This is a genomic window from Streptococcus sp. FDAARGOS_522 (genome assembly GCF_003812445.1).
In the GTDB taxonomy this organism is placed as follows: Bacteria; Bacillota; Bacilli; order Lactobacillales; family Streptococcaceae; genus Streptococcus; species Streptococcus agalactiae.
Genome location: NZ_CP033808.1, coordinates 461,371 through 576,713 on the forward strand (window position 1 = coordinate 461,371; position 115,343 = coordinate 576,713).

112 protein-coding genes and 3 pseudogenes (2 of these 115 only partly in view) are annotated in these 115,343 nt (G+C 33.9%); 78 read left to right on the top strand and 37 right to left on the bottom strand.

Going from position 1 to position 115,343, the window contains the following annotated elements; all coding sequences use genetic code 11:
* The 16 genes from EGX70_RS02325 to EGX70_RS02400 all read left to right on the top strand — a co-directional run.
* Nucleotides 1-601, top strand: the 3' portion of a protein-coding gene (locus EGX70_RS02325) for a WxcM-like domain-containing protein (RefSeq protein ID WP_001867955.1). Its footprint begins 182 nt before the window's first position; 601 of the gene's 783 nt are visible here — the last part of the coding sequence; its start codon lies beyond the left edge, outside the window; it ends in the stop codon at nucleotides 599-601.
* A 116-nt stretch (nucleotides 602-717) separates the two neighbouring features.
* Complete coding sequence (locus EGX70_RS02330; RefSeq protein ID WP_000057247.1) at nucleotides 718-1,008, top strand: WXG100 family type VII secretion target; 291 nt, start codon at nucleotides 718-720, stop codon at nucleotides 1,006-1,008.
* 167 nt (nucleotides 1,009-1,175) lie between these two features.
* Entirely contained in the window at nucleotides 1,176-1,466 is a 291-nt protein-coding gene (locus tag EGX70_RS02335) for a WXG100 family type VII secretion target (RefSeq protein ID WP_000057250.1), read from the top strand.
* A gap of 81 nt (nucleotides 1,467-1,547) precedes the next feature.
* The gene (gene esaA, locus EGX70_RS02340; protein WP_000828100.1) at nucleotides 1,548-4,565 is read left to right on the top strand and encodes a type VII secretion protein EsaA; all 3,018 of its coding nucleotides are present in this window, start codon (nucleotides 1,548-1,550) and stop codon (nucleotides 4,563-4,565) included.
* Between the two features lie 8 nt (nucleotides 4,566-4,573).
* Nucleotides 4,574-5,047: a type VII secretion protein EssA gene (gene essA / locus EGX70_RS02345; protein WP_000769476.1), complete on the top strand. Its 474-nt coding sequence runs from the start codon at nucleotides 4,574-4,576 to the stop codon at nucleotides 5,045-5,047.
* Entirely contained in the window at nucleotides 5,031-5,273 is a 243-nt protein-coding gene (locus tag EGX70_RS02350) for an EsaB/YukD family protein (protein WP_001091721.1), read from the top strand. The genes essA and EGX70_RS02350 overlap by 17 nt, the downstream gene beginning before the upstream one ends.
* Nucleotides 5,273-6,550, top strand: a complete 1,278-nt coding sequence (gene essB, locus EGX70_RS02355; protein WP_000447063.1) for a type VII secretion protein EssB — start codon at nucleotides 5,273-5,275, stop codon at nucleotides 6,548-6,550. The genes EGX70_RS02350 and essB overlap by 1 nt, the downstream gene beginning before the upstream one ends.
* 6 nt (nucleotides 6,551-6,556) lie before the next feature.
* Entirely contained in the window at nucleotides 6,557-10,966 is a 4,410-nt protein-coding gene (gene essC / locus EGX70_RS02360; RefSeq protein WP_172581982.1) for a type VII secretion protein EssC, read from the top strand.
* Nucleotides 10,967-10,978: 12 nt separating this feature from the next.
* Entirely contained in the window at nucleotides 10,979-11,314 is a 336-nt protein-coding gene (locus EGX70_RS02365; RefSeq protein WP_001063011.1) for a TIGR04197 family type VII secretion effector, read from the top strand.
* 8 nt (nucleotides 11,315-11,322) lie between these two features.
* Entirely contained in the window at nucleotides 11,323-11,679 is a 357-nt protein-coding gene (locus EGX70_RS02370) for a hypothetical protein (protein ID WP_000998391.1), read from the top strand.
* Complete coding sequence (locus EGX70_RS02375; protein WP_123948143.1) at nucleotides 11,679-12,965, top strand: DUF2508 family protein; 1,287 nt, start codon at nucleotides 11,679-11,681, stop codon at nucleotides 12,963-12,965. Before EGX70_RS02370 ends, EGX70_RS02375 begins: the two co-directional genes overlap by 1 nt.
* A gap of 5 nt (nucleotides 12,966-12,970) precedes the next feature.
* Nucleotides 12,971-13,516 carry a hypothetical protein gene (locus tag EGX70_RS02380; RefSeq protein WP_001060311.1) on the top strand — a complete coding sequence of 182 codons (546 nt, stop codon included), beginning with the start codon at nucleotides 12,971-12,973 and terminating at the stop codon, nucleotides 13,514-13,516.
* Nucleotides 13,517-13,544: 28 nt separating this feature from the next.
* Nucleotides 13,545-13,859, top strand: a complete 315-nt coding sequence (locus tag EGX70_RS02385; protein WP_123947877.1) for a DUF4176 domain-containing protein — start codon at nucleotides 13,545-13,547, stop codon at nucleotides 13,857-13,859.
* A 263-nt stretch (nucleotides 13,860-14,122) separates the two neighbouring features.
* Nucleotides 14,123-14,959 carry a hypothetical protein gene (locus EGX70_RS02390; protein ID WP_000395449.1) on the top strand — a complete coding sequence of 279 codons (837 nt, stop codon included), beginning with the start codon at nucleotides 14,123-14,125 and terminating at the stop codon, nucleotides 14,957-14,959.
* 5 nt (nucleotides 14,960-14,964) lie between these two features.
* Entirely contained in the window at nucleotides 14,965-15,615 is a 651-nt protein-coding gene (locus EGX70_RS02395; protein ID WP_000414937.1) for a hypothetical protein, read from the top strand.
* 10 nt (nucleotides 15,616-15,625) lie between these two features.
* Nucleotides 15,626-15,919: a DUF4176 domain-containing protein gene (locus tag EGX70_RS02400; RefSeq protein ID WP_000926390.1), complete on the top strand. Its 294-nt coding sequence runs from the start codon at nucleotides 15,626-15,628 to the stop codon at nucleotides 15,917-15,919.
* Nucleotides 15,920-16,099: 180 nt separating this feature from the next.
* Here the strand turns inward: EGX70_RS02400 and EGX70_RS11255 are convergent, their stop codons facing one another.
* Nucleotides 16,100-16,225 (bottom strand): hypothetical protein, encoded by a 126-nt coding sequence (locus EGX70_RS11255; protein ID WP_017646361.1) that lies wholly within the window; start codon nucleotides 16,223-16,225, stop codon nucleotides 16,100-16,102.
* 124 nt (nucleotides 16,226-16,349) lie between these two features.
* Here EGX70_RS11255 and EGX70_RS02405 point away from each other — a divergent pair, with 124 nt between their 5' ends.
* The 48 genes and pseudogenes from EGX70_RS02405 (at nucleotide 16,350) to EGX70_RS02645 (ending at nucleotide 63,817) form a co-directional block, all read left to right on the top strand.
* Complete coding sequence (locus EGX70_RS02405; protein ID WP_123947879.1) at nucleotides 16,350-16,595, top strand: hypothetical protein; 246 nt, start codon at nucleotides 16,350-16,352, stop codon at nucleotides 16,593-16,595.
* A gap of 43 nt (nucleotides 16,596-16,638) precedes the next feature.
* Complete coding sequence (locus tag EGX70_RS02410; RefSeq protein WP_000443236.1) at nucleotides 16,639-17,382, top strand: hypothetical protein; 744 nt, start codon at nucleotides 16,639-16,641, stop codon at nucleotides 17,380-17,382.
* Between the two features lie 5 nt (nucleotides 17,383-17,387).
* The gene (locus EGX70_RS02415; RefSeq protein WP_001173092.1) at nucleotides 17,388-18,272 is read left to right on the top strand and encodes a hypothetical protein; all 885 of its coding nucleotides are present in this window, start codon (nucleotides 17,388-17,390) and stop codon (nucleotides 18,270-18,272) included.
* Nucleotides 18,265-18,555 carry a DUF4176 domain-containing protein gene (locus EGX70_RS02420; RefSeq protein ID WP_000591550.1) on the top strand — a complete coding sequence of 97 codons (291 nt, stop codon included), beginning with the start codon at nucleotides 18,265-18,267 and terminating at the stop codon, nucleotides 18,553-18,555. The genes EGX70_RS02415 and EGX70_RS02420 overlap by 8 nt, the downstream gene beginning before the upstream one ends.
* Nucleotides 18,556-18,751: 196 nt before the next feature.
* Nucleotides 18,752-19,168 carry a hypothetical protein gene (locus tag EGX70_RS02425; protein ID WP_000475835.1) on the top strand — a complete coding sequence of 139 codons (417 nt, stop codon included), beginning with the start codon at nucleotides 18,752-18,754 and terminating at the stop codon, nucleotides 19,166-19,168.
* A 516-nt stretch (nucleotides 19,169-19,684) separates the two neighbouring features.
* Nucleotides 19,685-20,572: a CHAP domain-containing protein gene (locus EGX70_RS02430; protein WP_000676306.1), complete on the top strand. Its 888-nt coding sequence runs from the start codon at nucleotides 19,685-19,687 to the stop codon at nucleotides 20,570-20,572.
* Between the two features lie 395 nt (nucleotides 20,573-20,967).
* Nucleotides 20,968-21,417 carry a hypothetical protein gene (locus EGX70_RS02435; RefSeq protein ID WP_024439920.1) on the top strand — a complete coding sequence of 150 codons (450 nt, stop codon included), beginning with the start codon at nucleotides 20,968-20,970 and terminating at the stop codon, nucleotides 21,415-21,417.
* Between the two features lie 4 nt (nucleotides 21,418-21,421).
* Nucleotides 21,422-22,138 (top strand): hypothetical protein, encoded by a 717-nt coding sequence (locus EGX70_RS02440; protein ID WP_000744746.1) that lies wholly within the window; start codon nucleotides 21,422-21,424, stop codon nucleotides 22,136-22,138.
* Nucleotides 22,135-22,665 (top strand): hypothetical protein, encoded by a 531-nt coding sequence (locus EGX70_RS02445; protein ID WP_000075065.1) that lies wholly within the window; start codon nucleotides 22,135-22,137, stop codon nucleotides 22,663-22,665. Before EGX70_RS02440 ends, EGX70_RS02445 begins: the two co-directional genes overlap by 4 nt.
* 434 nt (nucleotides 22,666-23,099) lie before the next feature.
* The gene (locus tag EGX70_RS02455; protein ID WP_000523740.1) at nucleotides 23,100-23,306 is read left to right on the top strand and encodes a hypothetical protein; all 207 of its coding nucleotides are present in this window, start codon (nucleotides 23,100-23,102) and stop codon (nucleotides 23,304-23,306) included.
* 750 nt (nucleotides 23,307-24,056) lie between these two features.
* The gene (locus tag EGX70_RS02460) at nucleotides 24,057-25,796 is read left to right on the top strand and encodes a sensor histidine kinase (protein ID WP_000171914.1); all 1,740 of its coding nucleotides are present in this window, start codon (nucleotides 24,057-24,059) and stop codon (nucleotides 25,794-25,796) included.
* Nucleotides 25,797-25,807: 11 nt separating this feature from the next.
* On the top strand, nucleotides 25,808-26,542 hold the full coding sequence (ltdR, locus tag EGX70_RS02465) for a response regulator transcription factor LtdR (RefSeq protein WP_000866959.1): 735 nt from the start codon (nucleotides 25,808-25,810) through the stop codon (nucleotides 26,540-26,542).
* 155 nt (nucleotides 26,543-26,697) lie between these two features.
* Complete coding sequence (locus EGX70_RS02470; RefSeq protein WP_000256021.1) at nucleotides 26,698-28,182, top strand: carbon starvation protein A; 1,485 nt, start codon at nucleotides 26,698-26,700, stop codon at nucleotides 28,180-28,182.
* A 200-nt stretch (nucleotides 28,183-28,382) separates the two neighbouring features.
* A complete protein-coding gene (locus EGX70_RS02475) occupies nucleotides 28,383-28,955 on the top strand; it encodes a L,D-transpeptidase (RefSeq protein WP_001231800.1) in 573 nt (190 codons plus the stop codon).
* A 275-nt stretch (nucleotides 28,956-29,230) separates the two neighbouring features.
* The gene (ylqF, locus tag EGX70_RS02480) at nucleotides 29,231-30,082 is read left to right on the top strand and encodes a ribosome biogenesis GTPase YlqF (RefSeq protein ID WP_000201281.1); all 852 of its coding nucleotides are present in this window, start codon (nucleotides 29,231-29,233) and stop codon (nucleotides 30,080-30,082) included.
* Nucleotides 30,069-30,830: a ribonuclease HII gene (locus EGX70_RS02485; protein ID WP_000201088.1), complete on the top strand. Its 762-nt coding sequence runs from the start codon at nucleotides 30,069-30,071 to the stop codon at nucleotides 30,828-30,830. The genes ylqF and EGX70_RS02485 overlap by 14 nt, the downstream gene beginning before the upstream one ends.
* Nucleotides 30,831-30,850: 20 nt before the next feature.
* Nucleotides 30,851-31,399, top strand: a complete 549-nt coding sequence (locus EGX70_RS02490; RefSeq protein WP_000136506.1) for a sugar O-acetyltransferase — start codon at nucleotides 30,851-30,853, stop codon at nucleotides 31,397-31,399.
* A gap of 237 nt (nucleotides 31,400-31,636) precedes the next feature.
* The gene (locus EGX70_RS02495) at nucleotides 31,637-32,599 is read left to right on the top strand and encodes an ABC transporter permease (protein WP_000735588.1); all 963 of its coding nucleotides are present in this window, start codon (nucleotides 31,637-31,639) and stop codon (nucleotides 32,597-32,599) included.
* Nucleotides 32,596-33,570 carry an iron chelate uptake ABC transporter family permease subunit gene (locus tag EGX70_RS02500; protein ID WP_000588576.1) on the top strand — a complete coding sequence of 325 codons (975 nt, stop codon included), beginning with the start codon at nucleotides 32,596-32,598 and terminating at the stop codon, nucleotides 33,568-33,570. Before EGX70_RS02495 ends, EGX70_RS02500 begins: the two co-directional genes overlap by 4 nt.
* Nucleotides 33,567-34,328: an ABC transporter ATP-binding protein gene (locus tag EGX70_RS02505; RefSeq protein ID WP_000614752.1), complete on the top strand. Its 762-nt coding sequence runs from the start codon at nucleotides 33,567-33,569 to the stop codon at nucleotides 34,326-34,328. Before EGX70_RS02500 ends, EGX70_RS02505 begins: the two co-directional genes overlap by 4 nt.
* 61 nt (nucleotides 34,329-34,389) lie before the next feature.
* A complete protein-coding gene (locus tag EGX70_RS02510; RefSeq protein ID WP_123947881.1) occupies nucleotides 34,390-35,418 on the top strand; it encodes a siderophore ABC transporter substrate-binding protein in 1,029 nt (342 codons plus the stop codon).
* 137 nt (nucleotides 35,419-35,555) lie between these two features.
* On the top strand, nucleotides 35,556-36,398 hold the full coding sequence (dprA, locus tag EGX70_RS02515) for a DNA-processing protein DprA (protein WP_001015250.1): 843 nt from the start codon (nucleotides 35,556-35,558) through the stop codon (nucleotides 36,396-36,398).
* A 94-nt stretch (nucleotides 36,399-36,492) separates the two neighbouring features.
* On the top strand, nucleotides 36,493-38,613 hold the full coding sequence (gene topA / locus EGX70_RS02520) for a type I DNA topoisomerase (protein WP_000246611.1): 2,121 nt from the start codon (nucleotides 36,493-36,495) through the stop codon (nucleotides 38,611-38,613).
* 136 nt (nucleotides 38,614-38,749) lie between these two features.
* A complete protein-coding gene (locus tag EGX70_RS02525; RefSeq protein ID WP_000120355.1) occupies nucleotides 38,750-39,451 on the top strand; it encodes an ABC transporter ATP-binding protein in 702 nt (233 codons plus the stop codon).
* Between the two features lie 11 nt (nucleotides 39,452-39,462).
* Nucleotides 39,463-42,093, top strand: coding sequence for an ABC transporter permease (locus tag EGX70_RS02530; protein WP_000520616.1), 2,631 nt, complete (start codon nucleotides 39,463-39,465; stop codon nucleotides 42,091-42,093).
* 105 nt (nucleotides 42,094-42,198) lie between these two features.
* Nucleotides 42,199-43,077, top strand: a complete 879-nt coding sequence (locus EGX70_RS02535; protein WP_001209260.1) for a CPBP family intramembrane glutamic endopeptidase — start codon at nucleotides 42,199-42,201, stop codon at nucleotides 43,075-43,077.
* Nucleotides 43,078-43,183: 106 nt separating this feature from the next.
* Nucleotides 43,184-43,774 carry a restriction endonuclease subunit S gene (locus tag EGX70_RS02540; RefSeq protein WP_001135934.1) on the top strand — a complete coding sequence of 197 codons (591 nt, stop codon included), beginning with the start codon at nucleotides 43,184-43,186 and terminating at the stop codon, nucleotides 43,772-43,774.
* 33 nt (nucleotides 43,775-43,807) lie between these two features.
* The gene (locus tag EGX70_RS02545) at nucleotides 43,808-45,079 is read left to right on the top strand and encodes a DUF2130 domain-containing protein (protein WP_123947883.1); all 1,272 of its coding nucleotides are present in this window, start codon (nucleotides 43,808-43,810) and stop codon (nucleotides 45,077-45,079) included.
* 12 nt (nucleotides 45,080-45,091) lie between these two features.
* Nucleotides 45,092-45,523 carry a GNAT family N-acetyltransferase gene (locus EGX70_RS02550; RefSeq protein WP_123947885.1) on the top strand — a complete coding sequence of 144 codons (432 nt, stop codon included), beginning with the start codon at nucleotides 45,092-45,094 and terminating at the stop codon, nucleotides 45,521-45,523.
* Nucleotides 45,524-45,614: 91 nt separating this feature from the next.
* On the top strand, nucleotides 45,615-46,499 hold the full coding sequence (gene truB, locus EGX70_RS02555) for a tRNA pseudouridine(55) synthase TruB (protein ID WP_001873502.1): 885 nt from the start codon (nucleotides 45,615-45,617) through the stop codon (nucleotides 46,497-46,499).
* Between the two features lie 12 nt (nucleotides 46,500-46,511).
* The gene (locus EGX70_RS02560) at nucleotides 46,512-47,444 is read left to right on the top strand and encodes a bifunctional riboflavin kinase/FAD synthetase (protein WP_000690921.1); all 933 of its coding nucleotides are present in this window, start codon (nucleotides 46,512-46,514) and stop codon (nucleotides 47,442-47,444) included.
* A gap of 42 nt (nucleotides 47,445-47,486) precedes the next feature.
* Nucleotides 47,487-47,900, top strand: a complete 414-nt coding sequence (locus tag EGX70_RS02565; RefSeq protein WP_000631264.1) for a Spx/MgsR family RNA polymerase-binding regulatory protein — start codon at nucleotides 47,487-47,489, stop codon at nucleotides 47,898-47,900.
* Nucleotides 47,893-48,174: a UPF0223 family protein gene (locus tag EGX70_RS02570; RefSeq protein ID WP_000625903.1), complete on the top strand. Its 282-nt coding sequence runs from the start codon at nucleotides 47,893-47,895 to the stop codon at nucleotides 48,172-48,174. Before EGX70_RS02565 ends, EGX70_RS02570 begins: the two co-directional genes overlap by 8 nt.
* Nucleotides 48,164-48,928, top strand: a pseudogene (locus EGX70_RS02575) (inositol monophosphatase family protein). The gene EGX70_RS02570 and the pseudogene EGX70_RS02575 overlap by 11 nt, the downstream one beginning before the upstream one ends.
* 67 nt (nucleotides 48,929-48,995) lie before the next feature.
* A complete protein-coding gene (locus EGX70_RS02580) occupies nucleotides 48,996-50,306 on the top strand; it encodes an RsmF rRNA methyltransferase first C-terminal domain-containing protein (protein ID WP_000775401.1) in 1,311 nt (436 codons plus the stop codon).
* Between the two features lie 178 nt (nucleotides 50,307-50,484).
* Nucleotides 50,485-51,351 carry a phosphate ABC transporter substrate-binding protein PstS family protein gene (locus EGX70_RS02585; RefSeq protein ID WP_001873504.1) on the top strand — a complete coding sequence of 289 codons (867 nt, stop codon included), beginning with the start codon at nucleotides 50,485-50,487 and terminating at the stop codon, nucleotides 51,349-51,351.
* A gap of 45 nt (nucleotides 51,352-51,396) precedes the next feature.
* Complete coding sequence (pstC, locus tag EGX70_RS02590) at nucleotides 51,397-52,314, top strand: phosphate ABC transporter permease subunit PstC (protein ID WP_000795716.1); 918 nt, start codon at nucleotides 51,397-51,399, stop codon at nucleotides 52,312-52,314.
* A complete protein-coding gene (gene pstA / locus EGX70_RS02595; RefSeq protein ID WP_000992189.1) occupies nucleotides 52,304-53,191 on the top strand; it encodes a phosphate ABC transporter permease PstA in 888 nt (295 codons plus the stop codon). Before pstC ends, pstA begins: the two co-directional genes overlap by 11 nt.
* Nucleotides 53,192-53,202: 11 nt before the next feature.
* Complete coding sequence (pstB, locus tag EGX70_RS02600) at nucleotides 53,203-54,006, top strand: phosphate ABC transporter ATP-binding protein PstB (RefSeq protein ID WP_000852851.1); 804 nt, start codon at nucleotides 53,203-53,205, stop codon at nucleotides 54,004-54,006.
* A gap of 11 nt (nucleotides 54,007-54,017) precedes the next feature.
* Nucleotides 54,018-54,776, top strand: a complete 759-nt coding sequence (gene pstB / locus EGX70_RS02605) for a phosphate ABC transporter ATP-binding protein PstB (protein ID WP_000193363.1) — start codon at nucleotides 54,018-54,020, stop codon at nucleotides 54,774-54,776.
* Between the two features lie 33 nt (nucleotides 54,777-54,809).
* Nucleotides 54,810-55,463 (top strand): phosphate signaling complex protein PhoU, encoded by a 654-nt coding sequence (gene phoU / locus EGX70_RS02610; protein ID WP_000946330.1) that lies wholly within the window; start codon nucleotides 54,810-54,812, stop codon nucleotides 55,461-55,463.
* Nucleotides 55,464-55,608: 145 nt separating this feature from the next.
* Complete coding sequence (locus EGX70_RS02615) at nucleotides 55,609-58,158, top strand: M1 family metallopeptidase (RefSeq protein WP_000859382.1); 2,550 nt, start codon at nucleotides 55,609-55,611, stop codon at nucleotides 58,156-58,158.
* Nucleotides 58,159-58,319: 161 nt separating this feature from the next.
* Nucleotides 58,320-59,000 (top strand): response regulator transcription factor, encoded by a 681-nt coding sequence (locus EGX70_RS02620; RefSeq protein ID WP_000590620.1) that lies wholly within the window; start codon nucleotides 58,320-58,322, stop codon nucleotides 58,998-59,000.
* Nucleotides 58,984-60,297, top strand: coding sequence for a cell wall metabolism sensor histidine kinase WalK (locus EGX70_RS02625; protein ID WP_000042577.1), 1,314 nt, complete (start codon nucleotides 58,984-58,986; stop codon nucleotides 60,295-60,297). Before EGX70_RS02620 ends, EGX70_RS02625 begins: the two co-directional genes overlap by 17 nt.
* Before the next feature lie 88 nt (nucleotides 60,298-60,385).
* A complete protein-coding gene (locus tag EGX70_RS02630) occupies nucleotides 60,386-60,718 on the top strand; it encodes a putative DNA-binding protein (RefSeq protein ID WP_000402075.1) in 333 nt (110 codons plus the stop codon).
* A 17-nt stretch (nucleotides 60,719-60,735) separates the two neighbouring features.
* On the top strand, nucleotides 60,736-62,301 hold the full coding sequence (gene ffh / locus EGX70_RS02635; protein WP_000863589.1) for a signal recognition particle protein: 1,566 nt from the start codon (nucleotides 60,736-60,738) through the stop codon (nucleotides 62,299-62,301).
* 66 nt (nucleotides 62,302-62,367) lie between these two features.
* Nucleotides 62,368-63,054: a SatD family protein gene (locus EGX70_RS02640; protein ID WP_000280308.1), complete on the top strand. Its 687-nt coding sequence runs from the start codon at nucleotides 62,368-62,370 to the stop codon at nucleotides 63,052-63,054.
* Nucleotides 63,044-63,817, top strand: a complete 774-nt coding sequence (locus EGX70_RS02645; RefSeq protein WP_000622398.1) for a DUF3307 domain-containing protein — start codon at nucleotides 63,044-63,046, stop codon at nucleotides 63,815-63,817. The genes EGX70_RS02640 and EGX70_RS02645 overlap by 11 nt, the downstream gene beginning before the upstream one ends.
* Nucleotides 63,818-63,849: 32 nt before the next feature.
* Here EGX70_RS02645 and EGX70_RS02650 read toward each other — a convergent pair whose 3' ends face one another.
* Nucleotides 63,850-65,511, bottom strand: a complete 1,662-nt coding sequence (locus tag EGX70_RS02650; RefSeq protein WP_000093960.1) for a peptide ABC transporter substrate-binding protein — start codon at nucleotides 65,509-65,511, stop codon at nucleotides 63,850-63,852.
* Nucleotides 65,512-65,963: 452 nt separating this feature from the next.
* On the opposite strand from EGX70_RS02650, the gene xerS reads away from it, so the two are divergent.
* Nucleotides 65,964-67,034, top strand: a complete 1,071-nt coding sequence (xerS, locus tag EGX70_RS02655; RefSeq protein ID WP_000817933.1) for a tyrosine recombinase XerS — start codon at nucleotides 65,964-65,966, stop codon at nucleotides 67,032-67,034.
* A gap of 42 nt (nucleotides 67,035-67,076) precedes the next feature.
* Here the strand turns inward: xerS and EGX70_RS02660 are convergent, their stop codons facing one another.
* The 5 genes and pseudogenes from EGX70_RS02660 to EGX70_RS02680 form a co-directional block, all read right to left on the bottom strand.
* Nucleotides 67,077-68,015: a HAMP domain-containing sensor histidine kinase gene (locus EGX70_RS02660; protein ID WP_000620981.1), complete on the bottom strand. Its 939-nt coding sequence runs from the start codon at nucleotides 68,013-68,015 to the stop codon at nucleotides 67,077-67,079.
* Entirely contained in the window at nucleotides 68,012-68,680 is a 669-nt protein-coding gene (locus EGX70_RS02665; protein ID WP_000076874.1) for a response regulator transcription factor, read from the bottom strand. The genes EGX70_RS02660 and EGX70_RS02665 overlap by 4 nt, the downstream gene beginning before the upstream one ends.
* A 109-nt stretch (nucleotides 68,681-68,789) precedes the next feature.
* Nucleotides 68,790-70,745 carry an FtsX-like permease family protein gene (locus tag EGX70_RS02670; protein WP_000499553.1) on the bottom strand — a complete coding sequence of 652 codons (1,956 nt, stop codon included), beginning with the start codon at nucleotides 70,743-70,745 and terminating at the stop codon, nucleotides 68,790-68,792.
* A gap of 1 nt (nucleotide 70,746) precedes the next feature.
* Nucleotides 70,747-71,499 (bottom strand): ABC transporter ATP-binding protein, encoded by a 753-nt coding sequence (locus EGX70_RS02675; protein ID WP_000923535.1) that lies wholly within the window; start codon nucleotides 71,497-71,499, stop codon nucleotides 70,747-70,749.
* Between the two features lie 25 nt (nucleotides 71,500-71,524).
* Nucleotides 71,525-72,486 (bottom strand): annotated as a pseudogene (locus tag EGX70_RS02680) (S41 family peptidase).
* 165 nt (nucleotides 72,487-72,651) lie between these two features.
* On the opposite strand from EGX70_RS02680, the gene EGX70_RS02685 reads away from it, so the two are divergent.
* Nucleotides 72,652-73,140, top strand: a complete 489-nt coding sequence (locus tag EGX70_RS02685) for a PASTA domain-containing protein (protein ID WP_001140791.1) — start codon at nucleotides 72,652-72,654, stop codon at nucleotides 73,138-73,140.
* A gap of 31 nt (nucleotides 73,141-73,171) precedes the next feature.
* Here the strand turns inward: EGX70_RS02685 and EGX70_RS02690 are convergent, their stop codons facing one another.
* The 4 genes from EGX70_RS02690 to EGX70_RS02705 form a co-directional block, all read right to left on the bottom strand.
* Nucleotides 73,172-74,020, bottom strand: a complete 849-nt coding sequence (locus EGX70_RS02690; protein WP_000694283.1) for a MetQ/NlpA family ABC transporter substrate-binding protein — start codon at nucleotides 74,018-74,020, stop codon at nucleotides 73,172-73,174.
* Between the two features lie 132 nt (nucleotides 74,021-74,152).
* Nucleotides 74,153-74,896, bottom strand: coding sequence for a GNAT family N-acetyltransferase (locus tag EGX70_RS02695; protein ID WP_123947887.1), 744 nt, complete (start codon nucleotides 74,894-74,896; stop codon nucleotides 74,153-74,155).
* A gap of 77 nt (nucleotides 74,897-74,973) precedes the next feature.
* On the bottom strand, nucleotides 74,974-76,308 hold the full coding sequence (trmFO, locus tag EGX70_RS02700) for a methylenetetrahydrofolate--tRNA-(uracil(54)-C(5))-methyltransferase (FADH(2)-oxidizing) TrmFO (RefSeq protein WP_000083750.1): 1,335 nt from the start codon (nucleotides 76,306-76,308) through the stop codon (nucleotides 74,974-74,976).
* A gap of 113 nt (nucleotides 76,309-76,421) precedes the next feature.
* Nucleotides 76,422-77,120: a GntR family transcriptional regulator gene (locus tag EGX70_RS02705; protein ID WP_000936162.1), complete on the bottom strand. Its 699-nt coding sequence runs from the start codon at nucleotides 77,118-77,120 to the stop codon at nucleotides 76,422-76,424.
* A 212-nt stretch (nucleotides 77,121-77,332) separates the two neighbouring features.
* Between EGX70_RS02705 and guaA the strand changes: the two genes are divergently transcribed.
* The gene (gene guaA, locus EGX70_RS02710) at nucleotides 77,333-78,895 is read left to right on the top strand and encodes a glutamine-hydrolyzing GMP synthase (RefSeq protein ID WP_000129872.1); all 1,563 of its coding nucleotides are present in this window, start codon (nucleotides 77,333-77,335) and stop codon (nucleotides 78,893-78,895) included.
* A 175-nt stretch (nucleotides 78,896-79,070) separates the two neighbouring features.
* Here guaA and EGX70_RS02715 read toward each other — a convergent pair whose 3' ends face one another.
* The 5 genes from EGX70_RS02715 to EGX70_RS02730 form a co-directional block, all read right to left on the bottom strand.
* Nucleotides 79,071-80,675, bottom strand: a complete 1,605-nt coding sequence (locus EGX70_RS02715; RefSeq protein ID WP_000905721.1) for a hypothetical protein — start codon at nucleotides 80,673-80,675, stop codon at nucleotides 79,071-79,073.
* Nucleotides 80,665-81,687, bottom strand: a complete 1,023-nt coding sequence (locus EGX70_RS02720) for a hypothetical protein (RefSeq protein WP_000275197.1) — start codon at nucleotides 81,685-81,687, stop codon at nucleotides 80,665-80,667. The genes EGX70_RS02715 and EGX70_RS02720 overlap by 11 nt, the downstream gene beginning before the upstream one ends.
* A 136-nt stretch (nucleotides 81,688-81,823) precedes the next feature.
* Nucleotides 81,824-82,216 carry a hypothetical protein gene (locus EGX70_RS02725; RefSeq protein ID WP_001051463.1) on the bottom strand — a complete coding sequence of 131 codons (393 nt, stop codon included), beginning with the start codon at nucleotides 82,214-82,216 and terminating at the stop codon, nucleotides 81,824-81,826.
* Between the two features lie 19 nt (nucleotides 82,217-82,235).
* Nucleotides 82,236-82,484, bottom strand: a complete 249-nt coding sequence (locus EGX70_RS11130; RefSeq protein WP_003060962.1) for a hypothetical protein — start codon at nucleotides 82,482-82,484, stop codon at nucleotides 82,236-82,238.
* Nucleotides 82,485-82,646: 162 nt separating this feature from the next.
* The gene (locus EGX70_RS02730; RefSeq protein ID WP_253257587.1) at nucleotides 82,647-83,612 is read right to left on the bottom strand and encodes a hypothetical protein; all 966 of its coding nucleotides are present in this window, start codon (nucleotides 83,610-83,612) and stop codon (nucleotides 82,647-82,649) included.
* A gap of 113 nt (nucleotides 83,613-83,725) precedes the next feature.
* Here EGX70_RS02730 and EGX70_RS02735 point away from each other — a divergent pair, with 113 nt between their 5' ends.
* The 7 genes from EGX70_RS02735 to EGX70_RS02765 all read left to right on the top strand — a co-directional run bounded on the left by EGX70_RS02735 (nucleotide 83,726) and on the right by EGX70_RS02765 (nucleotide 88,977).
* Entirely contained in the window at nucleotides 83,726-83,938 is a 213-nt protein-coding gene (locus tag EGX70_RS02735) for a helix-turn-helix transcriptional regulator (RefSeq protein ID WP_000626833.1), read from the top strand.
* Nucleotides 83,939-83,945: 7 nt separating this feature from the next.
* Nucleotides 83,946-84,608 carry a hypothetical protein gene (locus EGX70_RS02740; RefSeq protein ID WP_001122998.1) on the top strand — a complete coding sequence of 221 codons (663 nt, stop codon included), beginning with the start codon at nucleotides 83,946-83,948 and terminating at the stop codon, nucleotides 84,606-84,608.
* A 176-nt stretch (nucleotides 84,609-84,784) separates the two neighbouring features.
* Entirely contained in the window at nucleotides 84,785-85,222 is a 438-nt protein-coding gene (locus EGX70_RS02745) for a hypothetical protein (protein WP_000026310.1), read from the top strand.
* A complete protein-coding gene (locus tag EGX70_RS02750) occupies nucleotides 85,219-86,628 on the top strand; it encodes an FtsK/SpoIIIE domain-containing protein (RefSeq protein ID WP_000602606.1) in 1,410 nt (469 codons plus the stop codon). The genes EGX70_RS02745 and EGX70_RS02750 overlap by 4 nt, the downstream gene beginning before the upstream one ends.
* 101 nt (nucleotides 86,629-86,729) lie before the next feature.
* Nucleotides 86,730-87,548 carry a hypothetical protein gene (locus EGX70_RS02755; protein WP_000196485.1) on the top strand — a complete coding sequence of 273 codons (819 nt, stop codon included), beginning with the start codon at nucleotides 86,730-86,732 and terminating at the stop codon, nucleotides 87,546-87,548.
* A gap of 4 nt (nucleotides 87,549-87,552) precedes the next feature.
* Nucleotides 87,553-87,747, top strand: coding sequence for a DUF3173 family protein (locus tag EGX70_RS02760; RefSeq protein WP_000803257.1), 195 nt, complete (start codon nucleotides 87,553-87,555; stop codon nucleotides 87,745-87,747).
* A 3-nt stretch (nucleotides 87,748-87,750) separates the two neighbouring features.
* Complete coding sequence (locus tag EGX70_RS02765; protein WP_001140786.1) at nucleotides 87,751-88,977, top strand: site-specific integrase; 1,227 nt, start codon at nucleotides 87,751-87,753, stop codon at nucleotides 88,975-88,977.
* Between the two features lie 170 nt (nucleotides 88,978-89,147).
* Here the strand turns inward: EGX70_RS02765 and EGX70_RS02770 are convergent.
* Nucleotides 89,148-89,445: pseudogene (locus EGX70_RS02770) on the bottom strand (transposase family protein); the annotation flags it as partial.
* Between the two features lie 290 nt (nucleotides 89,446-89,735).
* Here EGX70_RS02770 and EGX70_RS02775 point away from each other — a divergent pair.
* The gene (locus EGX70_RS02775) at nucleotides 89,736-90,863 is read left to right on the top strand and encodes a cation:proton antiporter (protein ID WP_000547446.1); all 1,128 of its coding nucleotides are present in this window, start codon (nucleotides 89,736-89,738) and stop codon (nucleotides 90,861-90,863) included.
* Nucleotides 90,864-90,925: 62 nt separating this feature from the next.
* Here EGX70_RS02775 and EGX70_RS02780 read toward each other — a convergent pair whose 3' ends face one another.
* The 4 genes from EGX70_RS02780 to gyrA form a co-directional block, all read right to left on the bottom strand.
* Nucleotides 90,926-91,888, bottom strand: coding sequence for a DUF1002 domain-containing protein (locus EGX70_RS02780; RefSeq protein ID WP_000023418.1), 963 nt, complete (start codon nucleotides 91,886-91,888; stop codon nucleotides 90,926-90,928).
* A 152-nt stretch (nucleotides 91,889-92,040) separates the two neighbouring features.
* Nucleotides 92,041-92,454 carry a VOC family protein gene (locus EGX70_RS02785; RefSeq protein ID WP_000770045.1) on the bottom strand — a complete coding sequence of 138 codons (414 nt, stop codon included), beginning with the start codon at nucleotides 92,452-92,454 and terminating at the stop codon, nucleotides 92,041-92,043.
* 15 nt (nucleotides 92,455-92,469) lie between these two features.
* Nucleotides 92,470-93,213, bottom strand: coding sequence for a class A sortase (locus EGX70_RS02790; protein WP_001244681.1), 744 nt, complete (start codon nucleotides 93,211-93,213; stop codon nucleotides 92,470-92,472).
* 6 nt (nucleotides 93,214-93,219) lie between these two features.
* Entirely contained in the window at nucleotides 93,220-95,679 is a 2,460-nt protein-coding gene (gene gyrA / locus EGX70_RS02795; protein WP_001152975.1) for a DNA gyrase subunit A, read from the bottom strand.
* Between the two features lie 238 nt (nucleotides 95,680-95,917).
* On the opposite strand from gyrA, the gene EGX70_RS02800 reads away from it, so the two are divergent.
* Nucleotides 95,918-96,907, top strand: a complete 990-nt coding sequence (locus tag EGX70_RS02800; RefSeq protein WP_000127487.1) for an L-lactate dehydrogenase — start codon at nucleotides 95,918-95,920, stop codon at nucleotides 96,905-96,907.
* Nucleotides 96,908-97,027: 120 nt separating this feature from the next.
* On the opposite strand, the gene nox is transcribed toward EGX70_RS02800, so the two are convergent.
* The 7 genes from nox to EGX70_RS02835 all read right to left on the bottom strand — a co-directional run bounded on the left by nox (nucleotide 97,028) and on the right by EGX70_RS02835 (nucleotide 104,714).
* On the bottom strand, nucleotides 97,028-98,398 hold the full coding sequence (gene nox, locus EGX70_RS02805) for a H2O-forming NADH oxidase (RefSeq protein ID WP_000036813.1): 1,371 nt from the start codon (nucleotides 98,396-98,398) through the stop codon (nucleotides 97,028-97,030).
* A 204-nt stretch (nucleotides 98,399-98,602) separates the two neighbouring features.
* The gene (locus EGX70_RS02810) at nucleotides 98,603-99,559 is read right to left on the bottom strand and encodes an ABC transporter permease (protein ID WP_000060306.1); all 957 of its coding nucleotides are present in this window, start codon (nucleotides 99,557-99,559) and stop codon (nucleotides 98,603-98,605) included.
* Nucleotide 99,560: 1 nt separating this feature from the next.
* Complete coding sequence (locus EGX70_RS02815) at nucleotides 99,561-100,622, bottom strand: ABC transporter permease (protein WP_000036988.1); 1,062 nt, start codon at nucleotides 100,620-100,622, stop codon at nucleotides 99,561-99,563.
* The gene (locus tag EGX70_RS02820; RefSeq protein WP_000193235.1) at nucleotides 100,615-102,150 is read right to left on the bottom strand and encodes an ABC transporter ATP-binding protein; all 1,536 of its coding nucleotides are present in this window, start codon (nucleotides 102,148-102,150) and stop codon (nucleotides 100,615-100,617) included. The genes EGX70_RS02815 and EGX70_RS02820 overlap by 8 nt, the downstream gene beginning before the upstream one ends.
* Nucleotides 102,151-102,294: 144 nt before the next feature.
* Nucleotides 102,295-103,344, bottom strand: a complete 1,050-nt coding sequence (locus EGX70_RS02825; RefSeq protein ID WP_123947889.1) for a BMP family protein — start codon at nucleotides 103,342-103,344, stop codon at nucleotides 102,295-102,297.
* 64 nt (nucleotides 103,345-103,408) lie between these two features.
* Nucleotides 103,409-103,798: a cytidine deaminase gene (locus EGX70_RS02830; protein ID WP_000526762.1), complete on the bottom strand. Its 390-nt coding sequence runs from the start codon at nucleotides 103,796-103,798 to the stop codon at nucleotides 103,409-103,411.
* A 325-nt stretch (nucleotides 103,799-104,123) separates the two neighbouring features.
* Nucleotides 104,124-104,714 carry a class I SAM-dependent methyltransferase gene (locus EGX70_RS02835; RefSeq protein ID WP_000002661.1) on the bottom strand — a complete coding sequence of 197 codons (591 nt, stop codon included), beginning with the start codon at nucleotides 104,712-104,714 and terminating at the stop codon, nucleotides 104,124-104,126.
* A 105-nt stretch (nucleotides 104,715-104,819) separates the two neighbouring features.
* Between EGX70_RS02835 and coaA the strand changes: the two genes are divergently transcribed.
* Together coaA and rpsT are read left to right on the top strand one after the other, a co-directional pair.
* Nucleotides 104,820-105,740, top strand: coding sequence for a type I pantothenate kinase (gene coaA / locus EGX70_RS02840; protein ID WP_001058331.1), 921 nt, complete (start codon nucleotides 104,820-104,822; stop codon nucleotides 105,738-105,740).
* 53 nt (nucleotides 105,741-105,793) lie between these two features.
* Complete coding sequence (gene rpsT / locus EGX70_RS02845) at nucleotides 105,794-106,042, top strand: 30S ribosomal protein S20 (protein ID WP_001872296.1); 249 nt, start codon at nucleotides 105,794-105,796, stop codon at nucleotides 106,040-106,042.
* An 83-nt stretch (nucleotides 106,043-106,125) separates the two neighbouring features.
* On the opposite strand, the gene EGX70_RS02850 is transcribed toward rpsT, so the two are convergent.
* From EGX70_RS02850 to EGX70_RS02895, 9 genes are all read right to left on the bottom strand, one after another.
* Complete coding sequence (locus EGX70_RS02850) at nucleotides 106,126-106,959, bottom strand: amino acid ABC transporter substrate-binding protein (protein ID WP_000955376.1); 834 nt, start codon at nucleotides 106,957-106,959, stop codon at nucleotides 106,126-106,128.
* Nucleotides 106,960-106,972: 13 nt separating this feature from the next.
* Nucleotides 106,973-107,602, bottom strand: coding sequence for an amino acid ABC transporter ATP-binding protein (locus tag EGX70_RS02855; protein ID WP_000891276.1), 630 nt, complete (start codon nucleotides 107,600-107,602; stop codon nucleotides 106,973-106,975).
* A 9-nt stretch (nucleotides 107,603-107,611) separates the two neighbouring features.
* Entirely contained in the window at nucleotides 107,612-108,253 is a 642-nt protein-coding gene (locus EGX70_RS02860) for an amino acid ABC transporter permease (protein WP_000120401.1), read from the bottom strand.
* A gap of 134 nt (nucleotides 108,254-108,387) precedes the next feature.
* Complete coding sequence (locus EGX70_RS02865) at nucleotides 108,388-108,717, bottom strand: zinc ribbon domain-containing protein YjdM (protein WP_000056777.1); 330 nt, start codon at nucleotides 108,715-108,717, stop codon at nucleotides 108,388-108,390.
* Nucleotides 108,718-108,879: 162 nt separating this feature from the next.
* Nucleotides 108,880-110,694 carry a glutamine--fructose-6-phosphate transaminase (isomerizing) gene (gene glmS, locus EGX70_RS02870; RefSeq protein ID WP_000334317.1) on the bottom strand — a complete coding sequence of 605 codons (1,815 nt, stop codon included), beginning with the start codon at nucleotides 110,692-110,694 and terminating at the stop codon, nucleotides 108,880-108,882.
* Nucleotides 110,695-110,962: 268 nt separating this feature from the next.
* A complete protein-coding gene (gene lepB, locus EGX70_RS02880; protein WP_000240773.1) occupies nucleotides 110,963-111,520 on the bottom strand; it encodes a signal peptidase I in 558 nt (185 codons plus the stop codon).
* 170 nt (nucleotides 111,521-111,690) lie between these two features.
* Nucleotides 111,691-113,193, bottom strand: a complete 1,503-nt coding sequence (gene pyk, locus EGX70_RS02885; protein WP_001042781.1) for a pyruvate kinase — start codon at nucleotides 113,191-113,193, stop codon at nucleotides 111,691-111,693.
* Nucleotides 113,194-113,241: 48 nt separating this feature from the next.
* A complete protein-coding gene (pfkA, locus tag EGX70_RS02890) occupies nucleotides 113,242-114,264 on the bottom strand; it encodes a 6-phosphofructokinase (protein WP_000820831.1) in 1,023 nt (340 codons plus the stop codon).
* 80 nt (nucleotides 114,265-114,344) lie between these two features.
* Nucleotides 114,345-115,343: the 3' portion of a DNA polymerase III subunit alpha gene (locus EGX70_RS02895; RefSeq protein WP_123947891.1), read on the bottom strand. It continues 2,106 nt past the right edge of the window; only the last 999 of its 3,105 coding nucleotides appear in the window; its start codon lies beyond the right edge, outside the window; its stop codon occupies nucleotides 114,345-114,347.

Sequence of the window (115,343 nt, forward strand, 5' to 3'; positions counted from 1 at the left end):
GGCATGTCAGTCTTTGGATGAGAGTAATCATATTGTTATAGCATATTCAGGAACGAACGCTTTTAATAAGAAAGATATCTTAACAGATATCGATTCAGTTGTATTGGGGAAGAACAATAAATTGCTAACTTGTCCTTCAAGTATTACCCTGAGAGAGGATGGCATTTCTCTGTCTTGTAAAAATCCAAGTCAAATTACAACATCTAAACTATTTGCACAAAAAATTAAGATGAACTATCCTGATGCAACCCTCTGGTTAACAGGGCATTCTCTAGGTGGTTATTTGGCCATGATTGTGGCTTCAGAAATGAGATTATCAGCGCGTGTTTTTAATTCCCCTAGTCCCATTAACAATATGTCTGAAGCAGCCGCATCCTATGTAATTTCACATCCAGAGAAGTATCGTAGTTACCGTATTAATAAAGATTACATTGGTAATTTTGGTATTAATAGTTCAGATGATAAATTAGGTATTTCTAAAAGAGTCAATGCTAAGAAGCAACATGGTTTTTATAAAAAGATTTTCTTTCACGAATTGACACGATTTCGATTAAATCAACAAGGACAGATTGTTGATATAGATGAAAATAAACAGGATTAAACAATAACATTAAAAATAATTTTAAATAATGCAGTAAATTTGAATATATTTTAAAAAATATGTTATAATAATTATGCAGTTGTTGCAAAAGTGTTTATAGAAAAAGGAGAAAATTTATGGCACAAATTAAATTAACACCAGAAGAACTTCGCGCATCAGCACAAAAATATACTGCTGGTTCTCAACAAGTAACAGAAGTCCTTAACTCACTTACTCAAGAACAAGCTGTTATTGATGAAAACTGGGATGGTAGCGCTTTTGATTCTTTCGAAGCACAATTCAATGAGTTGTCACCTAAAATCACAGAATTTGCTCAATTACTTGAAGACATTAATCAACAATTGCTTAAAGTTGCTGATATTGTTGAGCAAACAGACTCTGATATCGCTTCACAAATTGGTGGATAATTTTTTAAAAGATTGTAAATAAAAAAAGTCTCTGGTTTTACTTAAATGATATTCCAGAGATTTTTTTTATACTTTTTTGTATTAAATAAGGTAAATATTAGGTATTTTCTCATTTTTATGATATAATATTTATACGTGATAGCGCTATATTTAAGAAGGGGTATTCAATGGCACAAATTAAATTAACACCAGAAGAACTTCGCTCATCAGCACAAAAGTACACAGCTGGTTCTCAACAAGTAACAGAAGTTCTTAATTTGCTTACTCAAGAGCAAGCAGTTATTGACGAAAATTGGGATGGATCTGCTTTTGATTCTTTTGAAGCACAATTCAATGAATTATCTCCAAAAATTACAGAATTTGCTCAATTACTCGAAGATATTAACCAGCAATTATTAAAAGTTGCAGATATCATTGAGCAGACGGATGCAGATATTGCTTCTCAAATTAGTGGATAGTATCGTATCATAGTCTATAAGTGAATAGGAAGGCAAAGCCTTCCTATTTTGTTGAAAATAAAATATATTTTAGGAAGAATTATGAAAAGAAATAACTTTAGAATACTTTGGTATATTATAGCTGTTGCTCTCTTTTTAGTAGCTATTGCTGGCCTTAATCTTAAGCTTCAAGGCGATCATGCAAAAGAGAATAAAACAACACAGTCAGCTACTAACACTAAACTAAATATAGCATTAGTTAACGAAGATCAAAATGTATCTAATGGTAAAGAAAGTTATAATTTAGGAGCTAGTTATATTAAGTCTATCGAACGTGATAATAGTCAAAATTGGTCAGTTGTTAGTCGAGGTACTGCTCAAAATGGATTAAACAAAGGTGATTATCAATTAATGGTTATCATCCCTAATAACTTTTCTCAAAAACTCCTTGATGTCAATAAAGCAAATGCAGAGCAAACAACTATCTCTTATAAGGTTAATGCCAAGGGGAATTTAGCATTAGAGAAAAAGGCAACTGAAAAAGGGAAAGATATTGTTTCAGAGTTAAATAGCCACTTAGTAAATATGTATATGGCAAGTATTTTAAGTAACTTATATACAGCTCAAGAAAATGTACAGGCCATGGTAAATGTTCAGTCAGGTAATATCTCAAATTACCAAAAAAATCTTTTAGATTCTGCAACTAATTTCCAAAATATCTTTCCAGCCCTTGTTAACCAGTCTAGTAGTTCCATTACTGCTAACGAATCACTGAAAAAATCTTTAGAAGCTTCTGATAACATGTTTAATGATTTGGTGACAACCCAGACAAATACTGGAAAAGATTTATCAAGGTTAATAGAACAGCGCCATCAAGATAGCATTTCGTATGAAGCGTTTTCGGCCTCATTACTAGAAATGAATAACGAGTTATTAGAGAAGCAATTGTCTGATATTATCACACAAGCACAAAAAGACCAAGAAACATTATCATCACAACTCAATAGTATTATGGGTGATGATAACGATAACGATCATAATCATAAAGAAAACTCATCAGCTTATCTAAATGTTGCAAGGCAAAAAATCCAAGAACTATCTGAAGCACTCAAGTCACAAGATAACGTCGCTAAAGATCAAAGTGAACAACTAGATAAAATTGTTAGAGAGGGACTAGCAAGTTACTTTGCTAAGAATAATAAAGATAATATTACTTTATTAGAATTATTGAAGAGTCATTCTACTAATGAGAAGACTTTGAAAGATTTTAAAGCTAAGGTAGCAGATTTCACAAATTCTCTCATTTCAAGCATTCCTTCACTAAACCTTTCGGAGTTGCACTTAACCCAAGAAGAAGAAAAAGCCATTCAGTTTACATCTTCTGATTCGGAAATCATTAAAAAAGTAAGCAACGAAAGAACTCTGTATTTAAATACTAATTTATTAAATCGTCTTTTTGAAGCTAGGAAAAATAGAGATGAAGCTAAAAATAAAGTTAATCAATTAAAATTGCCATCTAGTTCTACTCGAACTGGTGAGCAGATAGTTTCTGTTGAATCAAATAATCCAGATTACAGGGTAGATACCTGGACGGTTAATGGTAAGCAAACAAGAACCTTGGACCCCAGCCAAAACAATAATATTATTATCAATAGCAGTTATCAAGGGGAATCATCTAACTCTAGTATTACAAAACCAAGCTATACAATCACTATCGGGAATCATAAACAAATTGTACAAAATGATGACGGTAAAACCCAACGGTCTTACTTGGAGGCAGAAGCAACGTATCAACGAACTCTACAAGAAGTAATTGATGCATATAACACCACTCACGGCTTAGTAGCTAAATACTACATTATTTCTGATGGCGAAGAACCGCAAAATTTATTTGATCAATTTTTAAATCAAAGTGTTAACGATACGATGGTTGATCTGGTCAAAAATGGTATAACTAAGTATTTGATGGATGAAAACACTGCTGATGCGCAACAGAAAGTTAAAGATGTCATGGAGGAAGTTGAAAATAGTCAAGATGAATTGGCGGATCAAATGGCAAAAGTAACTGAGACAAATGTACGACTAACAGATGCAATCAAAAAACAGCTTGAGACCCTTCAATCAATTAACATGAAGGTCCAAAACATCACACAGGATCAATCTAAAGTAAACGACTCACAGAAAACAACTGATCAACAATTATCTGATTTGAAGAACCAGCTAGATGGGCTAATGACCTCTGCAGCTGGCGTAAAAGATATGTCCAAATCTAATAGTCAAGAGGCGGACCAAGTTAATCAAATATTCACATCATTCAATAAAGATGTTCAAGATGCTAAAAATTCGGGCAACAAACTTTCGACGGATGCAACAGATTTAATGGCTAACTTCCAAAAAGAATTGGCCAATAACGGTGATTTCGTAGCTTCTTTCTCTAAAGTCTTTAATACTGCTTATAAAAATGGAGTGCCAAATGATATTCTCCTTAATTTCTTATCACGACCTGTCGCTGAATCAGCGTCTGCAGTTAGGGCAACTGAAAATACTTATCGCCCATTCACTTGGATACTATTATTAGAAGTTGTTAGCCTATTTACAGCATATATCTTTGCGACTCAAAACCTTATTAAGAAATTGACAGATAGGTATAATGTCAATCGCTGGCTTCAAACAGACTTTTTAAATGTCATTGTCATTTCAGGCCTCTCTCTTGTGATTGGTTTAGCACTGGGAGTTATCTCAAGCAGAAGTCTTCATGTCATGCCTGAATATGTACCATCTTGGTTCCTAGTTATGACTCTGTTTAGTTTTTTATTAATTCATAGTCAGTATTTCTTTGTTAAAAATTTTAAAGCAGTTGGTATGGGTTTAGCTTTGTTTATGATTATTAGTTTTGTCTATCTATCAAATGCCGTAGGCACAGTAGCGACTGTTAGTGGACTTCCAAAATTACTAAAAGCTATTAATCCACTATCTATCCTTGAAAATCAATTATCGTCTTATTTTGATAATGTGACAACTGGATTTATTTTCCTTATCTTAGTACTTCTTGTGGATGTTGCTTTTATTATCATGAATATTTTTATCACCTTAAATTTTGAAGCTAAAGTAAAAGAGTGAGGTTGTTGATGAAGTTGAAACGATTTTTAGCCTGTCTACTAATATTATCCTGTATGAGTCAAACATCAGTATTTTCTGATGGGTTAAAGAATAATGATATTCATTTTGATACAAAACGTTTAGAATCAGATTCACAAAAAAATTCTGGTTTTCAAACTGAATTAACTAAAGATTTATTTAAAAAAGAAGACCTTAAAAAATTGGATAAAAACCGTCAATCTAAAGTCTCACTCCAGAAAAAGCAGTCTAAGCAACTGTTTCAATATTCAAATAAAGGACAATCTGATAGGAAAAAACGTATCAAACAATTATTTTCTGAAGAAAGTAATCAATTTAAATTTGTTACAAGAACAGAAGAAGCGACTGTTTCGGCTGATATTGGTCATATGATTATGTACCTGGTTCTCATTAGTTTGGTACTAATATTAGCTTCTATAATGACTTTTAAAATAAAGGACAAAAAGGATGAATACACATATTAACATTACTCTAGATATGGGGGAAACCTCAAAAGATTTACGTATCCCTTTGAAAATTAGCGTTAAGCAATTAGTAATGGAATTAGATAGTATTTTTAGCCGTACTGAAAGGCGTACCAAATATCAACTAAGAGTTATAAATAAAGGTATTTTATTGGGAGAGAACGATATATTAGCTCACCATCCAGTAACAACTGGTGATCGTATAAGGATAGAGGAGTTTTATTAATGGAAACAGATTCGTTTGTATTTGAAGAACAAGACTTTCAATTTGAAAAAGGACCAGATTTTTGGCAGTTATCTCTTAAGCGTTCAAAAGTAGGAACTCAAAATCTGCAACAACTGCAATTGTTAGAAATTCACCATTCTTTGTTGATGCCTATGACAACTGCAATTGATGCAGATACCATTCAATTTCAATTCCAGACAGAAGCGCATGCTCTATCTTTTGAAAGCTTTAAAAAAGAAACTTTATCTGAAAAATTACGATTAGCCTTGAATGTCTTGGATTTAGATAAGGCTTTGTCTTTGCCAGTAAATTTCATTTTGCATCCCTCTAATCTATTTTTAACAAAAAATGCAACTGCTAAAATAGCTTATCGTAGCCTTCCTGGGATTATGACACCTGAGAAGTTTGGTCCAGAAGAGTTTTTATATCAATTCAAATGTTTTGTCTTTGCATTATTGACGCAACATGACTATATAGAGTTGTATAATGGTGCTATTTCTGTTATTGAAGTATCAGATTTCCTAAAAAGCATTTATCATGCAGAAACTATTCAGGCTGTTAGAGACATCATTACTACTGATTATGAGCAGCAAGTAGAAGTAGAAACTCATACGTTAGCAAAAGTATCAAAGGCAAAATATAAGCTTTATAAATACATAAGTGTCTGGCTAGGAGCTTTATCTACAATACTCTTGATTCCGCTAGTATATCTGGTTTTTATTCACAATCCATTCAAAGAAAAAATGTTGGCAGCGGATACTTCATTTATTAAAGTTGATTATAATCAAGTGATTAATCGACTAGAACATGTAAAAGTAAGTAAGTTACCTTATACACAGAAGTACGAGTTGGCCTATTCCTATATTAATGGAATGTCATTTTCTGAAGAACAGCGTGAAGTTATTTTAAACAATGTTACGCTCAAGACTGATGAGCTCTATCTTGATTATTGGATTAATATTGGCCGTGGTTTAGATGATGATGCTATTGATGCTGCCAAACGTTTAGACGATTCTGACCTTGTTATTTATGCTATTGTTCAGAAAATGGATCAGGTTAGAAAAGACAATAGTTTATCTGGTAAAGATCGTGAACAAAAACTTTCTGAGCTACAAACAGACTATGATAAATATTGGAAAGACCGTAAGACAGCTTTAACAGATGAGGAATCCAAATCGAAAAATAGCAATAATCATTCGACAAATTCCAACAAAGAGTTATCATCTGAACCATCAAGTACTACAACAAGTACATCTTCTAAAACTAAAAGTAGGTAGGTGGATATGTTAGTTATTTGTTATTATCAATCACTCCGCTACGAATTTAATATTGAAGAGGAGAAATCCTTTCTAATATCATCAAACGGCAAGTCGCCAATACCAGTATCAGAATTAGAAAATGACATCACGCTAAAAAATATGCAAGGTCAATTGGTATATATTATTGACCAAAAAGGAAAAGAGTTAACTAATGGTGTAGAGATTTCAGGAATTGTCTTCTATTTAGCGAATAATCAAAAAGAAATCTATACTCCCTTAGATTACGAAGATATATTAATCGGTGATAAAGAAGGGTATCATGTCCGTTTTAAAGAAGGAGCCCCTAATTTATTACTGAAAAAAATAGAAAGCAATTGGCAGCTTAATTTATTTGAAGGTGATATTTATCTGAATAATCATCTTCAAAAAGTAGTGCAGCAGTTACCTTTAAGTTTAGGTGATGAGATTAGCTTCCAAGGAACAATTGTTAAGCTTTTCCCAGATGAAATTCAAATCTGGGGGGGAACTGATTATGAAACATCATTAACTAAGAAAGTTATGTCAGCTTATCAATTTTACGCAGGCTATCCTGATTTTCACCGCTCACCTCGTATTATTTATCGTTCCAGTGAAGATAAAATTACAGTTAATGCGCCTGGTAATGAACCTAATAAGTCTAAAGATGAACTGTTAAAATTAATTGTTCCTCCTCTAGTGATGATTGGAGTCAGCATTCTTATTTCTATTTTTCGTCCTCGTGGTATCTATATCATTGCAACAATGTCAATGGCTCTAGTGACGATGATTTTCTCTATCACTGGTTACTTTAAAAATCGTAAACAGTATAAGCAGGACTTACAAGAACGCATTGATTCCTATCATGACTATTTATCTGATAAGTCAATTGAACTTCAGAAGTTAGCTAAAGAGCAAAAGCGTGGGCAACACTATCATTACCCAACGATTGAAGGTTTACAGGAAATGGCTGATACTTATCACCATCGTATTTATGAAAAGACACCACTTCATTTTGACTTCTTGTATTATCGCCTAGGTTTGGGAGAAGTACCAACGAGCTATAATATTCATTATTCTCAACCAGAACGTTCTGGGAAAAAAGATCCTTTAGAGAACGAAGGCTATAACCTCTACTTTAACAATCGTTATATTAAAAATATGCCGATTGTTGCGAATTTATCACATGGACCAGTTGGCTATATAGGACCACGAGGTTTAGTATTGGAGCAACTCCAATTGATGGTTAATCAATTAGCTTTTTTCCATTCTTACCATGATGTTCAATTTATTACTATTGTTCCAGAGGAAGAGATGGATAAGTGGTCTTGGATGCGTTGGTTGCCACATGCAACCTTACAAGATGTCAATGTTCGTGGCTTTGTTTATAATCAAAGAAGCCGTGATCAAGTGCTCAACAGTCTTAACCAAATTTTAAAATTACGTCGCACACAACGCGAAGATAAATCTGCCAAAGAAGGGACTTTATTTTCTCCGCATTATGTCGTTATTGTAACTGATGAAAAGTTAATTTTAGATCACGTCATCATGGAATTCTTTACGGAAGATCCTACAGAATTGGGATGTTCTCTCATCTTTGTTCAAGATGTTATGAGTTCACTTTCAGAAAATATCAAAACCATTATTAATATTAAAGACCGTAATACTGGTCAGTTAGTTATAGAAGAAGGAGAGCTTAAAGAAACAGATTTTGAATTAGATCATTTCTTAGAGGATTATGACAAGGAAAATATTTCACGTCGCCTAGCTCCGTTAAATCACCTACAAAATCTTAAATCTTCAATACCAGAAGCAGTTACTTTTATGGAAATGTATCAAGCAGAAGAATTTGAAGATTTGCATGTTCAAGAGCGTTGGATAAGCCATGCTCCGTATAAAAGCTTAGCTGTTCCACTTGGCTTACGTGGTCAGGATGATATTGTTTATCTAAACCTACATGAAAAAGCTCATGGTCCTCATGGATTAGTTGCAGGAACAACGGGATCAGGGAAGTCAGAAATTATACAGTCCTATATCCTTTCTTTAGCTGTTAATTTCCATCCACACGATGTAGCTTTCCTTCTCATAGACTACAAAGGTGGGGGGATGGCAAATCTCTTTAAGGACCTGCCACACTTACTTGGCACCATCACCAACTTAGATGGTGCCCAATCGATGCGTGCTTTGGTTTCTATTAATGCTGAATTGAAACGTCGTCAACGTTTATTTGCTAAAGCTGATGTTAATCATATTAACCAGTATCAGAAGAAATACAAACTTGGAGAAGTTTCAGAACCAATGCCTCATCTCTTCTTAATCTCCGATGAGTTTGCCGAATTGAAATCCAACCAACCTGAGTTTATGAAAGAGCTTGTCTCAACAGCGCGAATTGGTCGTTCCCTAGGGATTCACTTAATCCTAGCGACCCAAAAACCATCTGGTGTGGTAGATGACCAAATCTGGTCAAACTCACGCTTCAAACTAGCTCTTAAAGTAGCAGACCGCGGCGACTCCATGGAAATGCTCCATACCCCAGATGCCGCCGAGATTACACAAGCAGGACGTGCCTACCTCCAAGTTGGTAATAATGAAGTCTATGAACTCTTCCAATCAGCATGGTCAGGAGCAGATTACCAACCTGAAAAAGACGACCAAGGGATTGAAGACCATACCATTTATTCCATCAACGACCTTGGCCAATACGAAATCCTAAATGATGATCTTTCAGGCTTAGACCAAGCCGAAAATATTAAAGAAGTACCTACGGAATTAGATGCCATCGTTGAAAACATTCAAGCTTTAACCAAAGAAATGGGCATCTCAGACTTACCTCAACCGTGGCTACCGCCTCTAAGCAATCAGATTTCAGTAACCGATCTCCGTAAGGAAGAATCAGTAGACCTCTGGAGCAAGGCCCCATCTTACAAAGCTGTTCTTGGCTTTATGGATATACCAAGCCAACAAGCACAAGAAGTAGCTTACCACGATTTTGAAGATGATGGGCATTTGTCAATTTTTGCAGGACCAAGTATGGGGAAATCCACAGCCCTTCAAACTGTAACAATGGACTTAGCACGTCACAATAGTCCAGAATTTTTAAACCTTTATCTCTTTGATTTTGGTACCAATGGTCTCCTACCTCTAAGACGTTTGCCACATGTAGCAGATTTCTTTACCATTGATGATGACGAAAAAATAGCCAAGTTTATTGCCCGTATCAAAGTTGAAATGTCTGATCGTAAAAAAGCCCTCAGTCGCTACAATGTCGCGACAGCAAAACTTTACCGTCAGGTATCTGGGGAAACCATGCCTCAAATCCTGATTGTTATCGACAGTTATGAAGGGCTACGGGAAGCTCAGACACTGACTAACTTAGAAGCTTGTTTCCAAAATATTTCGCGTGATGGGTCGTCACTTGGCATTTCCTTAGTTATCTCAGCTGGTCGTATGGCAGCTTTGAGGTCGTCCTTAATGGCAAACCTTAAAGAACGTATCGCTCTTAAATTAACAGATGACTCTGAATCACGGACACTTGTCGGTCGTCACCAACACATCATGGAAGATATTCCAGGACGTGGATTAATCAAACGTGATGACATTGAAGTGTTACAAGTGGCCCTCCCAACAGAAGGCACTGAAACCTTTGACATCATCAGTAACATCCAAACCGAATCTGACGCCATGAACGACAAATGGACTGGACCAAGACCAAAAGCAATACCAATTGTTCCAGAAGAATTAACCTTTGACGACTTTATGGCTACAGATAGTGTTCAAGCAGATCTATCAGCTAATCGTTTACCACTTGGGCTTGAAATGGTTGACGTTGAAAGCTTTAGCCTACCATTAACGAAATTTAAGCACCTCTTATTCCTATCAGATTCAGATGAAGGTTTAGAAAATCTAGGCAGTCATTTACTTAAAACGTTGATTAAAGTGCCAGAATACAGCACCATGATCATTGATTCCTTAGGCGAACATGAAGCCTACCAAGGACAAGTGAGAACCTATGTCGGTGCTGATATGATTAGTGATATGGCAGAACAACTCAATTATGAGCTAGGAAAACGTCAAGAACAAAACGCTTTCGATAGATGGTTTATCTTAATTCCAGATTTTGAAAGTTTCGTCAGCAAAACAAACCTTAGCCTAGAGCAAATCCAAAATCTCTTAGATAATGGACCCAAAGTCGGCTTACACCTGATCATTGGCTCAGCCTTTAGCTTTGTTGGTTCAAAACTTGACCCCGTTAACAAATACGTCAAAACCAATAGCCAATATGTTATGCTAGGCATGCGCCTAATGGACCAAACATTCCTAGAGAAAGTGTATAATAGTAAAGAAGCACGTCTGGAACGCGACGAAGCCTACATTCACGATAGAAAAAACTATCAAAAACTAAAACTCAGCATAGACTAGAGAGGAGAGAGAATGGCAAAAATACAAAGTGATGCATCACTGGCATCAAGCTGTGCCACTAGCATTCAAACTGGAGCAAATGGTATTACTTCAGTTGGTAAAGCAACAAAAGATAGCGACAGTCAATATTCAGGTCAGACGAGTGCCTCATTATACATTGATAATGAGGCCAGTAAAAGTGGATCAATTGCAGGTAAATTAACAGAATTTATTGGTCTGATTCATTCTACTGCTAGCGAATTTGAAGCTGTCGATCAAAAATTGAGTCAGTCTATTTCTACACCTAAGCAATACACGACTCCATCTGGCAATTCAACGACATTTCAACCAAAACCGTATTTTAACTAGGAGTCTTTATGAATGATAAACAGTTAAAAGAAGTCGAAAGAAATGAAGCCATTCTTAGAAAAGAACTGGAACGGATTGAAGATAAGAAAATAGTCTTAAAAAAATCCTATGACAAAACTATTAACATGCAACTTGATATTCAACAGTCTCTGAGAGATAGTTCTCAAAGTCTTTCACCAGAAGAAGTTATGGAACAAGAAGAGATCATGTTAATTTTTAATCGACAGTCAAGAATCGTTGAAGATTATTTTCAAGAAGAAATGGCTAAACTCAACAAACAAGAAACAGATGCTAAAGACACATTAGAAGGACTTGTCCAAGAGCGACAGAAACTATATGTGTCTCAATCTGAGAAGGGAGAATGATGGTAAAAGTTAATGCAGGTTCACTTGCTGCACAGGCGTCATCCGTATCAACAGTAGTTGCTTCACGTGTTACAGCTTTAAATAGTGCAAAGCAAAGTCTGACTAGTTTTGCTAATCAAGCAGGCTTGGAAGGTACTGCCTATCAAAATGCAAAATCCTATGCCACAGGTGTATTAGGAACATTAATAGATGGTATGATCCTTTTATCTGAAGAGACAGAGGAAGGTGTTAGTAAACTACAAAGTTTATATAGCGATAAATGTGGAGGTGAAAGTCTAGATTCTGACGTCCTAACCAAAAAAATCGAAAAAGATGAAGAATTATTAGCTAAAATTCATGATTTGCAAGCACACTTAGACAAACATGCCACTTTTTTGTCGCATGCCTTTGATGGATTAGAAGCGACAATAAAAGCACGGCTCAAAAAGAATAAGAAAAAATTTAAATATCTCATGGAATTCAATGCGGCATCCTCAACAGTCTTTGATGGACTAACAGAAGTTCAGGATGCCGTTTCGGCAGGCCTTAACTATGTCTCAGAAGGTTTTGGAAATTTCAATGGTACATTTGATACCTCAGGTAAAGGTCTTGATTGGACAAAAACAATCAAGACTGGGATGGAAAAGAGGAGAGATAAGGTTTCAATTGATAAAAATTCATTATTGAAAGAAGTAAAAAAAGCTTATAAAGCTGGTAAAATTAATAAACAAACTTATCAATCAATAAAAAGTGGGTTAGTAAATAGTTCCACTGCTTTTCTGAAAGAATTAGCTAAAGCAAAATTAACCGATAAAGCAGTGGAAACATTCACTAAGGAATCATGGGAAGCATTGTCCAAGAATTTCCAAACGATGCAGTTCTCTGGTGTTTTAGCTGCTGTAAATGGAGCTGAATTATCAACTGCAATTGATGTCAATCCTGCTTATGCAGAGATGATTCGTGGAGGTAGTCAATTTGTGAAAAAAGGAGTTCCTGTTATTGGTGCTGCAGTTGACTTTGGACTACAACTTAAAGATGGTGAAGATGTTGGTGATGCAGCAGTCAAGACAGGTGGTCATGTTGCAATTGGTATTGGAGCTGCAAAAGCAGGAGCTATAATAGGGAGTGCATTTCCGGTAGTCGGAACTGCTGGTGGTGCCGTTGTTGGTTTTGCTATTGGGGTTGCTGGTTCAATGGCTTTCGATTGGTTGTATGATAATAAAGAACAAGTTTATAATACTACTAAGAAAGTAATTTCCACTCGTAAGACTATTGATTCAGTAGTTTATGAAGGTTTTTGGAGGTGAAATTAATGAATAATAAAATTTTAGCACTAGGAACTTATTACTCAAATGATATTTTATATGATAAGCAAACAAATATTTTGTATAAGGATGTTAATATAAATACTAATTCAAATAAAAATTATCTAGTTGTTTCACTAACTTTATTTAGTCTACCTATCGTAAGATGGTTGACTCAATTTCTTCATTTTGAAAATAGTTTTATCAATAGTTTTATCCTTTTTATAGTAATTTTCTTAACTTTTATACTTACTCATAGTTTAGTAAAGCAAAAATTCAATAAATTACAACTAGAAGTTATCTCTTTAACTGATTATGAAAAAAAAGAGTTCTTAATAAAGGAGAAAAAAAATACTGAAATTGCAATCACAATTTTCTTTATTTCGTTAATGTTAAGTATTATCTGTATGTTTATATATTTGCTAATTTCGTCTATTATTTTGATTTTTATCATTTTTGGTTGCTCGTTTCTTGTATTTTTAACTTTAGAATTGTCAACATTTGAGCGAAAAAGAATTATTAACAAATTAATAAAAGAAGTTGAAATTAAATAAAATTTTTAAAATAATGATAGGAAGAATTATGGAAAAAATATTACCAATTGGTTCAGTTATCACATTAAAAAATGGTTCATTAAAAGTAATGATTATTGCCCGTTATCCTTTATATAAATATAAGAATAGAATTGGCTATTTTGACTATTCTGGTTGTATATTTCCTAGTGGAGTTACTGACAATCAGACATATTTTTTTAATAACGATGATATTGAAAAGGTGTGGTTTACAGGTTATATTGATGAGAATGAGTTAAAAGCTCAAAAAGGTTTTAAGGAACAAATTGATAAAATTGAATATCCACATTTTACAATTGAAGAAGTTAACAAGATTGAAGAGTGATATTGTCGTTATTAATATATTTTAGATAGTTGTTTTTATAAAACTATCTATTTAAGAACAGAGATGAAAGTTAAGGTACTTCTTTGTTCTTAAGTAGATAGTTTCAATTGAGCTAATTCCATTCTTTATTAACTTTAGAAAAGTTAATGACTCACTTCACTTTTGTTATTAGCTTGTGATCACTTATAAAGCGACAGGTAGTTCATGAAATCTCTTAGGAGTTTTCTGGCTTTAAAGGTAACCTATGTTTTAAAAAACATCTCATGGAATTCAACGCGGAATCCTCAACAGTCTTTGGTGGACTAACAGAAGTTCAGGATGCCGTTTCGGCAGGACTTAACTATGTCTCGACAGGTTTTGGAAATTTCAATGGTACATTTGATACCTCAGGTAAAGGTCTTGATTGGATAAAAACAATCAAGACTGGGATGGAAGTTCGAAAAGAAGCTAGAGACAAGGAACTGAAGAAGAAAAAGCCAAATGAATCTTATGATGGAAAAGATGCTCTTGCAGATTTTCAAACAGAAACTACAGATTATGTGAATTATGGTACTGAGGCTGCAGGTCAACAATTTGATAAATTTGGGAAAATTATTATTAAAGATGGCAAAAATATAGGTAAAGTTTATGGTGCAAAATTACAACCAAGAGATGCTAACGGACGGTTCGTAAAGGATACTAATCCTTTGCGTAAAAGTGCAACAAGCAAACTTAAAGATATTACAAATGCTGAGAGTAGAGTTATAGGGAGGGCTGCACGTGTTGGTGGTACTGCTTTAGTAGCATATAATTTTTATTCAGATGCAAAAGAACATTATGATAGACATCATAATGTTGGAAGAGCAATGTCATATAGCGGATTAACAACGACAACCGGTGTGGCTGCTGGAGCAATAGGAGCTAGTGTAGGTACTGGATTAGCTACATCTGCTGGATTTGCAGCACCATTGGTGGGAGCAGTTGTTATAGGAGCAATTGCGGTGATTGGTGCAAAAGCAATTTATGAAAATGTTAAACCTGTGCGAAGAGCAATTGACAGTGTTGGAGACGCTCTTAACAATATAGGTAAGTCTTTCAGTTCTGCATTAAAATGGGGGTAGACTAATTGGAAAAACAACAATTAAATCGTGTTGAAAAAATTACAAAATTAAATAGTAGATATTATTTAGTAAGTATCTGTGGACGTTATTACATTCTAGATTATGCTAACCCAAAAAACTACAAAGATTATTTAGTAGGTTTATTCCCTGAGAGATTGAATTCTTATGATATCTTTGATGTAACAGATGATAAGAATATATTCTTAAAAAAAGGGAAAAATTCCAAAGTTACTACTAAAGGTGCTACTATCTTTTTATTCTTATATTTAATACATATTACTATCTTTCCAAATAATATTAATTTGGCTTATCTTACCAGAAGTGAATATATATATAATCATATAAGTTTATTTTTAATTTTAAATATCATAATATTTATTGGTATTTTATTATATTTGAATATGACAACAAAAGAAATAGAATTATCAAAATATGAATCTAGAAAATTATTTAATTCAAAACCACGAAATCGGAAGTGGTTAACTTATATTAGTTCATTAATAATTTCATACCTCGCTTTATGGATTTTAGCAATTTTTGGAACAAATTATTGTAATTTAATATTATTTGGATTTATTTTCTCTAATTGTTTGTTACTAATCAAATTTATCGAATTTCAACCATCATTTAATGGGAAAATTTATTACATTAAATAGGAGAAAAAATATGTTATTACCAGTTGGAAGTATTGTATATTTAGTTGATGGAAACCAGAAATTGGTGATTTTAAACCGTGCTTCAATAGTAGATCAAAGTGGGCAAGAAGTTTATTTTGATTATCTGGGCGGGATATTCCCAGAAGGCTTAAATATGGAACAAGTGTATTATTTTAATGAGGAAGATATTGATGAGGTCATTTTTGAGGGATATCATGATGAGGAAGAAGAAAGAGTATCAAAACTTATTGAAAAATGGAAACAAAAAGAAGGAAAAAATATACCCAAAGGTAAAACTGAATAGCTATTCAATGATTAGTTCGAATTTTTAGAAAATACTAAACTCAATATATATATAGATAGTTGTTTTTAAGCAACTATCTATTTAGGAACAAAGATGAAAGTTAAGTATCTTCTTTGTTCTTAAGTAGGTAGTTTTAATCAAAGATGGTGAAGATGTAGGAAATGCAGCTGTTAAGACGGGTCATGTTGCAATTGGAATGGGAGCAACTAAAGGAGGTGCATTGATTAGTGGACTGCCAGGAATGATAATTGGTGGAGCAATTGGTTTTGTTGGAAGAGTTGCAGGTTCGATAGCATTTGATGCCATTGAGATAATAAAGAGGAAATTGCTGATACCATAAATGATACTATAAGTGATACATGGGATAGTTTAGGAAATCTCTTAGGAGTTTTCTGACTTTAAAGGTAACCTATGTTTAAAAAAACGTCTCATGGAATTCAATGCGGAATCCTCGACAGTCTTTGGTGGACTAACAGAAGTTCAGGGTGCCGTTTCTGCAGGCCTTAATTATGTCTCAGAACGTTTTGGAAGTTTCAATGGGACATTTGATACCTCAGGAAAAGGATTGGATTGGACAAAAACAATCCAAACAGGAATGAAAAAAAGAGAAGTTGCCAAAGCAGAAGAACTGAAAAAGGAAAAAGCTGAAGAAAGTAAGAGAAAATATCAACAATAACGAAGTTTCATATGAAAACCTATATAATGAGTTCAAAAATATTATGGAAAGTGATACTGCTAGTAGAATTAGCCAAGTATTTGCTTTATTACCACGGAACTTCTCAAAAAAAGTACTAAAATCTGATGGCCTATGGGATATTTTAGCGAATATGGAATCAAAAGGAGCTTCAGGCAAGAAAAATGTAGATTCAATTTTAAATTTTCTTGCAAAATATGAAGGTTATAGTAATTTTGGTAAATCTGCTACTAAAGCAAGAACGTATTTGGAAAATTTAGCAAGTCCCATAAAAGCAGGTGTAAAATTCGGTTTAGAAAAAATAGCTGGTTATGAAAATTTGTCAGAAATGGTATTAAAAGGTGGATCTAAGGCTGAATCTGTAGGTAAATTTTTAGGCAAGTCAGTTAAGATAATAGGTAAAGGAGCAACAGTTCTAACTATAGCAGACATTAGCATTACGGGATTATCAAAGGGAATAGATGAGTATTCAAAAACCAAAGATATTGGCAAGGCCGTAAAAAAGGGTGCCTTATCTGCGGTCGCGAGTGTCGGTCCCTTAGAAGGAGCAACATTGGGTGCGACTGTTGGAGGAGTACCAGGAGCAATTATTGGTGGTGGAATAGGCTTTGCTATTCAAGGAGTAAAAGCTTTAGATCCTAAGTTTTTTGATCACCCAGTTAAAAGTTCACAGAAAATTGCTGATAACATAGGTAAATCTGTAAATGGGGTGAAAAATTCAGTTTCCAAATATATAGGTGGTTTTGGTAAGGTAATAGGTTTTGGGTGAGGATAATGCAAAAAACTAGAACAATTTATTCTGCAAATTTTGAAGAAAGTCTTAATCTTTATGACAATGGAATGAGTAGTCTTAACAATGAAGAGCACTTGAAAATTGAGAAACAGACAAAGAATGGAGTTCCATCGGTTTGGTTTACTTTAAAATCCATAATTTTAACTATTTTATTTCCTATATTATTGAATTTCTTTATTGTCACTATTTCCATTACTATTCATGCGGAAAAACCTAGTGACTTAACAATACCTATTTCTGACGTTAAACTATTAACAATGAATTTATATTTAATAATGTTAGTTTTTTGGTTTCTCTTAGTGTTATTAGGAAAACGTTTTAAACAAGCATTTATTTTACCATATAGGTATCAGTTTCACGTTTATTCATATATGGTATGGTTTGTATTTGAACTTGATTTAATTGCAGTCGAATGGATTACACCCTCACTGTCAGTAATCGGTACTATTTCAACTCTATTATTTTTAGTATTAATTACAATAACTATTTCTTTGGGTTCAATTAATGATATAAAAGCCATGATATTTGAAAAATCTGAAGAAAAATCTTCCAATAAAACTTACGACTTTTTAAAGACTTATGGTTTAGGTTTTTTAAGCATAGGTATCATTATAAAGTTAATTTTATCATCCTTAGATTTAGGTTTATCTGGAACCGTTAAATTATCGATTTTATTTATCGGGTGGATTATTTTTAATATTATTGTAGTTTATGCTGTATTTAAAGTTGCCATGCCATATTTTTTACAAGGTTTTTATAAGCTTAAGTATCCTGAAGAATATAGAGACTGGGAAAATAAATCTGTTGAAGAATGGTATGGAAAAAAATATTTGAAAAAACATAAGGAGTTAATAAAAAATGATTAAAAAAGAAGAGTTACTACCATTAGGAAGTATTGTCTATTTAGAAGAGGGAACAGTTAAATTAATGATTGTAGGTAGGGGAGTCATATATGATGATCCAGAAGGTACTGGCCAATTGTTTGCTGACTATATGGGGGGGTTATATCCGGCTGGCCTTCAAACAGAATCAACTTTATTTTTCCAACATGAGAACATTGACGAAGTGATTTTTGAAGGCTATAGAGACGAGGAAGAAGAAAGGTTTTTAAAAATATATCATGAATGGGAAAAAAGTATCTATCCCTAAAAGTAGATAAAATAACCTTAAAATAATAAATAATAACAATAAATATATAAAGGCAAAACAATACCTTAAAATATATTATTTTCTAAAAATACTTGTTTTATTTTGTCACTTGATTATGTGGATATAAAAACCTTGAAAAACAAGAGCAAGAATTATTGAGTTTTTGAATTTTTAAGAAGATAGAGAGAAAAGCTAAATGTTTAAAAATAAAAAGCAAAAAATCTTAGGGCTATTTATAATTTTAGTTGTAGCTTTTGTTGTTATTAGTAACTTGCTTACACCAATTCAAAGAACATCGAAAACAGATGGTACCTTTTATAAGACAGAAACTATAAATTCAGATAAGACGGTTTCACTTGATAAAACAGAGAAATTAAAAATCATGAATAAACAGTTATATTGGACAAAAAATAGTCAAACTCAAAAGTTTAAAATTAATAAAGAAAAAAGATATGTCTATAATGGATCCTCACAATATCACTATAATTTTCCTGGCAACTTTATTACTATGATTAGAAAAGTTAATGGAAAAGTTGAGTCAACAGAATTCGTAAAAAGTGGTACTCAAGATTACAATGATATTTTAAAAGGAAAACTCAAATATGGTAAATAAGTGCAAAGTAATTTTTGAGCAATAACATTGATATGTAGATAAAAATATAAAGAATTTGAAAAGTTTATCTTCGTAATTATATTTTATAGATTCAGCACAAATTATTTCACAAAATTGAAGACAACATTGATTCATCGAAAATAAACGAAACTCCACAGGAACTTTTGCTTCATAACTATAGACTTTACATGCATTCAATAGGTCCACATTTAATAAAGAAAAACGTTTTGAAAAAAGATAAATATATTGTAATGAGTTTATTTTGAGCAATTACCACGCTATACTTTTAAGTTGCTACAAACCTATCGTTTGGGGTGTTTTTTGGTAAAATAGAATGAAAAGAGTTATGGAGATAAAAAAATGGCACAACCATTAATGCTTTAGGAGGAAAAACTTCAGTAGGAGTTATGAATCCCTTTTCAACAAGTAAACATAAAGGTAAAACAAAAAACAAAGTTTCTTGGAGCCGAAGCAAATGCTGCAGTTGGACAGTTCACTAATGAAGACGGAAAATCAGTGAAAGGGATTCAAGCTGAAGCTGGCGTAGATGCTTATATTATAGAGGGTGAAGCAAAAGCTGGATTTAAAGTATTTGGTTTAAATATTGATGCGCGTGCAATCATTGCCATTGCTATCGCAGAAAGTTCGCTTGGTACACAAGGTGTTGCCACAGCACCAGGTGCTAATATGTTTGGTTTTGGGGCATTTGACAACAATACAACTAATGCTCAAAACTTTAGTGATGACAAGGCTGTCATTAAAATGACACAGGAAACCATCATCCAAAACCAAAACACCAGCTTTGCCATTCAAGACCAAAAAGCACAACTCTTGTCAACTGGCAACTTGAATGTAGCGGCTCGAGGTGGGGTTTACTGCACGGATGCTAGCGGTTCTGGTAAACGTCGTGCGGCCATTATGGAGAGCATTGACAAGTGGATTGACGCGCATGGCGGAATTTCTGAGATTTCAAAGGAACTGCTCAACACGTCGTCCGTCGCTATGATGGCAGTCCCAACGAGTTACTCTGTTTCAAGAGCTAATCAAGCGGGCAACTATGTGGCAGGCACTTACCCTTGGGGCCAATGCACTTGGTACGTCTTTAACCGCACCAAAGAACTTGGCTACCAGTTTGGACCATTTATGGGTAATGGTGGCGATTGGAAAAATAAGCCGGGCTATCAAACCACACACGAGGCAAAAACAGGCTACGCCATCTCATTTAGCTCCGGCCAAGCTGGTGCTGATAGAACTTACGGCCACGTGGCCATCGTCGAAGACGTTAAGGAAGACGGATCTATCCTGATCTCCGAATCAAATGTCCTAGGACTTGGCACCATCTCCTACCGCACCTTCAGTGCAGCAGAAGCAGCACAATTGACTTATATAGTTGGGGAGAAGTAGATAATTATTCTTTGAAAAACAAAAGGTTCTTAGCTTGTCAAAATCTAAGACCCTTTTATCTTTCATAAGAACTTTAAAATCAACAGATTTTTATCACCAAATGAACTGGACCAAGACCAATAGCCATTCCAATTGTTCCAGAAACACTTACCTTTGAGGAGTTTAAGGCATATGAGGATGTTAAAAAAGCAAGTGAGACTAATCAGATTTCACTTGGTATTAGCTTAAAAGAAGTTGATAATTGTAGCATTCCACTTTCGAAATTCAAACAGTTACTTTTTACTTCTGACAATCCAGATAATTTGTCTAACTTGACGCGCTTCTTAGTTAAATCTGTTTCATTGATTAAAGATAGTAAGGTTTATCTTTTAGACACTGCTTCTGATTATGATGATTTGACAGAACAACAAATTGAATATATCAATAATCGAAGTGAAATAGCAGGACATTTAGAAGCTATTGTTTCAGAAATCTATTTAAGAGAAGAATCTGGTAAAATAGAATCATGGTTTGTTATTATTCCTGATATGAATAGTTTTGTGGCAGAAACAAATATGGATAGAGAACAGATTTTATTCTTACTTGACTCGGCTCACAAATATCATATTTATTTCTTATTTGGTGGTTTAGCATCATACCTTATGACTAATATCTCAGATGTTCCAAAAGCTATTAGAACACAGGCACAGTATGTTCTCTTAGGAATGAGAGTTATGGATCAGTCAGTATTACCGAAATCATATAATTCAAAAGAACCTTATTTGAAACCAGATATGATTTATATTCATGATAGAAGACAAGAAAGAATGCTTAAAATCACTCAAGAAATAGAAATGGAGCATTGAGCATATGAAAAAACAAAGACTATTACTGCTTTTTGGAGGCTTATTAATAATGATAATGATGACAGCATGTAAGGATTCAAAAATCCCAGAAAACCGCACGAAAAAGGAATACCAGGCAGAACAGAATTTTAAGTCATACTTTAAATATATATCAGATAAAAATAACTATTTAGATAATATAAAAGTTTATTACTTTTCTATAAGTATTTCTAAAGATGTACAAGATAAAGTCAGTGAAACAACAACTTGTTCATATAGACTAGAAAAGCAAAAGAATCAAGAGTTCATTGGTAATTTTGAACATGAAGTTAGTGAATCTAGTCAATATTCAACCGAAGTTAAAAATCAAATACAGTATCCAATCCAGTATAAAGATAATTCAATTCGTTTTACTGAAAAAACACCGTCAGAACGTTATGATGAGTTTGTTTTTAGTTCATTTGATTCTTCATTATTAAAAAAATATAAAATATATTATTACTTACTAAAACATCCCGAAACTGAATTAAAAGGTGTTTCCTATAAGATTCCTATAAATTCTGAAATTGTAGCCCCTTTTATAAAGCAATTAAATATTAAAAATCCTAAAAAATCATCTATTTCGGTTACAAAAACGGGAAGTAAAGAATATTATTATACAATCAGTATTGATACTGATTCTGAGATATATTCTATATTCGAAGGTATTACATTAGAGGATGTAAAGGAGTTTTCTAAATGAGTCCAAGTGAGAAATTAGATAGAAGAATTGATTCTTCATCAGACCTCTCCCAGTATGTATATGATTTTGAAAAGCAATATACAGAATATATGAAGAAGGGGTATTCTGAAAAAAATGCGAGTATACAAGCACGACGAACCCTGAATGAAATACTACAAGAAAATAATCCAGGATTGAGATCTAGCGACGCCATGTATGATAAAGAAACAGGTATTGCAGCTATTGCTGTAAAAGATAAAAATACTGGTGAGACTTATATAGCTTATGCGGGTACTAATAAGGATGCTGATGGGGCAACCGACTTTATTTCAGATGCAAATATCGGTGCCAATAACTCTGCTTATTTAAAACGATTAGGAGACAAAGCTACTAGCTTTTATGATCGTGTTCAAAGTAATGGCGATAATATTACTGTCACAACAGATCATTCTTATGGTGACTTTCTCGCTTCTAGAGTGGCAATTGAGCTAATTCCATTCTTTATTAACTTTAGAAAAGTTAATGATTCATTTCACTTTTGTTATTAGCTTGTGATCACTTATAAAGTGACAGCTAGTTCATGAAATCTCTTAGGAGTTTTCTGGCTTTAAAGGTAACCTATGATTTAAAAAACATCTCATGAAATTAAGGGAAATGGTAAAAATATTTTTTGATTTTTTATCGTTATGTTTTATAAATACTCTGGTGATATTGATTTTTTTAATAGATAATAGAATTCATATTCAGTTTCTAATACCAAAACCTATGCCATGCTTCAAGCGCGATGATGCCATTAATTGATGGAATGACCCTCTGTAGGATTTAAAGTACTTTGTTTAACTATTGATGCGTGCGCATCATCAGGAATAGGAGTATCGGCGATATCAATAGTTGGTATAACAAGCGAAATTGCACAAGTAAAATTAAAACCAGGACCAGTTGAAATAAAATTATCCGTTGGTTTGTAGGAAGGAGATTGGTTTTGGGATTATTACTAAAATTGACTGGAAACTCTGAGAGTTTAGTTCTTCAAATATATGATATTGATACGAAGGAGTGGGAAGAAAGAATCAGTCTAGAAAAAGTAGAAGAAGGTTTTTTTGTGAAATCAAAAATAGCTAATCCTGAATATCATACAAATAATATGAATTTAAAAATCTTGATTCTTACATTGATATGTATACCATAACTATATTGCATTGAGTTGGTTGTTTGCGATAGCAACGTCAAGACAGCAATAAAATTGAAAAAATCAATAAGATAAGAGGAAAAGTGATGTTTAAAGGATTTAAAAAATTGATTATTATTATTATGGGAGGGATAAGCTTAATGATGATTTTAACAGCATGTGGCTTAGTAAAAAAAGATCACCAATGGGTTCAAGAACATTGAAAATACTTAGAAGCTGGATCAAAAGTTATCAAAGAAGTCAGCCAAAACATTCAACCAGTTATTTCTGATCTGAATAGCTATCTCAATGGAGCGACAAGTGCTTTTGAGCAATCGGATTCGAGTGCAGCTACTCATATTAAAAATAACACCATCGTCCAATTTTAAAAAAGCAGTACCAAATCGTGTGAGAAATTACCGGGCTAATTGTGAGTGAGAATCTATTGTTCTCACTTTTTTATTATCAAAACGCTTAAATTCTTTACTTAGACCTCACCTACACACTTCAGATAATGGGTGTTACCATATTAATTAATAAATATGTAAAAAATAATATTTGATATGCTATAATAATAATATATTTGATTAATCAAAATTTTTTAGTGAAAGTATCTATCATCCTTAAGTAGTTGTTTTCATAATAGTTGTTGACGGATATCCCCTTAATTGTCTTGAGAATACTTGATAGAGAGACATTTTAAATGAGTAATGAAATGAATCATTTTATACCTATGTTATAACGGACTAATTAATACTTTGGAGAGATTTAATGACACTCTTTTTAATTATGATGGAGCGAGCGGGGTTAATCATATTATTAGCCTATGCCTTTGTGCATATCCCCTTTATAAAACAAACTTTGAAGCAACCCGAATTAAAAAAACACCAGTATATTCTGCTTATCTTATTTAGCTTATTTGCTATTATTTCTAATTTTACAGGGGTAGAAATTCAGTCAGATTTATCTATCATTCCACAAACTCTTAATCATATAGCAGATCAATCATCGGTTGCCAACACACGTGTTTTAACCATTGGTGTATCAGGTCTAATCGGTGGCCCCATAGTCGGTATTATAGTTGGTCTCTTATCTGTATTCGTTAGGTACTTGCAAGGAGGATTAGCCCCTCATATTTATGTCATTTCTTCCTTACTAATTGGTTTATGCTCTGGGTTATCAGGCAATTATCTTCGTAGAAATTATAATAAAATTCGTGTTTTAGATGCAATGGTTGTTGGTTTCGGTATGGAAATTCTACAAATGATCTGTATCCTCATTTTTAGTGTTGACTTTAATCAGGCGCTTCGATTAGTATCTTTTATCAGCATGCCAATGATTTTAAGTAATACTTTAGGTTTAGGTATATTTATATCCATTATTTCATCTACTCAAAAATTAGAAGAACATGCTAAAGCATTTCAAACCCATCAAGTACTTGAATTAGCAAATTTAACCCTTCCTTACCTTAGAAAGGGACTGACAACAGAATCTTGTCAACCAGTAGCTGAAATTATTCATAAACATATGGATGTGAGTGCTGTTAGCCTGACTAGTCAATCAGCCATTTTAGCCTATGTAGGAGATGGAGCTGACCATCATCTTCCTAATACTCAAATATTAACAAAGCTTGCTAAAAGAGCAATAGATACTGGTAAAGTTAGTGTCGCAACTGATAAAAGTGAAATCGAATGCGACCATAAGAATTGCCCACTTAGTTCAGCAATTGTTATTCCATTACACATCCACGATGTTATAGTGGGTACTTTGAAATTATATTTTTCAGACGCACAACATATGACTTACGTTGACCGTCAATTAGCTGAAGGATTAGGCAATATCTTTTCCACTCAGTTAGCTTTGGGACAAGCTGAGGAAGCAACAAGGTTACTACAGGATGCGGAAATGAAGTCTCTCCAAGCGCAGGTTAATCCGCATTTTCTTTTTAATGCACTTAATACTATTTATGGTTTAATTCGCATGGATAGCGAAAAAGCAAGAAAGCTCGTCCAAGATTTTAGCAAGGTTATTCGTGCTAATCTTCAACGGGCAAAGCAAAATTTAATTCCTCTTCATGATGAATTGGAACAGGTTAACGCCTATTTAGCCCTTGAAGAAGCAAGATTTCCCAACATGGTGGCCTTTAATTTAGACAACCAAACAAATTCAGATGACAACTTAATGATTCCTCCCTTTACATTGCAGGTCTTGATTGAAAACTCTTATAAACACGCTTTTAAGCATGTTAATAAAAATAACCAGCTAAAGGTTACTATTGCAAGAAATAATGATAGGCTTCATATCATTGTCCAAGACAATGGTATTGGGATTCCAAAAGAAAAATTAATAACGCTTGGAAAAAAAACTCAAATTTCAAAACAAGGTTCTGGTACAGCTATTGAGAATCTCGTTCGTCGCTTGAATATTATTTATGATGGACAAGCAAGTTTAAAATTTGAATCAAATGATTCAGGAACTTGTGCTATTGTTAATATCCCCATTAAAAATTAGAAAGGTATTGTATGAAAGTTTTAGTAGTTGATGATGAACCAGTTGCACGTAACGAATTAATTTACCTTCTTAATAAGTATGATTCTAACCTCGTTATAGCAGAGGCGCATGATATGGCTACTGCATTAGCTATTTTACTTAGAGAAACTTTTGATGTAGCACTGTTAGATATCCATCTCAGAGATGATTCTGGGTTGCAATTAGCAGAGTATATCAATAAAATGCCCAAACCACCATTATTGATATTTGCGACTGCTTATGATCAATATGCTATTCAGGCTTTTGAGCATGATGCGCGTGATTATTTGTTAAAACCCTATGATTTTGATAGGCTAAAGCAAGCTATGGATAGAGTAAAAGGAGCGCTAAGTACATCTACAATTATAGAGAGCGTAACTTCCGGTCCTCTCTTCAAGCAACAGTATCCATTGACAGTAGAAGATCGAATCTATCTGGTGTCGGCGGATGATATCCTTTTGATTGAAGCTATGCAAGGAAAACTGATTATACAAACACCTGATAAAAATTATGAAATTGATGGCTCTCTACAACAATGGCAAGATAAACTACCATCATCTCAATTTGTACGGGTACATCGCTCTTACATTGTGAACATTAATGCTATTAAAACGATTGAACCTTGGTTTAACCAAACACTTCAGTTACACCTTTGTAATAAAATAACAGTTCCTGTTAGCAGAGCAAATGTAAAACCCCTAAAACAAATGTTAGGCATATCTACCTAACTAATGAAAAGTTATTCATCATAAAACTTAGACTATTCATTTCTAAAAAACAACCATTCATCTTGAAAATAGGAAATTTCAATTTTTCAATGCTATACTAAAGTCATGAAAACGCTTAATAAAATTAAGCAAAAAAATTTTTAGGAGGCAGTGATATGGTAACATTTTTAGGAGGGGTAGCCCTTTTAATTGTTGGTTATTTCACGTACGGTAGATACATTGAAAAGAATTTTCAAATTGATGAAAATCGCCAAACACCTGCAGAAGCATTAAGGGATGGATATGATTTTGTTCCTATGCCAAAATGGAAGAATGGGATGATTGAGTTATTGAACATCGCAGGAACCGGACCTATCTTTGGACCTATTTTAGGAGCACTCTATGGTCCAGTTGCTTATATCTGGATAGTCTTAGGATGTATTTTTGCAGGGGCTGTTCATGATTATATGATTGGAATGATTTCTCTTAGAAATAATGGTGCATATCTTCCTGAATTAGCTAGTCGCTATCTTGGAAAGTCAATGAAGCATGTGATCAACATTTTTTCAATGCTATTACTTATTTTAGTTGCAACCGTATTTGTGGTAACTCCAGCTAATCTTATCCTAAGTATTTTACCAGCTGGGACACTATCTTTACCTTGGATAATCGGTCTTATTTTCGTTTATTACCTTATTTCTACAGTCTTACCTATTGATAAAGCACTTGGTAAAGTTTATCCTGTATTCTGCGTCATCTTAATGGTTAGTACGGCAGCAGTTGGCTTCCGTTTATTAACTGGTGGCTTTGATATGCCAAACTTAACTTTTGAAACCTTTAAAAATATGCATCCAGCTGGGCTTGGGATATTCCCTGCTTTATTCTTTACCATTTCATGTGGAGCCATCTCTGGTTTCCATGCTACCCAAGCACCTATGGTCTCAAGAACAACTGTTAATGAGAGAGAAGGGCGTTTCACTTTCTACGGCATGATGATTGCAGAAGGAGTAATTGCGATGATTTGGGCAGGTGCTTCAATGAGCTTGTTCAAAGGTCAAAATCTCTATGAAATGATTGCTGCTGGGACACCTTCTGCAGTTGTCAATCAAGTAATGTTAATGTTACTCGGTAGTGTAATTGGAACTATCGCTATCATTGGTGTTATTGTTCTCCCTGTTTCATCTGGTTTATCAGCTTTCCGTAGCTTACGTACTATCGTTGCTGATTATATCCATGTCAAACAAGATACTCTTCCAAAAATCTTTGCTGTAACTATCCCATTATATGTTATTTCATTTGTCCTTACACACGTTGATTTTAATCTCCTATGGCGTTACTTTAACTGGGCAAATCAAGTAACTGCTGTTATTGGTTTATTAGTTGCTACAAGATATCTCATCCTAAAAAGACGAAATTATTGGGTAACATTTGTACCAGCTATGTTCATGTTGTATGCAGTAGTTGTTTATATTTTATCTCAACCAATTGGATTTAATATGGGCTTAGGCATCTTAACTTATTCACTTGCTTTAGTGTTAACAGGTATTCTTGTTGGACTTTTCTGGAAATCTGGTCAAAAACAATTAAAAACTGTTCATCCTGAAGCATTCCTGTTTAACGATCATAGACCAATTAATTATTACAGTAGTTTAGATTCTTAATATTATTTTGAAGCCATGTTATTAAGACTTACAGTTATCACAATAACCTCGAATGAAGTATCATTCGAGGTTATTTTTCTACTAAAAATTCCAGTAAATATTTCTGTTTGATTACAAATATTACAAAAATATTTGACAACCTTCTTTCAGAAACTTATAATAGATTTGTCCATAACAGAGCAAAAGAGAGAGGATAGTACATGAGAAAACGTTCAATTTTGCCAATATTAGCTGTCTTATTTGTTTTCATGAGTATCTTTAGCGTATATTCTATTTTTCGTGGTGATAAAGCCAAAGAAAAAGCAAGTGTCATAAAACAAGCATCTCAAACAAGTCAAACTTCAAAAAAAGAGGTCTTACAAAAGAAGACTTATCCAAATCTAAATAAATATTCAAATCTAGAAATTCATGTTTCATCTACGAGGCAAACAATGACAATAACCTCGAATGACAAGGTCATCTTTAAAACGATTGTTTCAACAGGAGCAAAAGAGAGCCCTACCCCAAAAGGAACTTTTGTCATAGAACCGGAACGAGGAGATTTTTTCTATAACGCCTCATCAAAAGAAGGAGCCTATTATTGGGTCTCCTTTAAAGAACATGGTATTTATCTCTTTCATAGCGTTCCGACTGATCAACAAGGAAATGAGATTCCAGAAGAAGCAAAGCAATTAGGAAAAGCCGCCTCACATGGCTGTGTGCGTATGTCAAGGGCGGATGCAAAATGGTTCTATGAAAATATTCCTCAAGGAACGACTGTTACCATCAAATAGTCTTAATGTGGTAAAAATCATGTTATTAAAAGCTCGGAGTAAACTTCCAGAGCTTTTTCGTATATCCCTTAAACTCAATTAGTAAACGAAACCTATCAGCGGAATAAATGTATAAAGTATTTCGATATCATTAAAAAAATGATAGAATAATAGTGTTAATCGAATATTTTATCGACCTTTATATGCGGTTGAAAAAGAATAAAACTAAAAAATTAGACCTCTAACAAATAGATGTAGACTTTTAAGGTAGTCTATACATAAGGAGAATTTATTTCATGGCTACTATTCAATGGTTCCCAGGACACATGTCCAAAGCTCGCCGTCAAGTTCAAGAAAATATTAAGCATGTTGATTTTGTTACAATTTTAGTGGATGCAAGGTTACCTCTTTCTAGTCAAAATCCAATGCTAACCAAAATCGTCGGAGACAAACCCAAACTAATGATCCTCAATAAAGCTGATCTAGCAGATCCTATTCGAACTAAAGAATGGAGAGATTTTTATGAATCTCAAGGTTTAAAGACATTAGCTATTAATTCTAAAGAACAATCAACAGTTAAAAAAGTAACCGACATCGCTAAAATATTAATGTCCGATAAAATTGCTAAGCTACGGGGACGTGGTATTCAAAAAGAGACACTTCGTACGATGATTATTGGAATTCCGAATGCAGGTAAATCGACTCTAATGAATCGCCTAGCAGGTAAAAAAATTGCAGTGGTTGGTAATAAACCAGGTGTCACAAAAGGTCAGCAATGGCTCAAATCTAATAAGGAACTGGAAATTTTGGACACTCCTGGTATCTTGTGGCCCAAATTTGAAGATGAATTAGTTGGATTAAAGCTAGCATTAACAGGGGCAATCAAAGATCAATTATTGCCTATGGATGAGGTAACAATATTTGGATTGAATTACTTTAAAACCTATTATCCTGATCGTCTCAAAGAGCGTTTTAAAAGCATTAATTTAGAGGATGAAGCTCCTGAAATCATCATGGCCTTAACACAAAAATTAGGTTATCGTGACGATTACGATCGCTTTTATAATTTATTTGTCAAAGAAGTTCGCGATGGTAAATTAGGACGCTATACGTTAGATATCGTCGGAGAACATGATGGCAACAATTAAAGAAATCAAAGCAATTTTAGAGACTATTGTTGATTTAAAAGACAAACGTTGGCAAGAATATCAAACAGATTCACGCGCAGGTGTTCAAAAAGCAATCCTTCAACGAAAAAAAAATATTCAGTCAGATTTAGACGAAGAAGCGCGCTTAGAACAAATGTTGGTCTACGAAAAAAAACTTTACATTGAACATATAAACCTTATTGCAGGAATCGATGAAGTAGGTAGAGGTCCTTTAGCGGGACCAGTAGTAGCTGCTGCTGTTATTCTTCCACCAAACTGTAAAATAAAACATCTCAATGACTCCAAAAAAATTCCAAAGAAAAAGCATCAAGAAATCTATCAAAATATTTTAGATCAAGCGTTAGCAGTTGGTATTGGTATTCAAGACAGCCAATGTATTGATGATATCAACATTTATGAAGCTACAAAACATGCTATGATTGATGCAGTTTCTCATTTATCTGTGGCTCCTGAACATCTTTTAATTGATGCTATGGTTTTAGATCTATCAATTCCACAAACTAAAATTATCAAAGGTGATGCTAATTCACTCTCTATTGCAGCAGCTTCAATCGTAGCTAAAGTGACCAGAGATAAAATAATGTCTGATTATGATAGCACATATCCTGGATATGCATTTTCTAAAAATGCTGGCTATGGTACTAAAGAGCATTTAGAAGGTTTGCAAAAATACGGTATTACTCCGATACATCGTAAAAGTTTTGAACCTATAAAATCAATGTTGTAAATAATACGGAAGAGGAAAAGATGACCGAAAAAGAAAAAATGTTAGCAGGACAATATTATCGTCCATCAGCACCTGAACTACGCAAGGATAGAGAAGTTGCACTAAAAAATATGCAAGCCTTTAACAATGAAGATAATAGTAGCAAACGTAACGTCATTTTACAAAAATGGTTTGGTGCTACTGGGAAGAGTATCCATATGGAACAACGTTTTGTCTGCGATTATGGTTGTAATATTTATGTTGGTGAAAACTTCTACGCCAATTTTAACCAAACTTTCTTAGATGTTTGTGAAATTCGTATTGGCGATAACTGTATGTTTGCCCCAAACTGTCAACTCCTCACCCCACTCCATCCTCTAGATCCAATAGAAAGAAATTCAGGATTAGAATACGGTGCCCCAATCCAAATCGGGAATAATGTCTGGCTAGGTGGAGGAGTGACTATTTTACCAGGTGTTGTATTAGGAGATAATGTCGTCGTTGGCGCTGGAAGTGTCGTTACGAAATCATTTGAAAATAACGTTGTTATAGCAGGAAACCCTGCTAAGATAATCAAAAAATTAGCTTAAAATTAGAAAAACCTTTAATTATAACGAAGGTTTTTTCTAATTTCAAAAATAGGTAAAGTAAATATTCTGCTAATTTAATCTATCTTATTTATAATGATTTTAAATAGAAAAACCTTGATATAATAATGTTTTCTTAAGTATAAAATTCTTTAAAAAGTAGATATTTTTCCCAAAAATTATGTTATTATAGTTTTGTGCTCATTTTTGAACACTTTATCTTTCATTTTAAGGAGTTTTATGAAAAAGCTATTAACCACTCCTGTAATGGGTTGTACTTTGGTTATACTTTCTCTAACGTCCCTATTTGTTGGTGTGAAATCTATCCCACTGGAGCAAATAACACACCTTGATCAATCACAGGTAGATATTTTTTTAACGAGTCGCTTACCAAGAACCATTAGTATCCTAATATCTGGTGCAAGTTTGTCAGTCTGTGGCCTGCTGATGCAACAACTAACCCAAAACAAGTTCGTTTCACCGACAACTTCAGGGACTATGGATTGGGCGAAATTAGGAGTAGTTGTTACGCTGATTTTCTTTAAAAATACCTCTATTTTTATTCAACTATGTATAGCTTCAGGTTTTGCCATTTTAGGATCGCTTCTTTTTGTAACCATTTTAAAAATGATTACTTTTAAGGATAATATTTTTATACCTCTTATCGGACTGATGCTTGGACAAATTGTAGCAGCAGCAACAGTATTTTTAGGAACACATTTTCAAGTACTACAATCTGTCAACAGTTGGCTTCAAGGTAATTTTTCCATCATGACTAGCCATCGCTACGAAATTCTTTACTTAGCATTGCCATGTTTGTTTTTAGTATATTTTTTTGCTCATCAGTTTACCATTGTTGGGCTTGGAGAAAGCTTCGCTAAGAATTTAGGGGTTGCTTATGAAAAGATGATTTACTTTGGTTTAGTTTTGGTTTCAATTATGACATCCCTAGTCATTATTATCGTAGGAGCTTTACCTTTCTTAGGTTTAATCGTACCTAATCTAATTAGCATAACTAAAGGAGATCATATGTCCTCAACTATCTTAGAGACATCGCTTTTAGGGGCTTGTATCGTCATGATATGTGATCTTTTTGGTCGCTTAGTTATTTTTCCTTATGAAGTCTCAATAGGAGTTACGCTAGGAGTATTAGGTAGTGCCTTTTTCCTGATTTCAATTATAAGAAATGAGGGAAAATCATGATTAAGGATTTAGAGATACCAAAATTACTTATTTTACTGATACTACTAATTGCTGCTATTATTTTGTTTTTAATTTATGGTATTCCAACTGACGCAAATGAATTTTTGATTATCTATATCCTAAAAACACGTTATCAAAAACTGATTGCATTAATTTTGGTTGGTATCTGCATTGGTAGTTCTAGTCTTATTTTTCAAACTCTAACCAATAACCGACTTTTAACTCCGTCCATTATTGGTTTAGATAGCTTATATATCCTTATCCAAACAGGATTAATGTATTTAATCGGAGCTCAGCGTGTCATAAAATTTTCATCTTTTAGTAGCTTCCTCCTTTCATTATTATTAATGGTTGGATTTGCTTACTTATTATTTACGATACTTTTTCGAAATAAAAAACAGTCTTTGTATTTTGTTCTATTAGCTGGACTCATATTTAATACATTATTTTCTTCTATCTCATCCTTTATTCAAGCCATTATGGACCCCAACGATTTTATGATTTTACAAAATCAGCTCTTTGCTAGTTTCAATGCTATTAACACCAAGATCCTTTGGATTTCTTTCATTATCATTGTCGTTAGCTTTGTCATTAATTGGCCTTTTATAAAGGAATTGGATGTCTTACTATTGGGTAAAGAAAATGCGATATCACTCGGCATCTCATATCAAAAGCTTACTACTAGATTTTTTTTATGGTTAGCATTGATGGTAGCTATAGCAACAGCATTAGTTGGGCCGATTACTTTTTTAGGCTTACTTGTAGCACATATTACCTATCACAGTTTTCATACCTTTAGACATCAAATATTAGTTCCTATAGCCATTGTTATCTGTATCTTTACACTTGTCTTAGGGCAGCATCTCGTTCAAAATCTATTACACCTCACTGTTCAACTAAGTGTTCTCCTCAACCTTATCGGGGGAAGTTATTTTATATTCACCTTAATCAAAGGAAGGAAAAACTTATGATTCAAATAAACAATTTACATAAGTTCTATGGCCAAAAGGAAATATTAAAAGACATTAATATTTCGATTCCTAAAGGAAAAGTAACAGCTATTTTAGGTCCAAATGGATCTGGAAAGAGTACATTGCTGAGTTGTATCAGTCGACTTGAACCTTATGATAATGGTGAAATTTTCCTTGATAAAGTACCATTAGCCCACTACAGTTCAAATGACTTAGCCAAAACATTAGCCATATTAAGACAATCTAATCACTTAACACTCAAGATAAAGGTGAGAGACTTGATAGGATTCGGTAGATTTCCTTATAGTAAAGGACGGTTAAGTCAAAAAGATAAAGCTGTCATAGAATCAGTTATATCTTATATGGATTTAAACGATATAGCTGACGAGTTCATTAATAACCTCAGCGGAGGTCAAATTCAAAGAGCTTTTATCGCAATGACAATGGCACAAGATACTCAATATATTTGCTTAGATGAGCCACTCAACAATTTAGATATGAAATATGCTGTTCAAATGATGGATCTTATCAAACGATATGCGTATGAGTTTAATAAAACTATAGTGATTATTATTCACGACATCAATTTTGCAACTCACTACGCTGACAATGTTGTCGCTTTAAAAGAAGGACAAGTGGTGACTTGTGGGACTGTCGAAGATGTTATGCAAGAAAAAATCCTTTCTCATTTATTTGATATGCCTATCCGTATCGAAACTGTTGATGGTAAACCAATTATCCTTTTTTGTACAACGTAAATAAAGAGATTTATGTAGGATAACATTTTTAGTTTTTATCTATTTTAGGAGATTTTATTTAATGACAAAAAAACTTATTATTGCTATATTAGCACTATGCACTATCTTAACCACTTCTCAAGCTGTTTTAGCTAAAGAAAAATCACAAACTGTTACCATAAAAAACAACTATTCGGTCTATATTAAAAAAGGAAAAAGAGACAAGCCGGATAATAAAAAGCAAATCAGCGAGACACTTAAAGTTCCTTTAAAACCCAAAAAAGTAGTTGTTTTTGATATGGGAGCTTTGGATACTATCACAGCTTTAGGAGCTGAAAAATCTGTTATTGGTATCCCGAAGGCTAAAAATGCTCTAAGTTTATTGCCCAATAACGTCAAATCTGTTTATAAAGCTAAGAGATACCAAGACGTAGGAAGTCTCTTCGAACCAAACTTTGAAGCTATTGCTCGTATGCAACCTGATGTGGTTTTCCTAGGAGCACGTATGGCTTCTGTTGATAATATTGAAAAATTAAAGGAGGCTGCACCTAAAGCAGCATTAGTATATGCTGGAGTCGACTCAAAAAAAGTATTTGACAAAGGAGTTGCTGAGCGTGTCACAATGTTAGGGAAAATCTTCGACCAAAATAAAAAGGCAAAAACCTTTAATAAAGATATCGCACAAGCTGTTCTTAAATTGCAGAAAACTATTGAGAAAAAAGGTAAACCTACAGCTCTATTTGTAATGGCAAACAGCGGTGAACTTTTAACTCAATCACCTTCTGGTCGTTTTGGTTGGATTTTCTCTGTAGGTGGATTTAAAGCAGTCAATGAAAATGAAAAACTAAGTTCACATGGTACTCCCGTATCTTATGAATACATCGCTGAAAAAAATCCTAACTATCTCTTTGTTTTAGATCGTGGAGCGACTATTGGACAAGGAGCTTCATCAAAAGAACTTTTTAATAACGATGTTATTAAAGCAACTGATGCTGTCAAAAACAAACGTGTTCATGAGGTAGATGGAAAAGATTGGTATATCAATTCAGGCGGAAGCCGAGTAACACTCCGTATGATTAAAGATGTACAGAACTTTGTTGATAATCGTTAATTTTTTGTCAAAGGCTAGGAAAAATCCTAGTCTTATTTTTTTGGAAAAATAGCTATTATCAATGCTTCAGAGTATAGATTGATCTTATCACTTTATTTTGTCTATTATTTTCGAATATAGTCAATGGAGGTAACCTTATGAATCATTTTGAACTATTTAAGCTTAAAAAAGCTGGATTAACAAATCTTAATATCAACAATATTATCAACTATCTCAAAAAGAATAGTTTAACTTCTCTATCTGTTCGCAATATGGCCGTAGTATCAAAATGTAAAAATCCTACTTTCTTTATAGAAAATTATAAACAGCTAGACCTTAAAAAACTTCGACAAGAATTCAAAAAATTTCCAGTTCTATCGATTTTGGATTCTAACTATCCTTTAGAGTTAAAAGAAATATATAATCCACCAGTTCTACTTTTTTATCAGGGTAATATTGAACTTCTATCTAAACCTAAATTAGCTGTAGTGGGGGCAAGACAGGCATCTCAGATAGGTTGTCAGTCTGTTAAAAAGATTATCAAGGAGACTAACAATCAATTTGTTATCGTAAGTGGTTTAGCGCGTGGCATTGATACAGCAGCACATGTTAGTGCTTTAAAAAATGGCGGCAGTAGTATAGCTGTTATCGGGAGTGGTTTAGATGTTTATTATCCAACGGAGAATAAGAAACTTCAAGAATATATGTCATATAATCATCTCGTATTATCAGAATATTTTACCGGAGAACAACCCTTGAAATTTCATTTCCCCGAACGTAACCGTATTATTGCAGGGCTGTGTCAAGGTATTGTGGTTGCCGAAGCTAAGATGAGATCTGGAAGTTTAATTACCTGTGAAAGAGCATTAGAAGAGGGACGAGAAGTTTTTGCCATTCCCGGAAATATTATCGATGGCAAATCAGATGGATGCCACCATCTTATCCAAGAAGGAGCTAAATGCATTATTTCAGGAAAAGATATCCTTTCTGAATATCAGTAGTGTTTTGCTTTCTACTATAGGAGAAGTTTTCTATTGACAGTTTAAGAAAAGTGAGTTATTATGCTATAAGTTTACGATATAGAAAGTGATACCTATGGCAACTACGACAAAAACGTCGACCAAAAAAACAAGTAAAAAAAAATCAGCTACTGCTAAAAAAAATCTAGTTATTGTGGAGTCTCCTGCAAAAGCAAAGACTATCGAAAAATACTTAGGACGTAACTATAAAGTTGTAGCCTCAGTAGGTCATATCCGTGATTTAAAAAAGTCAAGTATGTCCATTGATTTTGAGAATAATTACGAACCACAATATATTAATATTCGTGGTAAAGGACCTCTCATTAATGATTTAAAAAAAGAAGCTAAAAAGGCTAAAAAAGTTTACCTCGCGAGTGACCCGGACCGTGAAGGAGAAGCTATTTCCTGGCATTTAGCGCATATTTTAGATTTAGACAAAGAAGACAGAAACCGTGTTGTTTTCAATGAAATCACAAAAGATGCTGTTAAAAATGCTTTTGTGGAACCTCGTCAGATTAACATGGATCTCGTTGATGCTCAGCAAGCACGACGTGTTTTAGATCGCATTGTTGGTTATTCTATCTCACCTATTTTATGGAAAAAAGTAAAAAAAGGGCTATCAGCTGGACGTGTACAATCAGTTGCTCTTAAACTAATCATTGATCGTGAAAATGAGATTAAGGCTTTCCAACCGGAGGAGTATTGGACTATTGACGGTTCCTTTAAAAAAGGAACACGTAAATTCAATGCCACTTTCTACGGTTTAGACGGAAAGAAATTCAAATTATCGAATAATGAAGACGTCAAAACAGTTCTAAAACGTATTAAAACTGATGAATTCTTAGTTGAAAAAGTTGAAAAAAAAGAGCGTCGTCGTAATGCACCATTACCGTATACAACTTCTTCATTGCAACAAGATGCAGCTAATAAAATCAATTTTCGAACTCGTAAAACCATGATGATTGCGCAACAGCTGTACGAAGGACTTAGCTTAGGCACAGCAGGTCATCAAGGTCTGATTACCTATATGCGTACTGATTCTACACGTATTAGTCCGTTAGCACAAAATGAAGCAACAGAATTTATTACTAACCGTTTTGGTGCAAATTATTCTAAACATGGGAATAAAGTTAAAAATGCTTCTGGAGCACAAGACGCTCACGAAGCTATTCGCCCATCTAGTGTTAATCATACACCCGAAAGTATTGCTAAGTATTTAGACAAAGATCAACTAAAACTTTACACTCTTATCTGGAACCGTTTTATTGCAAGCCAAATGACAGCAGCAGTCTTTGACACAATGAAAGTTAATTTAACGCAAAATGGTGTTACTTTTATTGCTAATGGTAGCCAAGTCAAGTTTGATGGTTACATGGCTGTTTATAACGATACTGACAAAAATAAAATGTTACCAGATATGGAGGAAGGAGAAAGTGTTAAAAAGGTTAATACGAATCCTGAACAACACTTCACTCAACCTCCTGCAAGGTTTTCAGAAGCAAGTCTCATTAAAACACTTGAAGAAAACGGTGTAGGTCGTCCTTCAACTTATGCCCCAACGCTTGAGACTATTCAAAAACGTTATTATGTTAAGCTTGCAGCTAAACGCTTCGAACCAACTGAACTTGGTGAAATTGTTAATAGCCTTATTGTAGAATTTTTCCCAGATATTGTTGATGTTACCTTCACTGCCGAAATGGAAGGGAAACTAGACGAAGTTGAGATTGGTAAAGAGCAGTGGCAAAAGATTATCGATGAATTTTATAAACCATTTGAAAAAGAACTTGCAAAAGCAGAAACTGAAATGGAGAAAATTCAAATAAAGGATGAACCTGCTGGATTTGATTGCGAGCTATGTGGATCACCAATGGTAATAAAACTAGGACGTTATGGAAAGTTTTATGCGTGTAGCAATTTCCCTGAATGTCATAACACAAAAGCTATCACTAAGGAAATAGGTGTTATTTGTCCTATCTGTCAAAAAGGACAAGTTATTGAGCGAAAAACAAAACGCAATCGTATCTTTTATGGCTGTGACCGCTACCCAGAATGTGAGTTTACATCTTGGGACAAACCTATTGGACGAACTTGCCCCAAATCAAATGATTTCTTAGTGGAGAAAAAAGTACGCGGTGGTGGTAAACAAGTTGTTTGCTCAAATGAAAAATGCGACTACCAAGAAGAGAAAATTAAATAAAGTGGAATCTGAGTGTTTAGCTCAGATTTTTAAAAAAATTATTATTTTACATAACTTAATTTATGTATTTATTTTTATGGGAGAATTAATAAAAAAGTGCTATAATATAGGTGTATTCATAGTGTGAGGTGCCGTTATGTCCTATATTGAAATGAAGCATTCCTATAAGCGTTATCAAACAGGTGAAACCGAAATTGTTGCTAACAATGATATTAGTTTCAGTATTGAAAGAGGTGAGTTGGTGGTTATTCTTGGTGCATCCGGCGCTGGCAAATCTACTGTTCTCAATATACTAGGAGGGATGGATAGTAATAGTGAAGGTGAAGTTTTAATTGATGGTAAGAATATTGCTAATTATACCATCAGGGAATTGACTCGTTACCGTAGATATGATGTCGGGTTTGTTTTTCAATTCTATAACTTAGTCCCTAATCTAACAGCACTAGAGAATGTAGAATTGGCTTCAGAAATTGTTCCAAAGGCATTAGATGCCCAACAGGCATTAGAAAACGTAGGTTTGGGACACCGTATCAATCATTTTCCAGCACAGCTTTCCGGTGGCGAACAGCAACGCGTTGCAATAGCACGAGCTATTGCCAAAAAACCTAAACTGTTACTTTGTGATGAACCTACTGGTGCTTTAGATTACCAAACTGGAAAACAAGTACTAGCCATCCTGCAAAAGATGGCGCAATCAAAAGAAACAACTGTGATCATTGTTACTCATAATACTGCCTTAGCGCCAATTGCAAATCGCGTGATCCATATGCATGATTCAAAAATCAGTGATATTGTAATAAACGAGAATCCAAGTGATATTCAGAACATAGAATATTAGAGGTTATACAGATGGGAAAGACATTTTGGAAAGATATCTATCGATCAATTACGACTTCAAAAGGTAGATTTTCATCAATCCTCTTACTTATGATGTTAGGCTCATTTGCTTTTATAGGACTGAAGGTCTCAGCACCTAATATGCAAAGAACAGCACAAAATTACCTTGCTCATCATCATGTTATGGATATTACCGTTTTCAATTCTTGGGGACTTGACAAACATGATCAAACTGTTTTAGAAAGCTTAAAAGGATCACAAGTTGAATTTTCTTACTTTGTAGATACAACCCCTCAACAGAATAGTAAATCTTATCGATTGTATTCCAATACCAAAACGATATCAACCTTTGATCTTGTTAAGGGACGTCTCCCTTTAAATAAATCAGAAATTGCTCTCTCATTTCAGGAACGAAAAAAATATGCAATAGGTGATAAAATTAATTTTAAACAAGATAAAAACAAACTGTTTTCAAATACAGGTCCTCTAACTATTGTAGGTTTTGTTAATTCTACCGAGATTTGGTCTAAGACAAACCTTGGTAGTTCTCAAACAGGGGACGGCGACTTAGATAGTTATGGCGTATTAGATAAGACAGCATTTCACTCTCCAGTATATACAATGGCAAGGGTAACTTTTAAAGATCTTAGGTTGATTAACCCTTTCTCAATAAGTTACAAAGAAAAAGTAGCGAAATACCAAGAAAAGGTATCGCGAAAATTAAATATTCACAATAAAATAAGATATACCAAAACCAAAAAAGAGAGCCTACGTAAAATCGATGAGGAGGAAAAAAGCCTACTAAAAGCTCAAAAACAAATCAATCGGTTAGATAATGATAGCCTAGCGATGCCACTATCTCAAAGACAAGCTATTCAAATGAAAATTAAACAAGACCGACTATCTCTTTTGAAACGAACAAAAGAGCTTCTAAAATTGAGACATAACACCCAAATAATGGAATCGCCTCAAATTATTGTCTACAACCGTACTACCTTTCCTGGAGGACAAGGATATAACACTTTTGACTCCAGTACAAATAGCACTTCTAAAATCAGTAATCTTTTCCCCATTATTTTATATTTAGTCGCAGCATTAGTAACCTTAACAACAATGACTAGGTTCGTCGAGGAAGAAAGAACCAACGCAGGCATATTAAAAGCACTAGGCTATAGTGACCGCCAAGTTATCTTTAAATTTATTATTTATGGTTTTATAGCAGGAACATTAGGGACTACTTTGGGTATCATTGGAGGGCATTATCTTTTACCTCGTATTATTTCTGATATCATTTCCAAAGACCTGACTATTCCAAACACACAGTATCATCTTTTCTTAAATTACAGTTTACTAGCCTTTGTTTTTTCATTATTAAGCATTGTTCTTCCAGTTTTTGTTATCACTCGACGTGAGTTGAAAGAAAAAGCAGCATTTTTATTATTACCAAAACCACCAGCTAAAGGATCTAAAATAGCTTTAGAGTATATCAATTGGATTTGGAAAAAACTGTCCTTCACACAAAAAGTAACTGCTAGAAATATTTTTCGTTACAAACAAAGGATGATTATGACCATATTTGGAGTTGCTGGATCAGTAGCGCTCTTATTTTCAGGTCTAGGAATACAATCCTCCTTAAAGCAAACCGTCAATGAACATTTCGGTCGTATTATGCCCTATGATATATTGCTAACATATAACACAAATGCTTCTCCCCCAAAAATACTTGAACTACTTTCAAAAGATTCAAAAATAGACAAATACCAACCAATACACCTTGAAAATCTTGACGAATCCATTCCTGGACAAATTAATAAACAGTCAATTTCCCTATTCATAACAGACAAAAAACAATTACTACCTTTTATTTATTTACAAGAAGCAACAACTAATAAGTCATTGCACTTGAATAATAAAGGGATTATTATTTCTAAAAAATTAGCTCAATTTTATCATGTTAATACCGGTGATTTTATCCATTTATCTCATTCACAAACACTTCCTTCTAGAAAATTAAAAATAACAGGAGTTGTCAATGCGAATGTTGGTCACTATATTTTTATGACAAAACAATACTATCGAACTATTTTTAAGAAAGAAGCTAAAGATAACGCTTTTTTGGTTAAGTTAACCAAACATAAAATCGCAAATAACTTAGCAGAAAAACTTTTAGAAATTAATGGAGTTGAGTCTCTTACGCAAAATGCTCTTCAGCTGGCTAGTGTAGAAGCCGTTGTGCGTTCTTTAGATGGCTCTATGACTATTTTAGTTGTCGTATCTTTATTGTTAGCCATTGTAATTCTCTATAATCTCACTAATATTAATTTAGCAGAACGTAAGCGGGAGCTATCAACTATAAAGGTATTAGGTTTTTATAATGAAGAAGTAACTTTATACATTTACCGCGAAACCATTATTTTATCAACCATCGGTGTGATTCTAGGCACCATTAGCGGTACTTATTTACACCGTCAAATGATGTTGCTAATTGGTTCAGATCAAATACTTTTTGGTGAAAAAGTATCACCAACTACATTTATAATACCAATAAGCGTAGTAGTCATCATTCTAATAAGTCTAGGTTTTATAGTTAACCATCAATTAAAAAAACTCAATATGTTAGATGCCTTGAAATCAGTAGATTAGTTTATAATAAAGATTATCTTTTCTAATCTTTTCGATAACGATTGACAGCAAGTAATCTTAATTGTATAATATAACAGTATAAAGTTAGATAAAAGTGAGATATTTATGAGAGAGTCTATTTTTGAGGAAACTGCAAAAGGTAAAGTATCAAGGCATGTCCTTTTAACTATATTATTGGCTTTGATATTACTATTTACAGCAGATTTCCTTACCTATATTATTATTGAATTGATTATCTCGCTTGATTTTTGGAAACTAGAGTGGGATAGCGATATCGTCCAGTTAATCATTTTACTAGCAACTTCAATTAGTACGGTAATGTTATTTATGTGGGTGAAATTTAAAGAGAAGCGTCCAATTAGTTCTCTAGGGCTATTTAAAGAAGGAGCCCTAACAGAATTATCTAGAGGATGGTTAGTCGGGAGCGTTCTCTTTGGAGCCTGCTTAATATTAACAATAATTTCAGGCTCTGGAGTTATCGAAACTGTTCGTTTTACAGCTGATAAATTGATTTGGTTTCTTATTTTTGCTGTTGGATGGCAGGTACAAAGCGCATCTGTTGAAATATTGTGTCGTGGATGGTTACTTCCGGTGAGTGCCACAAAGTATAGTAAGATAGTTTCTGTCAGTATCAGTTCAATCTTTTTCGGTCTTCTGCATAGCGCTAATAATCATGTAAGCCTTATCTCGATTTTCAATCTGTGTCTCTTTGGACTATTTCTATCGCTCTATGTTATTTTAAAAGGTAACATCTGGGGGGCGTGTGGTATTCATGGCGCCTGGAACTGTGTACAAGGGAGTGTCTTTGGAATCGAAGTTAGTGGAGAGCCAATGTTGTCTAACTCCCTAGTCCATGTTAAAACCTATGGTGCTGACTGGATTAGCGGTGGAAAATTTGGTGTGGAAGGAAGCATGATTACCAGTATTGTTCTTATCGTAGCATGTTATTGGCTTTATCAAAAATCGAATTTTCCTTACGACTAATAGATTTAATCTAAATAAGCTTCTCTTACTGAAAGCTTATTTTTTAATTTAGTATTAAAAAACTATGTTTTGTGATATAATATTTTAAAGACGAAAGGAGTCTATTGTGCCACAAAATCCAACAAGTAACCCAGAGAAAAAAACTTATTTATTATCTGAATTGGTAGACTGCTTTAAAGGTAAAGCTGTGCCTTCAAAAGCAGAAGCAGGTGATATCCGTATTATTAATTTGAGTGATATGTCTCCTTTAGGAATTGACTACCATAACTTAAGAACATTCCAAGATGAACAACGATCGCTTTTAAAATATCTACTTCAGGAAGGCGATGTTTTAATCGCTTCAAAAGGAACTGTCAAGAAAGTTGCTATTTTTGAAGAGCAAGATTACCCTGTCGTTGCCTCTGCTAATATTACAATACTAAGGCCTACACAACACATTAGAGGGTACTACTTAAAGCTTTTTTTTGATTCAGAAGAAGGTCAACAGGCACTTGAGAATGCTAACAAAGGAAAAGCTGTGATGAATATTAGCACAAAGGAACTGTTAAATATTGCAATACCAAGTATCCCGCTTTTTAGACAGGATTATCTTATCCAACGTTATAAACAGGGGCTCAACGATTACAAACGTAAGATAGCACGTGCAGAGCAGGAGTGGGAACGTATCCAAAATGACATCAGACAACAACTTAGCTAGAACCAAATACAAAACATCATAGGAAGAGTTATCATGAACGAAATCAAATGCCCTCATTGTGGAACAGCTTTTGCCATCAACGAGTCTGAATACCATCAATTACTAGAACAAATTCGCGGAGATGCTTTTGACAAAGAAGTAAGTGAACGGTTGGAAAAAGAACGTCTAATATTAGGGGAGCAAGCAAAAAATCAATTACAGGAAGTTGTTGTAGAAAAAGACAAGGAGATAGCTAAACTTCAGTACAAAGTCAAACAATTTCTTATAGAAAAAGACAATCTTCTCAAAGACAATGAGTACCAACTCGCTGAGCAATTAAATCAAAAAGACATGATGCTTCGCGACCTTGAAAACCAAATCGATAGACTACGTTTAGAGCATGAAAATAGCTTGCAAGAGGCGCTAACAAAAGTCGAACGAGAAAGAGATGCAATACAAAATCAGTTGCACATTCAAGAAAAAGAAAAAGATTTAGCTTTAGCTTCAGTAAAAAGTGATTATGAAGTACAACTAAAGGCAGCCAATGAACAAGTAGAATTCTATAAAAACTTCAAAGCTCAACAGTCTACTAAAGCAGTAGGAGAAAGTTTAGAACATTATGCTGAAACAGAATTTAATAAAGTGCGACATTTGGCCTTTCCTAATGCTTATTTTGAGAAGGACAATACATTATCAAGTCGTGGCTCAAAGGGGGACTTTATCTATCGAGAAAAGGATGAAAATGACCTTGAGTTTTTAAGTATCATGTTTGAAATGAAAAATGAGTCTGATGATACTATCAAGAAGCATAAAAATGAAGATTTTTTCAAAGAATTAGATAAAGATCGTCGTGAAAAATCTTGCGAATACGCAGTTTTAGTAACTATGCTTGAAGCAGACAATGACTATTATAATACTGGAATTGTTGATGTTAGTCACAAATACCCTAAAATGTACGTTATACGTCCACAATTTTTTATCCAATTAATTGGTATTCTAAGAAATGCAGCACTCAATACCTTAAAATATAAACAAGAGCTTGCTTTGATGAAAGAACAAAATATTGACATCACACATTTTGAAGAAGATTTAGATATTTTCCAAAATGCATTTGCTAAAAATTATAATTCTGCAAGCAAAAATTTCCAGAAAGCAATCGATGAAATAGATAAATCTATTAAACGTATGGAAGCTGTTAAGGCTGCTTTAACAACGTCTGAAAATCAACTACGTCTTGCAAATAATAAATTAGACGATGTTTCTGTCAAGAAATTAACAAGAAAAAATCCAACAATGAAAGCAAAATTCGATGCTCTAAAAGACTAAGAGGTTATGATTATGAAGATTAGAACTGCTACACTAGACGATAGTGAAAAATTAGTCCCTTTGTATCAAGAATTAGGATACGCAATATCATTATCAGAGATTCAATCTATTTTAAAGGTTATTCTTACTCATTCAGATTATGGCTTTTTGATAGCTGAGGATAATGGCAAACTCCTCGCCTTCGTTGGATATCATAAACTTTACTTTTTTGGAAAAAGTGGGACTTACTATCGTATTTTAGCACTAGTAGTTAATGAAAAGCACCGTCGTAAAGGCATCGCTAGTCAACTTATTAATCACGTTAAACAGCTAGCTAAAACAGATGGAAGTGAAGTACTGGCTTTAAATAGCAGTTTAAAAGAATATCGTCAGGAAGCTTATCATTTTTATGAAAACCTAGGGTTCAAGAAGGTTAGTACAGGCTTTTCATACTATTTAGATTAGGTATAAATCCTTATAGCACTATACCAAAAGAGCGTAAGTTTTTACGCTCCTTTCTTTGTGTTACCGCTTATTTACTGATATAATATAAAACATGATTACAGGAATAATTAATTTAAAGAAAGAAGCTGGAATGACATCACACGATGCTGTATTCAAGCTTCGAAAGATATTACATACAAAAAAAATAGGACACGGCGGAACTCTTGATCCAGATGTTGTTGGGGTTTTACCAATTGCGGTTGGAAAAGCCACTCGTGTTATTGAATATATGACAGAAAGTGGCAAAATTTATGAAGGAGAAATCACTTTAGGATATGCCACAAGTACAGAAGATTCTAGTGGAGAGGTCATTTCAAGAACTCCACTAACTCAATCCGATCTTAGCGAGGATGTTGTGGATCATGCGATGAAAAGTTTTACCGGTCCAATTACACAAGTTCCTCCTATGTATTCAGCAGTTAAAGTAAATGGTAAAAAACTCTATGAATATGCTCGTTCAGGAGAAGAAGTAGAGCGACCTAAACGACAAATAACAATTTCTGAATTTAGACGCACAAGCCCATTGTACTTCGAAAAAGGCATCTGCCGTTTTAGTTTCTATGTCTCATGCAGTAAAGGTACCTATGTTAGGACGTTAGCTGTTGATCTAGGAATAAAACTAGGATATGCTAGCCATATGTCTTTCCTAAAAAGAACCTCATCTGCAGGATTATCTATTACACAATCATTAACGCTTGAAGAAATTAATGAAAAATATAAGCAAGAAGATTTTTCATTTTTACTTCCAATTGAATATGGTGTTTTAGATCTCCCAAAAGTTAACCTAACTGAGGAAGATAAAGTTGAAATCTCATACGGACGTCGTATCTTATTAGAAAATGAAGCAGATACCTTAGCAGCTTTTTATGAAAATAGAGTTATCGCTATACTAGAAAAACGTGGCAATGAATTTAAACCACACAAAGTATTGTTATAAAGAAAGTCAATCATGAAAATCCATTACATTAATGATTATAAAGATATTCAAGCTAAAGAAGATTGCGTCTTAGTTTTGGGCTATTTTGATGGCTTACATCTGGGACATAAAGCCCTCTTTGATAAAGCTAAAAAAATCGCGACCGAAAAAAATTTGAAAATTGTCGTCTTAACGTTTAATGAGACACCTCGTCTAACCTTCGCTCGCTTCCAACCTGAATTATTGCTACATCTTACCTCTCCAGAAAAACGTTCTGAAAAATTTCAAGAGTATGGCGTCGATGAGTTATATTTAATGAATTTTACCAGTCATTTTTCAAAAGTATCTTCTGACCTTTTTATTAAGAAATATATTTATGGTCTCAGAGCAAAAGCTGCTGTTGTCGGTTTTGATTATAAGTTCGGTCATAATCGTACCAGTGGTGATTATCTAGCGCGTAATTTCAAGGGACCAGTCTATATTATTGATGAAATTTCTGAAGGTGGTGAAAAAATCTCTTCTACACGTATTCGTCAATTGATTACAGAGGGTAATGTTGAGAAAGCTAACCAACTTTTGGGTTATGAGTTTTCAACCTGTGGCATGGTAGTACATGGAGATGCTAGAGGACGAACTATAGGGTTCCCAACTGCTAATCTAGCTCCTATTAATCGCACTTACTTACCTGCAGACGGTGTTTATATTTCCAATGTTCTGATTAATGGAAAATATTATAGAGCAATGACGAGCATTGGAAAAAATATCACTTTTGGTGGTACAGAACTTCGTTTAGAAGCTAATATCTTTGATTTTGATGGCGACATTTATGGAGAAACTATTGAAATTTTCTGGTTAAAAAGAATCAGAGAAATGGTAAAGTTTAATGGTATTGACGATCTTGTAAAACAACTTAAAAAAGATAAAGAAATTGCTTTAAATTGGAAAAAAGATAGTCAAACTCTTTAATTTTTTGTATAATAGTCTCTAGTAAATACAAGAGGCGGTTATATGATTACCTTATTTTTATCACCCAGCTGTACTAGTTGTCGAAAAGCGCGTGCTTGGCTAAGTAAGCATGAGGTTGCTTTTGAAGAGCATAACATTATTACAAGTCCACTCAATAAAGAAGAACTATTACAAATTCTATCGTTTACAGAAAATGGTACAGAAGACATTATTTCCACACGTTCAAAAGTCTTTCAAAAACTTGCTATTGATGTAGACGAATTATCAACGTCTTCATTAATGGAATTAATTTCAGAAAATCCAAGTCTTTTACGACGCCCAATTATTTTAGACAAAAAACGTATGCAGATTGGTTTTAATGAGGATGAAATTCGTGCCTTCTTACCGCGTGACTATCGTAAACAAGAACTGAAACAGGCCACTATTCGTGCTGAAATTGAGGGAAAACATGATTAGTAGTAATTATAGTTATCCTCTTGATCCTTCATGGAATACGGAAGATATTACTAAGGTACTTCGCTTTTTAAATCAAGTTGAACACGCCTATGAAAATAGTATTAAAGTTGATGATTTGCTAGATAGCTATAAAGAATTTAAAAAAGTTGTTAAATCCAAGGCGCAGGAAAAACAAATTGACCGTGAATTCCAGAGAACTAGCGGTTATTCCACTTATCAAGCTGTTAAAGCAGCACAACAACAAGCGAAAGGATTTATTTCACTTGGACGCTAAATTTGATTTCGCTAAACAATTAGTGTATAAAGCTGGTCAATTCATTAAATCTGAGATGCAAAATACTTTTGATGTTGAGGAAAAGTCTCGATTTGATGATTTAGTGACAAGTCTTGATAAAAAAACACAAAAATTATTAATTCAAGAAATTATTCAACATTACCCAGATGATAATATACTTGCCGAAGAAGATGATGTGCGCTCACCCATTGCACAAGGTAATGTTTGGGTTTTAGACCCTATTGATGGAACTGTTAATTTTATTGTTCAAAAAGATAACTTTGCTGTTATGTTAGCTTATTACGAAGAAGGCGTTGGACAATTTGGTATCATCTACGACGTTATGGCTGATATTCTTTACAGCGGGGGAGGACATTTTGATGTCTATGCTAACGATAAAAAAATTGTTCCTTTTTAAGAGCATCCTTTAGAACGTTGCTTACTTGGAGTAAATTCTGCTATGTATGCAGAAAATGATTGCGGTATTGCCCATTTAGCTTCTGAAACCTTAGGTGTTCGTATCTATGGTGGTGCTGGAATTAGCATGGCAAAAGTCATGCAGGGCAAATTATTAGCTTATTTTTCGTATATTCAACCTTGGGATTATGCTGCAGCAAAAATCATGGGGGAGACATTAGGATTTACCTTATTAACGCTTGACGGGGAAGAACCCAACTATTCAACAAGACAAAAAGTAATGTTCCTACCAAAGTCGAAATTAAATCTTATCCAATCCTACCTTACCAAAAAATAAACTTAAAACCTTCTAATTAAATAGAAGGTTTTTTTGCACGCCCGTGATTATGTAGTATAATAGAAACATGAAATTACCGAATGAATTTATTGAAAAATATCAGACTATACTTAAAGATGAAGCAGAAGCTTTTTTTGACAGTTTTGAACAAAAACCCATATCGGCATATCGCACCAATCCTCTCAAAGAAAAGCAACTTGATTTTCCAAATGCCATCCCAAGTACCCCTTGGGGGCATTATGGGAAAATATCAGGAAAATCAATAGAACACACAACTGGCCTTGTTTATTCTCAAGAACCTGCTGCTCAGATAGTGGCTCAGATTGCTGAACCACAAGAAGGAATGAAAGTGCTAGATTTAGCAGCTGCACCTGGTGGAAAAACAACACACCTTCTATCATATTTAAACAATACTGGTCTATTAGTTAGTAATGAAATTTCAAATAAACGTAGTAAAATTTTAGTCGAAAATGTCGAACGTTTTGGTGCTAGAAATGTTATCGTGACTAATGAAAGCTCCCAACGACTAGCCAAATGTTTTAATTCTTTTTTTGATCTTATTGTTTTTGACGGTCCGTGTTCTGGTGAGGGAATGTTCCGCAAAGATCCTCAAGCAATACAATATTGGCACAAAGATTACCCCACTGAATGTGCACAGTTACAAAGAGATATTTTAAAAGAAGCAATCAAAATGCTAGCTCATGGTGGTATACTTGTATACTCTACTTGTACATGGTCACCAGAAGAGAACGAAGAAGTGGTTAATTGGCTCCTTCAAGAGTATGATTACTTAGAACTTGTTGATATTCCTAAACTAAATGGGATGGTTGAAGGGATTAATGTACCACAAGTTGCAAGGATGTACCCTCATCATTTTCAAGGTGAAGGACAATTCGTTGCAAAACTGAGAGATACTAGATCTAAGGAAGCACAGAAAATTAAGCCAAAAGCACAGAAAATAAATAAAATGCAGTTACAATTGTGGCAACAATTTGCACAAGACCATTTAAAGATAGACTTGAACGGTGTTTTAGATGTTTTCGGCGACCAACTCTATCTTCTACCTAATGGTCTCCCCGATTTGTCTAAATTAAAAATAGCACGCAATGGTCTCCATCTAGGCACTTTCAAGAAGAATCGTTTTGAGCCATCGTTTGCTTTAGGAATGGCACTTAGCGAACATGACCTAGTACAGTCTATTGAAATTGATATAGAACAGTTTGAGGTGTACGTATCTGGAAATGTAGTCAAACTAGACAAGACTGTTCCAAACGGTTGGTATCAAATTCTTGTAAAAGGCAATGGATTAGGTTTTGCAAAAGTGACAAATAATACTCTTAAAAATTATTACCCTAAAGGACTACGATTTCAGACATAACTGTTATTGAATACTTTTAATAAAAAAGGGAAAAGAAATACTTTTCAAACCCTAGAAACTTATGGTACTATGGGACAGTGATGTGTGTTTTTACTATTTGTAAATCATTAAACACTCAATGATTTTAGTAATATATATCAACTACTAAATATCAAAATTTATTCAAAAGAATAGGAAAATGAAAATGAAAAAAAACATTTTTTTGTTAACCTTGCTAGCCACCGTCTTATTGACGCTGTCTGGTTGTGCTAATTGGATTGATAAAGGTCAATCAATCACCAGCGTTGGTTCAACCGCCTTACAGCCACTTGTAGAAGCTGCAGCAGATGAGTTTGGTAAGACAAACCTCGGTAAGACTATCAATGTCCAAGGAGGAGGCTCAGGAACAGGCTTATCACAAGTACAGTCTGGAGCTGTTCAAATTGGTAATAGCGACTTATTTGCAGAAGAAAAAGATGGTATTGATGCTAAGAAATTGAAAGACCATCAAGTCGCAGTAGCTGGATTAGCTGTTATTGTTAATAAAAAAGTTAATGTTAAAAATCTAACCACCCACCAACTTCGTGATATTTTTGCAGGAAAAATCAAGAATTGGAAAGAAGTGGGAGGACAAGATTTAGATATTTCCATCATCAATCGAGCAGCAAGTTCTGGATCCCGTGCAACCTTCGATAATACTATTATGGGAAATGTTGCTCCTATTCAAAGCCAAGAACAAGATTCAAATGGTATGGTGAAATCAATTGTTTCTCAAACACCTGGTGCGATTTCATACCTCGCTTTTGCATACGTTGATAAATCTGTCGGAACATTAAAACTAAATGGTTTTGCGCCAACAGCTAAAAATGTTACTACCGACAACTGGAAACTTTGGTCATATGAACATATGTATACAAAAGGTAATGAAACAGGTCTAACAAAAGAATTCTTAGACTACATGAAAAGTGATAAAGTTCAAAGTAGTATCGTACAACATATGGGATATATCTCTATTAACGACATGAAAGTTGTTAAAGATGCTGAAGGTAAAGTAACCCCAAAATAAAACTTAATCACATCTAGATAAAGCATCTTGATCCTAGGAGGAATTATGAAAAATCAAGAATTAGCTAAAAAATTAACATCTCCTTCAAAAAACTCTCGATTAGAAAAATTTGGTAAAGGAATAACTTTTCTTTCGCTTGCCCTAATCGTCTTCATTGTTGCGATGATTTTGATTTTTGTTGCTCAAAAAGGACTATCTACATTTTTTGTTGATGGCGTTAAATTAACAGACTTCTTATTTAATACAAAATGGGAACCAAGTGCTAAGTCATTTGGTGCTTTTCCAATGATAGCTGGATCATTTATTGTTACTATTCTATCAGCTATCATTGCTACACCATTTGCTATCGGTGCTGCCGTATTTATGACTGAAATCTCACCTAAATATGGTTCTAAAATTTTACAACCTGCAGTTGAATTACTAGTTGGGATTCCTTCTGTTGTTTACGGTTTTATTGGTTTACAGATTATTGTTCCCTTCGTTCGCTCTATTTTTGGGGGAACAGGTTTTGGCATTTTATCTGGGGTCTGTGTCCTCTTCGTCATGATTCTACCAACTGTTACTTTCATGACAGTAGATAGCCTTAGAGCTGTGCCACGTCACTATAAAGAAGCAAGTTTAGCCATGGGGGCAACTCGTTGGCAAACAATTTGGCGTGTTATATTAAACGCTGCACGTCCAGGAATTTTCACTGCAATTGTTTTTGGTATGGCACGTGCATTTGGTGAAGCTCTAGCAATTCAGATGGTTGTCGGAAACTCTGCAATTTTACCAACGTCATTGACAACACCAGCAGCAACATTAACGTCTGTTCTAACAATGGGTATTGGTAATACTGTAATGGGAACTGTACAAAACAATGTCCTCTGGTCGCTAGCCTTAGTACTTTTAATTATGAGTTTAGCATTTAATACAGTTATTAAGTTAATTACAAGGGAAGGAAAGAAAAACTATGAACGCTAAAAAGGCTGACAAATTAGCAACTACAATACTCTATAGTATTGCAGCTATCATCGTTACAATCCTCGCCTCTCTTTTAATTTTTATTCTTGTTCGCGGATTGCCACACGTATCTTGGTCATTTTTAACTGGGAAATCATCATCATATGAAGCAGGAGGCGGTATTGGAATACAATTATACAATTCCTTTTTCCTACTTATTGTTACTCTGATTATTTCTATTCCTCTATCTTTAGGAGCTGGAATATACCTCTCAGAATATGCTAAAAAAGGACGTTTAACAAACTTTGTTAGAACATGTATCGAAATTTTGTCATCTCTTCCTTCTGTTGTAGTTGGTCTGTTTGGTTACCTAATCTTCGTTGTTCAATTTCAATATGGCTTCTCAATTATCTCAGGTGCCTTAGCACTTACTGTTTTTAACTTACCCCAAATGACACGTAGTGTTGAAGATAGCCTTCAAAATGTACACCACACACAGCGTGAAGCAGGATTGGCCCTAGGTATTTCTCGTTGGGAAACGGTCATTTACGTCGTTGTCCCTGAAGCTCTGCCAAGTATTGTAACTGGTGTTGTGCTAGCTTCAGGACGTATTTTCGGTGAGGCAGCAGCACTTATTTATACAGCTGGTCAATCTGCTCCAGCACTTGATTGGTCAAATTGGAACGTCCTTAGTGTTACAAGTCCAATCTCAATTTTCCGTCAAGCAGAAACTTTAGCTGTTCATATTTGGAAAGTTAATAGCGAAGGGACAATCCCTGATGCAACACAAGTATCTGCCGGTAGCGCCGCAGTCTTATTGGTTGTTATTCTTATTTTCAACCTTTCAGCTCGCTCGATCGGTAAGAAACTTCATTCGAAATTAACCTCGTCTAATTAAAAGGAGTAGTAATGGCAGAATATAATTGGGACGAACGCCATATCATTACCTTCCCTGAAGAAAATTCAGCTCTCACCACAAAAGATTTACACGTTTACTACGGTGAGAAAGAAGCTATCAAGGGAATTGATATGCAATTTGAAAAAAATAAAATTACAGCCTTAATCGGCCCATCTGGATGTGGAAAATCAACATATCTTCGTAGCTTAAATCGTATGAATGATACGATTGATATTGCACGCGTGACTGGACAAATCATGTATGAAGGAATTGATGTTAACGCTCAAGATATCAATGTTTACGAGATGCGAAAACATATCGGAATGGTTTTCCAACGTCCAAACCCGTTTGCAAAATCAATTTATAAAAACATTACCTTTGCATATGAGCGTGCTGGTGTAAAAGATAAAAAATTCTTAGATGAAGTTGTCGAAACCTCACTAAAACAAGCTGCTCTATGGGATCAAGTAAAAGATGACCTTCATAAATCAGCATTCACTTTATCTGGCGGTCAACAGCAGCGATTATGTATTGCACGTGCTATCGCAGTTAAACCAGAAATTCTCTTAATGGATGAACCTGCTTCAGCACTCGATCCGATTGCAACTATGCAACTAGAAGAGACAATGTTTGAACTCAAGAAAAATTACACTATAATTATCGTAACACATAATATGCAACAAGCAGCACGTGCTAGTGATTATACTGCATTTTTCTATCTTGGAGACTTAATCGAATACGATAAAACGAATAACATTTTCCAAAATGCTAAATGTCAATCTACTAGCGATTATGTTTCTGGTCGATTTGGATAGTGAGGTAAAAGATGACACAACCTATTTTACAAGTCAGTGATTTGTCTGTTTACTATAATAAGAAAAAAGCTTTAAAAGAAGTCTCAATGGACTTCTATCCTAATGAAATTACAGCCTTAATTGGTCCGTCTGGTTCTGGAAAGTCAACACTCTTACGAGCTATTAACCGTATGGGAGACTTAAATCCTGAAGTCACTCTAACAGGAGCAGTGATGTATAACGGACATAATGTTTATAGCCCGCGCACTGATACCGTAGAACTTCGTAAAGAAATTGGGATGGTTTTTCAGCAGCCTAATCCATTTCCTATGTCAGTATTTGAAAATGTTGTTTATGGTCTTAGACTCAAAGGAATAAAAGACAAAGCTACGTTAGATGAAGCCGTAGAGACTTCATTGAAGGGCGCGTCTATCTGGGACGAGGTCAAAGATAGATTACACGACTCTGCTCTTGGTTTATCTGGTGGTCAACAACAACGTGTTTGTATTGCCAGAACCCTTGCTACCAAGCCTAAAATTATCCTTCTAGATGAGCCAACCTCTGCACTTGACCCAATTTCTGCTGGTAAAATTGAAGAGACTTTACATGGTCTAAAAGATCAATATACCATGTTACTTGTTACACGTTCTATGCAGCAAGCCTCACGTATTTCTGATCGTACAGGTTTCTTCTTAGACGGTAACTTAATTGAATATGGCAATACAAAAGAAATGTTTATGAATCCTAAACATAAAGAAACTGAAGATTACATTACAGGTAAATTCGGTTAATACCATATAATAAGATCAGAAAGAGAATACAATATGTTAAGATCAAAATTTGATGAAGAATTAGATAAACTGCATAACCAATTCTATGCAATGGGAATTGAAGCTATCGGACAAATCAAAAAAACAGTTCGTGCTTTTGTCAGTCATGATCGAGAGTTAGCTAAAGAAGTGATAGAAGATGATGTAACGCTTAACAACTTTGAAACGAAGTTAGAGAAAAAATCATTGGAAATTATTGCACTCCAGCAGCCTGTATCACAAGACTTACGCACCGTTATTACCGTTTTAAAAGCTACTAGTGATGTTGAGCGTATGGGAGACCATGCAGCAGCAGTTGCAAAAGCAACCATCCGTATGAAGGGCGAGGAAAGAATCCCAGCAGTAGAATTAGAAATCAATAATATGGGAAAAGCAGTTAAAAACATGCTTGAAGAAGCCTTAACAGCTTATATCAATGGTGATGATGAAAAAGCTTACGAAGTAGCAGCAATGGATGAAATAGTTGATGATTACTTCCGTGATATCCAAAAAATGGTAGTTGAAACAATTCAAAAGCATCCTGACGTAGCATTTGCCGCCAAAGAATACTTCCAAGTATTGATGCACTTGGAGCGAATTGGAGATTATGGCAAAAATATCTGTGAATGGATTGTTTATTTAAAAACTGGAAAAATTATCGAGTTATGATATAATTATTGCTTGTAGAGTGGTAATTGTAAGTATAGTTCGTGCGATAGAAAAGCTGTAACTATCTTGTTACAGCTTTTCTATCTTTTCTAGCCCATACAGGACTAGTAATGTTTCAAATGTTTCTGAATTAGTTAGGAGTTATATGAAAACTGTAGAACATTTTGTTACCAAATTTGTCCCTGAAAACTATAACCTTTTCTTGGATATTAATCGTCAAACTAAAACCTTTTCAGGTAACGTTGCTGTGTCTGGCGAAGCCTTAGATAACAATATCTCTTTTCACCAAAAAGGGTTAACCATTAAATCTGTCTTATTAGATAATCAACCATTAGATTTCCAACTAGATGAAGACAATGAAGCTATGCATATTCAATTGCATGAAACTGGTAGCATGGTATTAGTCTTTGAATTCAGCGGTCACATTACCGATAATATGACAGGTATGTATCCATCTTACTATACAGTTAATGGCATCAAAAAAGAGGTTATCTCCACACAATTTGAAAGTCATTTTGCTCGTGAAGTATTCCCAAGTATTGACGAACCAGAAGCAAAAGCAACCTTTGATTTGAGCCTAAAATTCGATCAAAAAGAAGGAGAGATTGCTCTTTCAAATATGCCGGAAATCAATGCTGAACAACGTCAAGAAACAGGTTTATGGACATTTGACACCACACCTAAAATGTCCTCATATTTATTAGCTTTTGCCTTGGGGGAATTGCATGGTAAAACAACACATACCAAAAACGGCACTCTTGTTGGCTCATATGCCACAAAAGCCCATCAGTTAAATGAATTAGATTTTTCTTTAGATATCGTTGTGCGTGTTATTGAGTTTTATGAGGACTACTTTGGTGTACGTTATCCTATTCCTCAGTCACTCCACGTTGCTCTACCTGATTTTTCTGCTGGAGCTATGGAAAATTGGGGATTAGTAACATATCGTGAAGTCTATCTTTTAGTAGATGAGAACTCTAGTGTTTCCAGCCGTCAGCAAGTAGCATTAGTTGTAGCACATGAAATAGCTCACCAGTGGTTTGGTAACCTCGTTACTATGAAATGGTGGGATGATTTATGGTTAAATGAATCATTTGCTAATATGATGGAATATGTATCAATTGATTATATTGAACCAAAACTTAATATATTTGAAGACTTTCAAACAGGTGGTCTACCATTAGCTCTTAAGCGTGATGCCACAGATGGCGTCCAATCTGTTCACGTTGAGGTCAATCATCCTGATGAAATTAACACACTTTTTGATCCAGCTATCGTTTATGCAAAAGGTAGCCGCCTCATGCACATGTTACGTCGCTGGTTAGGCGATACAGATTTTGCCGCAGGACTAAAAATTTATTTTGAAAAACATCAATATCAAAATACTATTGGTCGTGACCTTTGGAATGCACTTTCTCAAACCTCAGGAAAAGATGTTGCAGCTTTCATGGATTCTTGGTTAGAGCAACCAGGATACCCTGTGATGGCAGCCAAAATAGAAGAAGATGAGCTCATTTTAACTCAAAAACAATTCTTTATTGGTGAACACGAAGATAAGTCTCGCTTGTGGCAAATTCCTCTTAATAGTAATTGGGAAGGAATCCCAGAGATATTAACCGAGGAAACGGTAGTAATCCCCAATTTTAGTCAGTTAGCTGAAAAGAACAAAGAAAATGGTGCACTGCGTTTCAATACTGAAAATACTGCACATTACATTACTAACTATCAAGGTCAACTCTTAGAGCATATCATTTCTGATCTTCCTCTTATGGATAACATTTCTAAACTACAAATTGTACAAGAACGTCATTTACTTGCTGAAAGTGGTATGATTTCATATAGTAGTTTAATACCTTTAGTCTCTCTTTTGAGCCAAGAGACATCATATCTTGTTAACTCTGCTATTAAGAGTGTTATTGATGGTTTATCCTTATTCGTCCAGGAAGATAGCCAAGATGAATTCGACTTTAAAGAATTTGTTAATAAATTATCAGCATTTAATTTTAATAGACTTGGCTTTGAAAAAAGAGAAGGAGAAGGAGATGATAGCGAAATGGTCCGTCATCTATCCCTAAGCCTTGCTCTCTACTCAGATAATGAACATGCTATTGAAGAAGCTCACCATATTTTTAAAGCCCACGAAAATAATATCGCTGCTATACCAGCTGCAATTCGCCTGTTAGTTCTTACCAATGAAATGAAGCATTTCGAATCCAAAGAACTTAGCCACTTGTTATTAGAGACTTATAGTACTACTACCGATGGGAATTTCAAACGACAACTAGCGAGTGCTTTATCTCATACTACAGATAGCAAGACACTCAAGAAATTATTGTCAGATTGGAAAAATAAAGATATTGTGAAACCACAAGACTTAGCTATGAGTTGGTATGCTACTTTCCTTAAAAATTCTTTTACACAAGAAAGTGTCTGGGAGTGGGCCCAAGAAAACTGGGAATGGATCAAAGCAACTCTAGGTGGTGATATGAGTTTTGATAAATTTGTGATTTATCCCTCAAGTAGTTTCAAAACAGAAGAACGCCTTGAACAATATAAAAACTTTTTCGAGCCTCAATTAAGCGATATGGCGATTAGCCGTAATATTTCAATGGGAATTAAAGAAATTTCTGCTCGTGTCCTTTTAATCACGAAGCAAAAAGAAGAAGTTATCAATACTATCAAAAAATATATCTAATAAACTCAAATAGAGATTGATGGATTATTCAATCTCTATTTCTTTGTCTGTGTCATGAAATTAGTTGACATAAAACATACTTTATTTAGGATTTATTAAGCAAAGTTTGGTATTCTAATATTAATAGTTCAGATAAAATATGTACATCGAAAGGATATACTATGATAAAAATTTTATTAATTGAAGATGACTTGAGTCTTTCCAATTCCGTTTTTGATTTCCTTGATGACTTTGCCGATGTCATGCAAATTTTTGATGGAGAAGAGGGTCTTTACGAAGCCGAAAGTGGAGTCTATGATCTGATTCTTCTAGATCTCATGTTACCTGAAAAAAACGGCTTCCAAGTGTTGAAAGAGCTACGTGAAAAAGGTATTACAACCCCTGTATTAATAATGACCGCTAAAGAAAGCATTGATGATAAGGGACAAGGTTTCGACTTAGGTGCTGATGATTATCTAACAAAACCTTTTTACCTAGAAGAACTAAAAATGCGAATTCAGGCTCTTTTAAAGCGTTCTGGAAAATTTAATGATAACAGCCTAATTTATGGTGATATTCGCGTAGACATGTCTACTAACTCAACCTTTGTTAATCAAACAGAAGTTGAGCTCTTAGGTAAAGAGTTTGATCTTTTAGTCTATTTCCTTCAAAATCAAAATGTTATCTTACCGAAATCTCAAATCTTTGATCGTATTTGGGGATTTGATAGTGATACAACGATTTCAGTTGTAGAAGTCTATGTCTCTAAGGTTCGGAAAAAATTAAAAGGAACACTTTTTTCAGAAAACCTTCAAACTTTGCGTAGTGTAGGATATATTTTAAAGCATGTCGAAACCGATTAAGATAAGTAAATTCAAAAAAAATGTCTCAGATAGTCATTTTATCCATTTTTTCACAGTTTTTAGTGGTATTTTTCTGGTTATGACTGTTATCATCCTCCAAGTCATGCGCTATGGTGTTTATTCTTCTGTTGATAGTAGTTTAAAGTATATCAGTACCCATCCTAAAAATTACATCAATATGGTTATGTCACGTACTGCTGCCTACCTAGATAACTCCAATATCGCAAGTGTCAAGTTAAAACCCGGCGGTCAGACAGTAGCTAATACTGATATTATTCTTTTTACATCAGAAGAAGAAGTCATTAACTATTTTGACGCATTTTCAAACTATCAGTTTTTAAAACCTAATAAAAAAAATCTAGGTGGCATTAGTGAATTAACTTTAACCAACATCTTTGGTCAAGATGAGACATATCATGCTGTCACCGTAAAAGTTAATAACCCTGCTTATCCTAATGTGACTTACATGACAGCTATTGTTAATATTGATCAATTAGTAAATGCTAAAGAACGCTATGAAAAAATTATTATATTTGTCATGACTACTTTTTGGATTATTTCAATTGGAGCAAGTATCTACTTAGCTAAATGGGCACAAAAACCGATTATAGAAAACTACGAAAGACAGAAGGCTTTTGTCGAAAATGCTAGCCACGAGCTGCGTACTCCCCTAGCTGTCTTACAAAATCGCCTAGAAACGCTATTCAGAAAACCGAATGCCACCATTTTAGAAAATAGTGAAAATATCGCTTCAAGTCTAGATGAAGTACGAAATATGCGTATTTTAACCACTAATCTTTTAAACTTAGCAAGACGTGATGATGGAATCAAACCAGAATTAGCTGTTATTAAGCCTACACTTTTTGATAGTATCTTTGAGAATTATGATCTAATCGCCCAAGAGAATGGTAAAAATTTTACTGGACATAATATGATCCAAGATAGTTTCAAAACAGATAAGACACTGCTAAAACAACTCATGACTATTTTATTTGATAATGCTATAAAATATACTGACAATGATGGTAGCATTGACTTTACCATATCTGAAACTGATAAGTATCTCTTTTTAGAAATCGCTGATAATGGACCAGGAATTTCAGAGGAGGATAAAGTCAGAATTTTTGATCGTTTTTACCGTGTTGACAAAGCAAGAACACGACAACAAGGAGGGTTTGGCCTCGGCCTTTCTTTAGCTCAACAAATCGTTAACTCACTGCGAGGTAATATTACAGTAATTGATAATAAACCTAGAGGCAGTATTTTTAAGATAAAACTACCAAATTTAAAAGGTTAGGCCATGTTAGTCCTAACCTTTTAAATTTTAAAGTGGTCTTGCATACTTGATATAGCAAGCTGATAGGAAATTTGGTATAATAAAAGCTATGGAAATTGAAAAAACAAATCGTATGAATGCCCTTTTTGAGTTTTATGCGGCATTATTAACAGATAAACAAATGAATTATATCGAGTTATACTACGCCGATGACTACAGCCTTGCTGAAATAGCTGAAGAATCCGGTGTTAGCCGACAAGCTGTCTATGATAATATCAAACGAACTGAAAAAATTCTTGAGGCGTACGAAATGAAACTACATATGTATTCAGATTATATTGTCCGTAGTCAGATTTTTGATGACATTCTAGAAAAATATACCGATGATGCCTTTTTACAAGAAAAAATTTCCATTCTAAGTAGCATTGATAATAGAGATTAAATGAGGAGAAATAATTTATGGCTTTCGAAAGTTTAACAGAGCGCCTGCAAGGAGTTTTTAAAAATATTCGTGGTAAGAAAAAGTTATCTGAAAAAGATGTGCAAGAAGTCACCAAGGAGATTCGTCTAGCTCTTTTAGAAGCTGACGTTGCTCTTCCAGTTGTTAAAACCTTTATTAAACATGTTCGTGAACGTGCTGTTGGACATGAAATCATTGATACACTAGATCCTACGCAACAAATTGTTAAGATTGTCAATGAAGAGCTAACAGATTTATTAGGGGCTGAGACCTCTGAAATTGAAAAATCCCCTAAAATTCCAACCATCATTATGATGGTTGGTCTACAAGGTGCTGGTAAAACAACTTTTGCCGGTAAGTTAGCAAACAAACTAATCAAAGAAGACAATGCTCGTCCTATGATGATAGCAGCTGATATTTATCGACCAGCTGCTATTGATCAGTTAAAAACCCTTGGTAGCCAGATTAATGTTCCTGTCTTTGATATGGGAACTAACCATTCAGCAGTTGAGATTGTCACTAAAGGTTTAGAACAGGCTCGTGAAAATCGTAATGACTATGTTCTTATTGATACAGCCGGACGCCTACAAATTGATGCAACCCTTATGCAGGAATTGCATGATGTCAAAGCCATAGCTCAACCTAATGAAATACTCCTTGTCGTTGACAGCATGATTGGACAGGAAGCTGCAAATGTCGCTGAAGAATTTAACCGTCAGCTCAGCATTAGTGGTGTTGTTCTGACAAAGATTGACGGTGATACACGCGGTGGTGCTGCCCTTTCAGTACGCGAAATTACTGGAAAACCAATTAAATTTACAGGGACAGGGGAAAAAATCACTGATATTGAAACTTTCCATCCCGATCGTATGGCAAGCCGTATATTGGGGATGGGAGACCTGCTAACACTTATTGAGCGCGCTAGTCAAGAATACGACGAAAAACGTTCAATGGAATTAGCGGAGAAAATGCGTGAAAACACCTTTGACTTCAACGATTTTATTGATCAATTAGATCAAGTTCAAAATATGGGGCCAATGGAAGATCTCCTTAAAATGCTTCCAGGAATGGCTAACAATCCAGCAATGAAAAACTTCAAAGTGGATGAAAACGAAATTGCTCGCAAAAGAGCCATTGTGTCATCAATGACTCCAGAAGAGAGAGAAAATCCAGATCTCCTCAATCCAAGTCGTAGACGTCGTATTGCTGCTGGATCAGGTAATACTTTCGTTGATGTTAATAAATTCATTAAAGATTTTAACCAGGCAAAACAAATGATGCAAGGCGTGATGTCCGGTGATATGAATAAAATGATGAAAAAAATGGGAATTGATCCTAATAACCTCCCTAAAGATATGCCTGGAATGGACGGAATGGATATGTCTAATTTAGAAGGTATGATGGGGCAAAATGGCATGCCTGACTTATCTAGTTTAGGTGGCGATATGGACTTCAGCCAAATGTTTGGTGGTGGCTTAAAAGGAAAAGTAGGAGCCTTTGCAGCTAAACAATCAATGAAACGTATGGCTAATAAAATGAAGAAAGCTAAGAAGAAACGCAAATAAAAATGTCTATTTAAATAGACATTTTTATTTTTGTCTGCTATAATAGACAAAAAGGTGGTGATATTTATGTATTTAGCATTAATCGGTGATATCATTAATTCAAAACAGATACTTGAACGTGAAACTTTCCAACAGTCTTTTCAGCAACTAATGACCGAACTATCTGATGTATATGGTGAAGAGCTGATTTCTCCATTCACTATTACAGCTGGTGATGAATTTCAAGCTTTATTGAAACCATCAAAAAAGGTATTTCAAATTATTGACCATATTCAACTAGCTCTAAAACCTGTTAATGTAAGGTTCGGCCTCGGTACAGGAAACATTATAACATCCATCAATTCAAATGAAAGTATCGGTGCTGATGGTCCTGCCTACTGGCATGCTCGCTCAGCTATTAATCATATACATGATAAAAATGATTATGGAACAGTTCAAGTAGCTATTTGCCTTGATGATGAAGACCAAAACCTTGAATTAACACTAAATAGTCTCATTTCAGCTGGTGATTTTATCAAGTCAAAATGGACTACAAACCATTTTCAAATGCTTGAGCACTTAATACTTCAAGATAATTATCAAGAACAATTTCAACATCAAAAGTTAGCCCAACTGGAAAATATTGAACCTAGTGCGCTGACTAAACGCCTTAAAGCAAGCGGTCTGAAGATTTACTTAAGAACGAGAACACAGGCAGCCGATCTATTAGTTAAAAGTTGCACTCAAACTAAAGGGGGAAGCTATGATTTCTGATTTTTTAAGGGATAATCCAATCCTAACTTTATTATTTTGTGCACATTTTTTAGCTGACTTTCAGTGGCAAAGTCAATCCTTAGCAGATAGTAAATCACATAGTTGGAGGGGACTCTGGAGACATCTCTTGATTGTTTTCCTCCCCCTAGCAGCTTTAATGATATTGATACCAGAAACTACTTTGTTAAATTTAAGCATATGGGGAAGTCATATTGTTATTGATAGTATAAAGAAATTGAGTTACCCTTGGGTAGAGGAAGGGCATTTCCAAAAAGCAGCTTTTATTATAGACCAACTAGCCCACTATACTTGCATTATCGTTTTTTACCATGCGCTTCCTACATATTTACCGCCTAATCATTGGCTTTTGCCTATCAAGCACTTTATTGTCATAGCTCTGGTTTTTATCATTATCACCAAACCCATTAATATTGTGTTTAAAATTTTCTTTAATAAATTTCAAGCTAAAGAATTATCATCATTATTAACACAAGAAAAAACCAAAATAATGAAAGAAAAATCTGAAGATCATGAAGAAACAATTGAAGGAGCAGGAGCTATGATTGGTAATTTAGAGCGTCTAATTATGGCTATATTACTAATCTCAGGACAGTATGCTGCTATAGGTCTTGTTTTTACTGCAAAATCCATTGCACGTTACGATAAAATTTCTAAAAGTCAGGTTTTTGCCGAATATTATTTAATTGGATCATTGTTCTCAATTATAAGTGTTTTGATAACTCATTGGTTACTTTTGGTATAGAAAAGCGCTAGAAATATCCTAACGCTTTTCTTTTATTCTGTCTTATAAGCATAAGTAAAATCAACATTCAAACCAGTTGAATTTCTTACCAACCCCTTTAATTTAGAATTTTGGAGTCCTTTTTTCCCTAGGTAATAAACTGGGTTATAATATGATTGATCAAATAAAGCTTTTTCAGCAGTTTTGTAATCATTAGCGGCATCTCCTGGTTTCAAGGCGTCAGTAGTAATTGCCTTTTGATAGGCATTGTCATACTCTTTAGAAGAAAATTTACCATAATTATACGCAGAATTAGTCGTGAATAACCCATAGAAAGTTGATCCTTCTGGATAATCTCCTCCCCATGAGAAGAGCACGACATCAAAATTTTCATTTTTTGCATCTTCAAGGCGTTGCTTGAAAGTAACAAATTTTTCTTCAACAGTTAGACCAGGCAAAGCACTCTCCCATGTAGATTTCACATAGTCAACAGCATTTTTAGCTGCTGGAGAGTCCGAATCAGCTGTGATTGTTAACTTGAGAGATGACTGACCAACCTCAGCAAGACCTTCTTTAAAAAGTTTTTGAGCTTTACTTGTATTATACGTATAACCTGGGGCAGTATACTTGGAAAGATCCTCACCATTAGGTAATTTGGCTAATTTTTTAGGGACCAGAGATTCAGCAGGAGTTGAACCTGTATCAACTGCCGCTTTAACAACACCTTTACGATCAGTCGCTAAATTCAAAGCTTGCCTAATTTTCTGATTTGTCAATGCTTTAACCGAACCAGTTTGGTTATAAATAATATATGTAGTACGTGCATCAGACGCATCTACTACATCTTTATTATTTTTATTAGCTTGATAAATAGCAGAAGTTCCTGATATTTCAGCAAAATCAATCTGACCTTGCTTGTACATTTGAACTGCAGTATCTGGTTTTTTGATAGTTTGAACTATGACACTATTTGTTTTAACATGTTTAGAATCCCAATAATATTTATTTTTGACTAATTTAAATTTACCATTTGAACCATTCCAATCCTTAACAAGGTAAGGACCTGAGTAAATTTGATTTTTTGATGTTGTACCATAATCTTTACCAACTTTTTCAACATACGATTGTTTTTGAGGCATAAAATTAGAGAAGGCTAAATAATATTTAAATTGAGGGCATGGACTTGTCAATTTAAAGGTCACTTGATTGCCTTTAGCTGTTACACCAAGTTTATTTAAATCTTTAATATCTCCAGAATTAATCTTATCAGCATTTAAAAGGTGCGATTCTGTCGCCAAGTAAGCATATTCAGATGCAGTTTTAGGATCAACTATTCTCCGCCATGTGTAAACAAAATCTTCAGCGCTTAGTTTGCTTCCATCTGACCATTTTAAATTATCACGAAGTGTAGCAGTATAAGTAAGACCATCAGAAGAAACGGATACTTTTTTAGCTAAATCGGGTTTTGGTTTGCCCTCTTTATCAATTCTAAGTAAATTGCTGCCTGAATTACCTATAGCTAAGTTTGAATAAGCATCTGTATTCTTTGAAATGTCCAATGTACTGATTTCAGTAGGAATATACCAATTAATAACTTTATTATCTCCAGAGTTCTTTGACTCATTACCACAGGCAACCAGGGTAACTGTGGTGGCTGTTAGAGTCGCCAAAGATATACCCAAAAACTTAAGTTTTTTTCTATTAAAACTAGACATAATACCAGTCCTCCTAAACCTTCTATAAAGATATAGGACATATTATATCATAAAATTTCAAGAAAGAAAGAAATATTTCAAATTTTCTGATTTTTATAAGACATAGTAGATCTAATATTGAGAAAACTAGTATATTTTAAAGTAGAATTTAACTTTGGTTATTAACTTGCAAATATAATTAAAAATAATTGAGTACACTTTATTACCTTTTCAGATACCGATAAAATCAATGAAATTATGAATCAGTTTTCTCAAAATACTCTGTCTTTACTATAACAAACATGTTAAACGATAATAAGTAATACTGATCATCATAAAGAATGGATATTTGATATACTTACCGAATGAATTCCTGTTTTTAACTTTTAAACTTTCCGAAAAACTATAATTTTCTTGAAAGTTATGATAGAGTATGATATACTTCTATTTATAGATATAATGGAGATTTTATTATGAAACGTGAATTACTACTCGAAAAAATCGATGAACTAAAAGAAATTATGCCTTGGTATGTTCTAGAATATTATCAATCAAAGCTTTCTGTTCCTTATAGTTTCACAACACTCTACGAATATTTAAAAGAATATAGACGTTTTCTTGAATGGTTATTGGATTCTGGTGTTGCTAATTGTCATCACATTGCAGAAATTGAGCTTTCAGTTTTAGAAAACCTTACTAAAAAAGATATGGAAGCTTTTATACTATATTTACGAGAACGCCCTTTATTAAATGCTAACACAAGGCAAAATGGGGTGTCTCAAACCACCATTAACAGAACTCTATCTGCCTTATCTAGTCTTTTCAAATACCTTACTGAAGAGGTTGAGAATGCTGACGGGGAGCCTTACTTTTATCGCAATGTCATGAAAAAAGTCTCAACCAAAAAGAAAAAGGAAACTTTAGCTTCTCGGGCAGAAAATATTAAACAAAAGTTATTTTTGGGCAATGAAACGATAGAATTCTTAGAGTATATAAATTGTGAATATCAAAACAAACTTTCCAAACGTGCTTTAGCTTTTTTCAACAAAAATAAAGAGAGAGATTTAGCTATTATTGCTTTGCTACTAGCTTCAGGAGTGCGTCTATCTGAGGCAGTAAACTTAGATTTAAAGGATATTAACCTTAATGTAATGGTTATTGATGTCACACGAAAAGGGGGGAAAAGGGACTCTGTCAATGTCGCTAGCTTTGCGAAGCCCTACCTTGCTAATTATTTAGACATCCGTAAAAATAGATACAAAGCAGAAAATCAGGACATTGCTCTATTTTTATCAGAATACCGTGGGGTGCCAAATCGTATTGATGCTTCAAGTGTAGAGAAAATGGTTGCTAAGTATTCCCAGGATTTTAAGGTTCGTGTAACACCTCATAAACTAAGGCATACTCTTGCTACTAGGCTATATGATGCTACAAAATCTCAAGTATTAGTTAGCCACCAACTAGGTCATGCTTCCACTCAAGTTACTGACCTATATACCCATATTGTTAACGATGAACAAAAGAACGCTTTAGATAAACTATAGTAACATAAATAAAGTTATGTAAATATTTTATTTTACATAACTTTATTTATGTATAGAAACAGCAGTCCCATAATTAATTTTGCTATCCACCGAAATGGACAAATTCAGACTAGATAAGACTTCTTTTGTCATATATAACCCCATGCCTGTTGCCTTTTGGTGCTCATGACCGTTGTAACCCGTAAAGCCATCTTCAAAAAGTCTAGGGATATCTTCTTCGAGTATGCCGATACCGTAGTCTTGTATTCTAATACTCTCTTCTCCTATGCTTATTATTATCTTTGACTCAGGATTAGAATATTTTATGGCATTATCTAGCACCTGTGAAAGAGCAAAAGTTAACCACTTTTTGTCTGTTTTCCAGATATTATCGCCTTCAATTATGATAGATAAGCTTTTGGATAGACAAATAACCTTATACGATTTTATAATTTCTACTACTACTTCTCTAAGGCTAACAGCTTCAAAACGAAAATCGTCACGATATTGTCTAAATTTCAAAAATGCTAACAACGTTTCAAGATAATGTTGCAATTTCAATAATTGTTGTTCAACTTCCTTAGGATCGAGATGATTTGTCTGGGCCATTAATGAAATAGCTGCCAATGGAACTTTCATTTGGTGCGACCACATCTTTATCATAAGTGCAACATGATTGGTTTGTTCAATTGTTTCAGAAACTTTTTGCGCTTCTCTAGCTTCTAATTGTGTAATAATATTAAAATAAGCGTAATCACTCGGTTGAAGTTCGAAAGAGGGGTCCTGACTACTATTAAAATATTTGAGATGTAACATTTTTTTCCTGTAACGACTGTATTGCCAAATACTAATTCCTAGTAAAACAATAACATTTAAACCTAAGGAATTAAACAAATAGGGCATTGGTAAATGATATAGATAGAAACTAATAAAAAATAGGACAAACATCATGATATATAAAATATACCAAATCAAGTGTTCTCTTAAAAACTGGCGTATCATTGTAGTAAATACCCAACTCCTCTCACTGTATGAATGTAATCAAAACCTATTGGGACAATTTTTTTACGTAAGCGTGTCATATTAACATTAAGTGTATTTTGATCAATAAAACTATCATTTTCCCAAAGTTTCTCTAATAGAGACTCTTTTGAGACTACTTGTTTAGGATGCATGAGCAAGATAGATAGGATTTTATTTTCTGTTGGCGATAAAATAACCTCTTTATCTTGGCTAGACAATAACCCTTCTCTTGTCAACGTAAATCCCCCAAAAGTTAATTCCTGTTGGATAAATTGTTGACTTCTCCTTAAAATAGCAGTTAGCTTAGCATCTAATACAGCTAGAGAGAATGGTTTTGAAATAAAGTCATCACCCCCCATATTTAATGCCATAACCATATCCATTTCATCATTACTAGATGAAATGAAAATAATAGGAATTGTTAAAAACTTACGCAATTCTGCAGTCCAGTAAAAACCATTAAAATAGGGTAACGTAATATCCATTAGTATCAAATCGGGTTGAAATGCGATAATTTCTTGTTTCACATCACGAAAATTGCTGACACTAGAGACATGATAGCTAGCTGATAAATGATCTTTTAAAAGTGACACAATCGTCATATCATCTTCTACAATATAAATTTTTCCTTGCTCTTGTGACATATCCCCTCCTAAAATAGTACGAAATCTCTTTCTTTCATTTAGTATAACAAATTTTTTAGTCTATCGGTTTCTATTAATGCAAAAGGATTGGTAAAATAACCAATCCTTTTTAGCGTTCAATAATATGATAATAAGTTCGACTAGTTATACGGTAAATGATAAAGTAAATTATAGAAATCGCAAGTACTGTCAAACCACTTACTACATATACGATTGTTGAGTTAAGCACCCCAAATACCAAAAGCATCTGTTTTAGCATTGGAATAGCAACTCCAAAGTGAATAACTGCTACCACTAAAGGTTGGAAGAAGAAAATCATAATTTGAGAATTAATAGTCCGTTTAACTAATTTTTTGCTCATACCTACTTCTTGTAAGATACGATAAGATCTCTTATCTTCATGACCTTCTGAGTATTGCTTATAGTAAACAATTAGAGCTATACCTAGCAAAAAGCTTATACCTAACAGAAATCCAGTAAATAATAACCCACCAAACATTTGATAACCTTCTTTTAGAAAACTCTGTTTAGTGCTAATATTTCCAACATACTTACCATCTACCTCTATTATGTCGTTTTTAGAAATTGAATTTATCTCTTGACTATTCAAATCCAAATATGCCTTAAAGGTTTTTGGAAAAGTATTGATGTTCTTAGTATAAGGTAAATATGCTTTTCTAATATTGTCAATTTGTTTGTTGTTTGCAAATATAATCAAACCCGGGTTGTAAGTATTTGTAGTCTCTGGGACATAAGCCTCTTTTAAATTTTTTACAACGTCAAATTTATTTCCCAATAGATTTATTTTTTTCAAACGGCTATCACCTTTTTGAACAAAGTAAGCCACTTGGTTATCTTTTAATTTTGGTAATTGGTGACCTAAACGACGGAAATCATTCTGAGTAATTAGGTACATAAAACCCGTTTTTGTGATATCAACATGTTTGACGTTTTTAGATGTGATATTAAGTTCACTTGATTGACTAACTGGCATCGAAATCATTGTCTGATTATAAGTGATAGCTTCCTTAGATGACTTACCTAGTTTCTTCAAAATCTTTTCTTCAAATATATTTTTCGCGTCACCTTTTGAATTATCTATTGATAAACTTACTGATTTTGGAAATAGTCCGGTAACAACATTTTGTGTATTTGAATAAAGTGAGACTGTTGTAGCAATAGTAACTAGAGCCATAACAGCTAATAAAGTGATACTTGCTAACCCTACTGCATTTTGCTTCATTCGAAAAATCATTTGCGAAGTTGATACAAAATGCTCAGATTTATAATAATAATGCTTGTTTTGACGCAACCTTTTTAAGTACCATGTCATAAAACTAATATAAAAAAGATAAGTACCAGCAATAACTAAAAGTACTGCAAAGAAGAAACGATAGATAACAGCTAATGCAGGTGCTTTACCTGAAGTAAGAGCCATTGTATAAGCGATGGCGATAGCTACTAACGCTAAAATTGCAAGTATAAGATTACCTTTTGGTTCTTTTTCTCCCTGTTGTTTCTTTCTAAAAAGACTTAATGGGGATGATAAATGAACATGTCGAATAACTGGAACTTCTAAAGTCAGAAAAATACCTGTAAATATAACGATACAAATAATAAATGGCCATAAACTTAAACTAAGATTTAGTGCATGATAGTTAATAATGTTGACAAAAATTAAATAAATAAATTTAGCAAAAAAAGCACTAAACAGACTTCCTATAGAAATAAGAAATATATAAATAATAAACAGCTCTAGACTAGCTACACGCGCAACTTGACGTTTATTCATCCCCAAAATGTTATACAGTCCAAATTCACTACTACGCTGTTTCATCAAGATATTGTAGCTATAATGTTCCATGACTACCGCAAAGATTGACAAAACAATCACTCCAAGAAAAAGAACCGTTGCCGCTGTCCCCATATCTCTTCCAACAGCACTCATTAAGATTAGTAGCGTAGAACAAGTCAATGAATAAAGTAATAAACTGGCTAAGAGGAATGGTATGTACTGGTCTATAGAATGTTTTAAATTATGCCAGGCTATTTTGAGATAAAACATATTATTCACCCCCTAATATGGCAGACATTGTTAAAGAAATATCTTTATTGAATTCGCTATTATTCTTATTACCACGATAAAGTTGGTGAAAAATACGTCCATCTTTGATAAATAAAACGCGTTTGGCATGACTAGCAGCATTTGCTGAATGGGTTACCATCAAAATAGTTTGTCCATCCAAGTTAATAGTTTCAAATAAATTCAGCAAGTCTTCTGAATTACGGTAATCTAACGCTGCTGTTGGTTCATCTGCTAATAAAATTTGAGGGTTGGTTATCAAACTACGAGCAATCGCTACACGTTGCTTTTGCCCACCAGAGAGCTCGAAAGGTCTCTTATCTAATAAGTCATCAATTCTCAGATGAGAAGATAATTCTGACAAACGATGATCCATTTCTTTGTAACGTTTACGATCAAGAACTAAAGGAAGATAGATATTATCTCTTACAGAGAGAGTATCCAAAAGGTTGAAGTCCTGAAAGACGAAACCAAGATTTTTCAAACGAAAACTCGCTAATTTTGCCTCTTTAATTTTCGTAATATCTTCCCCATTTAAAATCACTTGTCCATTTGTCGGTTTTTCTAAAGTAGCTAAAATATTTAGCAGAGTTGTTTTTCCCGAACCAGACTCTCCCATAATAGCAATGAATTCCCCTTGTTCAACTTTAAAATCGACGTCTTGTAGAGCCCTTGTCTCTTCTTTTGAAAAACGTGTACGAAAAACCTTTTCTAAGTGATTGATTTCTAATAACATATAATTCTCCTTTATTTATTATACCCTAATTTTGATTGATTCTACTCTTTAACCAAGACTGTGACTCTTGTAAAGGAAGGCTGGTTACTTGATCTGGTAAGATAGGGGTGTTCTCGTATTTATATCCTTGTCGATCACTAACTATTCCTGTAGTTAAAGCTAATCTAGCACCGTCGTAAAGCATGAAAGTTTCATTAACAGTCGTATATCCTGCTGTAGCTTGACCAAAGCTTTTAACATTAGGTAATCCTTTAAATGATAAAAAAGTCATTTCTGCCGAACTAGCAGTTTTATGATTAGTTATAATAGCGATTGGAACATGCTTAGTATTGATTGTTTTCCTAGATATTTTTAATGCTTCTAGCGGTATATTTTTCATCGTGATTGTTTTCTTATTTCCATACTTATCAGTATAATGAAATAGGGTATCATTTGGTAAAATAGAGGCTACCCCCCAATCATAGGGATCATATTGCCGCCAGTATTATTCGATAAGTCTAAAATGAGTCCCTTATAACTTTTTTCCATCAATATATTTTGTAATTTACCACTATAATGGCTAATAGATCGTTTATCTAACTTACTTATAGAAGGAATAGTAATTAAGAGAATGTCTTCGTTTAATCTTCGATATTCTGGATATCGACTATCTAGGGTATCTCTTCGTACAGTCTCTTTGGATAATATTTGACTATGTTTACCGCCTCCATACCGTACTGCTTCCTGTACAATGTTGCGACTCTCTTGGTAAGATTTTGACGTTTTCAACTTTTTTTCTGATCGTTGTCTTATAATTTGCCATTGACGACCTTGCGAATACAAACCACGCTGTTCAACACGATCTAAAATAACACGTCCATAACGTTCGCTACTAGGAGGTAATAGATAAATATTTAATGCTGAACCATAATAATGAACTACCACTCCTAAAATTCCTAAAACTATAAGCATTGGAACTACAAAAAGTAAAACTATTTTTCGCCGCATCTCTTGCTCCCCCTTTCTCTTTAAGTCTATTATATGGCAAAATGGTTTACTATAACCTTACATCTTAAGACCTATTTCTTACAAATTTGAAAGTTTTAAAAGCTTTATAAACTATAATTTTGATATAATATCTTACATAACAAATGGAAAGTACGGTGAAAACATATGGCCAAGACAAGTAAAAAATTGACAAAATCTTTAGGGCCTATTGGTAAATTAATTTCAATAATCCCTGACACAACTGAACTTATTGGAAAAGCAATTGATAATTCTCGTCCAATTATTGAAAAAGAACTTGACCGTCGTCATGAAAAAAAACAGACTTATACTCAGCTTGATAATGTAGTACACCTTGATATCAATGATGCGCAAGTTTACTTAGAGCAACGCCATTTTAATGTATCAAGGATTGTTGCTGAACCAAATTCAAAGTGGGCAACCCTACATCCTAATCAAGTTGTGAATATGTCGCCTAAAGCTGGTAGGGTCAGAATCGGTTCATTAGTGAAGTTGTACTATATTACAGAGGATATCCTTGAAGAAAGTAAGACACTACTTTTATCTAAATCCGAAAAAAGTAAAGCACGACAACAACGGTTAACAGAAGTATTGAGTACCCCTAGTCAATTACTCAAAAAAAATCGAAATAAATAAGCATGATCGAATTGACCATGCTTATTTATTTTTACCAAACAGGTTGATCTAAACCTTGAGATGTTTTTTCGATAACTTTTTTAACCGCATCTGTATGGTAAGCTTTCACAACTTCTTTAATGGCTTTAGCTTTTGATTTGTCTTGCCAACCTTTTTGAGCAACTAAAAGGTTGTACCATTGTTTTGCATTTTTACTTTTTGGTTCAATAAAAATAGCTGATTTAGGATTTATTCCTGCTTCTGTCACAAAATCATTATTAATAACTGCTGCATCTGTGGAATCCAAAGAACGTGCGGTCTGTGCTGCATCTACTTCTTTTAAATCTAAAGATTTAGGATTGGAAACAACATCTGACATTGTTGCTAATGCATCACCTGATACTTTCAATTTTAGCAAGCCTGCTGATTGTAACAAGTAGAGAGAGCGACTTTCGTTAACTGCATCGTTTGGGATAGTAATAGTTGCTTTATTTGGAATTTCAGAAACTGTTTGGTATTTACCTTTACCGTTCTTAGTACCAGAGTATAATCTAAAGGAAGTAAAGTATGTCTCAGCAACGGAAACAAGATTGGTCTTATTTGCTTTATTCCAATTGTTTAAGTAATTATAATGCTGGAAAGCATTAATATCAATCTCATCACTTTCTAAAGCTTTATTAGGTTGTGTATAATCTGTGAATTCCGTAAATTTTAGCTTAACGCCTTTTTTCTTAACTAATTCTTCGATTTTATCCCAACGAGCTTTTTCAGTTTTACTCTTTACCATTGTTCCAACTCTAACGACTTTGGCGTCTTCATTTTTAGACTGACCACAGGCTCCTAAAATAAGTGCTGAAATTACTACTGTTGTCGTTAACCCTAATAGCTTTTTGATTTTCATAATTTATTTCTCCTTTGATATGGTTGTATGATTAATCAACTGATACTAGTGTAACAAAAAGCTAATGGATTAAAAAATACTTATTATCAATCAAGAGATATAGCTTTTAACTATATCATTTCTTTTATAATTTTACTTTCGAGGGCTCCGTAAAGCGGTCCAATAATAGGCGACTTCCTCATAACCTTGGTGCTCATACATTTTTCTGTTTTCTTCTTCTGAAATTAAGATAACTTTCTTAAACCCCCTACTTGCATCAAATTGTAGGCGCGTACCAATTCCTTGTCCTCTGTAGGACTCTTGGACATAAAAATCATCTATTTCCACGTATTCACCATAGTCCCAAGCTGTTACATCTCCAATAATTTGATTATCTTTAATAGCTAGGTAAACTTTAGCATTATTATTTAAAAGATTAACACGATTATCATTATACATTTGCTTAGCGTAAATTTCTCCGTAAACTATACTTTGTTTATATTTGAACTTTAGGTATTTTTCTAGGTAATTTTCATTAAGTTTAGTAAATGTGATGTCATCAAATTCTTTTTCCAAAAGTTTAAGATGATTTAATGAATTTGTAAATATGATATGTTTCTCTGATTCAAAGCCTTGTTGTGATAAAGTTCTCTGTAATTCACTGCTCAATTCAGCATTTTCCTCAAAAAATACAAAAGCAAAATCAGACTGATAATCTTTTTGTTCATCTGCTAAATAGATCATATCCTGTAAAAACTCACTTACTGTAGGCATTATTTTGTAGCTAATATAGTTTGAAAAATAACGCTCTGAAATGATTATATTCTTAAAATGTTTATACCGATTAGTTTCCAAATAAGCTTTTTCGGATGACTCAAGTAATTCTTTATAGTGCATATTTACTCCATTCATACATTTTTAAAAATCAATATAGAAAATTTGACCTTGCTTGTTGGCAAAGTCAAATGAATATATCAATAGTTGAGAAATTTTTCTAAATCTTTCAAAGCTCGTGTAGCAATAGCTTCATAACGCTCTTTCTTATCACGAATTCGTGGACCTTCTAATTCTTTGATGATACCAAAGTTAACATTCATTGGTTGGAAATGTTTGCTGTCTGTATGTGTAATATAATGTGGCAGTGCACCAATAGCAGTAGTTTGTGGGAAAACTACTTCACTCTCCCCATTGAAGCGACGGACAGCATTGATTCCCGCTACAAGACCACTTGCTGCCGATTCTACATAACCTTCAACACCGGTCATTTGTCCAGCAAAGAAAAGATTTGGGTTCTTACGTGTAGCAAAGGTTTGGTTTAAAAGATTTGGTGAATCCATATAAGAATTGCGATGCATAACACCATACCGGACAAATTCAGCATTTTCAAGACCAGGAATCATTTGAAATACACGTTTTTGTTCTCCCCACTTAAGATGAGTTTGGAAACCAACTATGTTATAAAGAGAGCCTGCAGCATTATCTTGACGTAATTGAACAACAGCATATGGTGTTTTAAATTCACCATCTCGCGGTCCTTTGTAGTCCTCAGGATACTCCAAACCAACTGGTTTCATTGGACCATAAAGCATCGTTTTAATACCACGCTTAGCCATCACTTCGATAGGCATACAACCTTCGAAGTATTTTTCTTTCTCAAAAGAATTTAGTGGTGCTTCCTCAGCTGTAGTTAAAGCTTCATGAAAAGCCATAAATTCTTCTTTGGTCATTGGACAATTTAGATAAGCTGCTTCACCTTTGTCATACCTAGACTTAAGGTAAACTTTATTTATGTCAATCGTATTTTTATCGACAATTGGAGCGGCGGCATCGTAAAAATAAAAACCATCACCACCATTAAGTTCATGGATTTTAGCTGCCAGACTATCACTTGTTAATGGTCCTGTAGCGATAACTGTAATAGCATCTCCAGGGATATCTGTGATTTCATCACGAATTACTTCGATTAATGGATGTTTATGGATTTCCTCAGTAACAGCTTCAGAATAACCTTCTCTATCAACGGCCATGGCTCCACCTGCTGGAACTCGATGTGCCTCCCCATTTCTCATAATGATAGAATCCAAACGACGCATTTCTTCTTTTAAAAGACCAACTGCATTTGTTAGAGAATCACCGCGGAATGAATTGGAACATACTAATTCTGCAAAATTATCTGTTTTATGTTGAGGGGTTGATTTAACCCCACGCATTTCATAAAGCTTAACTGGTATTCCACGTTTAGCAATTTGATAAGCTGCTTCAGAACCAGCCAAACCAGCGCCGATAACATTAATGTAAGATTGAGACATGAACTAATACCTCTTGAAAGTAGTCAACTACTTCCTCAAATCTTTCTATATAATTTATTTTTCCATTATAACATACATAGCTACTTCTTCAAAAAACGTTATTCATTAAACTACTAGTTATTCTCTAAATAAAACTCAAAACGATCTCCAACATATTGCCCATGAACATATTCAAAAGGCTTACCATCAGTAAAGTATGAAACTTGTGTCAATGCCAAAATAGCATGGCCTGCGTTAACTTCTAAATGCGAAGCAACACGTTCACTAGCATTTCTAGCATATATAGTTTGTTGGCTTTTCCCAATTTCGTAGCCATTCTCTGTTAAGGTTTTAAAGAAATGTTCTGTAACCTCTGATTGTTCAAAACCTTTAATTAAATTCTCTGGTATAGAGGCTACCTCATAAACCAACGGTACCTTATCAGCATAACGTACCCTTTCCATACGAACCACATAATCTGACTGTGATAAATTTAATTTTTGAATTTCGGTTTCATTTGCTAGTTTTCTTTGAAATGAGATTAGTTTACTGGATGGCTTACGCCCTTGAGAATTGACAATTTCTGTAAAACTAGTTGTTCCCCGCATTTTTTCTTGAACACGATGACTAGCAACATAGGTGCCACTACCAACTCGTCTCTCCAAAATACCTTCTTCAACTAACAATGTAATTGATTGGCGAAGTGTCATACGACTTACACTATAATCATCCGCTAAATCTCTTTCGCTAGGTAACCGCTGCCCAATCTTCCAAGTCCCTTTATCGATTTCCTTTTTAATAGCGTCGTGAATTTTAATATATGCTGGTAACAATATTCTCTCCTCCTAGAATCTACACTTCATTTTACCATACTTCTATATATTTCTAACTCTAAAATCGTGAAATAATTCAGAAAAATCATAAACAATATTTCTTGATAAGAAAGCGTTTAATCAATTATTTTAATGATGTTAATTTATATAAAATATGCTAAAATGGTATAGGTACAGCTGTTTTTAAAATTAGCTACAAAGAAAGGGAAACAATGACTGATATTTCTATATTGAATGATATCCAAAAAATTATCGTTCTAGATTACGGTAGTCAATATAACCAGCTTATCGCACGTCGTATCCGTGAATTTGGTGTATTTTCTGAGTTAAAATCACATAAAATTACGGCTGATGAAATTCGCGATATTAATCCTATTGGTATCGTACTTTCAGGTGGTCCAAATTCCGTATACGCTGATGGCGCTTTTGGAATCGATGAAGAAATTTTTGAATTAGGAATTCCAATCTTAGGAATTTGTTATGGCATGCAACTGATTACCCATAAACTCGGTGGTAAGGTTCTTCCTGCGGGAGAAGCTGGTCATCGTGAGTATGGTCAATCAGCACTTCGCCTACGCTCAGAATCAGCACTCTTTGCTGGCACTCCTCAAGAACAACTTGTTTTGATGAGCCATGGTGATGCTGTCACTGAAATTCCTGAGGGTTTCCATCTCGTTGGTGACTCTGTTGACTGTCCATTTGCTGCAATGGAAAATACTGAAAAACAATTTTATGGTATCCAATTCCACCCCGAAGTTCGTCACTCAGTATATGGCAATGATATCCTTAAAAATTTTGCTGTTAATATCTGTGGCGCACGTGGTGATTGGTCAATGGATAACTTCATTGATATGGAAATTGCAAAAATACGTGAAACTGTAGGCGATCGTAAAGTACTTCTTGGACTATCTGGCGGTGTTGATTCATCTGTTGTCGGAGTACTCCTACAACGTGCTATCGGTGATCAATTAACATGTATTTTTGTAGATCATGGTTTATTACGTAAAAATGAAGGTGACCAAGTTATGGATATGCTTGGTGGTAAATTTGGACTTAATATTATCCGTGTTGATGCTTCAAAACGCTTCCTAGATCTTCTTTCTGGTGTTGAAGATCCCGAGAGAAAACGAAAAATCATCGGAAATGAGTTCGTGTACGTTTTTGATGATGAGGCAAGTAAACTTAAAGGCGTTGATTTCCTTGCTCAAGGTACCCTCTACACAGATATTATTGAATCTGGGACAGAAACAGCCCAAACAATCAAGTCACACCATAATGTTGGTGGATTGCCAGAAGATATGCAATTTGAATTGATTGAGCCACTTAACACATTATTCAAAGATGAGGTTCGCGCTCTTGGTACTGCACTTGGAATGCCTGATGAAGTTGTATGGCGTCAACCATTCCCTGGGCCTGGTCTTGCTATTCGCGTTATGGGTGAAATTACCGAAGAAAAACTTGAAACAGTCCGCGAATCAGATGCTATTCTTCGTGAAGAAATCGCTAAAGCTGGTCTAGATCGTGACGTATGGCAGTATTTCACAGTTAATACTGGCGTACGTTCTGTCGGTGTTATGGGAGATGGTCGTACTTATGACTATACAATTGCTATCCGTGCAATTACTTCAATTGATGGCATGACAGCTGACTTTGCGCAACTTCCTTGGGATGTACTTAAGAAAATTTCGACACGTATTGTTAACGAAGTTGATCACGTTAACCGTATTGTTTATGATATTACAAGTAAACCACCTGCAACTGTTGAGTGGGAATAATATAGAAAGTAAAAATAAAAGTTTTACACTGATTTTATAAGGTTTTTCGAAACTAGAATGGTATAAATTCTATCTTTTTAGATAAGGTACCCCGCCAATTTCCCCGCCAAAAAAATTGGCATATAATTACAAAAACTCTCTTAGTTTTCCACTAGGAGAGTTTTTGTAATTTAGCTTATAATTCAATATTAAACTTTTTAAGTAAAATAATAAATTCATCAATATATTTCGAATCAAGGATTTTACTATCATTATTTATACTATAATCAATTGCATTTATATCAGGGAGGTTTTCATATTTATTATCAATATATTCTTGATTTTTTAGTGTAGCAGAAAGAAGGACTTGTTTATTTAATGTTTTAAAATGTTTAATCATTAACTCTTCTTTTCCAGTAGAGATTTCACCTTCTCTGAAAGAATCATTAATAATTGGATACGAATGTTTTAATAAGTTATTTAGAGAAATTAATCTGCAAAAATAATATACTTGACCATCACTTCCAGAATAAGTAGCATCTTTTTTGGTAAATAAATCATCAAAAATCAATTTCCCACTAGGGTCAATTTCTTTATAAAGAGTATTCATTTTTGTAACGATATCCTCTTTAATTAATTTTATCGCTTCCTTATTGTTTAAACCTCTTTGTTCTAAAATTGATTTATCAAATTGTAAACTGTGTAATTTTTTATTTAGCTCTAACAACTTATCATCATAATCTATATCTGTATTGATAATCTCAGAATACAATAAACTTTTTTTAAAATCCTTTGGAGTATCTTTTAAAAGTGTTTTAAATTCATCTTGAACTTCATTGAGTTCTTCGGTCAACTCAGTAATTTCATTTTTACTCATTAAAATTTGAAAATCAATCGAATTTAAAACTTGTTTTCTTACTTCTACGTTACTTAAATCAAAATTAACATCACGATTTTTAAAGCTGATGTTAGAACTGCCACAATCTGTACAATATACATTCCCACTTTTTATTTCTCTGTTAAGCGAGTTTAACTCCTTTAATAGTTGATTTAATTTATCCTGTCTAACTTGTTCTCTATTTCGTTCTCGTTGTATTTCGCTAATTTTGTCATTTAGTTGCTTTGAGCGACTTTGAAATTTTTCAAATTCTTCATTACTAGTAAATTTATCTAAATAGCTAGAAACATTTTTGTCTGTTTTGAGTAATTTTAGATATTCTTTATTGGCTTTGATTTCGTTCTGAACTACCTTAATTTCTTCTTTTATTTCATCTAATTCTTTGCTATGACTAATATTAGAATATCCTTTCAATGCGATTATCATACTGAAAAAATCACTTTTATTATAATATCCTTTATTAACAATATTTGAAGGATTTCTACTATCTTGTCCAACGAAAAACAACTCATAAAAAAGTTCTAAATCGGCTACTTTTTCCCTACCGTTTTTTTCAATCACTGGAATATCGAAAATATTTTGTTGCTTTAAAAAATACTTCAACTCAGAAAGAGTTTCAAAGATATGAAATTCTTGAAGATATCTAACTAAAAATGTATTTTTCTTTCGTAAGAATTCATAATCAACTCCAGCACAATTAATCATTGAATAAAAATAATAATCATCTTTTTTAAAATTTCCAGGGAAAATAGGTGTATTTCCAATTGAATACATAAATGCTTGAAATAGTAATGTTTTTCCTTTATTATTTTCATCACTATAAATTATATTAACCCCATCTGTTAATCGTTTTTCAATAAAGGCTTCTTCTAAGTTACCAAATGCAATTTTTTTAATCAACATTTTCTTCAATCCCTTCTTTAACCATTGATATTAAGTACAATAAAGTAAAATCTTCATCTATCATTTTAGGAATTCTATTTTGCTTGATTATATCCAAAATTTCGTAAATATCTTCTTTTTCTTCTACTAAAATTAATATACGCTCAAGAAGCTCCCAAAACAATCGTTTATTACTATTTTTGTTAAAAAGCAATCGAGATAAATTAGTATTACAATTTTGTACTATATCTTTTCTTTCTGATTTTGGTTCGTCCTTTATAACATCAATAAAATCATTGGGAATACGTCGTTTGAACAATTCAACTCCAATTATTCTGTTAACGACTAAAGTTTCTAATTGTTTCCTAGTAAGATGTTTTTTTAGATTCAAAGCGTCTGCAACATTATTAATAGAAATATTATGTATGGAAATATTTTTTAATTCCGTTTGTTTACTTCTAACTTCATCAAAAATAGATTCAAAGAAAGTATCATCTCTGATATTACTTTTAAACTGAATTATGTTTTTAATGTAAATAGCTTTAGAACTATCTCCTGTAACAAAATATATCTGATTTAAAAATTCAGAAATTTGTGAGGAGTATTTTGAATCTAGCGATTCCAAATTTTTCCTACGTTTAAATTCTGCTACTAGCCCTTCTCTTATTTTAACTATATCTTTAAAATTATCAATTTTAAATTCAGTTAACGTAATATCATTTAGATAATTTTCTTTTAACTTCGGGATAAATAAAATATATTCATAAAACTCAAGTGGTGATATAAAATTTTGAAATAATGTTATCAAATGTCTCCCAATAGTTCTTGGTGTCAGTGAGGCAACATTTTTGGATTGAACATCCCAAAGTTTTAATAAATCATTGCTGACTCCAGTGATATCATTAAAACAATCGACAAAGAATGAATCTATATCAGTACTATCAGATTTAAAACTCATTAAATATAGTAATGACTTTGTTTCAAAATCGTTCGCCTTAGCATTATTCTGTTCAGTTGTTTCAAAAATATACATCTATTCTGCTCACTTACTTTTATTACAAATATTATACCATTATTTCCGAAGACAAATTAAATACCCTATTTTATTCTTATAAACTAAAATAAAAAAACTCTTAATTTGAAGTAAAGAGTTTTTTTATCTAAAATTTTTACAAGAGACTAGAAAAATGTTTAGCCTTTTCCTTTGATATTCCAAAATTCAGATTACGGTGACCTTGAAATAAGGTATCAAAAGTAATGATTGAAAGAAAATTATTTAGCAAGTAACTAAAAGGCGATTCTCCTACAGCTATTAATTCAACTTTTCGTCCATTATCTAAATCTGTTATAGTCACTAGAACTTGCCAACATGTATATCTACTTAAACCTGGATGTTTAATATAGTCTAAAAAATTTCCTTGACCAGAATATGAGATTTCTTTAGAATTTTGCCTCTCAATACTACCACTCAGCCTTTTGGTGGCATTATATAGTATTTCTTCTATCTCAAACTTACTTAATTCACTATAAACTTGAATTGTTTGGAAATTAAATTTTGCCATTATAGTTTGCTCCTTTTTATTAATATCTATCCAACTCTCTTCTCTCTTTTTCTAATTCAAGCTCCGTAACTCTATCTTGTAAAATTTTATTTGAATGATGTAAATTATAAATCTGTTCTTCCATCATTTTTGTATTATACTCATTTGAATAATAATGAATTGCTTGTTCTAAATTTGAAGCAATATTAGCATTTAAATAGTATCTTATTCTCGAAATATGATTATGCTTCCTGAATTCTGTTGGAATAGAAAAATATTCTTTCCTCAAAGTAGATAATAATTTCTTCTTTTCCTCTGTATGCTCTTTTTGATTCTCTCTAATTAATTTATTATACTTAATTTTCTCTTTAAAAATTCTAACTTTATCACTTAAATATAGTATTATAGATAAAATCCAAGCGAAAAAAAGGATTTCTGAATTACTAAAAATTTAAAAGATGATAAGCAATAAAATAACAAAACCACCATATATTTTTTTCTTTGTAAATTCTAATTTCAACTGACTTAAATTAGAATTTTTTTGATTAAAATGTTCGTCTAATTTAAAAATTTTATCTACCTCTTCTTCAGCAATTTTAAGTGCTTCATAGGCTAATTCTTCAGAAGTAGGTTTTGATGATAATTGTGGCTCGTCATTAAATTGTTGTACTGATAAATTATTATTGTTAGTATACCTTGACTGAAGATAGTTAAGGATAGCAATTCCCCTTGTATAAATGATTTGGTTGCTCATTCTTACATATTCTTCAAAACTGTCAATTTCAGATAAACGAATTAAGTATCCCTCATCATCAAAGAATACTGTTAAAAAATTTTCAGATAAAAACGTTTCAAAGTCTTCAAATTGGTTAAAATATTCTTTTTCATCTAAAATGGCTTTTTTAAACTCGTCATCCGGAGTCAATGTACCATCATATAACTCCCATATGACTGATAAAGCAAGGTCAAAATAATCATTGTATGGAGACTGAGCTCTTTTTGGATTAATTCTTCCTTTTGGAAAAATCCCAAAATTTCCTATTTGATAATTATTACAAATCTGATAAACGGGATTTTCTTTATCCTCAAGTTCAAATTCGAAAGGAAAATCTTCATCACAATGAGTATATGATTTTATGACATTAAGAATTTCATTTTGCTTATCTCTAGATAAGTTGCGATATGATTTTCCATAATACTTTCTAAAAATAGCTGTACGATATGTTATAAGTGTGTCTCCACTATGTTCATTCTCGTTATACCATTCAAAAATCTCACTATATATTAATTTGGTCAATTCAGAGCGGTCGGGTTCATCTCCCTGTAGTAAAAAACTAAATTTTACTGCTCTGTCTTTGTCTGAAATATATTCTTGCAGACTTTTGAATGGATATGTCTGAAAATCTTCGAGTTTCATTGTAATATCTCCTATCTTATTCTCCGTACTTAATTATAGTCAATTTATTGAGTATAGTCAATAAATTGACGGATGTAGAATGAAATTATCAATATACGGAAATGAGATAACAGATGATTTCATATAAACCTTTTTACGAAACTTTATTTAACCAAGGTAAGACTGAATATGAGTTAATTTTTCACCACGGCTTATCAAGCAATACGCTACATAGAATGAAAAAAGGAAAACCAATAACTACAGCTACATTAGATACTTTGTGTTTTATTTTAGACTGTAACGTATCTGATGTAATTACTTATATTCCAGATGAAGGGGAGGAATAATATTCTTATGCCAATAACAAAATTTAAAAACTCGTGTCATATAATTTTTAAAAACTGTTCAGAACGAATTCAAAAAGTGTATGAAGATTATGGCTATCAATCTAATATATCTTTTTATCCAAATGATGAGAAACTAATAGGAAATATTTTAAGTTATTCTAGTCTAGACAAATTACGTGCAGAATATTTGATAACTCCCGGTGTGATAAATTTTCTAGTCAAACAAGAGCATTATTTTCATGATGAAAACGAATTACTTTGGGGTGACAATATAGATGATTATTTAGAAGATTTTTTTATCGCAATGATACTTGATATTCAAGAAATACCGGAATATGCCAAGCATCTATTGAATTTATCTTTACTAGATACAAATTCTATCAAAGAGTATTTTCAAGTAAATTTTTCTTTTGGTAGTTCCAATTATGATGAACTGAAAGATAAATTTATTGATTTTACATACAATCAATTTGATACAATAGAAATTTTAGAGGAAGATTCAATATTTTCATTTATAGAAAAAGATTCTGTTCTTCTATCTTCGAAAAACAAAGATACTTTTCTTACTTTCAAGTATCTTCCTGATAAGTTAGAGTTGCTAGCAAAGTATGTTTTATTACCAATAATAGATAAAATAACACTTGAAAATTTGATAAACAAAAATGATTAAACCTTTATTATAACATTTTTTCCCTCACTTCGTGTGGGGATTTTTTTATTGTCATAAAAATTTTATCCCCACACCTCTATTTATCAAAAATGCGAAAATAAGGTTGTCAAGGAGGTCATGAACTTCTTGATAAATTTATCAAGTGTGCACACAATAAAAACAACTGAGGTATAGGTATGTCTATAAATATTGAAAATGTGAGTTTCAGCTCACCTAGCTTAAAAAATCTACTTATTGGAACTTCTAATGTCGAACATATTCCTACTACTGCTTTTGTTATTGAATGCAGAGATATTCCTAAGCGTAATGAAAAAAATGAAGTCATTGATGGAACCATAAGTAAAAAAGTTTTATCTGCTCTCCAGCCAGAAATTGTAAAAGCTATTCAAGAAGTAGGAGGAGATTTAAGCACTATAAAACCCTTTACGATTGAAGTACAAAACGATGAAGCATCTTTAAAGAAACTCAATAACGAAGCTATTATAGCTAAAACCATCGACTTAGATGAAGCACTTTTAGCATTGAAATGGGTGTCTGATGGTCGGAATAGCGGTGCTTACAGAGAATTCAAACTCATAATTTCAGAAGTAAAGTTATTGGGCGGTAAATCATGATACTAAATAAAATAAAACGAAATTTTAGTAGATATGATTTTCGTGAGGATTCCCCTACTTATTTATCTATATCAGAAACCATAGAAGTTCGTAAAGGAAAGCAATCTGCTATTCTCAAGAAACTATTTAAGGTTCTCCTACTATCTCTTCCTATTACCTTTCTTTCATCAATGTTGCCTATATTAAACGTTGTTTACAAGATAGGTATTATTGTATCTTCTGCTCTTGTCGCTCTTTTTATCGGTCATATTGGTATGAGACTCTTATTTTCAGTTTATTCTCCTATCTGGAAATACAGATTTTTAAGCATTCTTGAGCTTGCAACAGAACGACTAGATTTAATACAACTCCCTTCTAATAAAACCCAGATAAAAACAGTTGAATGGAAATTTTATAAAGAAGCTGACAGGATTGTAATTAAGCTCAATCCGTCTGGGACTATACCTAGTATTCAGCAAGTAAAAGAAATATCTAGAAGGTTGACCGAATTTCTTATCCAGGCTACCCACGAAGAATGGAATCTTTTGGAATCCACTATAGATAGTAATATTGTTGTCCTTAAATACGGCGAAAATCCAATAAGATATTCCGTAAGTGAATTGTTTGAGATTACTGATGATGATTACTGTGTAAATCACAATCCAATAAAACTTTATGACAATATTTTCTTCGATATAGCTAGTGAGGCTAGTCATCAGATTATAATAGCCCCTAGTGGAGCTGGAAAATCACTTTACTTAGCCACACTAGCTGGCTTATTAATCAAACAAGGGCACTCTGTAAGTTTAATTGATGCAAAACAAACCTCTTTAGGTGCTACTTTTGAAAATCTAGGTATTCCTGTCGCACGCAATGCAGAAGAGATTGTTCTACTTCTAGAACAAATGGTATTTGAAATGGAAGATATATATAAACGCTACTTCTCCTTTTCTTCAGTTGATTTTTCAACTACATATAAAGATTTCTCTCTACCAGCCCATTATCTTATATTTGATGAGGTACTGGCAGCATTAGAATCTGGAACTCCAGCTCAACAAAAGGAAATGGTTAGATTATTAAAAATACTCGCCTTAAAATCAAGAGCTTCTGGAAGAGGATTGCTTATTCTAGCAAGCCAAAAACTCCTCGCCTCTGATTTACCTAGGGCAATCACCGAACAATGTCAAACTAGAATAATACTTGCAAGCGACGCTAGTATATCCGAGGAAACTTTTTATAGTATCATGGGCAAAGAGAAAAAAGACCTTTTGGTTGATTACAGAGGAGGAGTTGGAAAAGGATATATTCTAACTCCGAAAACAAACGGAATAAAATATTTTGAGACTCCATATTTTGATTTGAATTCAAGAGATTTCAAAGATAAAATAAGAGACTTTCAAACTATTCCAAGAAAGCAGATAGAATGAATTAACTATCTAGTGAGCTGGCTTGCCCAAGCAAGCCAGAGCTCGCTAGATGTGTGTATTAGCCTGCTACTTGACATGCAGGCATGATAAGCGGAGGATAAATGACAAGAGAAGTATATAACACAAAAATAGTTCAATATAGCTCGAATACTTTTGAAATAATTCATTATAGAAATCCCAAGATTAGACGATTAGGAGAAAATGGTATTAAAGATACTACTCCTTCTTGCAAAAAGCCAAGCTATGATGAGTTATATCAACAATCTCATCGAATCAAAAGACGAATCCGTCACTATCTATTATGTAATGATTTCGATTTATTTTGGACATTAACTTTTGACGATGCGAAAATCAATTCTCATGATTATTTAATAGTAAAAAAGAAAATACGTACTTGGCTCAAAGCTCAGCGTGAAAAATATGGAAAATTTCGTTACATTTTCATACCAGAATTACACAAGAATGGACGGCTTCATTTTCATGGAGTAACAGGCGGTTTTAGTCCAAAATTAACAAAAGCAAGAAATACTAAAACTGGTCGATTGATAAAAAAGAATGGCAAGCAAGTCTATAATGTTGATTCGTATCAATTAGGATTTAGTACCGTTACAAAAATCGATTCTTCTAAAAAAGTTGCTAACTACATTACAAAATATATCACAAAAGATTTACTAGCTATTCCAAGTGGATATAAACAGCCAAAATATTTTTCATCTCGTGGTTTAATAAAACCGATAGTAAGTTATGAAAATCTAGAAAGAAACTATTTTGAGGGATTAACCCCTAGTTTTTCCTTAGGTCATTTAGATAATCTTGAATATAAAGAAGATATTGCTATTTACAACCTATCAATAGATGAGAATGGAGATATTACCGCAAATTCAACTGGCACAAAAATAAGAATAAGAAAGGAACTGTGAGCGTATGAAACCATTGATTAGCAAAGACGACTTAATAAAACTAGGTTATAAAAAACATACTGCGATTAGTATTATTCAGGCGGTAAAGCAAGATTTGGTGTATAATAAAGGCATACCATTCTACAATAACCGTAGGCTCGGATTAGTGCCACGTAAAAATGTAGAAAACCTTATCGGTGTAGAACTGGATGAGGACTGACAAATGGCAAAAACACGTTATAGTGGTGTGTTTATAGACACGAAAGGAAAATATTTCTATGAAACAGAGCTAGGAATTGACAAAATCAGCGGTAAGCGAATTCGTAAGAAAAGCAGAAAAGATAGCAATGGGAAACCTTTTTCTACTGCCAGAGAAGCCTATTTAGAGCTTACTAGAATAAAACGAGAATATCATAAGGCTCACGCCTACGCTAACTACAATATGAACGTAAAGCAATTTATTTTAGATTGTTATATTCCATATTATAAATCGTATGTAGAAGAAAGCACCTATGCTGTTAGAATCAAAAACCTTGAAAAAATTGCAGAACGCTTTGAAAATAGGACGTTACGTAATTTAACTATTGAAGATATTCAGAATTATAGAATATGGTTACTATCAAGGAAGGAAGAAAACGGCTCTGGTTATTCTCAAGCCTATGCTAGTCTTATCTTTGGTATGTTTAGAAAATCCCTAGATTATGCTGTAGAAATGGGGTATTTGGAAAATAATATTTCTAAAAAGGCTAAAGCTATTCCAAAAGGAAAAGCTATCGTTCCCTACTGGACTAAAGTCGAATTTGAGCGTGTCATTGCTCAAATCTGTATTGATGATTTTTACGAACATCTGAATTTCGTTATGCTCTGGACTTATTTTACAACAGGCATACGCATCAACGAAGGCATGGGGCTGTTCTGGAACGATATTGACTTCGCTAAGAAACGAATGCGTGTACATCATATGCTTATTCTAAAATCAAGGAAAAACTGGCAAAGAAACGCCTACACTAAAACAAGTGATGGCAAACGAATTATTTCCCTAGATGATGATACTATTGCTATTCTAAAGCATTGGAAGAAAAGACAAAAAGAAATCGGCTTAGGTAATGAAACTGATTTTGTCTTTACCTATGATAGCTTTCCGATGATAAAATCTACACTAGCTAGAATTATTAAACGATACTCTGAACTTGCTGGCGTAAAGCGAATACAAGGTAAAGGGCTTCGCCATAGTAACGCTTCTTATTTGATAAACGAATTTAATGTATCTGTCTTGATTTTATCGAAAAGGTTAGGTCATTCTAGCCCAGAAATTACTTTGAAACATTACTCACACCTTTGGAGTGGAGCTGATGAATCTATTGCTGAAATAATGAGTGGGAATATATCCATACATACGGCTCCAAAAACAAAAATTCAATTTAACGGGAATCAAAACCTAAAAAGATAACCCCGCCAGAAATCCCGCCAAATAGATTTAAAAGGCATTACAACCCTTAATAAATCAAGGTTTTCTGGCACTCAACCTATGAAATTTTTAATTGAGTGGGAATAAAAACTTAGCTACTTTAAGTAGCTAAGTTTTTTTACTCTTATTTCTTGAATAGACTTCCTGCGAAACTAAAATCCTAGTTCACGGTTGATCATTCCAGCAATCAAATTCATTCGTAATCCAAACCGTTTGCGTCGATTTCGATAGGTTGTTGAAAATATTTTAAACGTTTTACTTTGGCAAAATATTCTCAACCTTGATTCTCTCTTTGGATAGCGTATGGTTATAGGTTTTATCTTCAAGAGTTAGTGGCTTAAGTTTGCTTGATTTCCTCGGAGTTTGCGCTTGTGAATACATCTTCATGATCCCTTGATAACCACTGTCTGCCAAGATTTTAGCAGCTTGTCCGATGTTTCTGCGACTCATTAGTTAATTGTTTGCTTGCTTCATAATTCATAGAACTATTGTACCATATTTTGTTTCGCAGGAAGTCTAATAAGAGATACTTACACTTAAAATATCATTTTTATGTAGTTCGATAGTTACAAGTTCATTATTCTTAAATTGAATATTTTTCAGTATATTTTTCCATTTTCTTGATAATAATATGAAAAAGACAGAAAAGAAATATTCCTAGATTTTAGGCTTAAAAAATGGTATTCTAAATATTCAGTACAATATGATTGATATCATTTTATTAATATTAGGAGGAAAAAATGCATATTATCATTCAAATTACAATCATTTTGTTGGCAAGCGTTCTTGCAACTCTTATTTCAAAAAGAATTGGAATACCGGCTGTTGTTGGACAACTACTTGTAGGTATCATCATCGGACCTGCAATGCTAGGACTTGTTCATCAAAATCAGGTATTACATGTCTTGTCAGAAATTGGTGTTATCTTACTCATGTTTTTAGCGGGTCTTGAAGCTAATTTTGATCTTTTAAAGAAGTATCTTAAGCCCAGTCTACTGGTCGCAATTACTGGTGTTATTGTTCCTATGGCTCTCTTCTACTTCTTGACACGCTTGTTTGGGTTCCAAATCAATACTGCTATCTTTTACGGGCTCGTATTTGCTGCAACTAGTATTTCTATCACAGTTGAAGTTTTACAAGAATACAATCGTGTAAAAACAGATACTGGTGCTATTATTTTAGGTGCTGCTGTTGCTGATGATGTCTTAGCTGTTTTGCTTCTGAGTGTCTTTATTGCAACAAATGGAAGCTCTTCTAATATCGGATTACAAATTATCATTCAATTGTTATTCTTTGTTTTCTTATTTATTTGTATGAAATACCTTGTACCTGCTCTTTTCAAATTAATCGAAAAGGTTCATTTCTTTGAGAAATATACTATTCTTGCTATCCTTATCTGTTTTTCTCTATCAATTTTAGCCGATAAAGTTGGAATGAGTTCTATCATTGGTTCGTTTTTTGCAGGATTAGCTATTGGACAAACTTCTTTTGTTGATAAGGTAGAACATAAAATTTCACTTCTTAGTTACACCTTCTTTATCCCAATTTTCTTCGCTTCAATTGCACTACCTCTTAAATTCGATGGAATGATGTCTCACCTTCACACGATATTAATCTTTACTGCTTTGGCTGTTTTATCAAAATTAATTCCAGGGTACTTTGTCGGTCGAGGCTTTAATTTTTCCAAATTAGAATCTTTAACAATTGGTGGTGGAATGGTCAGTCGTGGCGAGATGGCTCTCATTATAGTTCAAGTTGGATTAGCTGCTAAAATTATTTCAAGCACTACTTATTCCGAGCTTGTTATTGTTGTTATACTATCAACTATTATTGCGCCATTTATTCTTAAATATTCATTTAAAGATTAGTAAAAAAACACAAACATTTATTTAGGGTAAAAAAAGTCTAGCTTATAAGCTAGACTTTTTTATTAACTACCAAACTGCTGGAAAAAATTAACAATTTGTTGCCAAATATTAGCTAAAAATCCCTTACCTGATTCAACAGCTTTATTAGCATTAAAATTGACATTGATATTTTTAAATTTAGATCCTGCTTTCGAAACAATGTTGTCTTTCAAATTATTCAAGGTGTTCGTGAAATCACTATTTTTGATGACATTACTTTGTGAAAGATTAACTGCAAAATTAACAATTAAATTTATTTGATTTTCCGTTACAGCGTTATCAAGATGATAATTTTTCAATGTTTCCTCAACAATTTTTCGAATATCATCTTTTGAAAGATCAGATCCTCCTTTAGCTACGGCTGACTTAATATCCGTTAAAGCTACATTAAGCTTGTCGGCGTCATAACCTTCCTTACCCTTATTCTCAGCATTAATACCAGATAAAGTACTTAACTCTTCTTGTGCTAGTTGTTTATTTTCTGATGATACACTTGCTCCATTTTTCTCTAATGAATAATAGATACCTGCAAGAGCACTCTCCCCAGTTACTTTTATTGGAGCAGCCACTGATATCGTTGCATGCTCAATACCTAATGTAACTGCAGCATTGCGATACATATCTTCTGTAACTTTAGTAATATTCTCAGGTGTAACAATGTTTACTGCTAAGGTATCGTTAGACCCTAATTTTTTTATTTTAACAGATGAATATAATTGGATGCTTGCATCATCAGCTATATTCATTATTTTAGCATATGAGCTAGTATTTAGCGTTTTAACTTTCGTGTCTCTAGATTCATCATAATTCAGAAGTTGTAATGTCTGTGCACGCTGTTCTTGATTTAGCGAATAACCTAAGACATAATCAGGTTGAACATAAGTTTCATCAATAACTTTCTGAACATCTGATGCAGCATATGCTGGACTCGCTAGGGTAAATAAAATAAAAGCAAGGCCTGCAAACAATAGCTTTTTAATACTCATTTTAGTATCCTCATTTCAAAATAATTCCTTTTCAATTCTTTTCATACCTTACATTATACCATGATTAACTTACTTATTTCTTTAAAAAACTTCTTGAATATAAAATTATTCAGTAAATTAAACAAAGTTGCGTATCCACGCAACTTTGTTTATTATTCATGTAATTCTAAAGGTAAACCATCTGGATCAAAGAAAAAGGTCATCTTTTTGCCAGTATAGTCATCGTAACGAATAGGCTCTACAAAAATTCCTAAATTCTCCAGTTCTACCTTGTACGCTTCCACATCTGGAACGTAAAAGGCAAGGTGTCGTAAACCACATGCTTCACGTGGCCAATTCGGCCTACCTATTCTCTGAGGAGGAGTTTCATATTCTGGATCATCAAGACGATTTCCAAATATTTCAAGCTCAATATCACCGCACCGTAAATCTAATTTATAATCATGACGCTCCGGACGATGGTTTTCACGAATAATTTCAAATCCTAGCTTATTAACATAGAAGTCTTTTGACTTTTCATAGTCAGAAACAATTATCGCAATATGATGAACAGTCTTTAATTTCATAATTCTAACTACCTTCTAGAGATTAATTTGATTATATTTTTTCGAAAATGCTTTTAATATCGACTCATCTGCTGTTGAAAATTCACCTGTTTTTTCTAATTCAGCATGCACAATAATACGTTCTGTGGCTTCTGGATCCGTACAGGTCACTAAAGTGAGTTGGCTCTTGCCAGGTGTATCATCAATAACCTCAACATGTTCTGGTGTTACCTTTGAAATTTCAGTAATAGTGTAAGTGTATACTTTGCTTTTATCAGTGAGGTAAACTTTCATACCTTTCTTAGCATGTTCTAAAGGTGAAAAGAGCATCTTAGAAGAACCTGTCAAACCAAAGACATGGTGACTAGCTAAGGCATAGTTATTTGGGCCTCCCATAATCTGGTTTTCTTTCATCGTTCCTGCACCATAACTCAACTCTGTATTGCCCAGTCCTTTGAAAATTGGGAGATTGATTTCGACATCTGGTATAGCAATCCCTCCTATTACAGGCAAATTATGTGATTTCGTTTGAGCAGATAAAATCGATTCTGTACTAATAGATTTGACTGATGAAAAGTCATAACTTGTTTTAGATTTCTTATTTTTTTCAATTGTTTTTTTACTAACTCGTGAAATTTGATAATGATTTGATTGATGAGCTATGAAAGCATTGCGAATTGGTTTATTGAACACCAAAGCCAACCCAACAATAATTAGCAATACAACCAATAACCATCTAACAAAGTTAAAGAAACCATGTGATTTTTTTTTATTACGCATAACTTCCTATTCTTTTGTATCCTCTATATTAGACTTATCTTCAATTTCTTGTTCCACTAGCGCAACAGTGACGATTTTAGCTTCTTGATCAAGTCTCATCACTTTAACACCCATGGTAGAACGACCAGTTTGAGAAATATTAGCAACATTGGTTCGAATAATAACACCTGTATCTGTAATGACCATGATGTCCTCATTTCCATTAATCGTCACTAAGCGTGCTAATGGCCCATTTTTAGCAGTAATATTAGCGGTTTTTATTCCTTTACCACCACGGCCTTTTGTAGGATATTCCGAAGCTTCTGTTCTCTTGCCATAACCTTTTTCAGTGATGATTAGTACTTCTTGTCCATTAACGATACGAGAAGCTCCCACAACTTTATCACCTTCACGAAGATTAACGCCTCGTACCCCAGTCGCTGTGCGTCCCATATTACGTACAGCGTTCACTTTGAAGCGAACAGAGTAGCCTGTACGTGTCCCGATAATAACATCTTCATTTTCGTCAATCAAGAGGACGTTAATCAACTCGTCATTCTCTTTCAAATTAATAGCACGAAGTCCATTTTGACGAATGTTACTAAATTCAGAAACACTTGTACGTTTCACTATACCTTGCTGAGTTGTGAAAAAGAAATATTTATTAGCGACATCTTCTTTTCTAGCGTTAATAATTGTTTGAATTGTCTCACCTTCGTCAAGTTTTAAAAGGTTAACGATAGGGAGGCCTTTAGCTGTACGTCCATATTCTGGAATTTCATATGCTTTCAAACGATACACACGCCCTAAATTTGTAAAGAAAAGCACAGTATCGTGAGTACTTGTTGAAACCAATTCACGAACAAAATCATCGTTATTAACTCCAGTCCCTTGAATACCGCGTCCTCCACGTTTTTGTGCTCTAAACTCATCTTGAGCGAGACGCTTGATATATCCCTTGTTTGAGAGAGTAATAAGAACATCTTCTTCCTCAATAAGGTCTTCATCTTCAAGTGATAAAACTTCACCAATCATTAATTCTGTACGACGGGCATCAGCATACTTACGCTTAACCTCATCCATCTCTTCTTTTATAATGGTAACAACACGTTCAGGCTTAGCTAAGATATCTGCTAAATCAGCAATTAAAGCTAGTAAGTCATTGTATTCTGATTGGATTTTATCGCGTTCTAATCCAGTTAAACGACGAAGACGCATATCTAAAATAGCTTGACTCTGACGCTCCGATAATTCAAAACGTGACATCAACTCTGCTTGAGCAATGGTGTCTGTCTCACTATTACGAATAATTGTGATAACTTCATCCAAGTGATCAAGCGCCACAAGTAAACCTTCTAAGATATGAGCACGGGCTCCTGCTTTAGCTTTGTCAAACTGAGTACGACGAACAATAACTTCCTTTTGGTGTTCAATATAGTTATCAATGATTTGTCGTAATGACAAAATTTTTGGAACACCTTTTTCAATAGCAAGCATATTGAAGCTAAAATTTGTCTGCAAGCTAGTTAATTTGAAAAGATTATTTAAAATCACATTTGCTGAAGCAGCACGACGAACTTCAATAACAAAACGAACGCCTTCACGACTTGATTCATCACGAACAGCAGTAATACCTTCAATGCGCTTTTCTTGTGCTAAACGTACAATATGCTCGTGTACTTTTGTTTTATTAACGCCATATGGAAACTCTGTGACAACAATACGCTCTTTCCCATTTGAAGTTGTTTCAATTTCAGTCCGTGAACGTAAGACAATTGATCCCTTCCCAGTTTCATAGGCACGGTGAATACCTGAACGTCCCATCACCAAGGCACCAGTAGGAAAATCTGGACCAGGAATAACTTCCATTAACTCCCGTGTAGTAACATCAGGGTTATCCATAACCAATTTGACAGCATCTATAGACTCACCTAGATTATGTGGTGGAATATTTGTTGCCATACCTACAGCAATACCAGTTGCACCATTGACTAATAAATTAGGGAAACGCGCTGGTAAAACAAGAGGTTCACGTTCACTGCCATCATAGTTATCTTGAAAATCAACTGTATTTTTATTGATATCACGAAGCATCTCAAGAGCAATTTTACTCATACGTGCTTCTGTATAACGCTGTGCGGCAGCACCATCCCCATCCATTGAACCAAAGTTTCCATGACCATCAACGAGCATATGACGATATGACCACCATTGTGCCATACGCACCATTGCTTCGTAAATAGATGAATCACCATGTGGATGGTATTTACCCATAACATCACCAGTAATACGTGCTGATTTCTTATGAGGTTTATCAGGTGTCACACCTAGTTCATTCATACCATATAAAATACGACGATGAACAGGTTTTAAACCATCTCTAACATCTGGAAGTGCACGAGCAACAATGACACTCATGGCGTAATCGATAAAACTCGTTTTCATTTCACTAGTTAGATTAACATCTACTAAATTTTTATCTTGCATTAAAAAATGCCCCTTTTCTTCACTGTAAGTCTCTTACATTGTACCATAATTTAGGTAAAATTGCGATGATAAATCGGTATCAAAAATATCAAGACACTCAGCGTTTTCAATAGTTTTCTATGATATTTCAATTTGTTTGCAAATTTTTTCACATTTTATTAGTGACTTCTTTCATTGAAAATGATAGAATATAGGTGTATGGGAAACTTCCCAAAAATATTTAAGGAGATGTTTAGAAATGACTGCAACTAAACAACATAAAAAAGTTATTCTCGTTGGTGATGGTGCCGTAGGTTCTTCTTACGCTTTTGCACTTGTTAACCAAGGTATTGCGCAAGAGTTAGGTATCATTGAAATCCCAGCTTTATTTGATAAAGCTGTTGGTGATGCTGAAGATCTTTCACATGCCCTTGCATTTACATCACCTAAAAAAATCTACGCAGCTACTTATGCAGACTGCGCAGATGCTGACCTTGTTGTCATTACTGCTGGCGCACCTCAAAAACCAGGTGAAACTCGACTTGACCTTGTTGGTAAAAACTTAGCAATTAACAAATCAATCGTAACTCAAGTTGTTGAATCAGGTTTCAACGGTATCTTCTTAGTAGCGGCTAACCCTGTAGATGTACTTACATATTCAACTTGGAAATTCTCAGGTTTCCCTAAGGAACGCGTTATTGGTTCAGGTACTTCACTTGACTCTGCACGTTTCCGTCAAGCTTTAGCAGATAAAATTGGTGTTGATGCTCGTTCAGTTCACGCATACATCATGGGTGAACACGGTGACTCAGAATTTGCCGTTTGGTCACATGCTAACGTTGCTGGTGTCCAACTTGAACAATGGTTACAAGAAAATCGCGATATTGATGAACAAGGACTTGTTGATTTGTTTATTTCAGTTCGTGACGCTGCATACTCAATCATCAACAAAAAAGGTGCTACATATTACGGTATTGCTGTCGCACTTGCTCGTATTACTAAAGCTATCCTTGATGATGAAAATGCAGTTCTTCCATTATCTGTATATCAAGAAGGCCAATACGGTGATGTTAAAGATGTCTTTATCGGTCAGCCTGCAATCGTAGGTGCACATGGTATCGTTCGTCCAGTTAATATCCCATTAAATGATGCTGAACTTCAAAAAATGCAAGCCTCAGCTGAACAATTAAAAGATATTATTGACGAAGCTTGGAAAAACCCAGAATTCCAAGAAGCATCAAAAAACTAACATAGTTGAAAAAAAGCTAGGATAGGAATATCTTAGCTTTTTCTTTGCCGTTACATTTTTGACCTTGTTAAAGGATGAAATAAAAGGCTAAGCATTTCGCTTAACCTTTTTAATTTTAAATTAATCTTTAGCGCCTAATGCAGCCATTGTAATATAGTTATATGGCTTATTAAAATGTGGTAAGAAGAAGATATCGGTCAAAGCAAGCTTTTCAATAGTAACTTTTTCTTGAATAGCAAGTGAGAACATATGAATTCCCATAGATACATCTTCGTGTGAGACCATTTGGCAACCAAGGATAACTCGGCTATCTTTATCATAGACAATCTTAATAGCTACTTCATGATTATTGTGTTTGATAAATTCTGGTTTTTGAAGGTCATTAAAGCCTGTTTCAACTGCATTGTACCCAGCTTGTTTTGCTTTTTCTAAAGTCAAACCAGTTGACACCATGTTAAGGCCATAGATTGAGATACCATTTGACCCTTGGACACCAGCACCTTCAAGCTCTGTACCACATGCATTGTGAGCTGCTACAATACCAGTACGAACGGCGTTTGAAGCAAGAGCAATATAATTGATATCATCACGAGAATTATCCCAAATTGTCGCACAATCACCTATAGCATAAACATCTTTCACGCTTGTTTCTTGCTTCTTATCAACTACCCAAGCGCCATTACGGAATGTATCTAATTTACCTGCACCGAGTTCTGTATTTGGACGGAATCCAACAGCTAAGATCACCATATCAACATCAAATGTTTCTTTATCAGTAACAAGACGTTCTACTTTACCATCACCTTCAACTGCTTGAACAGCTTGTCCGAAAGCAAGACGAATACCATGGTCTTCAAGGTTTTTACTCATCATATCAGTAAAGTCACGATCATAGTAACCACCCATACAAGTATCAGCAACATCAACAAGTGTTACTTCTTTTCCAATACGTTGGAAAGCTTCTGCTAATTCTACACCAATATACCCAGCCCCAACAACAGCAACACGATTGATACCAGGTTTAGCTAACTTTTCAATAACTTCTTCTGAATTTTGATAAAGTTTCACAAATTGAAGGTTTTCAAGAGTAGCTTTAAATTCACGAGATCCTTCTTGAATTTCAACACCTTTAATTGGTGGAATGATAGGTTGTGAACCAGTTGCTAAAATAAGTTTTTCATAACTTTCAACATGTTCTTTTCCATCTACTAAAGCTGTAACTTCTTTTTTATCGTAGTCAATATTAAGTACTGGAGAGTTCATGTAAACCTTAGCTCCCATACTTTCCAACTGCTCTTTATCAGAGTAGAACAATCCTTCTGGACCATCAATCTGTTCACCAATCCAAAGAGCCATACCACATCCTAAGAAAGAGATATTGGAATTTTGATCAAATGTTACAATTTCATTGGCTTCACCATAATTACTAAGCATTGTTTTAATTGCTGCTGTACCAGCGTGGTTTGTCCCTACGACAACGATTTTACTCATATTAAGAGTTCTCCTTTATAAATAATTAATAACAAAACACATTATAACATTATTCACAAACTCTTACTAGAATAATGACTCAATTTTCTATTTTTTTATATTTTATTGTTATTGTATTATAATTTATGTGAAATTTTCACAAAGTATTTTTCCACAAATTCACAAACAATAAAAAGAAACTAGCTTATACTAGTTTCTTTTTATTTATTTCGTTTTAATATAATTAATACCATCCGCCTTAGGAGCTACTGCTTGTCCAAAGAAAGCTGCTAATACAATGATAGTGAGGACATATGGAGCAATTTGTAGATAAACTGTTGGAATATTGCTCAAAAGTGGTAAATGGCTACCGATAACTGCTAAACTTTGCGATAAACCAAAGAATAGACTAGCAAGCATTGCACCAATTGGATTCCACTTACCAAAAATCATCGCCGCTAAGGAGATAAAGCCCGGTCCTAATATAGTTGTCGCTGCAAAGTTAACAGAAATAGATTGAGCATATACAGCTCCTCCTATTCCACCAAGGAAACCTGAAATCAAGACACCAGAGTAACGCATAAGATAAACATTAATACCTAAGGTGTCTGCTGCTTGAGGATGTTCTCCAACTGAGCGTAATCTTAATCCAAAGCGAGTTTTATATAGAATAAACCAAGCAAGGAATGAGAAAAGAATAGCAATATAACCGACTAAGCTTGTTCCTTTAAAGAAGATATCACCAACAAAAGGAATATCTGATAGTATAGGGAAATTAAATTTTCCAAATGATTCTTGAATATTATCAGTTTGACCTTTATTATAAAGAACCTTAATCAAGAAAACAGCTAATGAAGGTGCCATTAAATTAAGAACGGTTCCGCTGATAATATGATCTGCACGAAAATTAACTGTCGCAACTGCATGGATAACAGAAAAAATTAAACCAACTAAACCACCAACTAGTACAGAAATCCATGGAGTCGCATCACCAAAAACAGAAGCAAACTCTAAATTAAATACAACGCCTGAGAAAGCTCCAATTACCATAATTCCTTCTAAACCAACGTTGACGATACCACCACGTTCAGAGAAGGTTCCCCCAATACTTGTAAAGATAAGAGGTGTTGCGTAAATTAGCATTGATGAAAATAGCAATGCAAAAATCGTTGTTAAACTCAATTTACTTACCACCTTTCATTTGTTTTTTAGGTTTAATAACATACTCAATAATGTAATGGACACCTACGAAGAAGATGATTGAAGCTGTTACAACTTTAATTAACTCAGGTGGAATACCTGCAATGTTCATACCAGGCGCACCAACACTTAGAACACCAAATAGAAATGCTGCAAATAAAATACCTATTGGACTATTCGCTGCGAGTAGACTTACTGCCATACCGTCAAAGCCAATAGCTAACGAGGATGGCTGTACAAATACATTCTCAAATGTACCTAGTCCTTCAACAACACCACCAAGTCCTGCAAAAGCTCCAGAAATAATCATTGATAGAATAATTGTACGCTTTGCAGACATACCAGCGTACTCACTAGCATTTGGATTTAAACCAACTGAACGAATTTCAAATCCAAGCGTTGTTTTATTTAATAGGAACCAAACTAACACAACTGCAATAATAGCAATGAAGATACCAATATTGATACGTGAATTATTCGTTAAACTAGATAACCAATCTGTCTGGTATGATGCATTGGCAGAAACATATACACTCGAGTCACTTGTACGCATAATGCTTTTTGGGAAAACACGTTGTACAATAGCATTTCCTGAATAAAGAACAATATAGTTCATCATAATAGTTACAATAACTTCACTTGTTCCAAGGTATGCTCTGAGAATACCTGGAATAGCTCCAGTGATTCCCCCAGCAACGATACCAATAATAATAGTACAAAGAATCATTGCTGGACGTGGCATATCTGGGTGTGAAAGAGCGAACCAACCTGCGGCAATCCATCCTGATAAGGCTTGCCCTGGAAGTCCAATATTAAAGAAACCTGCACGACTGGCAACTGAGAAACCTAGAGCAATTAAAATTAATGGTCCCATTGCACGGAAAATTTCACCAATATTTTTTATACTACCGAATGCTGTTTGGAACAATCCCTCATAACCCCAAAGTGGATCATAACCAAATATCAGCATAATAATAGCTCCTAGAATGATTCCTAGTACAACTGAAATCAGAGGAACTGCAATTTTTTGCGCCTTCTTAGACATCTCTCTCCTCCTTTTCAATTTTTCCACCAGCCATCAAAATACCCAATTCTTGCTTGTTGGTTTGGTCGGGTTTAACAATTCCTTGAATTTTACCATCATGAATAACTGCAATACGATCTGATAAGTTTAAGATTTCATCTAACTCAAAGCTAACTACTAAGACCGCTTTCCCTTTATCGCGCTCTTCAATCAAACGTTTATGAATATACTCGATAGCACCAACATCTAGACCACGAGTCGGTTGGCTAACAATGAGTAGGTCTGGATCGCGATCCACTTCACGAGCAATAATTGCTTTTTGTTGGTTACCACCAGAAAATCCTCTTGCTAAAACATGTTCACCAGCACCACGCACATCAAATTCTGTCATTAATTGACGAGCATACTCTTTAATTTTAGCAAAATTAAGGATACCTTTATGACTCAATGGCTCTTTATAATAAGTTTGTAAAGCTAAATTTTCTGCCATCGTCATATCTAGAACCAAACCATCTCTATGACGATCTTCTGGAACATGACCTACACTTAATTCTGTAATTTGTCGACTTGAAAATTTTGTGACATCTTTACCTTTAATTACAATTTGACCAGAAGTTACCTTTCTTAAACCTGTAATAGCTTGAATTAATTCACTTTGTCCATTACCATCAATACCAGCTATACCTACAATTTCACCTGCTCGAACATCTAACGACAGATTTTTAACAGCTAGAACGCCGCCTCTATTTTCTTCTACAACTAAATCCTTTACAGAAAGGATTATGTCAGTCGGATTAGCTTCCTTTTTTTCAGTTCTGAAGGAAACAGATCGTCCAACCATCATTTCCGCCAGTTGTTGAGAACTTGCGCCTGCAACAGGGACTGTTTCAATACTTTTACCACGGCGAATCACAGTAACTTTATCAGCAACTGCCCGAATTTCATCCAATTTATGGGTAATTAGTATAATGGATTTGCCTTCTTTAACAAGGCTCTTCATAATTGTCATCAATTCTTTTATTTCTGATGGTGTAAGCACCGCCGTCGGCTCATCAAAAATTAAAATATCTGCACCGCGATAAAGTGTCTTCAAAATTTCAACACGCTGCTGTGCTCCTACAGAAATATCAGATATTTTAGCATTTGGATTTACTGACAAACCATATTTCTCTGATAGTTCCTTTATTTCTTTAGCTGCTGTCTTAATGTCTAAAACACCATTTTGGGTGGTTTCATTTCCTAGAACAATATTTTCAGCTACAGTAAATGCTTCAACAAGCATGAAATGCTGATGTACCATACCAATCCCCAATTGTGACGATTTGGAAGGTGAATCAATAGTTACAGGCTGACCATTAATAAAAATTTGACCGTCTGTTGGTTCTAGTAAACCTGCTAACATGTTCATTAAAGTTGATTTCCCTGCACCGTTTTCGCCAAGCAGAGCATGTATCTCACCTTTTTCAACCGTCAAATTGATATGATCATTTGCCACAAAATCACCGAATTTCTTAGTGATTTCTTTCATTTCAATGACATTCTGTGTCATGTGGTTCTCCCTTTCAGAAAAATTCATTTATAGTTCAGTAAAATCCACCAATCGTTAACGACTGATGGATTTTACTGAGATATAAGTTTATCTCAGCTTCAAAAAAGCGATTTCTAATCGCTTTTTTGAAAGTTCTTAAAGATATTATTTGCTAGGAACTTTGATATCTCCTGAAATAATTTTAGCTTTAGCCTCTTTAATCGCTTTAACGGCGTCATCTGAAAGGTTTGTAGTTGCTATATCAACTCCACCATCCTTCAAACCATAAGTTGTTACATTACCACCTGGGAATTTACCTTTACTTGTTTTAGTAGCAATCAATTCAACTGATTTTCCAACTTCTTTAATTGATGAAGCCAAAACAAAGTTAGAAGCCTTACCATCTTTAGAAGTATACTTACCTTCTGCTGCTTGGTCACGGTCTACACCTAATACCCAAACTTTGTCAGCTTCTTTTAAAGATTCATTGCGTGATTTTGCTTCACTGAATACACCTGCACCAGTTCCACCAGCTACTTGATAAACAATATCTGCGCCAGAAGCATATTGTGCGGCTGCAATTGTCTTACCCTTAGCAGCATCACCGAATGAACCAGCATAGTCAACTTTAATTTTAATTGATTTATCAACTGATTTGACACCTGCTTCAAAACCTTTTTCCAAACGGGTAATAACCTCAGATTCCATACCACCTACAAAGCCAACTGTTTTTGTTTTGGTAGTTTTAGCGGCTGCAATACCTGCTAAGTAAGCTGATTCATTATCCGCAAAGACAACACTTGCAACATTATCTTTCCCTTTAATAACATCATCAACGATGACGTAATTAACATCTTTGTTATTGTCTGCTGCTTTATCAATAGCATCATGAAGAGAAAATCCAATACCGAAAATCAATTTATAACCACTAGACACAGCTGTATCTAAGTTAGTTGCATAATCAGATTCACTTGCCGATTGGAAATAGTCAAAACCAGCTCCTTTTTTAAGGCCATTCTTCTTGCCCCAAGCTTGCATACCTTCCCAACCAGATTGGTTAAATGATTTATCATCAACACCACCGGTATCTGTTACCATTGCAACCTTCAAGCTATCTGATTTACCACCAGATTTAGAAGCACCACGATGTCCACATGCAGCTAAACTAAGTACTGCAATCGAAGCCAAGCCGATCCCGGCAATTTTTTTGTTCATGAAATGAACCCTCCTAAAAAACTTAATATTTAAGCTAAATGCTTAAAAGAGCAACTGATTTAAATTATTTTAAATCAACAAACGAGTATGGTAACAACTCACCGACCGTCGTCTCGACCGTCTTACCATTTTTAGCAATCAATGTAACTTTAGCATTCTTATTAAAAAATTCCACCATCACTTGACGGCATGCACCGCAAGGAGAAATTGGTTCTTCAGTATTTCCATAAATAGCAATTTCCGAAAAATCTTTATAACCTTCTGAAACAGCTTTAAAAATTGCAGTACGCTCAGCACAGTTTGCTAATCCATAACTGATATTTTCAACGTTACATCCTGTAAATATTTTTCCTTCTGCTGTACGCAATGCTGCGCCTACTGGAAATTTCGAGTAAGGAACGTATGCATTTTCACTCGCTTTTACAGCCAATTTTTTCAACTCTATATTTCCCATTTTTAGTAGCTGCACCTTTCGCTTCATAATGTTTACTGGCAAAATTTTTAGAACACGTTTATTATCTTCTTATCAAACACAGAAGTATTTATTATTGAGTAACCAAGTCTTGTAGTTTCATTAGTCTTGGTATTTTAGCTGAATCTATTTTACCATTTTTTTTAGATAATGTAAGTAGTTTTTTATAATTTTCAGAATAAAAAGCAGAATTCTTTTTATCTTATACGGAATTTAAAGAAAACATTTTTAGAGAAAACCTTTCCAAAAAATAATACGATAGTTATTATCCGAACTATTTATTATTTTTACGCTTTAGGGATATCATTTAGACTTTTTCACTTCTCAATATATAATATCCCTTATCTTTTTTTAAAATATCGCAATTACCAAAAGTATCTAGCATTTTAGCTTTTGCACTTGGAGCGCCTTGTTTCTTTTGAATGACAATGGTAAGGCTACCGCCTGTATTAAGGTAACAGATACTTTCTTCGATAATAGAATGAACAACTTGCTTTCCAGCACGAATAGGTGGGTTGCTTATAATATAGTCGAAAGTTTTAGAAATATTTTCATAAATGTTTGACTGAAAGACTTCAACTACTACTCCATTGCGTGTTGCATTTTTCTTAGCTAATTCCAATGCTCTCGTATTAATGTCAACCATAGTTGCTTTAACTCCTTGCACTTTGGCTAGAGAAATTCCCAGCGGACCGTATCCACACCCAAGGTCTAACAAGGATTTATTTTTTTCAAAATGTAAACTATTTAGAAGGACTTGACTACCATAATCTATCATTCTTTTAGAGAAAACTCCTGCATCAGTTAAAAAACTGAATGATTCTCCTAATAATTTGACATTTAGCTCATGAATATCATGTTCAACATTAGGATTCTCTGTATAATACATATTAGCCATAAATAATTCTAACCCTCCAATTTCGCCATATTATTTTACCATATTTTGAAACGGTTTTCAATCACTCAATAAAATGTTATAATAGCTTTCATATAGGAGTTTGACATGAATAATGAATTTATTAATTTCGACCGTATTTCCAGAGAAAATTGGAAGGACTTACATCAGCAATCCCAAGCTTTACTAACTGAAAAAGAGCTTGAATCTATCAAAAGCTTAAACGATAATATTAATATTCAAGATGTTATTGACATCTACCTTCCTTTAATTAACCTTATTCAAATCTATAAACGTAGTCAAGAAAATTTATCTTTTTCTAAAGCAATATTTCTTAAAAAGGAAAATTATCAACGTCCTTTTATTATCGGCATATCAGGGTCAGTTGCTGTTGGAAAATCAACTACCAGTCGCTTACTACAATTACTAATTTCACGAACTTTTAAAGATAGTCACGTCGAATTAGTCACTACTGATGGCTTTTTATATCCTAACGAGAAACTCATACAAAATGGAATTTTAAACCGTAAAGGTTTCCCGGAATCCTATGATATGGAGTCACTTCTAAATTTCTTAGATACTATAAAGAACGGTATAACCGCGAAAATCCCAATTTATTCTCATGAAATCTACGATATCGTTCCAAATCAATTGCAAACTATTGAAACACCAGATTTTTTAATTTTAGAAGGAATAAATGTCTTTCAAAACCAACAAAACCATCGACTTTACATGAATGATTATTTTGATTTTTCAATATACATTGATGCTGAAAATAAACAAATTGAAGAATGGTATTTACAACGATTTAACAGTCTTCTACAATTAGCCGAAGCAGACCCTAGTAATTACTATCATAAATTCACACAAATACCGCCACATAAAGCTATGGAACTAGCTAAAGATATTTGGAAAACTATTAATTTAGTCAACCTTGAAAAATATATAGAACCAACCAGAAATAGGGCTGATTTTATTATTCATAAAGGGAAACATCATAAAATTGATGAAATTTATCTCAAAAAGTGATAAAGGGTTGCCAAAAATCACTTAATTAGATATACTTATATAGTTAGATTAATATGGAGGTGAAAACATTGGCAAATATTAAATCAGCTATCAAACGCGCTGAACTTAACGTTAAACAAAACGAAAAAAACTCAGCACAAAAATCAGCTATGCGTACTGCTATTAAAGCATTTGAAGCTAACCCTTCAGAAGAACTTTACCGCGCTGCTTCTTCAAGCATCGACAAAGCTGCTTCTAAAGGTTTAATTCACACAAACAAAGCAAGCCGCGATAAAGCACGTCTTGCAACTAAACTTGGTTAATTAACCTAGAAAACATCGGATATATCGATGTTTTTTATTTAATTTTTTCGTAGAATAAAAGACTAGGAGAAATTCCTAGTCTTTTATTCTTTACTATAAACATCTTCACCAAACCATTTGTAAGAGATTTTTTGAAATCTCCCCTTATTATGAAGCTGTTTGAAAGCTTTGTTAATCTTTTCAATTAGTCTACGATCAACTTTACGAGCTCCTACTACAAAATTTTCTCCTTGATAAGCAGTTTTAACAAAATAATAAGCTTTTATATTTCCTTCTTGCTTTAAATAATAGTTAGCATAAACTTCATCAATCAAAAGACCATCAATACGGTTATTTTTTAAATCAATCAAAGCCTGAGTGAAAGTATCGTATTGAACTGCTTCTTTTCCTTTTACAAACTTTTTTAAAATATCAGGTTTAGCGTTAAAAGCATCAAAACCAGATGAACCCGACTGGGCTCCTAGTTTTTTCCCCTTCATATCCTTAATACTATTAATATGTGATGAAGTTTTAGTAACAATTACTTGATGATTATTCATATATGGGTTTGTAAAAGCGACTTTTTTAGCACGTTCTGCCGTTTTTGAATAACCATTCCAAATAAGGTCTATATTACCATTATTAAGTTCAGTTTCTTTCATATCCCAGTTAATAGGCTGCCATTTCACTGAAATACCGTATTCTTTAAAAACAGCATTAGCTAAATCAATATCAAAGCCGATATAGTCACCAGAACGACTTTCAAATCCCATAGGAACAAAAGTATTATCAAATCCAATAGTAATTTTCTTTTCCTTTTGATAATGTTCCCAATTATCAATACCAGCCATTTCCTTATTAGACATACCACATGCTGATAATATAATCATAAATAATCCAAATATAATGGTTAATAATATATTTTTGTGAGTCAACAATCTACCCCCAAGTCTACTTAGGATTAATTTTGAGAATCGTATCAGATATACTTTCAGCAAATTGAAGATCATGTGTTACTACAATTTGTGTCATACCTGTTTCTCTATTTTGTAAAATTAGTTTTTCTACTTCTTGACGCAACTCTGGATCAAGAGCGCTAGTTGGCTCATCATAACCAATAATCTGTGGATCAATCATCATCGCACGAGCTAGTGCGACACGTTGCTTTTGCCCCCCAGATAATGAAAATGGATAGACTAAAGCATGGTCTTTAAGTCCCAAGCGTTCAAGTAATACTAAGGCTTTTTCTTTAGCAAGTTCTTTTGATAATCCCATCGTTTTAACAGGAGAGAGGATCAAATTATCTAATACTGTTAAATGTGGGAATAATTGAAAGTCTTGGAAGACGAATCCTAAAAGATTTAGTGTTTCCAAATGATCAACAGATACTTCTTTACCATCGTGAACAATAGTCCCTGAATCAATCTTTTCCAATCCAGCTAACATACGTAATAGTGTTGTTTTTCCACCTCCAGAAGGTCCTACTAAAGAGAGAATTTTACCTTCTTCTACAGTCAGATTGAAATCTTTAAAGATTTCTTTTTGCCCATAGCATTTAGAAATATTTTTTAATTCTAACATCGTCCCTCCTTATTTATAGTAGTTAAAACGCTTTTCAACTTGTTTAGATAAAATAGTTAAAAGACCAATTAATAATAGGTAAATACCACCTGCTATAAACATTGGTGCAAGTGTTGCATCCCTATTTGCGGCTGTCTTACTTTCTAGAAGTAAGTCGCCCACACCAAGTATGTAAACCAATGAGGAATCTTTCACTAAAGTAATCGTTTCATTGAAAACACTCGGTAAGACTATTTTGAAGACTTGAGGTAATACTATGTACCAAACCGTTTGAAACTTAGAAAACTTTAATACCTTTGCAGCTTCATATTGCCCTTTAGGAATAGACTCAATACCTCCTCGAAAAATCTCTGCAAAATAAGCTGCATAATTCATCGTAAAAGCAATAATCGCAGCTGGCATACGATCAAAAGAAATCCCTACACTTGGTAAAAAGTAATAAAAAAAGATAAGCTGTAATAACAGAGGCGTGCCTCGCATAATCCAAATATAAGTTGTCAGTAGCCATTGAAGCGGCTTAAAATGAACTTTCATTAGGAAGGCTACAACAATACCAAGTGGAATTGATAAACAAATAACAATAAAGAAAACTTGCAATGTCACTTGCGCACCTACTAATAAGCTAGGTAAGATTTCTAAAATATAAGACATGGTCCCCCCTAAATAAAAAATAGATGTTCTCATTATATCAAAATTCAAACCAATGTCATAGAGCTTTTTTAATAAAAATGCATGAAATCAAGTCATATTCAAAAAGCAATTGACCGTTGCCAATTGCCTGAAAGCTATTTTTTTACAAACTCAGATTTTAGTTTCATAGCTCCAAAACCATCAATTTTACAATCGATATTATGATCGCCATCAACTAAACGAATATTTTTAACACGAGTGCCTTGCTTAATATCCTTAGGCGCTCCTTTTACTTTTAAATCCTTAATAACTGTCACAGTATCTCCATCTGATAAGCGCGTTCCATTGCTATCCAATACAATTAAACCTACTTCTTCTTCGATTTCTTCTGGATTCCACTCGTAAGCACATTCTGGACAAACCAGTAAAATACCGTCTTCATAGACATATTCAGAGTTACACTTAGGGCAATTTGGTAATGACATTTTTCTCTCCTTAAATTAATTAATAAAATAGTCAGCAAGTAACATTCTAACTGATTATAGGCTTCTTGACAATAGGAAAAAGCCTATTTTCCTTCAAAAATAGGCTTTTTTACAATTTTTAATATTTTGTAGTTAATATTAGCGTATTTTAGTGTAACGAGTCTATTCAACAGTTACAGCTTTTGCCAAATTACGTGGTTTATCAACATCTAAGCCACGTTGTAATGAAGCATAGTAAGCAATTAATTGAGTCGGAATAACCATTGAAATGGCTGATAAGAATGGGTGAACTTTATTAACAATAATATCATCACCTTCACGTTCCAACCCTTCTTCTACAATAATCAAAGCATTTGCTCCGCGAGAAACAACTTCTTGGATATTTCCACGAGTATGCGCTGCAATAGTTGAATCAGCAGATATTAAAGCAATAACAGGAGTATTGTCTTCAATCAACGAAATTGTACCATGTTTTAATTCACCTGCAGCAAAACCTTCTGTCTGAATATAAGAAATCTCTTTTAGCTTCAGTGCAGCCTCCATTGTAACATAATAGTCGTTACCACGACCAATGTAGAAGGCATTACGTGTCGAGATTAACAACTGCTCTACCTTCTCAGAGATAACATCTTTTTCTGATAAGGTCGCTTCAATTGATTGTGCTACAATTGACAATTCATGAACCAAATCAAAATCTTTTGCTTCTGCCTTACCATTTGCTTCTCCTACCGCTTTTGCTAAGAAAGCTAACGTTGCAACTTGAGCAGTATATGCTTTTGTAGAAGCAACAGCGATTTCAGGTCCTGCATGAATGAGCATCGTATAGGTTGCTTCACGAGAAAGTGTTGAGCCAGGCACATTTGTTATAGTTAAACTAGGGATTCCCATTTCGTTTGCTTTAACTAAAACTTGTCTACTATCTGCTGTTTCTCCCGATTGACTAAGTAAAATAAACATTGGCTTCTTACTCAAAAGTGGCATGTTGTAACCCCATTCTGAAGAAACTCCAAGTTCAACAGGTGTATCAGTTAATTTTTCGATCATGGTCTTAGCAGCAAAACCAGCATGATATGACGTTCCTGCAGCCAATATGTAAAGACGATCTGCTTCTTGGACTGATTTTATAATATCAGAATCCACATTCATATCTCCAGATTCGTTCGCATAAGTTGAAATCAACTTACGCATCACAGTTGGTTGCTCATCAATTTCTTTAAGCATGTAGAATGGATAAGTCCCCTTACCAATATCTGATAAGTCAAGCTCTGCTGTGTAGCTACCACGTTCAATGACATTACCATCATAATCTTGAACTTCAACGCTATCTTTTTTAACAATAACGAGTTCTTTATCGTGGATTTCCATATATTCACTTGTCTCACGTATCATAGCCATGGCATCTGAACACACCATATTATAACCATTTCCCAAACCTATTAGAAGAGGTGATTTATTTTTAGCTACGTAAATCGTATCAGCATCTTGAGAATCAATAAGAGCAAATGCGTATGATCCTTCTATAATATGTAAGGCTTTTTTAAAGGCTTCAAGCACTGATAAGTTATCTTCTTCAACAAAGTGTTCAACTAAATGAATAGCTATTTCTGTATCAGTTTCACCCTTGAGGTTATGTTTTGTTAAGTAAGTTTCTTTAATTTGAAGGTAATTTTCAATAACACCATTGTGTACCAATACAAAACGACCAGATCCTGAAGTGTGAGGATGTGCATTTCCTTCAGTAGGTTTACCATGGGTTGCCCAACGTGTATGACCGATACCTGTCGTACCACTAACAGAATCTCCTACTTTTGCCTGAAGCTCCGCGATTCGACCGACTGACTTCACAAGTTGACTTTTGTTATCACCTACTACAAAAATACCTGCTGAGTCATATCCTCGGTACTCTAGCTTTTCTAAGCCTTGAATTAAAATATCCGTTGCATTTGTATTTCCAACTACACCTACGATACCACACATATTATTATTACCAATAAGAGCTTTCTCTTATACTTTCTATCTAAACTTTCTTTTTGAATTGGTATATATTAATATATACCGTTAAAAAGTAACAAAAACAGTATATAATTAATGTTTTTGTTTGTCAATAAAAAAATTGGTATAGTCTTTTTGATTTTCTGTGATAACGAGATAAACGCTATCAAAAATTCTATCTATCTTAAAAAAATATATTTCTTAGCCATTTTATTACATAAAAAGAATGGTATCAAATAATACCATTCTTTTACTACTCTGAAGCTGTAAAACCAAATTCACTTAGAGGGTATACTTTAAAGGTAATAACACCACGAATATCTTTCTCTTTGATTAATCCAAATTTTCGACTATCATTTTTATTTTGTCGATTATCATTTAACACAAGATAAGAACCCTTAGGAACTCTGCTTTCTTTATTTCGTGTTAATGTTTCAACTGAGAAGTCGGAAGTAAAGGGCATTTGACCGTCTTTCTTTTCAGAATAAGCATTTTTCATTTTTTCAATGTAAGGCTCATCCTTGAAAACATCATTCAAATATAAAATATCATCCATTACTCTCACTTTTTGATTTGGCTCACCAATAACACGACTAATATAGAAAATCTTTCCAACCTTATAGACAATAAAGTCTTTGTACTTAGGCGTCCTATTACGATTAACAACAACAACATCTCCGTTGCTAAAATAAGAATTTGTAGCATCCTTATGTACTTTAAAGGTTGCAAAAACAAAATATCTCAAGAGAATCAAAATCAATACAGCAATCAATGCTAAAATAATATTTCTAATAAAATCGCGTTTAACCATAACTACTCCTAATCTTTTTTCCATTATATCATGTTTTCATAGATAAAAAAAGGAGGGTAATTATTAATATCATATCCTATTCTAGTCACAATAATCGAATAATAAAAAGCAAAACATATAAAAAACCCATTATTTAAGGTATTCTTAAATAATAGGTTTGAATTCAAAAATTATTTAACAGTACGAACACGCATTGTGTTAGTTCCACCTGTACCTACAGGAACACCTGCAACGATAACGATATTATCGCCTGATTCAACAAATCCTGCTTCAAGTGCTACACGTTCTGCAACCTCAAACATATCATCTGTAGATGCTGGTTTGTCTGCAAGGACAGGGATAACACCCCAGTTAATCATCAATGAACGTTGTACTTTTTCATCAAATGTAACAGCCAAAATGTCTGCATCTGGACGGAATTTAGAAATGGCACGAGCTGTATTACCTGTTTCAGTAATTGTTACAACAAGTTTGATATCCATTGAGTGTGTTGCATCTTTAACCGCAGATGCAATAACATCAGTTTTGTTATTACGTGGGAATGCAGATGAGTCTAAGCGACCATACTCATTGAGTAATGTTTGAGCATTTTTATCAATAGTAGCCATTGTACGAACTGACTCAACTGGGTATTTACCATTAGCTGACTCACCTGAAAGCATTGTAGCATCAGTACCATCAATAACAGCATTGAAGACATCAGATACTTCTGAACGAGTCGCACGTGGTTTATCAGTCATTGTTTCAAGCATATTTGTTGCTGTAATAACTGCTTTACCAGCTGCATTAACTTTAGTAATGATCATTTTTTGGTAAACTGGAACCATTTCAAATGGAACTTCGATACCCATATCACCACGAGCAATCATAATACCATCTGCTGCTTCGATAATCTCATCAATATTATCGATACCTTGTTGATTTTCAATTTTAGCAAACAACTTAACGTGTCCATTGCCAGTTTCTTCACAAATAGCACGAACTTCATTAACATCTTTAGCAGTACGTACAAATGAGATAGCAATAAAGTTAAGTCCTTGCTCAAGTCCAAAACGGATATCAGCATTATCGCGTTCTGCAAGTGCTGGGAAAGGAATTTTAGTATAAGGGATGTTTACACCTTTTTGTTTACCAATAAGGCCATCATTCTCAACAACTACTTCAAATTCACGAGTGTCTTTATCTTTTGCAAACACAGTAAGACCTAGTTTACCATCATCAACAAGGATTTGCTTACCAACTTCAACGTCATCAAAGATGTCAAGTCCACCAGCAACATTCAATGCAATCACTTCTGGAGTTGATTTGATACCTTGCTTAGTAGCAACACGTAATTTTGTACCTGTTGTATATGAATGGAAATCTGCACCATCTTCAAAAAGTTCTGTACGAATTTCAGGTCCTTTAGTATCAAGGAGGAAGCCAACTTTTTGTCCTGCAATCTCTTCTGCTTTACGAACAGTAGCCATACGAGCTCCTTGCTCAGCATGATCTCCATGTGAGAAGTTGAAACGGAAAACGTTAGCACCTTCTTTAATCAATTGAGCAATTTTTTCTGCTGAAGCTTCTACGTCAAGGCTTTCACCCCAGTATCCAGACTCACCAAACTTCTTACCACCACGGAATTCAACCGCAGGACCAAGTGTTGCAACGATTTTTACGCGTTTATTCATAATAATTTATGAGCTCCTTTTTATTTAAAGTGTCAAATTGACAAATTCTTATTTACTACTTTGGTTGGCAAGGTCACGATTAAGTGCTGCCAAGCGAAGGTCCGCTTTATGCGGATTATTAACAACGATTTTTCCTTCATCAGTCAAGCTGAACAAAGCACCTTCTTCTGCTAAACCTAAAATTGGACTTTCAACCATTTCTTCGTTGTGGACACCAACGGCTAAACCACCACGACCTTCTTTCAACAATTGAACAGCGTACGCTCCCATACGAGATGCTAAGACACGATCACGAGCCGTCGGACTACCACCACGGAGCAGATGTCCTAAATTCGTCACACGAAGATCGCTATCGTCTCCTGCTGCTTTCATTGTTTTTGCAAACTCATCACCACTCATAACACCTTCTGCAAGGACGATGATTTGGTGATGTTTACCAGCTGCATAGCCAGCTCTAACATTTGAGACAACTTCATCAATATTGAACTCTTCTTCAGGAACAATAATTTGATCTGCACCTGCAGCGATACCTGACCAAAGAGCGATATCTCCTGCATTTCTTCCCATAACCTCAACAACAAAAGTACGGTTATGACTTGCTGATGTATCACGAAGACGGTCAAGATTCTCAACTGCTGTCGCAACTGCTGTGTCAAAACCAATAGTATAGTCAGTGCCAACGATATCGTTATCAATTGTACCCGGCAAACCAACAGCTGGGAAACCGTGCTCAGTTAGACGCATAGCACCATGATAAGAACCATCACCACCGATAACTACTACACCTTCAATACCGTGTTTTTTAAGCTGTTCAATCCCTTTAAGCTGACCTTCAAGTTCAGCAAATTCAGGATAACGTGCTGAACGTAAAAACGTTCCTCCACGGTTGATAGTATCCCCAACAGAATTAGCATCCAAAGGGAAAATATCCCCTGTCACCATACCATAGTAACCTTGGTTGATGCCGTAAACTTCCATACCTTCAGAAATTGCTTTACGAACAACTGCACGGATAGCAGCGTTCATACCAGGGGCGTCACCACCACTAGTTAAAACAGCAATACGTTTCATTTAATTGGTACTCCTTTTATTAATTTAACGATTTAATTATAGCATATTAATTTGTAAATTTCTGCACTTTATATGCAATTTTATTGATAAACCGTTTTCACAACAAATTCAGATAAATCAAGGGCTAAGCCACTATCTTTTCTAACCAAATGTACTTTGCTTTGGATAGTTTCTTTAGTTGTTTCATAATGCAAATAGACAGGAATATGCCCTTTGTATTTGGACAATATTTCCGATATTTTTTTGTCGTTATCATGATTTTTTAGAAGTATCCAAAAACGTTCCTCCGTTGCTTCTTGAACACCGTTTAAAACCATCTGTAATCGCTCATCTCGCTTCTGAATTTTTCCATGCAAGTAATAATATTTCCCTTCTTGTAAATCATCTCTTACAATATTGAAAGTTTCAGGAAAAACAGTAATATCCATTTTTGAATTAATATCCATAACAGTCAAGAAAGCCATTTGTTGCCCAGAACTTTTTGTCCTAATAACTTTGACCTGCTTTAGCTGAACTAAAATAGTAGCTTCGCTATTTTCTTGAACTTGACTAATTGGTATAAACGGACGGCTAGCTTTTTGTGAAATCCCCACTAAAGGGTGCGGGCTGATTCCTACTCCTAAGATATCTTGTTCCATTTCATATTTCTCAGAATTAGAGAAATCTTCTACTTCTAGCCAATGATATGAGGTATCTGCAAATAAACTACCTAGTTCATTTACAAATGTAAATAAAGAATCAAGATTAGAGGTGATTTTCCGTCTATTATTATCAAATTCGTCAAATGCTCCAATAGCAATTAGCGGAGAAATAAAACCACTTTTTTGAAACTGCTGTGGCAGCCTCATTAGAAAATCTTCAATACTCTGAAACGGTTGATTTTTAGAAATCCAATAAGCCAAATCGTTAGGAACACCCTTAATATTTTTTAAACCTAAATAAATTTTCTTTTTATAGATGCGGTCTCTGTATGAAATAGTATTAATTGAAGGTTTTTCAATAACAAAACCCAAATCAATAGCATCGATTAGATAATCACTATTTGAATAATTTATCATGATGTCATAAAAGACATCGGA

Coding starts and splice junctions, on each gene's coding strand:
- EGX70_RS02330 (WP_000057247.1), top strand. CDS start 718: ATGGCACAAATTAAATTAACACCAGAAGAACTTCGCGCATCAGCACAA.
- EGX70_RS02335 (WP_000057250.1), top strand. CDS start 1,176: ATGGCACAAATTAAATTAACACCAGAAGAACTTCGCTCATCAGCACAA.
- esaA (WP_000828100.1), top strand. CDS start 1,548: ATGAAAAGAAATAACTTTAGAATACTTTGGTATATTATAGCTGTTGCT.
- essA (WP_000769476.1), top strand. CDS start 4,574: ATGAAGTTGAAACGATTTTTAGCCTGTCTACTAATATTATCCTGTATG.
- EGX70_RS02350 (WP_001091721.1), top strand. CDS start 5,031: ATGAATACACATATTAACATTACTCTAGATATGGGGGAAACCTCAAAA.
- essB (WP_000447063.1), top strand. CDS start 5,273: ATGGAAACAGATTCGTTTGTATTTGAAGAACAAGACTTTCAATTTGAA.
- essC (WP_172581982.1), top strand. CDS start 6,557: ATGTTAGTTATTTGTTATTATCAATCACTCCGCTACGAATTTAATATT.
- EGX70_RS02365 (WP_001063011.1), top strand. CDS start 10,979: ATGGCAAAAATACAAAGTGATGCATCACTGGCATCAAGCTGTGCCACT.
- EGX70_RS02370 (WP_000998391.1), top strand. CDS start 11,323: ATGAATGATAAACAGTTAAAAGAAGTCGAAAGAAATGAAGCCATTCTT.
- EGX70_RS02375 (WP_123948143.1), top strand. CDS start 11,679: ATGGTAAAAGTTAATGCAGGTTCACTTGCTGCACAGGCGTCATCCGTA.
- EGX70_RS02380 (WP_001060311.1), top strand. CDS start 12,971: ATGAATAATAAAATTTTAGCACTAGGAACTTATTACTCAAATGATATT.
- EGX70_RS02385 (WP_123947877.1), top strand. CDS start 13,545: ATGGAAAAAATATTACCAATTGGTTCAGTTATCACATTAAAAAATGGT.
- EGX70_RS02390 (WP_000395449.1), top strand. CDS start 14,123: ATGGAATTCAACGCGGAATCCTCAACAGTCTTTGGTGGACTAACAGAA.
- EGX70_RS02400 (WP_000926390.1), top strand. CDS start 15,626: ATGTTATTACCAGTTGGAAGTATTGTATATTTAGTTGATGGAAACCAG.
- EGX70_RS11255 (WP_017646361.1), bottom strand. CDS start 16,225: ATGGCATCAAATGCTATCGAACCTGCAACTCTTCCAACAAAACCAATT.
- EGX70_RS02405 (WP_123947879.1), top strand. CDS start 16,350: ATGGAATTCAATGCGGAATCCTCGACAGTCTTTGGTGGACTAACAGAA.
- EGX70_RS02410 (WP_000443236.1), top strand. CDS start 16,639: ATGGAAAGTGATACTGCTAGTAGAATTAGCCAAGTATTTGCTTTATTA.
- EGX70_RS02415 (WP_001173092.1), top strand. CDS start 17,388: ATGCAAAAAACTAGAACAATTTATTCTGCAAATTTTGAAGAAAGTCTT.
- EGX70_RS02420 (WP_000591550.1), top strand. CDS start 18,265: ATGATTAAAAAAGAAGAGTTACTACCATTAGGAAGTATTGTCTATTTA.
- EGX70_RS02425 (WP_000475835.1), top strand. CDS start 18,752: ATGTTTAAAAATAAAAAGCAAAAAATCTTAGGGCTATTTATAATTTTA.
- EGX70_RS02440 (WP_000744746.1), top strand. CDS start 21,422: ATGAAAAAACAAAGACTATTACTGCTTTTTGGAGGCTTATTAATAATG.
- EGX70_RS02445 (WP_000075065.1), top strand. CDS start 22,135: ATGAGTCCAAGTGAGAAATTAGATAGAAGAATTGATTCTTCATCAGAC.
- EGX70_RS02460 (WP_000171914.1), top strand. CDS start 24,057: ATGACACTCTTTTTAATTATGATGGAGCGAGCGGGGTTAATCATATTA.
- ltdR (WP_000866959.1), top strand. CDS start 25,808: ATGAAAGTTTTAGTAGTTGATGATGAACCAGTTGCACGTAACGAATTA.
- EGX70_RS02470 (WP_000256021.1), top strand. CDS start 26,698: ATGGTAACATTTTTAGGAGGGGTAGCCCTTTTAATTGTTGGTTATTTC.
- EGX70_RS02475 (WP_001231800.1), top strand. CDS start 28,383: ATGAGAAAACGTTCAATTTTGCCAATATTAGCTGTCTTATTTGTTTTC.
- ylqF (WP_000201281.1), top strand. CDS start 29,231: ATGGCTACTATTCAATGGTTCCCAGGACACATGTCCAAAGCTCGCCGT.
- EGX70_RS02485 (WP_000201088.1), top strand. CDS start 30,069: ATGGCAACAATTAAAGAAATCAAAGCAATTTTAGAGACTATTGTTGAT.
- EGX70_RS02490 (WP_000136506.1), top strand. CDS start 30,851: ATGACCGAAAAAGAAAAAATGTTAGCAGGACAATATTATCGTCCATCA.
- EGX70_RS02495 (WP_000735588.1), top strand. CDS start 31,637: ATGAAAAAGCTATTAACCACTCCTGTAATGGGTTGTACTTTGGTTATA.
- EGX70_RS02500 (WP_000588576.1), top strand. CDS start 32,596: ATGATTAAGGATTTAGAGATACCAAAATTACTTATTTTACTGATACTA.
- EGX70_RS02505 (WP_000614752.1), top strand. CDS start 33,567: ATGATTCAAATAAACAATTTACATAAGTTCTATGGCCAAAAGGAAATA.
- EGX70_RS02510 (WP_123947881.1), top strand. CDS start 34,390: ATGACAAAAAAACTTATTATTGCTATATTAGCACTATGCACTATCTTA.
- dprA (WP_001015250.1), top strand. CDS start 35,556: ATGAATCATTTTGAACTATTTAAGCTTAAAAAAGCTGGATTAACAAAT.
- topA (WP_000246611.1), top strand. CDS start 36,493: ATGGCAACTACGACAAAAACGTCGACCAAAAAAACAAGTAAAAAAAAA.
- EGX70_RS02525 (WP_000120355.1), top strand. CDS start 38,750: ATGTCCTATATTGAAATGAAGCATTCCTATAAGCGTTATCAAACAGGT.
- EGX70_RS02530 (WP_000520616.1), top strand. CDS start 39,463: ATGGGAAAGACATTTTGGAAAGATATCTATCGATCAATTACGACTTCA.
- EGX70_RS02535 (WP_001209260.1), top strand. CDS start 42,199: ATGAGAGAGTCTATTTTTGAGGAAACTGCAAAAGGTAAAGTATCAAGG.
- EGX70_RS02545 (WP_123947883.1), top strand. CDS start 43,808: ATGAACGAAATCAAATGCCCTCATTGTGGAACAGCTTTTGCCATCAAC.
- EGX70_RS02550 (WP_123947885.1), top strand. CDS start 45,092: ATGAAGATTAGAACTGCTACACTAGACGATAGTGAAAAATTAGTCCCT.
- truB (WP_001873502.1), top strand. CDS start 45,615: ATGATTACAGGAATAATTAATTTAAAGAAAGAAGCTGGAATGACATCA.
- EGX70_RS02560 (WP_000690921.1), top strand. CDS start 46,512: ATGAAAATCCATTACATTAATGATTATAAAGATATTCAAGCTAAAGAA.
- EGX70_RS02565 (WP_000631264.1), top strand. CDS start 47,487: ATGATTACCTTATTTTTATCACCCAGCTGTACTAGTTGTCGAAAAGCG.
- EGX70_RS02570 (WP_000625903.1), top strand. CDS start 47,893: ATGATTAGTAGTAATTATAGTTATCCTCTTGATCCTTCATGGAATACG.
- EGX70_RS02580 (WP_000775401.1), top strand. CDS start 48,996: ATGAAATTACCGAATGAATTTATTGAAAAATATCAGACTATACTTAAA.
- EGX70_RS02585 (WP_001873504.1), top strand. CDS start 50,485: ATGAAAATGAAAAAAAACATTTTTTTGTTAACCTTGCTAGCCACCGTC.
- pstC (WP_000795716.1), top strand. CDS start 51,397: ATGAAAAATCAAGAATTAGCTAAAAAATTAACATCTCCTTCAAAAAAC.
- pstA (WP_000992189.1), top strand. CDS start 52,304: ATGAACGCTAAAAAGGCTGACAAATTAGCAACTACAATACTCTATAGT.
- pstB (WP_000852851.1), top strand. CDS start 53,203: ATGGCAGAATATAATTGGGACGAACGCCATATCATTACCTTCCCTGAA.
- pstB (WP_000193363.1), top strand. CDS start 54,018: ATGACACAACCTATTTTACAAGTCAGTGATTTGTCTGTTTACTATAAT.
- phoU (WP_000946330.1), top strand. CDS start 54,810: ATGTTAAGATCAAAATTTGATGAAGAATTAGATAAACTGCATAACCAA.
- EGX70_RS02615 (WP_000859382.1), top strand. CDS start 55,609: ATGAAAACTGTAGAACATTTTGTTACCAAATTTGTCCCTGAAAACTAT.
- EGX70_RS02620 (WP_000590620.1), top strand. CDS start 58,320: ATGATAAAAATTTTATTAATTGAAGATGACTTGAGTCTTTCCAATTCC.
- EGX70_RS02625 (WP_000042577.1), top strand. CDS start 58,984: ATGTCGAAACCGATTAAGATAAGTAAATTCAAAAAAAATGTCTCAGAT.
- EGX70_RS02630 (WP_000402075.1), top strand. CDS start 60,386: ATGGAAATTGAAAAAACAAATCGTATGAATGCCCTTTTTGAGTTTTAT.
- ffh (WP_000863589.1), top strand. CDS start 60,736: ATGGCTTTCGAAAGTTTAACAGAGCGCCTGCAAGGAGTTTTTAAAAAT.
- EGX70_RS02640 (WP_000280308.1), top strand. CDS start 62,368: ATGTATTTAGCATTAATCGGTGATATCATTAATTCAAAACAGATACTT.
- EGX70_RS02645 (WP_000622398.1), top strand. CDS start 63,044: ATGATTTCTGATTTTTTAAGGGATAATCCAATCCTAACTTTATTATTT.
- EGX70_RS02650 (WP_000093960.1), bottom strand. CDS start 65,511: ATGTCTAGTTTTAATAGAAAAAAACTTAAGTTTTTGGGTATATCTTTG.
- xerS (WP_000817933.1), top strand. CDS start 65,964: ATGAAACGTGAATTACTACTCGAAAAAATCGATGAACTAAAAGAAATT.
- EGX70_RS02660 (WP_000620981.1), bottom strand. CDS start 68,015: ATGATACGCCAGTTTTTAAGAGAACACTTGATTTGGTATATTTTATAT.
- EGX70_RS02665 (WP_000076874.1), bottom strand. CDS start 68,680: ATGTCACAAGAGCAAGGAAAAATTTATATTGTAGAAGATGATATGACG.
- EGX70_RS02670 (WP_000499553.1), bottom strand. CDS start 70,745: ATGTTTTATCTCAAAATAGCCTGGCATAATTTAAAACATTCTATAGAC.
- EGX70_RS02675 (WP_000923535.1), bottom strand. CDS start 71,499: ATGTTATTAGAAATCAATCACTTAGAAAAGGTTTTTCGTACACGTTTT.
- EGX70_RS02685 (WP_001140791.1), top strand. CDS start 72,652: ATGGCCAAGACAAGTAAAAAATTGACAAAATCTTTAGGGCCTATTGGT.
- EGX70_RS02690 (WP_000694283.1), bottom strand. CDS start 74,020: ATGAAAATCAAAAAGCTATTAGGGTTAACGACAACAGTAGTAATTTCA.
- EGX70_RS02695 (WP_123947887.1), bottom strand. CDS start 74,896: ATGCACTATAAAGAATTACTTGAGTCATCCGAAAAAGCTTATTTGGAA.
- trmFO (WP_000083750.1), bottom strand. CDS start 76,308: ATGTCTCAATCTTACATTAATGTTATCGGCGCTGGTTTGGCTGGTTCT.
- guaA (WP_000129872.1), top strand. CDS start 77,333: ATGACTGATATTTCTATATTGAATGATATCCAAAAAATTATCGTTCTA.
- EGX70_RS02715 (WP_000905721.1), bottom strand. CDS start 80,675: ATGTTGATTAAAAAAATTGCATTTGGTAACTTAGAAGAAGCCTTTATT.
- EGX70_RS02720 (WP_000275197.1), bottom strand. CDS start 81,687: ATGTATATTTTTGAAACAACTGAACAGAATAATGCTAAGGCGAACGAT.
- EGX70_RS02725 (WP_001051463.1), bottom strand. CDS start 82,216: ATGGCAAAATTTAATTTCCAAACAATTCAAGTTTATAGTGAATTAAGT.
- EGX70_RS02730 (WP_253257587.1), bottom strand. CDS start 83,612: ATGAAACTCGAAGATTTTCAGACATATCCATTCAAAAGTCTGCAAGAA.
- EGX70_RS02735 (WP_000626833.1), top strand. CDS start 83,726: ATGATTTCATATAAACCTTTTTACGAAACTTTATTTAACCAAGGTAAG.
- EGX70_RS02740 (WP_001122998.1), top strand. CDS start 83,946: ATGCCAATAACAAAATTTAAAAACTCGTGTCATATAATTTTTAAAAAC.
- EGX70_RS02745 (WP_000026310.1), top strand. CDS start 84,785: ATGTCTATAAATATTGAAAATGTGAGTTTCAGCTCACCTAGCTTAAAA.
- EGX70_RS02750 (WP_000602606.1), top strand. CDS start 85,219: ATGATACTAAATAAAATAAAACGAAATTTTAGTAGATATGATTTTCGT.
- EGX70_RS02755 (WP_000196485.1), top strand. CDS start 86,730: ATGACAAGAGAAGTATATAACACAAAAATAGTTCAATATAGCTCGAAT.
- EGX70_RS02760 (WP_000803257.1), top strand. CDS start 87,553: ATGAAACCATTGATTAGCAAAGACGACTTAATAAAACTAGGTTATAAA.
- EGX70_RS02765 (WP_001140786.1), top strand. CDS start 87,751: ATGGCAAAAACACGTTATAGTGGTGTGTTTATAGACACGAAAGGAAAA.
- EGX70_RS02775 (WP_000547446.1), top strand. CDS start 89,736: ATGCATATTATCATTCAAATTACAATCATTTTGTTGGCAAGCGTTCTT.
- EGX70_RS02780 (WP_000023418.1), bottom strand. CDS start 91,888: ATGAGTATTAAAAAGCTATTGTTTGCAGGCCTTGCTTTTATTTTATTT.
- EGX70_RS02785 (WP_000770045.1), bottom strand. CDS start 92,454: ATGAAATTAAAGACTGTTCATCATATTGCGATAATTGTTTCTGACTAT.
- EGX70_RS02790 (WP_001244681.1), bottom strand. CDS start 93,213: ATGCGTAATAAAAAAAAATCACATGGTTTCTTTAACTTTGTTAGATGG.
- gyrA (WP_001152975.1), bottom strand. CDS start 95,679: ATGCAAGATAAAAATTTAGTAGATGTTAATCTAACTAGTGAAATGAAA.
- EGX70_RS02800 (WP_000127487.1), top strand. CDS start 95,918: ATGACTGCAACTAAACAACATAAAAAAGTTATTCTCGTTGGTGATGGT.
- nox (WP_000036813.1), bottom strand. CDS start 98,398: ATGAGTAAAATCGTTGTCGTAGGGACAAACCACGCTGGTACAGCAGCA.
- EGX70_RS02815 (WP_000036988.1), bottom strand. CDS start 100,622: ATGTCTAAGAAGGCGCAAAAAATTGCAGTTCCTCTGATTTCAGTTGTA.
- EGX70_RS02820 (WP_000193235.1), bottom strand. CDS start 102,150: ATGACACAGAATGTCATTGAAATGAAAGAAATCACTAAGAAATTCGGT.
- EGX70_RS02825 (WP_123947889.1), bottom strand. CDS start 103,344: ATGAACAAAAAAATTGCCGGGATCGGCTTGGCTTCGATTGCAGTACTT.
- EGX70_RS02830 (WP_000526762.1), bottom strand. CDS start 103,798: ATGGGAAATATAGAGTTGAAAAAATTGGCTGTAAAAGCGAGTGAAAAT.
- EGX70_RS02835 (WP_000002661.1), bottom strand. CDS start 104,714: ATGGCTAATATGTATTATACAGAGAATCCTAATGTTGAACATGATATT.
- coaA (WP_001058331.1), top strand. CDS start 104,820: ATGAATAATGAATTTATTAATTTCGACCGTATTTCCAGAGAAAATTGG.
- rpsT (WP_001872296.1), top strand. CDS start 105,794: ATGGAGGTGAAAACATTGGCAAATATTAAATCAGCTATCAAACGCGCT.
- EGX70_RS02855 (WP_000891276.1), bottom strand. CDS start 107,602: ATGTTAGAATTAAAAAATATTTCTAAATGCTATGGGCAAAAAGAAATC.
- EGX70_RS02860 (WP_000120401.1), bottom strand. CDS start 108,253: ATGTCTTATATTTTAGAAATCTTACCTAGCTTATTAGTAGGTGCGCAA.
- EGX70_RS02865 (WP_000056777.1), bottom strand. CDS start 108,717: ATGTCATTACCAAATTGCCCTAAGTGTAACTCTGAATATGTCTATGAA.
- glmS (WP_000334317.1), bottom strand. CDS start 110,694: ATGTGTGGTATCGTAGGTGTAGTTGGAAATACAAATGCAACGGATATT.
- lepB (WP_000240773.1), bottom strand. CDS start 111,520: ATGGTTAAACGCGATTTTATTAGAAATATTATTTTAGCATTGATTGCT.
- pyk (WP_001042781.1), bottom strand. CDS start 113,193: ATGAATAAACGCGTAAAAATCGTTGCAACACTTGGTCCTGCGGTTGAA.
- pfkA (WP_000820831.1), bottom strand. CDS start 114,264: ATGAAACGTATTGCTGTTTTAACTAGTGGTGGTGACGCCCCTGGTATG.